The organism is Micromonospora sp. NPDC049523 (assembly GCF_040676775.1).
GTDB lineage: Bacteria > Actinomycetota > Actinomycetes > Mycobacteriales > Micromonosporaceae > Micromonospora_G.
Genome location: NZ_JBFAPP010000008.1, coordinates 1 through 115343, shown reverse-complemented (window position 1 = coordinate 115343; position 115343 = coordinate 1). Strand labels below are relative to the sequence as shown.

Below are 115343 nucleotides of genomic sequence, written 5' to 3'. Positions count from 1 at the left end.
CACGCGCCGACTTCCCGATCTTCGCGGGCACCGGTGGCCGGCAGCTAGCCTGGACCCTGGCTGCGGTGATCCTCGCGGCCGGGCTGCTGATCCTGGTCCGGGACCACCGGGCGATCTCGCGGTACGCGTACACGCTCGGCCTCGCCGGCATCGTGCTCGTGATGCTGCCGGCGGTGCTGCCGCGGAGCATGTCGGAGATCAACGGCGCCAAGCTCTGGATCATGATCGGCGGGTTCTCCATCCAGCCCGGTGAGTTCGCCAAGCTGGCCCTGCTGGTCTTCTTCGCCTATTACCTGGTACGCAAGCGAGAAGTGCTGTCGCTGGCGAGCCGTCGGTTCCTCGGCGTCGACTTCCCCCGTGGCCGCGACCTCGGGCCGGTGATCGGGGTCTGGCTGGTCAGCCTGATGGTCCTGATCTTCGAGAAGGACCTCGGCACCTCGCTGCTCTACTTCGGCATGTTCGTGGTGACGCTCTACATCGCCACCGAACGGGTCAGTTGGCTCATCATCGGTCTGGTGCTCTTCTTCGGCGGGGCCTTCCTGGCGTACTTCCTGGGCAGCGCGGTCGGCGGGCCGTTCGCGAACTTCTACCTGCGGGCCGAGATCTGGCTGCACCCGTTCGACGATCCGTACCGCGACGGTTATCAACTCGTACAGGGCTTACTCGGGCTCGGTACCGGAGGTCTGTTCGGCGCCGGGCCGGGCGGCGGTCAGCCGATCGAGGTACCCGAGGTGCACAACGACTTCATCTTCGCCGGCATGGGTGAGGAGATCGGCCTGTTCGGGCTCACCGCCCTGCTGGTGATCTACCTGCTCATCGTCGAGCGTGGACTGCGGGCCGCGCTGGCCGTACGCGACTCGTTCGGCAAGCTGCTCGCCGGTGGCCTTGCGTTCACCCTCGGGCTCCAGGTCTTCGTGATCGTCGGCGGAATCAGCAAGCTCATCCCGCTCACCGGCCAGACCACCCCGTTCCTGTCCGCCGGGGGATCGTCACTGATGGCGAACTGGCTGCTGGTGGCGCTGCTGCTGCGGATCTCCGACGCGGCCCGGCGTCCGGTGGACAGTTCCACGCCCGGGCGTCCGGCGGGCGGGTCCGGGACACCCCCGGCCCAACTGCACGGTGCGACAACGGAGGTGATTCGCCCGTGAACGCGCCATTACGCCGGGTCGGCGTGGTCGTCATGGTCCTGTTCGGCCTGCTCTTCGTGAACCTCAACTGGGTGCAGGGCTACAAGGCCGACGAATACCGCACCAGCGACTACAACGGTCGGGTCCAGGTCGCCCAGTACGACCGCAAGCGCGGCAACATCGAAGCCGGTGGTACGGCCCTGGCCAGCAGCAAGGAGACCACCGGCAAGCTGAAGTTCCTGCGCTCGTACGTCGACGGGCCGATGTACGCGCACGTGCTCGGCTACCAGCCGGTCAACATCGGTCCGACCGGTATCGAGCGCAGCGAGAACGACTTCCTCAACGGCACCAGCGACCAGCTTTTCGGCGACCGGGTCCGGGACCTCTTCACCGGTGACCAGACGGCCGGTGGCAACGTCCTGCTGAGCCTGTCCCGCCGGGCCCAGCAGACCGCGTTCGACGAGATGACCAAGAACAAGGTCGGTGCGGTCAGGGGTGGCGCCATCGCGATCAACCCGAGCACCGGTGCGGTGCAGGCGCTCGTCTCCATGCCCAGCTTCGACCCGAACACCCTCGCCACGCACGACACCGAGGCGGCGAACGTCGAGTTCCAGAAGCTGGAGAAGGACCCGAACAAGCCGCTGAACAACCGGGCGCTCTCCGAGACCCAGCCGCCCGGCTCGACCTTCAAGGTGATCGACGCCGCCGCCGCGCTGGAGGCCGGCTACAAGAAGGAAACGAAGATCCCGGCCAGCTCGAGCTACACCGCGCCGACCTCGGGCACCGAGATCCGCAACGCCGCGCCGAGCATCTGCCCGGAGGCGGAGGTCACCCTGATCGACGCGCTCACCGAGTCGTGCAACACCGGCTTCGCGCGACTCGGTGTGCAACTCGGCGCGGACAAGATCAAGGAAACCGCGCGGAACTTCGGTTTCGAGGACGAGGACCTCACCGTCGGCCGGCTCGACGAGAACGGGATCGCCACCGCGGCCAGCCGTACCGGGGACATCAAGAACCCGGACGGCGGGGACGATCCGGCTGCCCTGGCGCAGTCCGCGATCGGCCAGAACAACGTACGGATGACCCCGCTGGAAGGCGCGATGATCGCCGCCGCGGTGGCGAACAACGGCAAGCAGATGCGGCCGTACCTGGTGCAGCAGCTCCTCGGCCCGGACCGGACCACCGACTACTACACCGCCGACCCGCGTGAACTGCGCCAGTCGGTCAGCCCCCAGGTGGCCAGCGACCTGCGGGACATGATGTTCAGCGTGGTCACGAACGGCACCGGCAAGCCGGCCCGGATCAGCGGTTACCAGGTCGGCGGCAAGACCGGTACCGCCCAGTCCGACGCGAACACCGAGGACCACGGCTGGTTCATCGGGTTCGTGATGAAGGACGGCAAGCCGATCTCCGCCGTGGCGGTGCTGCTGGAGGCCGCAGGCAGCGGTGGCAGCGGCGAGGCTGCCCGGATCGCTGGCAAGATCATGCAGGCGGTCATCCAGGACGGGGGAGGCAAGTAATGCTCAGCCCCGGGGTGCTGCTCGGCAACCGTTACCGCCTGGACGAGCGGATCGCCGGCGGCGGCATGGGTGACGTCTGGCGCGGTACGGACGAGGTGCTCGGCCGTACCGTCGCGGTGAAGATCCTGCTGCCCGCGCTGCTCGACGAGCCCGGCTTCGCCGAGCGGTTCCGGGGCGAGGCCCGGACCATGGCGACGATCAACCACCCCGGCGTGGTGGACGTCTACGACTACGGCAGCGACCAGCAGATCGCCTTCCTGGTGATGGAGTACGTCGAGGGCGACGCGCTCTCCACGACGCTCGGCCGGGTCGGCCGGCTCACCCCGGCGCGCACGATGGCGCTGATGGCGCAGGCCGCCGACGCGTTGCACGCGGCGCACGAGAAGGGCATCGTGCACCGCGACGTCAAGCCGGGCAACCTGCTGGTACGCCCGAACGGCACGCTGGTCCTCACCGACTTCGGCATCGCCCGGTCCGCACTGGTCGGGCAGCTCACCGCGGCCGGTTCCGTACTCGGGACCGCCTCGTACATCTCCCCGGAGCAGGCGACCGGGTCCACCGCGTCGCCCGCCTCGGACGTCTACGCCCTCGGTGTGGTGGCGTACCAGTGCCTCTCCGGGCGGCGCCCGTTCGAGGGCGAGAACCCGCTCGACATCGCCATGCAGCACGTACGCGACACGCCCCGGCCACTGCCGGCGGACATCCCGCCGGCCGTACGGGCGATCGTCGAACGGTCGATGGCCAAGGACCCGGCGGCCCGGTGGCCCACGGCGGCCACCCTGGCCGCGGTGGCCCGGCAGGCCGCCACCCCGGCGCAGCCGATGCGCCCGCCGGTGCACCCCGCGCCCCCGCAGCCGAACCGGGCCGCCGGGCACCCCGCACCGCCGGCCCCGGCGCAGCCCAATCGTCCGGCCGGTTATCCCGGCTCGGTACCGCCGGGTTCCCCGGTTGCCGGCCCGGTGTCCGGTGCGCCGCCGGTGGCGCCGGGCGGGACCAGGGTGGGTCCGGCCTATCCGTCGCCGCCAGCCGCTCCGGTGCCGAACCGGCCGGGTTCACCGGCTGGCCCGACCCAGCAGCCGCCGGGTTACCACCGTGGCGCGGCCGCTGTGCCGGCCCCCCGACCCCGCCAGGAGCCCAGTTACACTCCGCCACCGGCGGCTGTGGCGTCCCGCCCGCCGTCGCCGTCACCGGCGAATCGGTCGCTGCTGGTGGCGCTTGCGCTGGTGTTGGGGCTGATAGTGCTGATTTGCTCCGGCGTGATCTCCTACTGGGTGACGAAGAGCAACAACGACGCCGAGAACCAAGGCTTGCGGACAGTGATGTCCAGCTCGCAGAGAGTCAACGAACGCGACGTTTCGCAATATGCGCCGTACCGTCGGATAGAGCGGTACGGGTACGGCGCCCGGATGACCCAGATGAGCGAAGGACGACAGACGCGATGACTGCGCAGGCCCGCCTGCTGGGTGGCAGGTATCAGGTCGGCGAGCTGCTCGGCTACGGCGGCATGGCCGAGGTGCACCGAGGGCGCGACCTCCGGCTCGGCCGGGACGTCGCGATCAAGATGCTGCGTACGGACCTCGCCCGGGACGCCACCTTCCAGATGCGCTTCCGCCGAGAGGCGCAGAACGCCGCGTCCCTCAACCACCCGGCCATCGTCGCCGTGTACGACACCGGCGAGGAGATCGCCCCCACCGGCGAGACGCTGCCGTTCATCGTGATGGAGTTCGTCAACGGGCGCACCCTCAAGGAGGTGCTCGCCGCCGAGGGGCGGCTGATGCCCCGCCGCGCCCTGGAGATCTCCGCGGACATCTGCGCCGCCCTGGAGTTCAGCCACCGGCACGGGATCATCCACCGGGACATCAAGCCCGGAAACGTGATGCTCACCCTGAACGGCCAGGTCAAGGTCATGGACTTCGGCATCGCGCGGGCCCTGGCCAGCGGTGCCACCACGATGACACAGACCAGCGCCGTCATCGGAACCGCCCAGTACCTCTCGCCCGAGCAGGCCCGTGGCGAGCCGGTGGACGCCCGGTCGGACGTGTACGCGGCCGGCTGCGTGATCTTCGAGCTGCTCTGCGGCCACCCCCCGTTCGTCGGTGACAGCCCGGTCAGCGTGGCGTACCAGCACGTGCGGGAGGACCCGCCGGCACCGAGCGACATCAACCGGGACGTCACCCCGCCGATCGACGCGATCGTGCTCAAGGCGCTCTCCAAGAACCCGCTCAACCGTTACCAGAGCGCCGGCGAGATGCGTGCCGACCTGCTCCGGGCAGCGGCGGGCCGGCCCGTGATGGCCACCCCGGTGATGCGCGAGGACGAGACCAGCGCCCTGCCGCCGGCCGGTGCCGTACGCCCCGGTGGTGGCGGTCCCCGCCCGGCACCGGCCCGGGTCGGTGACCCACGCAGCCGCCGCGCCTCGGCCTGGGTGCTCGCCACCCTCAGCGGGCTCGGTGTGCTCGCGGTGATCGCGCTGGTCGCCGCCCTGCTGATCAACAACAACTCCCAGCCGACCACGGTCCAGGTGCAGGGGGTGGTCGGGCAGACGGAGGCAGCCGCCGTCGCCGCACTCCAGAAGCAGGGCTTCAAGACCACGGTCGGCGAGCAGGAGTTCAACGACACCTGCGAGAAGGACACGGTCGCGTCGCAGGATCCGGCCGCCGGGCAGGCGGCCGAGGCGAACACCACGATCACGTTGCGGCTCTGCGGCGGCCCGCAGGCGGTGAAGGTTCCGGCGAACCAGGTCGGCAACCCGTACGCGAACGTCGAGGCCGCGCTGAAGCAGGCCGGTCTGGTCCCGGAGCGTAAGAACGTGGCGAGCGACCAGCAGGAGGGCACGGTGCTGAAGCTCACCCCGGGCTCCGACCAATCGGTGCCGAAGGGTTCGAAGGTCGTCGTCGAGGTCGCCACCGGCAACCTCAGGACGGTGCCGGAGGTGCGGGGCGAGACCCGGGAAGACGCCGAGAACACGCTGGACAATCTCGGTTTCGACGTGAAGGTCATCGACGGCTCGAAGGTGGCGCCGCAGGACGCGGGCCGGGTGGAGAAGCAGAGCATCCCCGAGGGCCAGAAGAAGGCGGTCGGCACCCAGATCGTGCTCACCGTCACCGTCGCCCGGCAGGAGCCGACCACGAACCCGACGACCCCGACGCCCACTCCGACGACCACCGGTGGTGCCGGTGCCGGCGGTGGTGGCGGTGGCCCGGTCACCCCCAGCACGACCCCGAGCGCCCGGCCGACCAGGAGCGGCATCCGCTAGCCCGAGCGGTACCCCGTACCGCGCTCGACGGTGAAGACGGCTCGACGGTGAAGACGGCTAGACGGTGACGAAGGCCGAGCGGCGGCGGGTGTCGACCTCGGCGGCGAGTGCGGGCGCCCGGTCGAGCGCCTCCGGGTGGCCGCAACCGGCCAGCCAGTTGGCCAGCATCAGGTGCCCACCCTCGGTCAGTACGGACTCGGGGTGGAACTGCACGCCCTCGATCGGCAGCGTCCGGTGGCGCATCGCCATCACGACCCCGGATTCGGTCCAGCCGGTGACCTCGATCTCGTCCGGCAGCGTCTCCGGCAGCACGGCCAGCGAGTGGTACCTGGTGGCGGTGAACGGGTCGGGCAGACCGGCCAGCACCCCCACCGACTTGTGCTGCACCTGCGAGGTCTTGCCGTGCAGCAGCTCGGGGGCGCGGGTGACGGTCGCGCCGAAGGCGACACCGATCGCCTGGTGACCCAGGCAGACGCCGAAGATCGGCAGCTGACCCGCGTACTCCCGGACGACGTCGAGGCAGATGCCGGCGCGTTCGGGTGTGCCCGGTCCCGGTGAGAGCAGTACACCGGCGACGCCGAGCCGGCCGATCTCGGCCAGCTCGATCTCGTCGTTTCGGCGTACCTCGCAGTCGACTCCGAGCTGGCCCAGGTACTGGACCAGGTTGAAGACGAAGGAGTCGTAGTTGTCGATCACCAGGACGCGCATCGGGTTACCTGTTCGGGCTGGGGGGAGGGGTGTTGTTCGCATCGGTGTCGTAGGGCACCGAATGGTCGTCGCCGGTCGCCGGGTCGCGCCCGAGGCCCGGGTCCTCGCCGGATTCGACCCCATCGGGGCCGCCGCCGTCCTGGGTCACCTGTACGTCGTCGAAGGGCAGCAGCGGCTCGGCCCAGGGAAACACCACGTACCAGAGCAGGGCCACCGTCGCGGTGGTGAGCAGGAGCGAGCCGACCAGCTTGCCGACCAGGCCAAATGGTAGTCGTCGCCAGATCCAGGCGTACACGGCTCAGCCCTTCAGCTCGTCCGGTTGCCCGGCCGACTTCGGTTGGGTACGAGCCAGTTCGGCGTGGATGATCAGCCGCTGGTAGTTGTCGAACTTGGGATTGCAGGTGGTCAGCGTCAGCATCGCCTTGGTCGCCTTGGCCTTGGGCTTGCCGGGTACCGGTGCGACGACCTCGACCTGACTCGGCTTGACGATGATGTTGTCGGTGACCTTGTAGATGAACCAGTCGGTCTTCGACTCGGCCACGATCACGTCACCGTCGTGCAGTTCGTCGAGGCGCCAGAAGGTGGCCTTGTTGCGGTGGCCGGCAACGGAGAAGTTGCCCACCTGACCGGGCAGGGCGGTCTTCGGGTAGTGGCCGGGCGCGTACCGGATGTCCTTCTGGGTGACGCCCTCGACCACGACCCAGCTCTTGTCGAGCTTCGGGATGTAGATCGAGGCCATCGGCTTGCCGCCAGCGGGGGCCTTCGGCGGGGCGACTCCGGGTGCCGGGGTCGGCCCGACGGTCGGGTCGGGGCCGGGTTCGTCCTCCCACGCCTGTGCGAGTTCCTGGGTCAGCTCGCTCTGGTGGGCGTTGACGATGACCGACTTGCCCCAGATCTCGTACCCGGCGAAGAGCAGGATCACCAAACCAAAAGTGATCATGAGTTCGCCGCTGAACCGGAGCCCGGTGCGGATCCGCGAGCCGATGGTCGGGCGGGTCAACTCCGAGTAGACGCTCTTGTAGCCCTCGTCCGTACGCTCCGGGCGGAGTTTCACCACCCGCTCACCCCGTTTTGGTCGGGCCTCGGCGTTAGCGTCGGCCTTGTTGTCCGTACCGCTCCGGTCGGCACCCGGTTGTTCGTCGCCGTTTACCGGGTCCCGCTTCGTCCGCGACCCTGCGGCCACCATCGGCAGCAGAGTCGTCACGTGCGCCTCCGGCCGTGGCTGTGTCTCGGGCCGCGGCTTCCGTGCCGCCACCGTGGGGAGCAGGGTGGTTGCCGACGCATCCTCGGTCGGCACCGCCGGAATGATCATCGTCGAGTTCTCGGGCGACGGCGGGACGGCCGGGGGGCGCCTCAGCGCCGAGGTGGGCAGCGGTGGCCGAAGCGAAGAGGCAAGGCCGTCGGTCGTCGGGCCCGGCGCCGTGGCGCCGTTCAGGCCGGGACTGCCACCGGCCGGAATCGGCCTGGTCGGGGGGTCGTTGCGGGTCGTCGCGCTCGCGAGCGGGCTCGCGGCGGCGGTGGGCGGGTGCAGGCCGCCGGTCAGCGGGTGGGATGGAGCAGGCTCGCCGCGAACCGGGTCTGGCCCGCCGGACACCCGGCTCCAGCCGCCGTTGGTCGCGCTGGGCCCGGCCGCAGCCGTCGGCTCGGTCGGGACCGCGGTGACCCGCCCGTTCCCGAGGGAGGCCAGCTCCGCCGGTCCCGGGATGGGCTGCGTGCGCTCGGACGATGCCACACCGGGCCGGCTGAGCCCGGCCGTACCAGGTCGGCCCGGTTCGGCGGTGCCGGGCAGGGTTACGTCTGTGCCGCCGGGCCGCACTGGCTCCGCAGCGCCGGGCTGGATGCGTTCGGCGGTGCCCGCCTGGGGGTGTTCGGCCAGGCCGTTGAGGGCTCGGGTGCGCGCGGACGGACCGGGGCTCGGGCGGGTAGGTACGGACGGGCCAGGGCTCGGGCGGGTGCGTGCGGACGGCCCGGGTACGGGGATGGGCTGGGTCCGATCGGATGCGGCCGGATCGGGTCCTGGAATGGGCTGCGTCCGCTCGGCCGACCCGGGAGTGTGATCCGGCGGGGAGCCTTTCAGTGGGACGCCGGTCGGGCCGACCGTACCGGGCCAGACCCTGGCGGGTTCGGCGGGCGCCGCGGTGGTCGGCTTGCCGTTTGCGGCGGACTTCGTGAACGGGACCAGGGTCGGCACCGCCGCTGTCGCGTCCGAGATCGTCCCTGGTCCAGGACGGGCGCCCGCTACGGGCTCCGGGCCGGTGGTCGACGCGGGTGTTCTGGCGGCGGGATCCCAGGGACCGGCGGCCGGCGCTGACGGACGGGCGGCAGCCGGGGGAACGGTCGCTCCGGCTATCGGCCCCGCCGGGCGGGCCTGGTCGGGGTGCGGGGCGCCGCCGGATCGGGCCTGGTCGGGGTGCGGGGCGCCGCCGGATCGGGCCGGGGATCCCGGCGTCGGTCCTGGTGTCGGGCGCTGCCGGGCGGGCGTCACCGGCGGCGGAGGCTTCGGGCCAGCCGCGTACGGGGCCGGCTTCGGCGCGGAGGGGGGCGCGACCGGCCCGGAGGCGGTCGGATTCGACGCGGCAGGAGACGGACCAGGGTCGGTGAATCGTGGGATCACCATGGTCTGGTCGTCGGCGTCCGGGGCACGGTGGCGTCCATTGCGCTCGTCGTGCGACGGGTCGCCGCTCATCGAACTCACCCCGGCACCTGGGCGGTACGTAGCCCGGTTGACCCTTCGAAGGCCGGCACGGTCACGCTGGACTCCACTGTCTCCTGGTATCCGAGTTGGAAGTGGTCCACGGCGTCCTTGAACAAACGAACGCCCTCGGAGGCGGCGAGGGCCCGCTGCAGCGCGGCGGGGTCACCGATTGCGGTGATCTTGAAGGGTGGCGAATACACCCGCCCGTGTAGCAACAGGGTGTTTCCTACGCAGCGTACCGCGCTGGTGGCCAGCACGCGGACGTTCATGATGGACATGCCCTCCGCGCCACCGGCCCAGAGCGCGTTGACGACCGCCTGCACGTCGCCCTGGTGGACCACGAGGTCGTCGTTGCTGGCGTTCGCTGGCCGGCTGTCGTCGCCGAGCCGGGGGGCGTCGTTGAGTTCGACCATGAGGCCCGGTCCGGCCAGGGCGGTGAATCCGGCGGCCACCCTGCTGGCGGCGGCCCGGTCGCGCTGGGCGGCGACCGGCGCGTCGGAGCCGGCCAGCGACTCGGTCTGCCGTTCCACGTCGGCGCGCAGGGCCGCGGCCTGTTTCTCGCTGGCGACCACCTGGTCGCGGCGGTCCTTCATGAGCTGGGCGAGTTCGGGGCGGCGGTCCTCCCGCAGCGAGGTGCCGTTCGCGGTGGTCGCCGAGGTGGTGAAGAGCAGGCCGGCGGCGAGAGCGATCAACGGCACAGCCGCGGACCAGCCCGGCCGTCGTTGCCCGGAGCGGCGGGGCAGTAGCCCGACAACCGCCCGGCGGAGCACCTTGCGCCAGGAGATGACACCCGTTGTGTACTCCACCGAGCCTGCCCTCCCCATCGTGTCGATCTCTCGCACTGTGGGCTTCGTGTCCCACTCGGTAGCCGGATGTGCTCACCGGGAGCAACCGGTTGGCCCCGTTCATGGCCTGATCGGGTCAACCCGACTACGCTAGCTGTCGAACATTATTGGCCATGGACCGTCGCCCCTGCGTCCGGTTGTCAGGCCGGACGAGGATCGCCACCCCTCCAGGAGGAGCGCCGTGCCGAAGTCGCAGGTCCGTAAGAAAAAGGTCTACACCCCGCCCACCGACGTGCGCCCCTCGGGCACGGCGGCGACCCGCAAGCCTAGCCCGATCTGGCTGCCCATCACCGCGGTCAGCTTGATCGTCTTTGGCATCGCGTGGCTGGTGGTCTACTACCTTTCGGAGACCGATTACCCGGTCGCCAGCTGGGGTTACTGGAACCTCGCGATCGGCTTCGGGGGCATGGTCGGCTCGCTGGCCCTGCTCTCCCGTTGGCGCTGACAGCCCACCGGACCAGCCACTGATCTCGTACGACAACCTTCGCTGACCCGTGCCGTACGGGCGGGTCAGCCAGCTCAGCCGGCGCCAGCACCGTCCCGCGGGCGCCGGCTCTGCGTACGTGCACCCTGAGCGCCGGCTCTGCGTACGTGCACCCTGAGCGCCGGCTTTGCGTACGTGCACCCTGACCGGCGCGAGCGGGCTGCGACGGGGCCGCCTAGGGTGTCCGTACGGCGGCGCACCGGCTGCGAGGAATCCCACGTTACTAGCGGGTAACCTGGCGCGTAGGCTGCAGGCACGATCGCACCCCCGCGGTCAGCCAGTCGCCGGGCACGTCGTACACCGGGAGGCCAGGGCATGGGCAGCGTCCAGATCGTCACCACGGCCGTAGCCGCCGCCATCACCGTGGTCGCGGTGGTGCTGGCGGTACGCGCGGTGCAGCGGATGCTGGCGGTGATCCGGGCAGGCCAACCCGATCCGACGCGCTCCGGCAACCGGGCCCTGCGTACGCGGACGATGCTGACCGAGACGCTCGGGCACACCCGGATGCTGCGCTGGAGCGTGGTGGGCGCCGCGCACTGGTTCGTGATGGTCGCCTTCATCGTGTTGTCGCTGCTGGTGCTCGAGGCGTACTTCGAGGTGGTGACCCCGACCGGCGGCCTGCCGGTGATCGGTCACTGGATCGTGTACGGCCTGGCCACCGAGATCATCGGGATTCTCGGTACGGCCGGCATCCTGGTGTTGATCGCGATCCGGCTGCGCAACCGGCCCGGTAACCCGGAGCGGCGCTCCCGGTTCACCGGCTCGACCATGTGGCAGGGCTACTTCGTCGAGGCCGTGGTGCTCGCGGTGCTCGTCTGCGGCTTCCTGATCCGCGGCTTCAAGGTCGCGGGCGACCACTTCGAGTTCCCGGCCTGGGCCACCCCGGTCAGCCACGCGGTCGGCGCGGTGCTGCCGGACTGGTCGGCCGGCACCAGCGTGACCGCCATGGTGAAGATCATGATTTCGATGACCTGGGTCATCGTCATCGCGCTCAACGTGACCATGGGCGTGGCCTGGCACCGGTTCTTCGCGTTCTTCAACATCTACTTCAAGCGGGAGCCCGGCAAGACCGGCTCGGGTCTCGGCGCGTTGCGGCCGATGATGAGTGCCGGCAAGCCCCTCGACTTCGAGGAGGCGGATCCGGAGAAGGACCAGTTCGGCGTCGCCCAGGTGGAGCAGTTCACCTGGAAGGGCCTGCTGGACTTCAGCACCTGCACCGAGTGCGGGCGCTGCCAGTCGCAGTGCCCGGCGTGGAACACCGGCAAGCCGCTGTCGCCGAAGCTGCTCGTACTCAGCCTGCGCGACCACGCGTACGCGAAGGCGCCGTACCTGCTGGCCGGTGGTGGCAAGGACCTGACCGGTGAGGAGAAGGCGACCCAGGCCCAGCTCGCCCACCTGGACGTACTCTCGCTTGCCGAGGGGAACCGGCCGCTGATCGGTGGCGCCGAGGAGGGCGGGGTGATCGACCCGGACGTGCTCTGGTCCTGCACCACCTGCGGTGCCTGCGTCGAGCAGTGCCCGGTCGACATCGAGCACGTGGACCACATCGTCGACATGCGCCGCTACCAGGTGCTGATCGAGTCGAACTTCCCGCCCGAGGCGGGCGTGATGCTGCGCAACCTGGAGAACAAGGGCAACCCGTGGGGTGCGCCGCCGAACACCCGCGAGGACTGGACCAAGGGCCTCGACTTCGAGGTGCCGCGGGTCGGCGAGTCCGAGGACTTCGAATACCTCTTCTGGGTCGGCTGCGCCGGGGCGTTCGAGGACCGGGCCAAGAAGACCACCCGCGCGGTGGCCACCCTGCTGCACGAGGCCGGCGTCAACTTCGCCATCCTCGGCGAGGGCGAGACGTGCACCGGTGACCCGGCCCGGCGGATCGGCAACGAGTTCGTCTTCCAGATGCTCGCCCAGCAGAACGTCGAGACGCTGAACGAGGCGTTCGGCGACCGGGAGCCGGCCAAGCGCAAGATCGTCGCGACCTGCCCGCACTGCTTCAACACCCTCGGCAACGAGTACGGCGAACTCGGCGGCCAGTTCGAGGTCGTCCACCACACCCAGCTGCTGGCCCACCTGGTCGCCACCGGCAAGCTCACCCCGGTCGCGCCGATCGACGGCGGTGTCACCTACCACGACCCCTGCTACCTCGGCCGGCACAACCGGGTCTTCACGCCCCCGCGCGAGGTGCTCGGCGCGGCGGCGGCCGACGGTCTGACCGAGATGCCGCGCAACAGCGAGCGTTCCTTCTGCTGCGGTGCCGGCGGTGCCCGGATGTGGATGGAGGAGCGGATCGGCAAGCGGATCAACGTGGAGCGGGTCGAGGAGGCGATCTCCACGGGCGCGAAGACGATCGCGGTCGGCTGCCCGTTCTGCACCACGATGATCAGCGACGGGGTGAACGGCAAGGGCGTGGCCGACGAGGTCGAGGTGATCGACGTGGCGACCGTACTGCTCCGCTCGGTCAAGCCGCCGACCCAGGGACAGCCGGAACCCGCCGCCACGGCCAGCTAGCCGGGCAGCGGCCCGAGCCGCCGGGGAAACCGCAGGTCGCTGGGGGAAACCGCAGCCTGCGGGCTGTGGAAAACCACAAAGGTAGCCTCGCCAGGGTGGAGAGCCCGGACGAGCGCAGCCCGGCGGAGCGGGACGACCCGGGTCCGAACCCGGCCCGGCGCGGTAAGGCGGTCGTACGACTGCTGAGCCGGGCCGTACGCCTCGTGGTCGGGGTCCTGCTGGGCGCGGTGACCGCGGTGGTGGACCTGACGTACCTGATCTGGTCCGGGCTGATCCTGGTGCCGGTCTGGCCGCACCCGGGAGCCCGGCGCGCGGCGGTACGGGAGATCCAGGCCGGTGCCCGACACCTGGCCGAGGTGGAGCGCTGGCGGCTCGCGGCGTTCCTCGACAGCGACAACGCCGACGACTACAGCGGCCGCCGCGCGGTGGAGTACCTCTGCCTGCGCTGGGCGGTCGGCCTGCTCGGCGGAGCCGTGCTCCTGCTGTTCGCGTACGGCGCCGTGGCCGGCCTGGTGTGGCTCGGTGAGTGGGTCGCGGGCCAGAGCGGCGTCCTGCTCTTCGGTGGTCAAATCCTGCTCGGTCTGATCGGTCTCTTCCTGGTCGTCCAGGGCCTGGTCGGGCTGGCCGCGCTGGATCGTCGGCTGGGTCGGCTGTTCTTCGGGCCGAGCGGCCGGGAGGTGCTGGAGCGCCGGATCAGCGAGTTGGCGGTGAGCCGGGCCGGGATCGTCGAGGCGGTCGACGCCGAGCGGCGGCGGATCGAGCGGGACCTGCACGACGGCTTGCAGCAGCGACTGGTCGCGCTCGGCATGTTGCTGGGCCGGGCCCGCCGCAGCGGCGATCCGGAGCGGGCCGGGGACCTGCTCCGGCAGGCACACGAGGAGTCCCGGTTAGCCCTGGACGACCTCCGTGAGGTCGCCTGGCGGGTGTATCCGGCCGCGCTGGACAACCTCGGCCTGCAGGAGGCGTTGGCCCGGGTGGGTGAGCGGGCGGGGGTGCCGGTGACGATCCACTACCGGCTGGTCGAGCAGCCGCCGGACCGGGTGCGCACCGCCGCGTACTTCGTGGTGTCGGAGGCGGTGACGAACGCGGCCAAGCATGCCCGCGCCGGCCGGGTCGTGGTCGAGGTCGCACCGGGGCAGAATGCGGTCGTGGTGACCATCGACGACGACGGGACCGGCGGCGCGGACCCGTCCGGCAGCGGGCTGGCCGGACTCGCCCGCCGGGTGGCCGCGCTGGACGGCCGGTTCCGGGTGCACAGCCCGCCCGGCGGCCCGACCACGGTCGTCGCGGAGCTGCCGTGCGGGTGATCCTGGCCGAGGACTCGACCCTGCTCCGGGAGGGCCTGGCCCGGTTGCTGGTCGAGGAGGGGCACGAGGTGGTGGCCTCGGTCGGTGACGCGGTCGCGCTGGTCGCGGCGGTACAGGCCGACCCGCCCGACGTCGTGGTCGCGGACGTACGGATGCCGCCCACGCACACCGACGAGGGGCTGCGCGCCGCACTGGAGATCCGCCGCCGCTGGCCGGCCGTCGGGGTCCTGGTCCTCTCCCAGTACGTGGAGAAGCGCTACGCGGTCGACCTGCTCGGCGGTCGTACCGACGGGGTGGGTTACCTGCTGAAGGACCGGGTGGTGGAGGTGGGCGAGTTCCTCGACGCCCTGTCCCGGGTCGGCACCGGCGGCACCGCCTTCGACCCCGAGGTGGTACGCCAGCTGTTGGCGCGTACGTCGCACACGGACTCGTTGGGTCGGCTCACCGAGCGGGAGCGGGCGGTGCTCGACCAGATGGCACAGGGCCAGACGAACGCCACCATCGCCGCACAGTTGCACGTGTCGCAGAGCGCGGTGGAGAAGCACGTGAACGCGATCTTCGAGAAGCTGGGGCTGTCGCACACCACCGGCTACAGCCGCCGGGTGCTGGCCGTGCTCCGCTATCTCGGTAGCTGACCCGGGAGGCACGCGGCCCGGGTGGCCGACCCGGCTAAATCGGCGCTCGTGCCATCGGCACAGTCGTGGAACAATCGGCGCCGAGGTGAGCAGATCATCGATAGCCCACTGTTGACCACCCTCCTGCCGCTGGTCGCATTCGTGCTGCTGACCGCTGGCAACGCCTTCTTCGTGGTGGCCGAATTCGCCCTGGTGACCGTCGACCGAGCCGAGATCGACCAACGCGCCGCCGCCGGGGACCGCCGCGCCGGTACGGTCCACAAGGCACTGCGGGAACTCTCCTTCCAGCTTTCCGGCGCGCAGCTCGGCATCACCATCACCGCGCTGCTCACCGGTTATCTCGCCGAACCGGCGCTGGCCAAGCTCTTCGGCCCGGCGCTGCGACCGCTGCTCGGTGACCGGACCGAGCTGGTCACGCCGTTGTTGTCGCTGGTGCTGGCCACGCTGCTGTCGATGCTCTTCGGTGAGCTGATCCCGAAGAACGCGGCGCTGGCCCGGCCACTGCCGGCGGCGCTGGCCACGGCCGCGCCGATGCGTACGTTCAGCATCGTGTTCAAGTGGCTGATCCGGGCCCTGAACAACTCGGCCAACTGGCTCGTCCGGCGGCTCGGGGTGGAGCCGCAGGAGGAGTTGGCCAGCGCCCGTTCCGCCGACGAACTGGGTCTGCTCGCCGCGATCTCGGCGCAGGCGGGCGCGCTGCCGCCGGACACCGCGATGCTGCTGCGTCGGACCATCCGGTTCGGTGACAAGCGGGCCGCGGAGGCGATGACACCGAGGGTCGACGTGGTCGCGCTGCGGGCCGGCGCCACCGTGGCCGAGCTGCTCGACCTGGCCCAGCGCACCGGTCGGACCCGCTTCCCGGTGTACGAGGACACGCTCGACCTGGTCACCGGGGTGGCCGGAGTGCCGGACGCGCTCGGCGTACCGCTGGCCCGCAGGGCCGAGACGACGGTCGCGGCGGTGGCCCGGGAGCCGGTGTACGTACCGGAGAGCCTGGACCTGGACAACGTGCTCGCCGCGCTGCGTCGCGCGGACGCCGACCTGGCGATCGTGGTCGACGAGTACGGCGGCACCGACGGTGTGGTCACGGTCGAGGACCTGGTGGAGGAGCTGGTCGGTGAGATCGCCGACGAGTTCGACCCGGCGGTCGGGCCGGACAGCGAGTGGCTCGAACTGACCGTGCCCGGCGGCGAGCGGACGGTCCTGGTCGACGGGGTGCGCCGGGCGGACGAACTGGCCGAGCAGACCGGTTTCCGGCTGCCGGACGGGCCGTACGAGACCCTGGCCGGCTTCCTGCTGGCCCGGCTCGGGCACATCCCGGTCGCCGGGGAGGCGGTCGTCGAGCAGGGGTACGAGTTCACCGTGGTCGAGGTCGACCGGCACCGGATCGAGCAGGTACGGGTGCTGCGCCCACCGGATCCGGGTGAACCGGGATGACCGGGCGGCCGTCGGGAAGTACAACGTGACCGAGCTGCTGATCGCCCTCGTGCTGCTGCTCGGCAACGGCTTCTTCGTGGGCAGCGAGTTCGCGCTGATCGCCTCCAGACGTACGGTCATCGAGCCGATGGCGGCGGTGTCCAAGCCGGCCCGCTGGGCGCTCTCGGCGATGAACCAGATCCCGTTGATGATCGCCGGGGCGCAGCTCGGCATCACCATCTGCTCGCTGGGTCTCGGCGCGATCGCCGAACCGGCCCTGGCGCACCTGCTGGAGGGCCCGTTCCACACGATCGGGGTGCCGGACGGTGCGGTGCACCCGGTCGCGTTCGTGCTCGCCCTCGGCGCGGTGGTGTTCCTGCACACCGTGGTCGGCGAGATGGTGCCGAAGAACATCACGCTCGCCGGTCCGGAGCGGGCGGCGCTCGCCCTCGGTCCGGCGATGCTGGCCTTCTGCATCGCGACCAAGCCGCTGCTGCTGGCGATGAAGTGGGCGTCCCGCCAGGTGCTGCGGCTGTGGGGGATCGAGGCCGCGGACGCGGTGAAGACGGTGTTCACCGCGGAGGAGTTGGCCGGGCTGGTCGCGCAGGCGCGTACGGAGGGGCTGCTCGACCCGGTGGAACACGCCCGGATCACCGGGGCGCTGGCGCTGCATCGCCGGACGGCGGCGGACGCGCTGCGGCCGTGGTCGACGGTGACGACGGTGGCCGAGGACGTGTCACCGGCCTCGTTGGAGGTGCTGGCCACGAGCACGGGCCGGTCACGGTTCCCGGTGGTGCAGCGCAGTACCCGCCGGGTCCTCGGTTTCGTGCACGTGAAGGACGTACTGGGTTATGCCGGGGCGGCGCGGCGGGCACCGGTGCCCGCTGACGTGTTGCGTCCGCTGGCGGTGGTGCCGCCGGACCGTACGCTGGCCGAACTGTTGTTGTCGATGCGTCGCGAGCGTCGGCACATGGTGTTGGTGAGTGATGGTCGCGCGCCGCTGGGTGTGGTAACGCTCGACGATGTATTGACTGCGGTCGTTGGTAGGTCGACTGAGACCGTTGTCCGGCAACCGATTGCGCCGGTCTGAATACAGCGAGGAGTATCCGCCCAGCGGCCTTGATTCGCGCTCGAACCTTCCCTAATGTGGGGCACCGACCGCTGTGGGACGTCGGCGCCCATTTCCCCCCTCGGGTGGCACCCAGCGGTCGGTAACGAAGGAGTCGGTGCCGGTGGCACGCGTGCCCTCCCATCGCCATTCGACCAATCATGAGCATCCGGGCGGCGGCACCCGCCGTCGTGCGTACCGCCTGTTGGCGCTCACCGCCGTGATGCTCGCCGGACTGCTGCCCGCCACGCAGGCGCAGGCCGCTCCGACGGTCGACGAAATCGAATCGCAGATCGACACCCAGTGGGTGCAGCTCGAACCGACCATCGAGCAGTACAACAAGGTGCACGGTCAGCTTCTGGCAAACCAGAAGAAGTCGGCCGACCTGCAGAAGAAGATCCAGCCGCTGGCGCTACAGGCCAACATGGCGCTCGACCGGGTCGGTGACCTGGCCTCGCGTTACTACAAGACCGGCCCGTCGTCGGACCTGAACGCGCTGATCACGACCGGTACGCCGACCCAGCTCGCGGACCAGCTCACGATCCTGGACCACCTGGCCCGGCAGCAGCAGGAGCAGATCGCGGACGTCACCGCCGCCCGGGACAAGTACGACGGCGAGAAGCGCAAGCTCGACGAGCTGATCGCCCAGCAGAAGAAGCAGGACACCGAACTCGCCGGCAAGCGCAAGCAGATCAACGCCGAGATCGACCGGCTGGAGAAGCTGCGGCTGACCGCGTACGGGTCGAGCAGTGCCGGTGGCGCGTTGCGCAAGGGCCCCTGCCCGGCGACGTACCCCGGTGGTGCCGCCGGCACCGCGGTCAAGACCGCCTGCGCGCAGATCGGCAAGCCGTACGTCTGGGGTTCGACCGGCCCCAACTCGTTCGACTGCTCGGGCCTGACCCAGTACGCCTGGGGCAAGGCCGGGGTGAAGCTCACGCACTTCACCGGTGCACAGTGGAACGAGGGTAAAGCGGTGAGCCGGGCCGACGCCCGAGCCGGCGATCTGGTCTTCTTCTACGGTGATCTGCACCACGTCGGTATGTACGTCGGTAACGGGCTGATGGTGCACTCGCCACGGTCCGGTAAGCCCGTGCAGATGCAGAGCATTGACGTCATGCCGGTCGCCGGGTTCCGCCGTCCGGGCTGACCTGGAGTAATTGCCCAGATTTGCAATGAAGAACCCCTTGCCGACGGCACCCACCGTTAGCAAGGGGTTCTCTTTATGTCGACCACAACACACCCTAAGTAATTGTCTGATATACGGAAAGATCTCACTCCTGCCACGGGTTGCACTTCAATAACAGGCTTCCTACTGTGGGAGATCGTCGGGGCGGCCCCAGTCCACCCAGCCCGGGTGGCACCGGCTCGACACCGCCGAATCGTTTCTGAAACGAACCGGGGACCCAGCACCTCGGGGTGAATCCGCGAATTCTCGTGGTAGGGCGCCACTTCCCGCCCGAACCCGTCAGCTAACCCGGTACGCGGTAACGGAAGAAGGAGCGCCCAACCCCGGTGGCTAGCCATGCCCCGCGGTCGCTGCCCGTCGCGTCGACTCCGGTCGACCCGACGACCATTCGATCGCGTACCCGTTGGCCTGTCCGTACCAGCCTGCTCGCCGCGATCGCCGGCGTAGCCGTTCTCCTGCTCGGTACCACTCCGGCCCATGCCGAGCCTTCGGTCGCCGAGATCGAGAAGCAGATCGACGTGGCCTGGAACCAACTCGAACCGATCATCGAGAAGCACAACGCCACCCGCCAGGACCTGGCCGTCAAGCAGAAGCAGGCCGACGCGCTGGCGAAGAAGATCCAGCCTCTGCAACTCCAGGTCGACATGGCCATGGGCAAGGTCAGCGATATGGCCGTGCGGGCGTACAAGGGCGACAACGCCTCCGCGATCAACGCCATCCTGACCACGGACTCGCCGACGATGCTCGCCGACCAGCTCACCATCCTCGACCAGTTCGCCCGACGCCAGCAGCACGACGTGCAGGCCGTGGTCGACCTCAAGGAGAAGTACGCGGCCCAGAAGGCGCCGCTGGACACCCTGGTCGCCCAACTCACCAAGACCGAAGCCGACCTGGCCGCCAAGAAGAAGCAGATCGACGCCGAGATCGACCGGCTACAGAAGCTGCGGATCAAGGTGTACGGCAACGGTGGCGGCGGCCCGCTCGCCCCGGCCCCGTGCCCGTCCGAGTATCCGGGCGGCGGCGCCGGCATCGCGGTCAAGTACGCCTGCCAGCAGATCGGCAAGCTCTACGTCTGGGGCGCCGCCGGCCCGAACAACTTCGACTGCTCCGGGCTGATGCTCGCCGCCTGGGCCAAGGCCGGGGTGACGCTGCCGCACAACGCCGCCGCGCAGCGCCGGGTGACGGCGTACGTGAAACGCGCCGACCTGCGCCCCGGAGACCTCGTCTTCTACTACGCCGACCTGCACCACGTCGGCATGTACGTGGGCAACGGCTGGGTGGTGCACGCCTCCCAGGCCGGCGAACCGATCAAGATGAAACGCGTCGACGAGGGCACGATCCACAGCTTCGGCCGCCCCGGCTGACCCACTACTGCCCCACCCCGAGACGAATCAGGGCTGGCATCCCCGTACGCGGGGTGCCAGCCCTGTTGTCGTTACTACCGGTTCAGCGGGTCGGCCAGGTGCGCCAGTGCTGCCAGGAACGGCTCGGGGTGGGGCCGCGCTGGCCCTGGTAACGCGAGCCGTAGACGGCCGAGCCGTACGGGTGCTCGGCCGGGGACGAGAGCCGGAAAATGCAGAGCTGGCCGATCTTCATGCCGGGCCAGAGGGTGATCGGCAGGTTGGCCACGTTGGAGAGTTCCAGCGTGACGTGGCCGGAGAAGCCCGGGTCGATGAAACCGGCGGTGGAGTGGGTGAGCAGCCCCAGCCGGCCCAGGCTCGACTTGCCCTCCAGTCGGCCGGCGAGCTGGTCGCCGAGCGAGATGACCTCTAGCGTCGAGGCGAGCACGAACTCGCCGGGGTGCAGCACGAACGGCTCGCCGTCCGGCACGTCCACCACCGAGGTCAGGTCGTCCTGCTGACTCGCCGGGTCGATGTGGGTGTAGAGATGGTTGTTGAAAACCCGGAAGAGCCGATCCAGCCGTACGTCGATGCTCGACGGTTGCACCAGTGCCGGCTCGAACGGGTCGAGCCCGAGGGTGCCCGCCTTGATCTCGATGACCAGGTCGCGGTCGGAGAGCAGCATCCCGACACCTTAGCGAGCCGCCAGGCTCGGGTACGGCGTACCCGTACCCGGAGTGGCGCCCGGCTCACGCGTGTCGCACTACCGCTCTCGAACATGTGTTCGATAGACTCTCCGCATGGCATCCTGGTCCGAATTCGCCGCCGACGCCCCGCGTCTCGCCGAGGCGATCCGCATCCTCCTGCAGCAGTACGGGCCGGGTCTCGGCTACCTGGCGACCGTGCGCGCCGACGGCGGCCCGCGCGTACATCCGGTGTCGCCGGTGATCAACGACGAAGGGCTGTTCTGCTTCGTCGTCGACTCGCCCAAGCGGCGCGACCTCGAACGCGACGGCCGCTACGCGCTGCACTCGTTCCCGCCCGAGGAGAGCGACGACGAGGCGTACGTGGCCGGTCGGGCCCAGGCGGTGACCGACCCGGCGAAGATCGCCCGGCTCGCCGACACGGTACGCGCCGAGCCGCGGGTCGACTGGCGGCTGTTCGAGTTCACCGTCGAGGCAGCCATGCTGGCTCGGCACGGTCGGACCGACGCGATCCCGCTCGCCTACGGCGGCCCGGGCGGCGACCGGCCGGGCGTCCAGGTGTGGCTCGACCCCACCGCCACCCGGCCGCAGGTGAGCCGCCGCGGTCGCCGTACCCGGCGGCACCCCAATCCGTCCGAACTCCGCGGCGGGTCGACGGCCAACGCGGTCGACCAACGCTTCGCCCGTGAGCCGAGGGTGGCGGCAGCGCCCGATCCCGCGGTCTGGGCCTCCTGAAGCGTCCAGGCGCGCCTGAGTGGGCACTTGTAAGACCCGCAGGACGCGACGAGGGCCGGCTCCTCGGGAATGAGCCGGCCCTCGTCGTTCGACTTCGTCACAAAAGAGCGCGATAGGCCTGCCACGCCTTCACCATCCGGCTCACCTGCCCGACGGTGAACCGGTCCATGCAGGAGTCGACCGTGTAGTCCATGAAGTTGTGGATCGGGTCCAACCCCGCCTTGCTGACACACGAGTCCCGACCCGTCGGGCAGCCGAACGCCGGCTCCGCCTCCGCCGGGGTGTCCGCCACCGCGTCGCCCTCGCCCGCGCACCCGTCCTGGAACGTGTGGAACAGATCCAGCCAGTGCCCGACCTCGTGCGTGCCCGTGTCGCCCTCGTTGTACGGCTTCGCCGTACCGCCCGGCAGTGACTCCGAGAGCACAACCACCCCGTCGTACGTGGTCAGCTTCTTCTGCGGAAACGTCGCCCAGCCGAGCAGTTCGTCGCTGAGCGCACCGAGATATAGGTTGAGCGTCTCCGGCCCACCGACCCGGAGCGCCTTTTTCATCTGCGTCTCGGTGATGCTGTCCGCCACGATCGGATACCAGGCCGGGTTGACCACCCGGTTGAGCTTCTTCAGCTTGAACCTGAACGGCGTCACCGCGCTGCCGCCACCACCGGTGAACGCCTCGTTCAACGACTTGAGCTGGGCGTCGATCAGTGCACGCGGAATGTTGCCGCCAGCCCGCGTACGGTCGCGGCTGATCACGTGCACCACCACCGGAATCGTGATCTTCGTCGGTCCGGTGCTGAACGGGGCAACCCCGACCCGCTCGGCGTACGCGGAGTCCAGGTCGCGGTTGCGCAGCGCCGCCCCGGCGGCGCTCAACTCGTTGGGGTCGTGACTGCCCGGCGCGCCGGGTTTGGCCTTGGCAAGCGGGTGCGTGGCCGCCGGTTCCACACAGGGCGCCGCCGGTGATCCGGCCGCGCCGGCGATTGCCGGCGGCGCGACCACCCCCGTTGACCCGAGCAGCAGTACGAGAGCAGTGGACGCCACGCCAGCCGAGCGCAACGACTTCCGGATGCGGTGCAAACCCATGTCCTCACCTCTTCGCCCCACGGAGAGCGACGCTAAACTCACGCGTCGCAAGTTACAGATGTGGCGGACGTTACAGGCCGGGACACTCTTCGCAAACAACACGGATCGGCGTGGTCCCGATCGATCTGCCCGGCGGCCAGGTCGGCACACGCACCCTGCCACCGGGTACGTTGATGCGCTCCGGAGGCGGACCAGGTACAGTGGGCTCCGCTCGCGGGTGTAGTTCAATGGCAGAACATCAGCTTCCCAAGCTGACAGTGAGGGTTCGATTCCCTTCACCCGCTCAGACAACGAAGGCCCAGGTCAGAGGACATTTCCTGACGCTGGGCCTTCGCTATTTCTGATCATCGGTCCGGCGGGATGACCGACGGTAGGACGGTGCCCGAGGCCGGGGGCGACCAGGAGGATCGGGCCGTGGGGTCAGTGGACGACGCGCGACGACGGCACCTGCGACTCGCCTACAAGAACGCCGAGCGAGCGGCCCGGGGCGCGCTGATGCCAATCTCGGAGCAGCAGCTCGGTTCCCTGATCGAGTTCGTGGACGAGCATGTCGTCGCGGAAGGCTGCGGCCATACGATCCGCTTCGCACGGAGGTGGGCCGAGCGGCACTCGGTCGGCTGGAAGCCCCTGGCCGAAGGGTTGGAGGAGTTCGGCGGCTACTGCGACTGCGAGATCGTCATGAACTGTGGACCGGCGGAGGTCTTCGGCCCAGTCGCGGCGGGCGCCGAGCAGGATGTCGTCTAGGTGGCGGACTCGCGCTCGGGGCTGAACAGGTCGTCTTCGACGAGTTGTTCGAGAACCTCGCCGGTGTCGCCCACCAGGACGCTGTACCTGGTCCTGGACAACCAGCCGGTGTCGACCCGGATGACCAGTCCTGCCGCGCCCGGCTTGTGGCCGTCGACCAACTTCGTCAACACCACCTTGTCGCCCTTCTCGTACTCCATAGGGTGACTTTATGGGAGCGCAGAGCAACGGGCTAGTGACTGATTCACCACAATCTCGACGGCGTGTTCACGGCGGGAACGCGTCTGGGTGGACCCCTGGGTGGCTGACCATGACGACGGGGTTCACGACCAGCTTGGCCGCGTCTTTGGCCGAGTTGGCGTCAGTCGTCGAAGACTTCGCGAGCACGGACCCGAAGAAGAGCCTGAGCGGACGACAGTTGCCGGACGACAGGCCTGGGGCGGGCTGTTGCCTTGACGTCGGCGGCAAGGTCTAGCGTGGCTGGAACGGGCTGAAACAGGAGGTCAGCATGCTGATCGGCGAGCTGGCGGAGAACGCCGGCACGAGCACCCGGACGCTTCGCTACTACGAGGAACACGGGCTCGTACGCGCACGGCGTTCCGCCAACGGCTACCGCGTCTACGACGAGGCGGAGCTGCGGGTCGTACGCGAGATCCGGGCCCTGCTCGCCGTCGGCTTCGGCCTCGACGACATCCGTCCGTTCGTCGCCTGCCTACGGGCCGGCAACACGTCCGGGCACGTGTGTCCGGACTCGGTGGCGGTGCTGCGACGCAAGCTCGCCGAGGTCGACGCGTACATCGACCAGCTTGGCGAGGTGCGGCAGCAGTTGCACACCCAGCTCATGCAGGCCATCACGCAACGGGAGGAAACATGCTTCAAGCACAGGCAACCGGAGCGGTAGTCACCGTCACCGACGATACGTTCGCCGAGTTGGTGCTGGCCAGCGACCGACCCGTGGTTGTCGACTTCTGGGCGGAGTGGTGCCCGCCGTGCCGGGCGATCTCGAAGAGCCTCGCCGAGCTGGCCGAGGAGTTCGGTGCCCGGATGGTCGTCGCCACGCTCAACTCCGACGAAAACCCGAACACCACGCGCGCGTACCGGATCCTGTCGCTGCCGACGCTGCTGGTGTTCCGGCACGGTGAGCTGGTCGACTCGACCGTCGGCGCCAGGCCGAAGAGTCACCTGCGGCAGGCCCTGAGCGCACACCTGGAGCCGTGATCGGCCGAGGAATCAGGGCAGTCGGGGGATCGCTCAGGTGAGCAGGGCGCGGATCGCGTGCGCGCGGGCCTCGACGACGCGCATCCGGGCGGTGTGTTCGGCCGGTTCGCGGTGGGTGGCCTGGTTGGTCATCTGGCCGGGCCACTTGCGGTAGAGCAGGCCGGGTTCGGCGATGAACCAACCGGGGCTGATCGCGTTCGCGGCCAGCAGCAGGCCGGTGTCCTCGGAGGCGGGCAGTGCCATCCAGCCGCCGAGGGCGAGCAGCAGTTCGGTCCGCATGCAGAGGGTCGCCGGGTGCACCGGCAGGCCGTAGTCGTTGGCCTGCCAGAAGGCGAGGATGGCACCGGTGTTGAGCGGGCCTTCCGGCGGGTCGTCACCCCAGTCCCGGGTGGAGCCGTCGGCGAGCAGGTCGAGCACCCGGGAGGTGGTCCAACCGACGCCCGGGTTGTCGGTGAGGGTGTTGATGTCCCTGGCCAGCGCGCCGGGTGTGAGCTGGTCGTCGGCGTCGAGCACCTTGACCAACTCGCCCTCGACCCGGGACAGAGCCAGGGTACGGGCGACGCCCGGCCCGCCCGGTCGTCCGCTGCCGGGGCTGATCCGTGGGTCCAGCTCGGGTAGCTGGTCGATCAGCAGCCCGTCCTGCCCGTCCTCCTGCACCAGCCACTGCCAGTCCCAGCCGTCCGGCAACTCCTGCCCGGCCAGCGACTCGTACGCACCGGCGAGGTAGCCGACGCTGGGCCAGTGCACCGGGGTGATCACGGAGATCACCCGGCTCACCGCTGCCACCGCTTCAGTGTGGTCGCGTACGCGAGTTCGGTGCGGTCGCCGGGGAAGACGACGTCGGCGACCTCCACCACCCGTCCGGTGGTGTCGATCGAGGTTTTGCGTACGGCCAGCACCGGGTCGTCGGGGGCGAGGTCGAGCAGGTCCGCCTCGTCGCGGGACGGGGGTCGGGCGCGTACCTCGTCGACGATCCGGTCCAGTTCGACGCCGACGGTGAAGAGCTGGTGCTGGGTGCCGCCGGGCCAGGGCTCGTTGTCGGCGTCCAGCAGAGCCATGTTCGCCTCCGCCAGCTCGTACGGCAGGTAGGAGTGGGAAACCGACAGGGCGGCGCCGCGCTCACGGGAACTGGTCCAGTAGATCCGGCGCAGCAGCGGCGTACCGGTGGGCAGCTCGAACGCGGCGGCCAGGTCCTCGTCGGCGTCGATGCGGTCGTACTCGGCGTGGAAGCGCAGGTCGGCGGTGGGTAGCCCGGTGTCGTGCTCGGTGCCGCCGGTACGCCGTCGCCCCGCCTCGTCGAGCAGTACCCGGTCCTTCTCCCACTGGTACCGCTCGGTGTTGTCCCGCCGTACGCGTGGCGGGTCTGCCTGCCGCTCGCCTGCCGCCGCGTCCGGGAGGTCGCCGCGAGGCTGCTGGTCGGGTCGCGGGGAGCGCGGGTGACGGTTGCGGGCGATCACCCGGCTGACGGTACCCGTCACGAGGCTGGCCCGCCCGCTATGCACGTGCTTCACCCCGTGTCGTCCGATTGGTACGGCTTGCTCGCGCTCTCATGGGACAATCGAAGTTGTCGATATGCGGTACGAATGCGTGATGGCCGAACATGACGATGCCTCACGGTCCGTGCCCGACGTCCTCGTCTTCCGGACGACCCTGCGCCACCGAGGTCGGCCTGCTTCGGCCGGGGCCGGACGTGCTGCGAGCGGAGCTGACCAGGCGGCTGCCCTCCGGGGTGGCTCGTCCGGGTTAGCGGGGGCGACCCGGCCCCGGATGCGTCGTGCTCCCGCCACGCCGGGGGCGTACTCGGGCGTGGGCGTCGTCGTAGGGTGGTGATCATGCGCGTGGGTATCGTGATTCTTCCCGACAAGCGGTGGTCCGAGTCGGAGCGCCGGTGGCGTCAGGCCGAGGCGTGGGGTTTCGACCACGCCTGGACGTACGACCACCTGGGCTGGCGCGACCTGGTCGACGGCCCCTGGTTCGATTCGGTGCCGACGCTCACCGCGGCGGCGATGGTCACCAGCCGGATCAAACTCGGCACCCTGGTCGCCTCCCCCAACTTCCGCCACCCGGTGTACTTCGCCCGCGAGGTGACCGCGCCGGACGACATCTCCGGCGGTCGGGTGCTGCTCGGTCTGGGTTCGGGCGGCATCGGGTTCGACTCCGCCGTGCTCGGCGGCGAGACGCTGCCGCTCCGGCAGCGGGTGGACCGGTTCGCCGAGTTCACCGAGCTGTTGGACCTGATCCTGCGTACGGACCGGGTCGACTGGCGGGGCGAGTGGTTCGCCTCGGTCGACGCCCGCAACAACCCGGGCTGCGTACAGACGCCTCGGGTGCCGTTCGTGGTGGCGGCGAACGGGCCTCGGGCGATGAAGCTGGTGGCCCGCTTCGGGCAGGGCTGGGTGACCACCGGCCTCGGCGGCGACGACATGGCCGCCTGGTGGCGTACGGTGACCGAGCTCAGCGCCCAGCTCGACCGGACCCTCGATGCGGCCGACCGCGACCCGGCGACCCTGGACCGTTACCTCTCGCTGGACTCCGCACCGGTTTTCTCCCTCACCAGCGCCTCCTTCTTTGCCGACGCGGTCGCCCGTGCCGCAGAGCTCGGCTTCACCGACGTGATCACCCACTGGCCCCGCGAGTCGAGCTGGTACGCGGGCGACGAGGCGGTGCTCGAAGAGGTGGCGACGACGTTGCTGCCCGACCTGCGCTGAGCCGGGCTGCCCGCGACAAACGACTGAGACGGGCTGCTCGGGACAAACGACTGAGCCGGGCTGCCCGGGACGATCTCAGATGAGCTGGGCGGCGTAGAGCGCGGCGGCGAGGGCGGCTTGGTCGCCCGTGCCGGCGTGCACGTCGATCACCGCGTCGGCGAGCTTGACCACGTGCTCGTCGCCGTTGCGGCTGGCCCGGTCGAACGTCTCCGCCGCCGAGTCGACCGTGATCGCGGGTGGCGGGAGCGCGGCGCTCGGGGCGTACACGGCGGTGACGGCGGCCGTCGCGGACCAGGCCGCGGTCACGCTCGGCAGCCACTGCGCCGGTTCCAGTTCCGGCAGGGTACGCAGCACCGCGGTCGGCGCGGTCACGGCGTGCACCAGCATCACCGGGTTGGCGTGTGCGTAGCGCAGGAAGTCCAGGCTGGCCTGGTGCACCACCTCGGCGAGGAAGCGCGCCGCGTCGGCCGGGTCGGCGGGTGGGCGCGGCGCCGCGACCGAGGCCGACCATCCGGGTACGTCGGGCAGTTGGGCGAACCGGTCCCGGATGCCCCCGTCCTGGCGTGGGATCCGGGGTAGCCGGTCGAGTGCAGCGCTCACCCCGCTCGTGCCGGTGAGCGGGGCGGCGCCGGGCACCGGTTGCCACCGCGCGGCCCAGTAGGCGAGCGCCTGGCCGAGTTCGGTGACCCGTTCGGGGGTGGTCCGCTCGCGTAGTGCGCGTACGGCGTGGCCGACCCGGATGACGCCGTGGGTGGCGCTGGCCGCGATGCCCGGGAGCAGCCGGGGCCACCAGGTTGCCAGCACGGTACGCCAGGGCGTCTCGTCCATGGTGCGGGCGAAGTGGGCCAGCCAGTCACCGGCGCGTTTCGGGTTGCCGAGTGCGTCCCGCCAGTCGTCGATCGGCTGGATGCCGCGTGGCAGCTCGTCGAGCCGGTCCAGATAGGAGTCAAGCCAGCGGTGTACCCCGGTGCCGTGGCCGTGGCGGACCAGGGCTTCGGCTGCCATCGGTCCGTGGTTGCTCAGCCACCCTTCGAACTCGGGTCCGGTGCGGTGCAGTCGGGCGTATGCCTCGTCGAGGATGTCCACTGTCATGCGTACCAGCGTCGGAGTTGAACCGTGCTTGAAGTCAAGCCCCGGGGTCGTGCCGGTCAGATCGCCAGGTCGCGCCGGTCGAGCAGACTGCGTACGCGTAGTTCGCGGGCGAGTTCGACGGGGCAGTCGGCGACGATCGCGGCGGTGCCGACCGGGGTCGCGCCACGGGCGGAGATCACCTGGTAGAGGGCGCGAACCTGGGCCCCGCTGGCCACCCAGTCGTCGACCACCAGCACTCGGTCGGCCGGGCCGAGGTGCCGGTCCCGTACGCCGAGGGCGAGTTGCCGGCCTCGGTAGTCCGGTGGGGTGGTCGCCCAGGTGGTCGGTTCGGCGATCCGCCGGTCGCCGGTGTTCTTGTACGCGGGTAGGAAGCCCACCCCGAGCGCGGTCGCCACCAGTGGGCCGAGCAGGAGCCCGGTCACCTCGGGGGCGAGTACGACGGTGGGTGACTCGGCCCGGAAGAGGTTGCCCAGTGTTGGTCCGATTTCCAGCAGGGTGTCCGGATCACGCCACCAGCCGGAGATGTCGCTGACGAGGTGGGTGCTGTCCGGGCCGGGATCGATCCAACGGAACAGTTCGGTGAGCCGTTTGCTCAGCTCAGCGGCCATGTCGACCATCCTGGGGTACGGGCACGACCGGCCCAGGGCAGGTCGGCCGATCGGTTACACGTTTCACCGCAAATACGGGCAAAAGCACATGATCACATTGACTCCCGAAGTGCTCCGGTCGCTACCTTCCGACCTTCATCATCGCGTCGTAAGTGGGAAGGACAGGTCGGTGACGGAGAAGCGCCCCCTGGTTCGGATATTCAAGTCGCCGGTCGGCCTCGCCGCCAGTGCCGCGCTGGGCGTGGCGCTCGCCGTCGGTGGCGCGGTCGGTGGCATCCACCTGGCCAGCAGCCCGAGCACGTCGACCGCCTCGGTGACCACCGACGTCGTACCGAGTCTGTCGCCGAGCGGGTTGCCGAGCACATCGCCGACAGCGGCGGCTCCGGTGAAGCCGTCACCCTCCGCGACCTCGGCCTCGCCCGCCGCGGCCAGGACAACCGAGCGGGCCTCGCGCGGCAAGACCCGGGCCGCCACCCCGAAGCCGAGCACGACGAAGAAGCCGAAGCCCGCGGCGACGCCGGTGGTCGGCAGCGGCACCTGCGGCGCCTCCTTCTACGACCAGGGGCAGATGACCGCGAACGGGGAGAACTTCGACCCGAGTTCGCTCACCGCCGCGCACCTCACCCTCGCGTTCAACACCCGGGTACGGGTGATCAACCCCGACAACGGCAAGTCGGTGGTGGTACGGATCAACGACCGAGGTCCGTACGTCGACGGCCGGTGCCTCGACCTCTCCCGGGCGGCGTTCGAGGCGATCGCCTCCACCGACCTCGGCGCGATCACGGTCCGGTACGAGATTCTCGGGTGACCCGCCCCTTGACCAGGTACGTCGTCCCGCGCTTGACCAGCTCTCCGATCGCTGCGTAGCGGTGGCGACGCAGCCGGGCACCGGCCAGGTGGACAGAACCCACTCAGACGAGGGGTCAACTTCGTTCAACAGTGCCCGTGGATCAGGCATGCTGTTCGGCGTACCCATGCAATTCTTGCCGCCGGGCCGCCGCCCGCTGAGTTCTGGTTCCCGCGCCGGTCTCGGCGCGGCCCTCGTGCTGCTCGCGCTCGTCTCCGGGATCGAGGTGGCCGACGGCACCCGGGCCGACCATATCGGACTCCTGGTGGCCGCACCTTTCCTCGCCGCCGCGTTCGCGTCCTGGCGGGTGGTGCTGGGTGTGGGGGCGCTGGCCACCGGGATCGGTGCCGCGTTCACCCTCAGCGCCCAGACGGTCGAACTGGGCAATGTGGTCAACGTGGGCGGCGTGATGGCCTTCATCGGTGTCGCGGCGGCGGTGGCGGTCGTCCGGCAGCGGCAGGCCGAGCAGATCGCCGAGTTGTCCAAGCTTGCCGCCGTGGCCCAGCAGGCCGTGTTGCGTCCGCTCGGGCCGCAGGTCGGCGCGCTCGCGGTCGCCGCCCGTTACATCTCCTCCACCGCCGCCGCCGAGATCGGCGGTGACCTGTACGAGGTGATCGACACCCCCTACGGCGTACGGATGCTGATCGGTGACGTACGCGGCAAGGGGCTCGACGCCGTACGGCTCGCCAGCATCGTGCTCGGTTCCTACCGCCACGTCGCGTACGAGCGGGCCGACCTGCGGGCGATCGTGGCCGACCTGGACCGCGCGGTGGCGCGCAGTGTCGGTGACGAGGACTTCGTCACCGCGGCGCTGGTCGAGGAACGTGGCGGCACGCTGACGATTGTCAACTGTGGTCACCCGGCGCCGCTGCTGCTGCGTCGGGGGAAGGTGATCCCGCTGGAGCCGCCGTCGCCGGCACCGCCGCTGGGCTTCATGCCGGTGGTGCGGCCCCGGGTCGAGCGGCTCGAACCGGGAGACCGGTTGCTGCTGTTCACCGACGGGCTCGGTGAGGCCCGCCGCGACGGGGAGTTCTTCCCGACCGAGGACCGGGCCTGGCAGTTGCTCGGCCACGGAACGGTCGGGGACGGGCTCGCCTCGCTGGAGACCGCGCTGGTCGAGTGGGTGCACGGGCGGCTGGACGACGACATCGCCCTGGTCCTGATGGAGTACGCCGGACCCCGTCCCGTCACCACGGTCGCCGTACCGAGTTGGGAAGTCGGCGCCTCGGACGGCTGAGCCTCGACGTCTGGTTCGGTGCTCCCTGTCGGCAATGTGTCCGCCGTCACTTCCGCTATTGCCTTGTCGAGGCTACCGGTGAGTAATACAGTCGGAGTTACTGGCTGGTAACACCACCTGTTCGGAAGCGGGGCCGCTCACATGACCCACTACAAGAGCAACATCCGGGACCTGGAGTTCAACCTCTTCGAGGTCTTCGGCGCGGATCGGTCGTTCGGTCAGGAGCCGTACTCCGATCTTGACGTCGACACGGCCCGGAGCATCCTCGCCGAGGTCGACCGGTTGGCGCGCGAGGATCTTGCGGCGAGCTACGTCGACAGCGACCGCAACCCGCCGGTGTTCGACCCGGCCACCCACTCCGCGCCGCTGCCCGCCTCCTTCAAGAAGTCGTACGCGTCGCTGATGGAGTCGGAGTTCTGGCGGATGGACCTCCCGCCGGAGCTGGACGGGACCAACGCTCCCCGGGCGCTCTGGTGGTCGTTGGCCGAACTGATCCTCGGCGCGAACGCCCCGATCTGGATGTACGCCTCCGGCCCGTCCTTCGCGCACACGCTCTACGTCGAGGGCACCGAGGAGCAGCGCAAGTGGGCCAAGCTCTTCACCGACAAGCAGTGGGGTTCCTCCATGGTCCTCACCGAGCCGGACGCCGGCTCGGACGTGGGCGCCGGCCGGACCAGGGCGATCCCGCAGCCCGACGGCTCGTGGCACCTGGAGGGCGTCAAGCGCTTCATCACCTCTGGTGAGCACGACCTCACCGACAACATCGTCCACTATGTGCTGGCCCGACCGGTCGGCGTCGAGGGTGTGGGCGGTCCCGGCACCAAGGGCCTCTCGCTGTTCATCGTGCCGAAGTTCCACTTCGACGCCGAGACCGGCGAGCTCGGCGAGCGCAACGGCGTCTTCGCCACCAACGTCGAGCACAAGATGGGGATCAAAGTCTCCAACACCTGCGAGCTGACCTTCGGCGAGCACGGCGTACCGGCCAAGGGTTGGCTGCTCGGCGACGTGCACGACGGCATCCGGCAGATGTTCCTGATCATCGAGTACGCCCGGATGATGGTCGGCACCAAGGCGATTGCCACCCTCTCCACCGGCTACCTCAACGCGCTGGAGTACGCGAAGCAGCGCAAGCAGGGCGCCGACCTGCTCGCCACCGACCGCAACGCACCCCGCGTCACCATCACCCACCACCCGGACGTCCGCCGTTCGCTGATGCTCCAGAAGTCGTACGCGGAAGGGCTGCGCGCCCTGGTCTGCTACACCGCGAGCTGGCAGGACAAGGTGAAGCTGGCCCAGGCGGCCGGCGACGAGGCGGGCGTGAAGCAGGCCAAGCGGGTCAACGACCTGCTGCTGCCGTTGGTGAAGGGCTGCGGTTCGGAGCGGGCGTACGAGCTGCTCAGCCACGAGTCGTTGCAGACCTTCGGTGGTTCGGGCTTCCTCCAGGACTACCCGCTGGAGCAGTACGTCCGCGACGCGAAGATCGACACCTTGTACGAGGGCACCACCGCGATCCAGAGCCTCGACCTCTTCTTCCGCAAGATCGTGAAGGACAACGGCCGGGCGCTGATGGTGGTGGCCAGCGAGATCCAGGAGTTCATCACCGCCGAGGGCGGCAACGGTCAGCTCAAGGAGGAGCGGGTCGCCCTGGGCCGGGCCCTCACCGAGGTGCAGACCATCCTCGCCACGATGACCGGATGGCTGGGCGAGGTGCAGGCCGGCGAGCCGCGCGCGGTGTACAAGGTCGGCCTGAACAGCCGCCGGTTGCTGCTGGCCGTCGGTGACCTCGTGGTCGGCTGGCTGCTCCAGCGGCAGGCCGAGGTGGCCCTGGGTGCCCTGGGCGGCGAGGTGTCCGCGGCGGACAAGTCCTTCTACACCGGCAAGGTTGCGGCGGCCCGCTTCTTCGCCCACGAGGTGCTGCCCCGGATCGGCGCCGACCGACGCGTCGTCGAGTCCACCAATCTCGACCTGATGGACCTGGCCGAGGACGCGTTCTGAACCGTTCGGTAGCGCTAGCGCCCACTGCCTAGCACCGATGTTTTTCGGCGGCCGGCGAGCAAGACTGCTCGTCGGCCGCCGCGTTATGGTGGAAGCGGTGTGACCAGCAGTTTGTTGGGATTTGTCAGCCTAATTTGTCTGTGATTTGTCAGGTTAGCCCAGAAGCCATCGCACGGGGGAGTGCAGCGGACATGGGCGTCGGTAGCGGTATTTTCCTGATCGGACTGGGAGCCATCCTGACGTTCGCCATCAGGGCGAACGTGTGGTGGCTTGACCTACGCGCGGTCGGCTGGGTGTTCATGCTGGCCGGACTGGCCGTCCTGTTGACCACGCTCTGGTACTGGCAGACCAGTAAGAAGAAGGCCCGTACGCTCATCGTCGAAGAGAACCGGCTGTCTCATCCGACGGCGATGATGCCGCCGCCACCGGACCCGCCTCCGCCGCAGGCCCCGCCCTCGTGACGGGTCGCGGCGTACGTCAGCTCCGGGCGGTGTGCGCCGCTTCGACCGGTCCGCGGCTCGGGCTCAGTTGCGCCCACTCCGGCACCGCCAACCGATGTACGGCGATGCCGCTGGTGCGCAGCCCGTCCGGATCGGCGCTCACCGGATCCAGGAGACGGGAAAGGCCGGAAATGCTCGGGTTGTGCCCGATCAGCAGCACCACGGCCGCCGCCGGATCTACCGCGCGGATCAGGTCCAGCAACTCCCTGGCGTCACCTTCGTACACGTCGGGCTCGTAACTCACCACCGGCCCGCCGCCGGCCTCCGTCTCGACCCCGGCCTTCGCGGCCGGGGCCTCCGCCATCGCCAGCGCCACTCCGTGCCAGGTCTGCCGGGTGCGCTTGGCCGGCGAACAGATCACCACCGAGGGCAGATGACCGCCGTGGGCCAGCCAGGCCCCGGCGGCGCCCGCGTCCGCGTACCCCCGGGCGGTGAGCGGACGGTCGAAGTCCGCGATCCTGGCCGGGCGTTCCGCCTTGGCGTGCCGCAGCAGTACGACGCGCTTGGTCATGACGTCTCCTCGCTCCGCTCGTCGTCGTCATGACCTTTATAGCTGTGCCGGTCGGGCGACCTCGCTTCGCGCTCGGTCGCGGCCGTCTCCTCGCTCCGCTCGTCGTCGTCATGACCTTTATAGCCGTGCCGGTCGGGGGACCTCGCTTCGCGCTCGGTCCCGACGTCTCCTCGCTCCGCTGCCTGCTTCCGACCCCGCGGTCGACTTCGGAGAGTGAGATTGATTGGGCGACGAAGCGCCTGGGTAAGTCCTTCGGTGCCGCAACCTCACAGAGTGGCCGCGGCGGGCCGAGTCAGGCCAGCGGATAGCCAAGGAGGGCGACAAAAGTGGGTATCGGTGGAAGTATCTTCCTCATCGCGCTGGGCGCGATCTTTGCGTTCGCGGTGGACGTGGAGCTGGGTTGGCTCGATCTCAGCGTGGTCGGCTGGGTGCTGATGCTCGCCGGCCTGGTGGGCCTGATCATGACCGCGTGGCTCTGGCAGACTCGCCGCCGTCCGGTCGTCACCACCACGGTCGAGGACACCCGGGTCGTACCGGTCCGCGATGACCGGGTAGTCGAGGAGTACCGCGAGGTGCGGCGCCCCGGTCACCCCCTCTGAACCACCCCGGGTAACAGGGTTTCGGGCCGATCCACGGGATGCGGCCCGACCCACCGTACGTAGCCGGCGCGGACCGTCCCCCCACGCGGTCCGCGCCGGTTACCCATGTCCGGGGCCGGCCAGCATCGGCGGCGCGACGCCTCAGGCGTAGAGGGCGAAGTAGATCGCGACGTGGTGACAGATGGCCGCGATCAGCGTGCAGGCGTGGAAGAACTCGTGGTGGCCGAAGACCGTCGGCCACGGGTTGGGGCGGCGCAGGGCGTAGAAGACGGCCCCCACGCTGTACGCGATCCCGCCCGCGATCATCAGCACCAGCGCGGTGACGCCGCCGTACCGCAGGATGTCCGGGAGCACCGCGACGGCGACCCAGCCGAGACCGAGATAGAGCGGGGCGGACACCCAGCGTGGTGCGTGCGGCCAGACGAGTTTGACCGCCACCCCGGCGAGCGCGCCGGCCCAGACGATGGTGAGCAGGATGGTCGCGCTGCGGTTCGGCAGCAGCAGCACGCAGAACGGGGTGTACGTGCCGGCGATGAAGATGAAAATCATCGAGTGGTCGAGCCGGCGCATGACCTGGAAACCACGCTCCGTCCACACCCGACGGTGGTAGAGCGCACTGGTGCCGAAGAGGCCACAGACAGTCACGCTGTAGATCGCACAACTGATCAGCGGCGCCCAGCCGGGCCGGGTGGCGGCGAGCGAGCAGAGCACGACCCCGCAGGCGAGGGCGACGAAGAAGGCGTACGTGTGCAGCCAGCCGCGCATCCGGGGCTTGCCGATGTCGGCCGGTTTGATCCGTGCCGAGGCCGAGGTGGTCACCGCCTCAGGCTACGGCACCGTAAGTTACCTCCGGGTAGTGGATCTCGTCACGTCGGCGTCGTACCGGTCGGTTCACCAGGGTCGTCCGGCAGGATAGGCGGATGCGAATCTGTCCGGTGGGTTCCCGCGCACTGCTGCTCGAATGCGCGGACGGCGCCGAGGTGGAGGACTGGCGGGCTGAACTGTGGCGGCGCCGCGAAGCCGGCGAACTGGTCGCCGTCGACATCGTGCCGGCCGCCCGTACCGTGCTGGTGGACGGCGTACCCGATCCGGAACGCACGGCGGAGCTGATCGCCGGCTGGACAGCGCGACCGGCTGCCGGCAGCGGCAACGGGCCGCTGGTCGAAGTGCCGACCGTGTACGACGGGGAGGACCTGCCCGCCGTCGCCGACCTGTGGCGGGTCGACGTGCCGACGGCGGTGCGGCGGATCAGTGGCACCGAACTGCGGGTCGCCTTCTGCGGCTTCGCCCCCGGCTTCGCCTACCTGAGTGGGCTGCCCGAACCCTGGGCGGTGCCCCGGCTGCCCAGCCCCCGGCCCAGGGTGCCGGCCGGGGCGGTCGCCCTCGCCGGCCCGTACGCCGGGATCTATCCGACCGCGTCGCCCGGCGGCTGGCAACTGGTCGGACGGACCGAACTGACGCTGTTCGACGTACGCCGGGACCCGCCCGCCCGGCTCGTCCCCGGCACCCGGGTACGGCTGGTGCCGGCGTGAGCGGGCCCGCGTTGGTCGAGGTGATCCGGGCCGGCGGCCTCACCACCGTGCAGGACCTCGGCCGACCGGGCTGGGCGCATCTCGGCGTGCCGCGTTCCGGTGCGCTGGACCCGGCCGCCCTGCGGCTGGCGAACCGCTTGGTCGGCAACCCGGAACCGGCGGCCGGGCTGGAAACCACGATGACCGGCTGCACCCTGCGGCTGGTACGCGCGGGCACGCTCGCGGTCACCGGCGCGCCAGCCGTACTGCGGGTCAACGGGCGGGCGGTCGACACCGGAGGGCCTGTCGCCGTACCGGCGGGCGCACTGGTGGAACTCGGCCCGGCCCGGCACGGCGTACGCAGCTACCTGGCCGTGGCGGGCGGGATCGCGGTCGAGCCGGTGCTGGGCAGCCGTGCCACCGACACCCTCTCCGGGCTCGGACCGGCCCCGCTGCGCGACGGCGACACCCTGCCGCTCGGTCCGGTCACCGCCACACCCGCACCGGTGGACTTCCTGCCCGTCGGGGCGCCCCCGGCACAGCTCGACCTGCCGGTCCGGCTCGGCCCCCGGCACGACTGGTTCACCGCCGAGGCCGTACGCACACTGCTCGGCACGGCGTACACGATCGGCACGATGAGCAACCGGGTCGGAGCGCGCCTCGACGGTGCGGCCCTGCCCCGCGCGGTGGCCGGCGAGCTGCCGAGCGAGGGTGTGGTGCTCGGCGCGGTGCAGGTGCCGGCGGACGGACAGCCGTTGATCTTCCTGGCCGACCATCCGACCACTGGCGGTTACCCGGTGATAGCGGTCCTGTACGACGTGCTGCCCCTTGCGCAGGCCCGGCCCGGGACTATCGTGCGGTTCCATGGACCGATCCCACTCCGTTGACCTGGACCGATCCCACTCGATTGACCTGAACGCGGACCTCGGCGAGGGATTCGCGATCTGGCAGCTCGGCGACGACGAGGCGCTGCTCGACGTCGTCACCTCCGCCAACGTCGCCTGCGGCGCCCATGCCGGCGACCCCGGCACCATGCGCCGGGTCTGCATCGCCGCCGCCGAGCGGGGTGTCGCCGTCGGTGCCCAGGTCGGCTACCGGGACCTGGCCGGCTTCGGTCGTCGGCGGATCGACTACGCCTTCGCCGAACTGCGCGACGAGGTGACGTACCAGCTCGGGGCGCTCGACGCGTTCTGCCGGGTGGCCGGCACCCGGATGCGTTACGTCAAGCCGCACGGCGCGCTGTACAACGTCGCGGCGGTCGACCACACGCAGGCGGCGGCGGTGGTGGCCGCGGTCGCCGAGTACGACAACACGCTGCCCGTACTCTGCCTGCCCGGATCGATGCTCGCCGAGCTGGCCCGCGAGGCCGGACTCCGCCCCGTCGCCGAGGGCTTCGCCGACCGGGGTTACCAGCCCGACGGCACGCTGGTTCCGCGTACCGCCCCGGGGGCGCTGGTCACCGCCACCGACCAGGTGGTCGAACGGGCCGTACGGATGGCCGTCGAGCAGGTGGTGGTGGCGGTCGACGGCAGCGTGGTGCCGTGCCCGGTGGAGTCGATCTGCCTGCACGGTGACACGCCGGGGGCGGTGAGCATGGCCCGTCAGGTACGGGCCGCGCTCCTCGCCGCCGACCTCAAGCTCACCCCGTTCACCTGAGCGGACGGGCCGGTCAGTTGTCCAGGCCGCGCAGGATCAGCGGCAGCCGGTCCGCGCCGTCCGGGGTGATCCGCAACGGGACACCCCAGTCCTGCCGGGTCAGATGGCAGGCCGCGTGTTCCGCCTCGGCATCACAGGTCGCCGCCTGCGCGGTGATCTGCAACACCCCGGCCGACACCTCCGGGTTGAGTACGAGTTCCCGGGACAGGTCCGTGCTCACCCCGGCCCCGTCGAGCAGCAGTTCCGGCGGGGACGCCGAAACCACGACCCGGGTCGACGGACCGAACGACTCGTCCAGCTTCTGCCCCGGAGCGGGCGTGAAGATCACGTCCAGGGTGATCGTCCCGGCGGCGAGGTCGGTCGGCGGCCGTTCGGTCCGGTGCCGTTCCCCGCTGACCGTGCTCGCACCCGCGGCGGAGAGAGCACCTGGCGCGAGGCGGGTCAGCCGGTGCGCCGCCGACTCGACCACGAGCACGTCACCGTCGCCGGTGAGCACCAGGTCGCTCGGTTCCGCCAACTCGTCCGCGACCGTGCTGACCAGTCCGGTCGCCGGGTCGAACCGGCGCACCGCGCCGTTGTACGTGTCCGCGACCAGCACCGACCCGTCCGGCAGCGCGCACACCCCCAGCGGGTGCTGCAGCAGCGCCTGGTCGGCCGGACCGTCCACGTGACCGAAGTCGAACAGGCCCTGGCCGACCGAGGTGTGCATCACCCCGTCCTCGACGTAGCGCAGGGCGCTGGTCTCGCTGTCCGCGATCCAGAGCCGCCGACCGTCCGTCGACACCGACAGCCCGGACGGCTGCGCCATCCACACCTGGTCCAGGGGGCCGTCCTTGAGCGCCTCGACGGTGGTGCCGGCGTACATGCCCGCGGTCCGCTTGATCGGGTCGAACCACCAGAGCTGGTGGATGCCGGCCATCGCGACGATCACCTTGTCGTCGTACCAGGCGAGGTCCCAGGGGGAGGAGAGGTCGATGGAGAGCGCGTCGTGCGGGTGGTCGTCGACGGTCGAGCGCCACTGGCGTCCGGTGCCGGCGACCGTGCGTACCTCGCCGCTGTCGAGCCGCAGACCGCGCAGCAGGTGGTTCACCGTGTCGGCCACCACGAAGTCGTAACCGACGATCTCGGCGACGTGCGGCGGCAGCGGGCAGATCCCCTGCGGCTCGGCGAAGCGCGCGTCGGCGGGTCCACCGTCGACGTGGCCCCGCTCACCCGATCCGATCCGTCGTTGCAGCGTCTCCCCGTCGGCGGCCAGCTCGACGATCGAGTGCCGGGCCGAGTCGGAGACGAGCAGACCCCCGGTGTCGAGCACCACGGCCTTGCCGGGGAAGCGCAGCGTGGTCGCCGGTTCGGCGGGCGGGACGTACGGGCCGTCGCCGCGGTGCAGGGTGCCTTTCGCCTCGTGGGTGGCGATCAGCTCCTCGATCAGCCGGTCCAGCCCCTCGGCGTGCCCCTCGCCGGCCATCATCGCGACGACGTAACCCTCCGGATCGACCACGGAGAGCGTCGGCCAGGCCTTGGCGGCGTACTGCTGCCAGGTGTGCAGTTCGGGGTCGTCCAGCACCGGGTGGTGGACCTCGTACCGCTCGACGGCGGCGGCGAGCGCGTCGGCGTCCCGTTCGTGCTCGAACTTCGGCGAGTGCACCCCGACGACCACGAGTACGTCGCCGTACTTCTCCTCCAGCGGCCGGAGTTCGTCGAGTACGTGCAGGCAGTTGATGCAGCAGAAGGTCCAGAAGTCGAGCAGGACGATCCGACCGCGGAAGTCCTTGATCGAGTAGGACTTGTCCCCGGTGTTCAGCCACCCGCGACCCTGCAACTCCGGAGCGCGAACTCGGGCGGTACGTATCTCTGCCATGGTCACCATCCTGCCTGAACACCCCGGCCGGGCTGCCCGCTGCCCTGGAACATGCCCGGCCTACCGCAGGTCGGTCAGTCCCTGCGGCGCAGCAGCCAGACGTTGTCCTGCTGCCAGATTTCCTCGTAACCCAGGTCGAGGTACTGCTGCTTGAGGGTCATGACCGCGTCCCGGCTCTTGAACGGCCAGATGATCTCCGGCGGGGCGCCGAGCACCGCGTACTGGGCGCCGTACGGGGCGATGTCGATCACCTTTGACCCGGGCGGGCCCGACTTTGCCGGCAGTCGGAGTTGCTGGGTGCGATTGCTGATCAGTACCCCGATCGCGTCGTCGGCTTCCACCGTCGCACCGCGCGGGATCTGGTCGACGACGGCGAAGGCGGCCCGCTCGTACGACGTCTGCTGCCACGAGTCCTGCTCGAACAGCTTGCGGATCGGGAAGGTCGGCGAGATGCAGCCGTACACCGCGACCGCGAGAACCCCGGCCAGCCAGGTCCAGACGAGCCCCTGAGCCACCCGGGTGCGTACCGCCCGGGGTTTCTGCGGCACGACGGCCTCGGGTGCCGGCGCGGCCTCGGGTTGGTCGCCCTCCGCGGCGGGCGGGGCACTTTCGGGTACGGCGGAACGACGCTCCTGGAGGCGGACGATCCAGCCGGCGAGGCGCCCGACACCGTCCACGCCGGCCATCAGCAAGATGACCATGAGCGGGGCGTTGTACTGGTAGTGGACCATGCTGTACGAGGGCGTGTCCGACAGCATCCGCAGTGCCAGCGACGGCAACGCGAGCAGCATGATCGGCGACAGGAAGTACGCACCGAGGGCGACCGCGAGCAGCCACATCAGCAACTGCTCCCGGTACGGCGTCGAGGAGATGTGGTCCAGCACGTCCAACGGTTGGGTCAGCACGTGCTTCGCCGCCGACGCCGGGCCCGGCCCCATCGACTTGTACGTCCAGTACTGGGTGGAGCTGCCGCCGAACGCCGGCACGAAGACCTTGATCGCGAGCGCGGACCAGACGACCCCGACGAATGCGACTCCGGCGCCCCAGAGCCGATGCCCACGGATGAAGAAGAGCACACCGAGTACGGCGACCAGCAGCCCCATCTCCTCCTTCACCAGCAGGAGCAGCCCGGCCGGGACGAGCGCCTGGAGGTGCCGGCCGGCGTACAGCCGCTCTAGGGCGATGGCCAGCAGCAGGACCGAGGTGTCGAGTTCGTGGTAGCCGACGATCATCGCGGACTGGAGACCCCAGGAGACCGCGAACGCGAGCGCCACCAGGTACGCCGGGCCGACGCCGAGGATCCGTCGGGTGAACTTCCAGATCAGCGCCGCCGCGACCGCGTAGATGACCGCCTGGGCGACGAACAGCATGCGTACGTCGTCCCAGATCCAGTACAGCGGCGCGAAGAACACGTAGATCGGGGAGAAGTGGTCGCCGAGCTGGATGAAGTCGGCGGGAAGCCCGGCGTACCCCGACTTGAGCGGGACGATCGGCGCCTCGAACCGGGAGTAGCCCCGGATCGCCTGGTCGAAGATGACGCTGTCGAACGACTTGTAGCCCAGCTTCCGCCAGCCCTGCACCATCATCGTCAGGTAAAGGCCGAAGGTGAACACCATGACGCCCAGCACCCCGTACGTGTGACGCGTCACCGCCCACGGGAAGAACCGGCGGCGAGGTGGCGACGGTTCGACCGCCTCCGCCTCGGGCAGGGTGATCGTGCTCATGCTTCTACTCCAGGTGAGGGTGGTCCGGCCTCGACGGCGAGATCCGGGGCACGGGAACCTTCCGGCTGTCCGCCGACGGGTTACCGGGGCTGGCCGACCAGGTCGTACGGCTCGGCACCGGCCGCCGTGCGCTGCGCGGGTGGCCGCCCCTCGGAGGTGGCCGCAGGCAGGTGGGCCTCCTTGAGGAGGAAGTGCGGACGCTTCTTGGCCTCGTAGTAGATACGGCCGACGTACTCGCCGATGACGCCGAGCACCATCATGTTCAGGCCACCCAGGCCGACGACGGCGGTGAGCAGGGTGACGTATCCGGGTGAGTCATTTCCGAACACGGTTGCCTGACCGATGATCCAGAGCATGTAGAGCAGGGCGACCGAGGTCATTGCCAGCCCGAGGTAGATCGCCAACCGTAGCGGTTTGTTGTTGAACGACAGCAGTCCGTCCATCGCGTAGTTCAGCAGCTTGCCGAAACTCCAGCTCGTGGCACCGCCGTGGCGCGCGACGTTCTCGTACTCGATGAACGCGATATCGAACCCGACCCAGGCGAACATCGCCTTGGAGAAGCGGTTGTATTCCGGCATCGCGAGGATGGAGTCGACAACCGGGCGGGACAGCAGCCGGAAATCGCCCGCACCGTCGACGAGGCGAACCTCGATCCAGCGGTTGACCAGGCGATAGAAGGCACGGCTGAGTGCCGTACGCACGAACTTGTCGCCCTGTCGGTTGCGGCGGGCCACCACCTGGTCCAGTCCCTGCCGGTGCAACTCCACCATCCGGGGAATCAACGCGGGCGGGTGCTGCAGGTCGGCGTCCATGAGGATGACCGCGTCACCGGTGGCGTGCTTCAGCCCGGCCAGCATCGCCGACTCTTTACCGAAGTTTCGGCTGAACGACACGTACCGCACCCGGTCGTCGGACTCGGCCAGCTTGCGCATGACTATCAGGGTGTCGTCGCTGCTGCCGTCGTCGACGTATATGACTTCGAAATCCTCGCCGGCCGCGGCAACCTCGGCGGTCACCTTGGCGTGCAGCAACTCCAGCGAATCCGCCTCGTTGAAACACGGAACGACGACGGACAACAACATCCAGGCCCCTTAGCGCTTTGCGGCCGGAGTGGAGTTCGGTGGCGGCCGCTCGATTGACTCTCGCCCGATGCGAAGGTGGGGTGGCGAGGCCAGAGCATAGTAGCTGTCCTCCGTCCCGCTATGCGAGCCCAGTAACTCCATACCGGACAAAGCGGCAGGTGGTGCCCCATCGACGCGCGGCACGGACTGCGGTGGTCGAGACGAAAGGCGCCCGCCCCGGAAATCGGAGCGGGCGCCTGTGGTCCGTACCGGTCAGCCGCCGGCGGTCGGCCGGAGGCAGAGCACCTGCTGCTTGCCGTCGTCGGTGGGGATGATGACCTTCGGCAGCGCCTGGTCGGCGCACTCGGCCTCGCTGGCCACCTTGGATACCACCGTGAACGAGCCGGGCTCGGTGCAGGCGACACCGACGGCCCCGTCACCGGACTGCTTCACGCACTCACCGACCGCCGGGTTGAACGTGGGTTCGCCGCCCTGGCCGATGAACCAGAGGGCGCCGAGCGGAATGGCGAGCAGCAGCACCGCGGCGGTCAGCACCATCAGGAGCACCCGCCCGTTGCGTACCTGGGGTGTCGGTGCGGGCTCGGTCTTGACCTCCTCCGCGTCCGGCTTGAACGCGTCGAACCGGTTCTGCGTGGGCTCGTTCGGCGGCGCCTGGGTCGGCCAGGCCGCCGTACCGGCGGGTGGCGGCATGGCCGGTAGCGCAGGGGCTGGCACCACCGGGGACACGCTGGTCCGGTCGTCGAATCCGCCCATGCCGGCGCCACCGGAGACCGCCGGCTGGCCGAACTGGCCGGGCCCGGACGGGCGTGCGGAGCCGGTTGCCGGACTGCCCGGCATCGCGTTGGGTCGTTCACCGAGCAGGTCACCGAAGGGTGCGCCGCCGCCCATGCCCGGATACTGCGGCGAACCGCCCTGCGCCGGCTCGAACCCGCGCGGCGGGTTGTCGTAGCCCGGCGGGGGGCCGTCGAATCCGGCGGTCGGGGCGGGAGCGTATCCGCTCGGTGGCCCGTCGAACCCGGCCGACGGGGGCGGGAACCCGCCCTGCGGCCCGTCGAACCCGCCCGGTTGTGGGTCGAACCCGGGCGGCGGGGCGTCGAATCCGGAGCCCTGGGGTGCGGGGACCCGGGCGGCTCCACTTGCCTGCGGTGCGCCCGCCGGTGAGACGGGGCGCTCGGCCTCGTCGCCGGCAACGGGCACAGCGGCCGCCCCGCCGTACGTGGTGGGGCCGCGGCGGGGCGCTGGTTCGGCGTACTCGGGCGGCTCGGGGTATCCGGCGGGTGGCTCGGTGTAGCCCCCGGCCTCCGGGTAGCCGGAGGATTCGGCGTAACCGGTCGGCGCGGGCGCGAACCCGCTCGGCTCGGCGTATCCGGTGGCCTCCGGGTAACCGCTCGAATCGGGATAACCGGTGGGCGTGCCGTACGTGTTGGGGCTTCGGTGGGCCGAGGGGTCGTTCGGCCCCCGTTGGGCGTCTTCGGCGACCTGCTGCTCGGGCTCCTCCACCGGGTCGGCGGCGGCCGGGCGTCCGTACACCCGGGGCTGGGGAGTGGGCATCGCCGACGACCTGACGGCCTGGTCGGTCGGCGGCATGACCCGGCTGGCCAGCGGCACCGAGGCGCTGCCCGAGACGGCGGCGCTGGCGGAGACGGCCGCGCTGACCGGGACGGCGGCGCTGGCCGCGGCGCGGATCTCGGGAGAGTCCGCCTCCTGGGCCGGCTCCGGCTGCTCGGTGCGGGGCATCGAGACCCGACCCGAAATTCCCGACTCGCTCGACGAGCGGGGTTGCGGAACCACAGCCGGCATCGCCGGGGCGGCGGCCGGGGACTGCGGTGCGTCCGTACCGGGTCCGGAGTAGCCCTCCGGCGCCCAGGCCTGCGGTGCCGGAGCGCCGTCGGACGCCTGGCCGTAGTCCGATTCTCGTCCGGCTCCACGATCGTCGTCGGCGACCGGATCCTGACCGCCGTAACCGCCGGTGCCTGGGAAGCCGTCCGGCGGGTTCCCGTAGGACGGCTGCTCGGCGGCTGCCGGACTGCCGTAGGACGGCTGCTCGGCGGGGGCCGAGCTTCCGTAGGAGGACGGCTGGTCGTAGTTCAGTTGCCGGGGGTAGCCCGGTGACGGCGGGAAGTCGATCTGTACGACGGGTGCGTCCGGGTAATCGGGCAGCTCGCCGCGGGTGGGCCGGTCGGTGGGCGGGTTCGGGCCGCTCGTCGCGGGAAAATCGTCCGCGGGCGGGTAGCCGGACGCCGAGGCCCATCCCGTCGGTGCCGGGTAGTCGGCCTGCGCCGCGTAGTCCGGGTTCGCCGTCGGGTAGTCCGAGGCGGGCGGCGGGAAGGCGCCGGGCGGCGGGTAGCCGCTGGGCGGGGCCCAGTCACCGGGTGGGGCGTACTCGGCGGGCTGGCCGTAGTCCGCGGGGGGCGCGAAGTCGGCCGGTGGGGACGCGGCCAGGCTCGCACCCGGTACCCGTGGCTCCTGCGGCGGCAGCGGCACGGCACCGGCCGGGGAGAAGCCCGGAGCTGGAGCCGGCTGGTAGATCGGGGCGGGTGAGCCGCCTGGCTGCGGGGTCCGGTCGGGCTGCGGCTCGCCCCAGGCGGGACGGCTCTCACCGCTGGGATCCGGCGGGAACTCGTCCGCGCCGAACCGTCCCCGCTCCCGCTGCGGCAGTTCACCCGAGGTGGCACCGGGCGTCGGCACGGAGGCCCGGCCGGGCTCGGGGGCGCCCCAGGCCTCGCCGGGTGCCCACGGCTGCGCGCCGGCAACCTCCGGCGGCAACGGGGGCGGGGTCGGCGTCGGGCGGGTGCCCGCTGCCGCGCTGCCCTGGGCACCCCAGCCGCCGGTCGACTCGGGGTGGGTCGTGCCGGGCGGGCCCCACTGGTCACCGGCCTCGGAACCCTCCGGTACGGGCGCCGCGCCCCAGGGGGTCGCTGCCGGGGATCCGCTGGTCGGTGCCGGCGGTGCCCAACCGGTGTCGTACCCGGGTGGGGGTGTGCTCGCGTACCGCTGTGGGGGGTGTTGCTCGTGGCTGCCCTGCGGCGCTGGTCCAGCGGGGCCCGGCGCAGCCTGGTCCGGCTCCTGGCCGGGATGCTGCAGGTCCTCGGACGTCATGCGCGCGTCTCCTCCATGACATGTCGGCCGTGCCGATGCCGTCCGGACGTCCCCGGCGTGCGGCCGAAGGCGCCGGCCGGACCGGCCGTGCAAGCTTCCCGCACGGTAGCCGGTCTAGGCCGGTGACGCCCGGGCAGCGCCGGCCGTCGAGACCGGGCTGCCGGTGGGGAGTCGAGCTGACGATCTACTCAGACGTCCCGTCCGGCCCGGTCGGGTGACGACCGAGCCCAACCGTACCGGGCGCGTTGATGCACGGTGATCCCGGTCCGGTGGGCGTGCGACGCCGATGACTGGGTGTGAAACGCCGATGACCCGCCCGGGTGAACGGGCGGGTCATCGATCTGGAGGAGAGGAGGTGGAGGTCTGTTGGTGTCAGCCGTAGTAGCGCTGCGCGATCGTGAGGATCTCGTCGCGTACGGCCGGCGAGTTGGCGGAACGGAGCGCGCGCTCGATGGCCCGTGCGCGGCGTGCGGCGTCCCGACGACTGCGGAATTTGTCGATCATGCTCATGGTCTAGCCCCTCTGGCTGGTTGTCCCCAGCGGTTGTGTACCTCCATTAAAGCGCAGCATCGGGCAATCGACCATCGATTAGTAGGTGAGCTGCGACACTGGCCGAACAATCGAAGGTTGTAGGGCGATCGTGCCGACGTTTCAGGTTCCCTAAACGACACGGCCGGTGCCCCCGGAGTTAACCCCGGGCACACCGGCCGGTTGGCGCGGTACCTCTGTTCGGCGGGCCGTTGCGGACATCGGGTCCGGATCGGGCACGCTTCGGACGGCGATCAGGTCCAGGCGAGCAGTGCCGCCTCCGGATCGGCCAGGAACGCGCCGATGTCGCGCAGGAACTTCGAACCGAGCTCGCCGTCGATGATCCGATGGTCGAACGACAGGCCGAGCGTGGTGACCTGACGTACCTTGATCTTGCCCTTGTGCACCCACGGGGTGTCCCGGATGGTGCCGAGGGCCAGGATCGCGGACTCACCCGGCGGCAGGATCGGCGTACCCGTGTCGACCCCGAACACCCCCACGTTGGTGATCGTGAAGGTGCCACCGGACATGTCGGCCGGTGCCGTACGACCGGTCTTCGCGGTCTGGACCAGCGCGGTCATCGCGTCCGCCAGTTCGCGCAGGGAGAGCCGACCGGCGTCCTTGATGTTCGGCACGATCAGCCCACGCTCGGTGGCCGCCGCGATGCCCAGGTTGACGTACTCCTTGACCACGATCTCGTCGCCGGCCCAGGTCGAGTTGACCAGCGGGTGCCGGCCGACCGCCAGCAGGACCGCCTTGGCGACCAGCAGCAGCGGGGAGATCCGCACCTCCCGCCACTCCGGCAGCGCCCGCAGCCGGTCGATCGCCTTCATCGTCCGGGTCACGTCGACGGTCAGGAACTCGGTGACGTGCGGTGCGGTGAACGCCGACGCGACCATGTTCGCCGCGGTCAGCTTCCGTACGCCCTTCACCGGGATCCGCTGCTCGCGGTCGGGTCCGAAGACCGGGGCCGAGGACCCGGTCACCGCCGCCACGGTCGGCTCGGCCACCGTCGCGACGCCGGCCGAGGCCCGCTGTACGTCTTCCCGCGTGATCGAGCCGAGCGGACCCGACCCGGCGAGTACGGACAGATCCACTCCCAGGTCCCGGGCGAGCTTGCGCACCGGCGGCTTGGCGAGCACCGGCCCACCACCCACCAGCGCCGTCGCCGCCCGCTGCACCTGCGGAGCCGGAGCCGGAGCAGGTGCCGGTGCCGGCTGCCGTACGGGTGCCGGAGCCGGCTGCACCGGAGCCGGCTGCACCGGGGCTGCCGCGGCCACCGTTTCGACGGCACCGCCCTTGCGCGGCCTCCGCTTGGCGGCGCCGGTCTTCGGTCCGTAACCGACCAGCACGGCGGTACGCCCACCCGGTGCCGGACCACCGATCAATCCGGGCTCGACCGCGCCCTCGGCCGGGGCGATCTCCACCGCGGCCAGCGCCTCGGCCGACGGGACGGGCAGGCCACCGTTGTCACCGGGGGCGAGCGGTCCGGCGCCGGGCTGGGTGTCGATCTGGATGATCGGCGCGCCGACCTCGACCACGGCACCCTCGGCCTCGAAGATGGCGTGCACGACGCCACCCCACTTCGCCGGGATCTCGACCGCCGCCTTGGCGGTCTCCACCTCGACGATCGGCTGGTTCAGCTCGATCGTGTCGCCGACCGAGACCAGCCACTTGAGGATCTCGCCCTCGGTCAGGCCCTCGCCCAGGTCGGGCAGGTTGAACTGTTCGATCCGTGGCATTAGCTCACCATCCGAAGGTGCGGTCGACGCCGTCGAGCACCCGGTCGAGGTTCGGCAGGTAGTCCTCCTCGACCCGGGCGGCCGGGTACGGCGTGTCGTAGCCCGTCACCCGCAGCACCGGCGCCTCCAGCGAGTAGAAGCACTCCTCGGTGATCCGTGCGGCCAGCTCCGCGCCGAGGCCCAGGTTGCCGGGCGCCTCGTGCACCACGACGCACCGACCGGTGCGGCGTACCGAGTCGTAGACCGGGCGCAGGTCCAGCGGGGAGAGCGAACGCAGGTCGAAGACCTCCAGGTCCCGGCCGTCCTCCTCGGCGGCGGTGGCCGCGTCCAGGGCGGTCCGGACCATCGGCCCGTACGCGAGCACGGTGGCGTCCCGGCCGGCGCGCACCAGACGGGTGGCGTGCAGCGGGTACGCGTCGGCGAGCGGGGCGTCGACGTCGACCGGGCCCTTCTCGTAGTACCGGCGCTTCGGCTCCAGGAAGACGATCGGGTCGTCCGACAACACCGACTGCTGGATCATCGAGTACGCGTCCTGCGGGGAGGCGCAGCTGACGACCTTGAGTCCGGCGGTGTGCGAGAAGTACGCCTCCGGCGACTCGGAGTGGTGCTCCACCGCACCGATGCCGCCGCCGTACGGGATCCGGATGACGATCGGCAGTTTGACCTTGCCCTGCGACCGGTAGTGCATCTTCGCCACCTGCGACACGATCTGGTCGTACGCGGGGTAGACGAAGCCGTCGAACTGGATCTCGCAGATCGGCCGGTAGCCGCGGATGGCCAGGCCGACCGCGGTGCCGATGATGCCGGACTCGGCGAGCGGGGTGTCGATGATCCGGTTCTCGCCGAAGTCCTTCTGCAGGCCGTCGGTGATCCGGAAGACGCCGCCGAGCTTGCCGACGTCCTCGCCCATGATGATGACCTTGGGGTCCTGCTCCAGCGCGCGCCGCAGGCCGAGGTTGAGTGCCTTGCCCAGGGTGAGGGTTTCGGTGGCCATCAGTGCGCACTCCCTTCGAACGACTCCAGGTACCGGGCTGCCTGCTCACGTTCCGCGTCGACCAGCGGCGAGCCGTGGGCGTAGACGTGGTCGAAGAGGGTCAGCGGTTCCGGGTCCGGCATCGCGAGCACCCGCTCGCGCAGGTGCAGGGACTCCCGCTTGGCCTGCTCGTCGATCTCGGCGAAGAACGACTCGTCGGCGATCTGCTGCTTCTCGATGAACGCCTTCATCCGGGCCAGCGGGTCCTTGGCCCGCCACGCCTCGACCTCGCTGGCGATCCGGTAGCGGGTCGGGTCGTCGGTGGTGGTGTGCGCACCCATCCGGTACGTGTACGCCTCGATCAGGGTCGGGCCCTGTCCGTTGCGCGCGTTGTCCAGGGCGTTGCGGGTGACCGCGTACGTGGCCAGCACGTCGTTGCCGTCGACCCGTACGCCGGGGAAGCCGAAGCCGGCGGCCCGCTGGTAGAGCGGGACGCGGGTCTGGCGCTCCAGCGGCTCGGAGATCGCGTACTGGTTGTTCTGGCAGAAGAAGACGATCGGCGAGTTGAACACACCCGACCAGACGAACGCCTCGTTCACGTCACCCTGTGAGGTTGCCCCGTCACCGAAGTACGCGATGACCGCTTCGCCCTCGTCGCCACCGATCTTGCCGTCCATGCTGATGCCCATGGCGTAGCCGGTCGCGTGCAGGGTCTGTGCCCCGATGACGATCGTGTACATGTTGAACTTGAACTCGTTGGGGTCCCAGCCGCCCTGGTCCACGCCGCGGAAGAGCCCCAGCGGCATGATCGGGTCGATCCCGCGGCAGTAGAGCACGCCGTGCTCGCGGTAGGTGGGGAACGCCATGTCCTGCGGGCGCAGTGCCCGGCCCGAACCGACCTGGGCGGCCTCCTGGCCGAGCAGGCTGGCCCAGATGCCCAGCTCACCCTGACGCTGCAGCGCGGTTGCCTCCGCGTCGAGCTTGCGTACCAGGACGAGGTCGCGGTAGAGCCCGCGGTACTCCTCGTCGGTGAAGTCCACCCGGTATTCGGTGCCGTCCGGTCCCGTCGCCGAGTCGATCCGCTCACCGTCCGGGGTGAGCAGCTGCACGAGGTTGGGATCGCCCGTGCTCTTCGCCCCCGGCTTTGCTGCCCTGGGTGCGGCCCGCTTGCCACGGGCCGTGGCCCCGCCGTCGCCTCTCGCCATCCGTCTCTCCCTGTCGTGTGTGCGTCGGCCTCGGGGGTTTCCCGACCGCGCAGCTCCTGCGCCCGCCCGGCTGCTGCCGGACCGGGTAGTGGCCGCCACGCCTAGCCCCGGTGGGGGTTGCCGCGCGGCGTGAACCGGATTCTGGCCGAACCAGGTTCGGGAGTTGCCGGCGCCGAGCCGCGCCTGCCGCGGGGTACGCGGAGACCTTGGCTGCGTTGCCGTCAGGTCCATATTTGCAGAGGTGGTGAGCGCGCCCACAGCTCGGCCTCGACCAGTGATCGACGGACGTCGCCTTCATGGAGTCCTGTCCCTTTTATGACTGTAGGGAGCGTCGGCACCAAACTTCAAAAATTGACACGCTGTGGGGGGCTAGCCAACAAAGCGTTACTACGTCACTGTATGTGGCGGTGCTACCGCTGCGGTAGGGAGAGTTCTTCCCTGCCGCCCCGCCCGGTTGACGCCACCGTACGTCGGTGCCGGCGATGTCGTATGACCTCGATATCGCCGGTGCCGGCGTCAGGCGCGCTCACCGGTGCGGTCGACAGGACGAGGAGGACGCCCGTGCCCGACCACGGTGCCGACCCCGTACCCTCGCTGCCGCCCCGCCACCGGCGGTCCGGCCCCGCGCCCACGAGCCGGCGTACCACCGGCGCGCACCGCGCGGAGGGGCTCGCCGGACCGACCCGGCGCTACCTGTTCATCGTGACCCTGCTGGCGAGCACCTCGTCGCTGCCGATCATCGCGGCGATCAGCGCCGGCTCGGCCACCGTCGGCGGCACCACACCGACCGGCACCATGCCGTTCATCGCCCCGCCGTCCGAGGGGCCGGTGGTCCTGCCGCTGCCGCCGACGGCACTGCCGGGCGCGCTGCCGCCGGCCGCCGAGGCCCGGATCACCCCGTCGGTGCTGCGACAGCCCCCGGACCCGGCCGACCGGCCGATCCGAGGACCCGTACCGGCGCGGCCCGAGCCGGGTCACCCGCCCCGGCCGGCGCCGCAGCCGATCCGCCCGCCGGTGCCGCCACCGAGCCCGGAACCGACCGGGTCGAGCCCGGCCCCGCAACCGTCACCGACCGGTCCGCCCGACCCGAGCCCGGAGCCGACCGCGAGTCCGAGCCCGGAACCGACGGTCAGCCCGTCGCCGGGCCCGACGGCCGGTCCGACCCCGGAGCCGACGCCCAGCCCGGATCCCACGCCGAGCCCCGAGCCGACGCTGAGTCCGACGCCCGATCCGACCGTCGCCCCGACCCCCGAGCCGACCGCGAGCGGCGCACCCGATCCGACTCCGGAACCGACCGGCAGTCCCGCACCGGGCCCGACACCCGGCCCGACCGAGAGCGACCCGCCGCGTCCGACGCCCGCGCCGACCGGGAGCGACGCGCCGGGTCCGACGCCCGCACCGACCGGCACCGGTACGCCCGTACCGCTGCCCTCCATCCGGCCGACGCCGATTCCGTCCCCGCGGGCGGCGGTCACCGGCCTGCCGGTTCGGCCGATCACTACGCAGTGACGACTGACTATGCTGATCCTCTTCGATTGATCCCGGGTCATCCGGGCGACTCGAACGGGAGGGCAGTGTGGCTCAATCCAGTCGTACCTGGCGTCGTCGCCTATTGGCCGCCGGCACCGCTGTGGTGGTGGGCGTGGTCGTGGCGGCGCCGCCGGCACAGGCCACCGGCGGCGGGTCGGGAGCGTTCCAGTCCTGGCTGGTACGCAAGGCGGTCACCGCCAACGGCGTACTGCACCATCTGAAGGAACTCCAGAAGATCAGCGACCGCAACGGGGGCAACCGCGCCTCGGGCTCGCCGGGTTACAACAAATCCGTCGACTACGCCGAGAAGGTGCTGCGCAAGGCCGGTTACCGGACCAGCCGACAGGCGTTCGACTTCCAGACCTTCCTCATCAACACCCCGTCCGAACTGGACCGGGTGGCACCCGCACCGGGCGCCCTGGAACACCGGATCATGAGCTACTCGGGCAGCGCCGACGTCACCGCGCCGGCCTCCGTACCCATGGGTGACCAGTTCGGATGTACGGCGGCGGCCTTCGGCCCGGCGAACGTCGGCACGATCGTGCTGATCAGCCGGGGCACCTGCCCGTTCGGCGACAAGGCGCTCGCCGCGGCAGCCGCCGGGGCGGCGGCGATCGTCGTCTACAACAACACCACCGGGGCGCTGGCCGGCACCCTCGGCAACACCTTCACCGCCGACTTCGCCGCGGTGGGGATCACCCAGGCGCTCGGTCAGGAACTCGTCGCGCAGGTCCCGGGTGGACTGACCCTGCGGGTCCGGACCGACACCTTCCGGGGCATGGCCACCACCGAGAACCTCCTCGCCGAGTCCCGCTGGGGCAACCCGAACAACGTGGTGATGGCCGGTGCGCACCTCGACTCGGTGCCCGAGGGTCCGGGCATCAACGACAACGGCAGCGGCAGCGGAGCGATCCTGGAGGTCGCCGAGCAGATGCGCCTGCTGCACCCCAAGAACAAGGTACGGTTCGCGCTCTGGGGCGCCGAGGAGTCCAACCTGGTCGGCTCGACGTACTACATCGCCAACCTGCCGCAGGCCGAGCGGGACAAGATCGCGCTCTACCTGAACTTCGACATGGTCGGCTCGCCGAACTACGTACGGTTCGTCTACGACGGCGACAACTCGGCCTTCCCGCCGGGCACCGGTTCGGCCGTCGGACCGCCCGGTTCGGGAGCGATCGAGGCCCTCTTCCACGACTACTTCGAGTCCCAGGGGCTGGCGTCGGCGGAGACGCCGTTCTCCGGCCGCAGCGACTACGGTCCGTTCATCGCGGCCGGTGTCGACATCCCCTCCGGCGGCCTGTTCACCGGCGCCGAACTGGTCAAGACCGAGGCCGAGGCGGCGGTCTACGGCGGCACCGCCGGGGTCGCGTACGACGTCTGCTACCACCAGGCGTGCGACACCATCAACAACGTGAGCAGGAAGGCGATCGACGAGATGTCCGACGCGGTCGCGCACGCCGTGGTCACGTACGCCTTCGACACCCGCAGTCTGGGCGCGCCGACCAACGGACCGGCGAGCGGCTCGACCGCTCCGGCCGGCGGTGGCGGCGGACTGCACGACGATCACGAGTACGCCAGCTAGGCCCGGTGTACGTGGGGGTCGAAGGTCGGTGGTCTGCCGGCCTTCGACCCCTTCTTCGCGCTGGTTGGCGGCCTGATCGGTCTGTCACCGGCGCTGCTTCGGCGGGCTTCGCGCCTAGGAGAAGTAGTGCCCCTGCTGGAGGTCGGCGATCAGTCCGGGGCCGGTAGGTCGCCAGCCGAGCAGGTCGCGGGTGATCTGTGCCGATGCGGGCCCGTCGACTGTCCAGAGGCCGCCGAGCCAGCCGACGTAGTCGCCGGCTTCCTCGGCGCTGACCGAGACCGCGGGAACGTGCAGTTGTGCGGCGAGGGTCTCGGCGACCGTACGGATCGGCACGCCCTCGTCGCCGACCGCGTGCAGGACCGAGCCGGCCGGGGCGGACTCGACCGCGAGGCGGAACAGTCGCGCGGCGTCGTCGCGGTGGACGGCGGGCCAGCGGTTGTCGCCGTCGCCGACGTACGCGGCGGCGCCCTTCTGGCGTGCGAAGCCGATCGCGGTGGTGGTGAAGCCGTTGTCGCCCATGCCGTGGGTGGCGGGTGGGAGCCGCACGAGCGAGGAGCGGACTCCGTGCTCGGCGAGCGCGAGTGCTCGGCGGGCGTTCGCCATCCGTCCGGCGGCGCCGCTGATCGGGCCCGTGCTGCCGGCGTCCGGGTCCAGTCCGTCGCGTTCGGTGGCGACGACACCGGACGGCAGCCCGAGTACGCCGAGCATGCCGGAGGCCATGACGAACGGCTTGCCGGTGCCGGCGAGGGCTTCGCCGAAGGTGTCGATCGCCGCGCGGTCGGCGTCGGTGGCGCCGGCGAAGTCACCGGCGAAGAACATGTCGTGCTTGAACGCCAGGTGGACGACGCCGTCGGCGGAGTCGGCCGCGGCGCGCAGGGCGCCGAGATCGTCGAGCGATCCCGGGTGGACCTCGGCCCCCATCTCCCGCAGGGACTTGGCCGCCGCGTCCGAGCGGGCCAGCCCGGTGACCTCGTGGCCGGCGGCGATCAGGTCGGGGACGAGCCCTCGACCGACCCAGCCCGACGCTCCGGTGACGAACACACGCATGAGGACCTCCGAGATCCTAGAACGATCGTACGAGAAACGAATGTAGTACGGTCGTTCTAGAAACCGCAATGCGAGAGGGATCACGAGGCAGCCATGACGGGACGCCCGGTCAATCACCAGCGGCGGGCCGACCTGCTCGACGCCGCGGTCGAATACGCGATAGAGCACGGCTTCGCCGACCTGTCGTGGCGCCCGGTGGCCCGCGCCCTCGGGGTGTCGACCACGACGCTGGTGCACCACTTCGGCACCAAGGAGCAGATGCTCGAGGCCATACTCGGGCGGCTGCGGGAGCGCGCATTCGCGGCCACGAGCGATGCCGTCGGCGACCAGCCAGACCTGGCCGCCGCCGCACGCGCGGTCTGGACCCGTACCTCCGACCCGCTTCAGTGGGCGGAGTTCCGACTGTTCTTCGCGGTCTACGGACGCGCGCTACAGGCGCCGCGACAGTTCGCGGAGTTCCTCGACCGCGTCGTGGCCGACTGGATGAGCGCCCTTGTCGACGCGCAAGGACCGGACACCGACGCGGCGACAGCGACCCGCACCGCAACCCTGGTCATCGCCACGATCCGCGGGCTGCTGCTCGACCTGCTCGCCACCGGCGACCAGGACCGCGTCCAGGACGCGGCCGAGAGCTTCCTGGCGACCCTCGAACACCGCCCGCCGCCACAGAGCGGCACCCAGCCCCGCTGAGCGGCCCTAATCGGGAAACCGACGGACGAGCACCCGCACCAGCACGTTCGCGCCCAACCGCGGCCTGGTACGGGTACGGGGCGACGCAGACGCGCCGCCCCGTACCCGTTGTCCGGGCCGGCTAGGCCGGTTCCTCGCCGAGGCGCTGGCGGTTCGCCTCGATCCAGGCGTCGAGCGCGTCCGGGTCGTCCGGGTCCACCCCGTCCGCCATCAGCTGCGCCACCGCCGCCGTCGCCGGGCTGCGCCGCTCGCCGGTGCTGTAGAGCCGGGCGAACTCCGGCACCATCTCCTCGATGGCCTGGTCCGTCTGCGGCACCGCCGACTCCGGCAGGCCACGACGACGGGCGGCATAGGCGGCCCAGGCGCGTACCGCGCGGGGCAGCATGGCCGCGTCGTCCATGTCGAGCACCGCGCGGCGATGGACCCAGTCGAGCAGGAAGAGGCCGGCGACCGCCGGACTCCACCGCATCGGGTCCGCGTCCGGGAAGCTCGCCGAGTGGTCCAGCACCAGGCTGAGGCAGAAGTGCAGCGAGGGCAGGTCGGCCTCCGGCACGTCGGACAGCCCGAACCGGGCCGCCTCCGGCGAGTCGAGGAACGCCCGGACCAGCGCCGAGCGCTGCTCCGACGAGAGCGGCTCGGGCTCGTCCGGCACCGCCGTCAGCACCGACGCCGGCAGCAGCGCCAACCGGGCGCCGACCAGGGCCCGGTCGGTGGCGAGGGAGCCCTCCGCCGGCAGGTCACCGAGTTCGTCGGTCACCGCCAGGTAGCGGTCCACCTCGCGGCGCAACCGGCGCGGTTCCTCCTCCCGGAACCAGGTCAGCTCGTCGTTGGCGCACATCTCGCGGACCTGACCGAGGATGCGCTCGGCCGGGCCGCCGACGAAGACGTCCTTGGTGATCCCGATGTTGTGGTCGACCAGGGCCACCACCGCATGCTCCGGCCCGCCCGCCTCACCGTCGTCGTACGCGAAGGTGGCGAGGTAGGACGTCTGGTCGCCGTACACGTCGCCGTAGGCGTAGCTGCCGGTGAGCCGGACCTTGCCCAACTGGCCCGACCACGACGGCGCGGTTGCGCCCTGCTTGACCGTGGCCGCGCCCTCGGCGTCCGGCACCAGGGTGGCGAACACGTTCCGGATGGTGGTCGCGGCGGCCGTCCGGCGTCGCGAGGTCGCGGCGAGGAAACCGCCCACGAACTCGCGTACGGCCGTGCTGCGGTCTTCGTCGGCGATCGCGTAGACACTGCCCAGAAGTGCCGCGCCGAGCATTTCGGCATCCAGTGCGCAGTCCAGCTTGGTTACGTCGCGGGCGGCGTGCAGCACCGCGTCGTAGGGGGTTTGAGGCGTCGCCATGGTTCCGACCCTACGCCCGCGGCCACCTCGTGAGTACCAGCAGCGCGCCCGGCGCGAGTACGCCCAGAGCGAGCGAGACGAGGCTGGCGACCAGCCCGCCACCGGCCAGCGTCCCGCGATGGGACAGGTGGAAGGCCAGGTGTATGCCGGAGAAGAGCAGCACCCCGCCGAGTACCACCCTGGTCACCCGTTGGTCGGCCAACCAGGCGGCGGCGAGCAGCAGTGCGCCCAGGGTCAGGAACGCCGCCCCGACGTCGGTCATCAGGTGCACGTTGAACGGCGGGTACGCGGCCGTCCAGGTCTGCCCGAAACCGGGAAAGTGGTCGAAGAACCAGCGCGGGGCGGCCACCGCGGGAATGCCCCACGACACGTGCAGCGCACCGAGCAGGACCAGACCGGCACGCAGCAGCGGCCCCGCCCAGCGGTTCACCGGTACGGGGCCCATCGCGGCCGGCTCACCGGGTGGCGGTGGCCATGGCGAGCGCCTCGCGGGCCTGGGCGTACCGGCGCAGCACCTCGCGTACGGGCGCGACGACGAGTTCCTTGCCCACCTCGGAGACGGCAGAGTGCAGCCGCTCCTCGGCCCGTCCGCCGGCCCGCCGCGCCGCGAACCCGATGATCGGCTTGACCAGCAGGGCGACCACCACCCCGAGCAGCAGGCCGCCGAGCAGCAGCACGGTCGGCATCGGCACCACCCCGACGGTCGGGTAGTCCAGCGGCGGTAGACCCAGCGCGCGCAGGGCGTACCCGAGCACCAACCAGCCGAGCCCGGCCAACGCGGCCAGGATGGCCAGCCACTGCACCCCGCCGACGATCCGCCACCACACCGGGCTGCGCCCCATGCCGAGGTCGGTGCCGGCCACCGCCCGGTCGAGCGCGTCCGGCAGGTCGTTGAGGCGGGACCGGGCCGCCGCGGTCACCGCCGCCGTCCACGGGTCGGGGAGCGCGGCCCCGGACTGGTCGGCGATCGCCCGTACGGCCAGCCCGACGGCGGCCCGCTGGGCAGCGGTCGGGTCGGGCAGCGAGGTGACACCGACCGGGGTGGAGCCGATGCCGGAATCGACGGCCGGGGTGTCGTCCCGCCCGGGACCGGGCAGGTGCAGCCGCCGCAGCGGATCGGGACGCAGCCGGCGCCAGCCGCGTACGACCGGCCAACCGGTGGCACTGGCGGCCCGGTGCACGTACGCCCGACGGGTCGCCTCGGCCACCGCCGGCACCCCGGCCGAGCCGGCGAGCGCCTCGGTGAGCCGTCGGATCGTCCGCCGGTCGATGTCGTTCTCGTTCGCCGGTGGGCCCATCAGCTCGGCGAGTTCGTCGACTACCACGTCCACGTCGGCGGAGAGCCGGCTCAGCGCCGCCTGCCGCTCGGCGACCGTACGTTCGAGGGTGGCCCGCAGGTCGGCGATGCCGGCCTGGTTGAGGGTCGAGGTGGCCAGCACCGGCACCTGGTCGAGCTCGTCCCGGGCGAGGATCTGGCGCAGGTCGGCGACCACCCGGGGCACGTCGGCCGGCGGTAGCCGGTCGGACTGGTTGAGCACCACCACGGTGACGTCCTGGTGCCGTTTGAAGTCGCGCAGGTAGTTGGCGTGCACCACCCGGTCGGCGTACTTCTGCGGGTCGACCACCCAGACGACGAGGTCGACCAGGCCGAGCAGCCGGTCCACCTCGGCTCGGTGCGCCCACTGGACCGAGTCGAAGTCGGGCAGGTCGAGCAGGACCAGGCCGTGCAGCGCCAGCTCGTCGTCGCCGTCGAGCGCGCTTTCCCGTACGAACCGGTGGCGGGGGAGCACGCCGACCCAGTCGAGCAGCTTGGCGGCGCCGGTCAGGGGTCCCCAGACGCAGGCGTGGGTGACGCCGGTGGTCGGCCGGCGTACCCCGACCGGGGACATCTCCCACCGGGCGAGCGCGTTGAACAGGCTCGACTTTCCGCTGCCGGTGGCACCGGCGAGCGCGACCACGGTGTGGTCCCGGGACAGGGCGAGCCGGGCTTCGGCCCGTTCGACCAGGGTGTGCGCGGCGCCGAGGCGCTTCTCCGGCAGCAGCCCGTCGACCGCACGGCGGAACCGGTCGATCGCCTCCAGTCGGTTCAGCAGCCGGTCGGCGTCGATCAGCCGGCCGCCGCGCAGCGCGTCGCGTACCTTGCCCGCGAGGTTGCTCACCGGGCTCCCTCCGGGCCGCCGGTGGTGAGGCCGGTTCGGGCCCGGGCGCGTTCGACCGCCTCGGCAGCGGCGCGCAGCCGGGCGCCGGGTTCCGCGCCGACCTCGACGGTCGCGAGCTGGTCGAGGTAGCGGGCCATCTCCTCGTCCAGCAGCCGGTCGACCAGGACCAGCAGGTCGCGTCGGGCGCGGGCGGCCAGCGTACGGATGGCCTGGTCACCGAAGATCGCTTCGAGCACCTTCTGTGCGGCGACGGTGGTGCCGCCGGCCGCGGCGACCTCCAACCCAGTCGGGATGAAGGCGGTCGAGGCGAAGACCGCCACCATGACCGCGAGCCCCATCGCGTTGACCGCGTACGCGGCGGTACGGGCGACGAAGCGCTTGTCACCGGCCTCGGCCCGGACCAGCTCGAGTACGCCGCGCTGCCAGTCCCGGATCAGCCGCTCGGCCCGGTCCGGCAGGTCCACACCGGGACGGCCGAGGGCCGGGGTGAGCAACGCAGCCCCCGAGGGATGGGTGTGCCAGGCGTTGTACGCGCCCTCGGCGGCCTCGGCGGCGACTCCGCGCAGCAGGTTGACCAGTTGGGACTCGATCGCGTTCTGGAGTTGCCGGCCCGGCGCGGGGCGCCCGGTGACCGCGGCGACGACCCGGTCACGGAGCCGGCCGATCCGCGCCTCCAGGGTGCGGAACAGTTCACCGGTGCCGACGAACTCCTGCCAGCGGTTGAGCACCTCGCCGCGGAGCAGCCGGCCGTCCTGGAGACCGTGCTCGACCGTACGCCGGGCGCCCCGGTAGGCGGCGCGGGCGCGTTCGGCGAGGTCGTCGGCGGTCTCCGCCTGGTCGTCGGCGGCGGTGGCCAGGCTGGCGACCGCCGGCCGCAGCGCGCTCAGCGCGCCGTCGAGGGTCTGCCGGACCACCGCGGCTCGGGCGTCGGCGTCGCCGGCCAGCCGGGCGAACCAGGAGCGCAGCGGCGCGGTGTACCGCTCCGGCAGCAGGCCCTGCCCGTCGACCGGGGTCTCGGGGAGCACGAACAGCGGCGCCGCGCCCAGCTTCTGTTCGGTGAGCATCTCGGTGAGGTGGTCGGCCACCTCGTCGGCGGCCTCGCGTGGCACCCGGTCGAGCACCAGGGCGATCACGGTGCCGCGCAGCCGGGCGGTGCGCAGCAGTTCCCACGGGACGGCGTCGGCGTACCGGGCGGCGGTGGTGACGAAGAGCCACAGGTCGGCGGCGGCGAGCAACTGCGAGGCGAGGGCCCGGTTGGCGTCGACCACCGAGTCGATGTCGGGTGCGTCGAGGAAGGCCAGGCCGGGGGCGAGGGCCGGCGCCGCGATGAGCTGCAGCGTGCCGGGGTCGTCACTGGCGTCGGTCGTACGGGTCAGGCCGGGCAGCAGTTCGCCCTGCCGGAACCAGGCCAGGTCGCTCGGGTTGCAGACCAGGACGGGTGCCCTGGTGGTCGGCCGGAGCACTCCGGTGGCGCTGACCCGCGCCTGGACCAGGCTGTTGACCAGGGTCGACTTGCCGGCGCCGGTGGAGCCGCCGACGACCACGAGCAGCGGTGCGTCGAGCCGGGCCAGGCGTGGCAGCAGGTAGTCGTCGAGTTGCGCGGCCACCGCCGCGCCGACCTGCCGGGCCTCGTCGGCCGACGGCAGGACCAGCGGGTACGTCGTCTCGGTGATCGCCGTACGCAGTTGCGCCAGCGCGGGTCGCAGGTCGGGTTCGGTGCTTTCCGCGACCTCTGGACCGTCGGCTGCCCGCCAGGTCACCTCGTGCACCACAGGTGCCCGATGGGTGCCTTCGGGCACCGCGGCCCCGGTACGCCCTCCGGCGGGCCCGGTGTCGCCGGTCCCGGCGATCGGTTGCTCCGCAGGGGCCCGCTCAGGGGGCGGCGGTGAGGAAGATTCGGATATTGTGGGAGGTTTCTCCACGATGGCGGGCGCGCCGGGACCGCTGGCGGGATCGCCGTGCGTCGTCACGGGTAAAGCCTGCCTGATGCATGCAAGACAGACAACAGGCACCCATGTCGGTCCGGCGGTACCAATGTGGTGACGGCCGGCATTCGGCCCTGCTCAGCGGGCCGATCGGCCGAGGTTGCGTGGATGTGACTCAACTCCAACTTGACGCCTGGGATCATCGTGGCACTATTGAGTCCGGTCCACTCAACTTGCGGTGGGTGTGCTGCGGGCGGTGCCCGTCACCTGCCTAGTAACGAAGCGAGGAAGCAAAGATGGCACGTGCGGTCGGCATCGACCTCGGCACGACGAACTCCTGCGTCAGCGTTCTCGAAGGCGGTGAGCCTACCGTCATCGCGAACGCCGAGGGCTCGCGGACGACTCCTTCGATCGTCGCGTTCGCCCGTAACGGTGAGGTGCTCGTCGGTGAGGTCGCCAAGCGCCAGGCGGTGACCAACCCGGACCGGACCATCCGGTCGGTCAAGCGGGAGGTCGGCACCAACTGGTCGGTAGACATCGACGGCAAGAAGTACACCCCGCAGGAGATCTCGGCGCGCACGCTGATGAAGCTCAAGCGGGACGCGGAGGCATACCTGGGCGAGCGGATCACCGACGCGGTGATCACCGTTCCGGCGTACTTCAACGACGCCCAGCGGCAGGCCACCAAGGAGGCCGGTGAGATCGCCGGCTTCAACGTACTGCGGATCGTGAACGAGCCGACCGCGGCGGCGTTGGCCTACGGGCTGGACAAGGGCTCCAAGGAGCAGACCGTACTGGTCTTCGACCTCGGTGGCGGCACCTTCGACGTGTCGCTGCTGGAACTGGCCGAGGGCGTGGTCGAGGTCAAGTCGACCAGCGGTGACAACCACCTGGGCGGCGACGACTGGGACGAGCGGATCATCGACCACCTGGTCAAGACCTTCCGGGGCCAGCACGGCGTCGACCTGTCCCAGGACAAGATGGCGATGCAGCGGCTCCGCGAGGCGGCCGAGAAGGCCAAGATCGAGCTGTCCGCGGCGACCACCACCAGCATCAACCTGCCGTACATCACCGCCGGTCCGGCGGCCACCGACGGTGCCCCGTCGGCCCCGCTGCACCTCGACGCGACCCTGACCCGGGCCGAGTTCCAGCGCATGACGCAGGACCTGCTGGACCGCACCAAGGGCCCGTTCGAGCAGGCGATCAAGGATGCCGGCGTCAAGGTCGCCGACGTCGACCACGTGATCCTGGTCGGTGGCTCCACCCGTATGCCGGCCGTCTCCGAGCTGGTCAAGCAGCTCATCGGCCGGGACCCGAACAAGGGCGTCAACCCGGACGAGGTCGTCGCGGTCGGTGCGGCGCTGCAGGCCGGTGTGCTCAAGGGCGAGGTCAAGGACGTCCTGCTGCTCGACGTGACCCCGCTGAGCCTGGGCATCGAGACCAAGGGCGGCATCTTCACCAAGCTGATCGAGCGCAACACGACCATCCCGACCAAGCGCTCCGAGGTCTTCACCACGGCGGACGACAACCAGCCGTCGGTGCTGATCCAGGTCTTCCAGGGTGAGCGCGAGATCGCGTCCTACAACAAGAAGCTCGGCACCTTCGAGCTGACCGGGCTGCCGCCGGCACCGCGCGGCGTGCCGCAGGTCGAGGTCACCTTCGACATCGACGCCAACGGCATCGTGCACGTCAACGCGAAGGACCTCGGCACCGGCAAGGAGCAGTCGATGACGATCACCGGCGGCTCGGCGCTGCCGAAGGACGACATCGAGCGGATGATGCGCGACGCCCAGGACCACGCCGACGACGACAAGCGCCGCCGCGAGGAGGCGGAGACCCGCAACGTCGCCGAGCAGCTCCAGTGGCAGACCGAGAAGTTCCTGGCCGAGAGCGGCGACAAGCTCCCCGGCGAGTCCCGCGACCAGATCAACGAGGCCCTCGGCGACCTGCGCAGCGCGCTCGGCGGCACCGACCTGGAGGCGATCAAGTCGGCGCACGAGAAGCTGGCCACGGTCTCCCAGCAGGCCGGCTCGCTGCTCTACACCCAGCAGGCGGAGCAGGGCGAGCAGCCCGGCGCCGCGGGCGCGGGTGCCGGCGCGACCGGTGCCGGCCCGACCGGCAAGCCGGCCGGCGGTCCGGACGACGTCGTGGACGCCGAGATCGTCGACGAGGACGACAAGAAGTGACCCGTCGCCACCACGCCGGCCCGGCCGCCACCGCGCGGCCGGGACCGGCGCTGCCTTCGGCGCTGATCGGCGCGAGGTAGTCGCGTGGCCGAACAGCGCAGGGTGATCGCCCAGCTCGGTCCGACGGACCGGGATCTGGACGAGCGGAGCGAGGAGAAGTCATGACGGAGAAGCCACAAGCCGCCGACCCGGAGACCACCGGGTCGACGCCGGGTGGCTCCGGCCCGGCGCAGGAGCAGGCTGGCGAGCGGGTTGTCATCCGGGACAAGCGGAAGATCGATCGGCACGACAACGGGTCTGAGCCGGCCACCGACGACGCCGATGCGGCGCAGGCCGAGGCGCAGGTGAACGGGGTCGAGCCGGGACAACCGGACGAGTCGGAGGACGGCGAGGAACTGGTCGGCGAGCCGGACACCCCGATCCTGGACGAGTTGGTCGAGGACGCCGAGGTCGAGGTCGAACTCGGCGACGGCAAGGCGCGGGTGCCGAAGCTGGACCAGCCGAGCGGCCCGGAGGGCGCCGTGGTGGACGCACCGGCAAAGCCGGTCAGCGGCTCTCCCGGCCCGCTGGGCGCCGAGTTGGAGGCACTGCGCGGCGAGCTCGAAGAGCGGACCCGGGACCTTCAGCGGGTGTCGGCGGAGTACGCCAACTACCGCAAGCGGGTGGACCGGGACCGGGGGCTGGCAGCCGAGCAGACCACCGGGCAGGTGCTGACCGCGCTGTTGCCCGTACTGGACGATCTGGACCGGGCACGCGAACACGGCGACCTGGTCGGGCCGTTCGGCACCGTGGCCGAGCAGCTCAACACGGCACTGACCAGGTTCGGCCTGACCCCCTTCGGGGAGAAGGGCGACCCGTTCGACCCGACCCGGCACGAGGCGGTGGCGCACCAGACCTCGGCCGAGGTCACCGAGCCCACCTGTGTCTCGGTGATGCGTCGGGGCTACCAGCTCGGCGAGAAGCTGTTGCGCCCCGCGCTGGTCGCCGTCGCCGATCCGGAGTAGTTGGATTCGACTGTCATGATCGGGGCGTACCGGGGGCCGCTGAGGCGGACGCGGTACGCCCCGATCACGACGCGAGGAAGGGGGTGGACGACAGATGAGTTCCAAGGACTGGCTGGAGAAGGACTTCTACGCCGCGCTGGGTGTGGGTAAGTCCGCCTCCTCCGACGAGATCAAGAAGGCGTACCGCAAGCTCGCCCGCGAGTCCCACCCGGACCACAACCCGGGTGACCCGCAGGCAGAGGAGCGGTTCAAGACCGTCTCCGAGGCGTACGACGTGCTCTCCGACGAGCGCAAACGCCGGGAGTACGACGAGATGCGCTCGCTGTTCGGCTCGGGCGCGTTCCGGCGCAACGCCCGCAGCGGGCAGCCGGGTGCCGGCGGATACCCATTCGACGTCTCCGACCTGTTCGGCAACGCCGGTCAGGCCGGTGCCGGCGGTGCAGGTGACCGCCGGTTCGGCGGCGCCGGATTCTCCGACCTGTTCAGCTCGATCTTCTCCGGTGGCGGTGCCGCCGGTGCGCCGCCACGGGCCCGTGGCCCGGCTCGGGGGCGCGACGTCGAGGCGGAGGTCGTACTCGACTTCAACGACGCCGTACGCGGGGTCACCCTGCCCCTGACGCTGCGCGCGCCGGGAGTCTGCGACACCTGCCACGGCGACGGCGCCAAGCCCGGCACCCAGCCGCGGGCCTGCCCGCAGTGCCACGGTGCCGGTGTGGTCACCCGCAACCAGGGCTCGTTCAGCTTCTCCGAGCCGTGCCGCGAGTGCCAGGGCGTCGGCACAGTGGTCGAGGAGAAGTGCCCCGAGTGCCTCGGCACCGGCGGGGTGACCAAGACCCGCACCCTGAACGTACGGTTCCCGGGTGGGGTGGCCGACGGCCAGCGGATCCGGCTTGCCGGGCGCGGTGAGCCGGGCGAGCGCGGCGGCTCCGCCGGTGACCTGTACGTGCTGGTCAAGGTACGCAACGACGAGCTGTTCGGGCGCAGCGGTGACGACCTCACGCTGACCGTGCCGATCACCTTCGCCGAGGCGGTGCTCGGCACCGACCTGCGGCTGCCCACCATGGACGGTGCGGTGACCCTGCGGGTGCCGCCGGGCACCCCGAGCGGCCGGACCCTGCGGGCCCGCGGCAAGGGTGTTGCCCGCCGTGACGGACAGCCGGGTGACCTGCTGGTGACCGTGGAGGTCACGGTGCCGGCGCAGGTCTCCGCGGAGGCCCGCGAGGCGTTGGAATTGTTCGCCAAGCAGACTCCTCCGGCCGGGCGGGAACATCTCGACGCCCGGGTGCGTCGAGTCAACTAGTGGTCGTGATGCGGAGGTGAGTGGCGATGGCTGAGGAAATCATCATCTCGGTCGAGACGTCGTCCGATGCCAAGGTGTTGATGATCTCGGTAGCGGCGCGGATGGCGGGAATGCACCCCCAGACGCTGCGCCAGTACGACCGGATGGGCCTGGTCCAGCCCGGTCGGGCGGCCGGCGGTGGGCGGCGCTACAGCGTGCGCGACGTCGCCCTGCTGCGTGAGGTGCAGCGACTCAGTCAGGACGACGGGGTCAACCTCGCCGGCATCAAGCGGATCATCGGCCTGGAGCAGTTGGTCGACGAGTTGCAGCAGCGGATGGCGCAGATGGAAGCCGAGCTGGAACACGCGTACCGGCGGGTTGCCGAACTGGAGGCCCTGGCGGTCAGCGGCCCGTTCCCGCGCCGCGACCTCGTACCGACCAACCAGGTCTCGACCGCCCTGGTCGTCTGGCGCCCCCGCCCCCGCTGACCCGGCCCGTTCGGATACCACGACGCCCCGCATTTCCCCCCGGAACTGCGGGGCGTTGCCCTACCTTGAGGATGCCGGCACGGGCCGGGATCCACGGGGGCTCCCGGCCCGTACCGCCCGCCCCGCCCGCCCCGCCCGCCCCGCCCACCCCCCACCCCGGGGCCCGCGACGATCTTGCAGTTGTGGTGCCCCAATTCACGTGTTTCATCCACATTCGTCAACCGCCACAACTGCAAGATCGTCGCGTGTTTCGGGTGGGGGGGGTTTGCATATGTCGGTCGTCGGCATATGGTGGGTGGGTGAGTTCACGGATGCGGGAACCTACGTACTTCATCCTGGCGGCGTTGCAGGACGAGCCGCTGCACGGCTACGCGATCATGACCAGGGCCGGTGAGCTGTCGCGGGGGCGGGTTCGGCTCGCCACTGGCACGCTCTATGCCGCGCTCGACCGGCTCACCGGCGAGGGGTACGTGGTTTCGACCCACGAGGAGATCGTCAACGGTCGCGCCCGGCGCTACTACCGACTCACCCCGGACGGGGCGGCCGCCCTGCGATCGGAAGCCGAGGCGATGGCGGCCGCGGCCAGGGTCGTGACCGACCGGACGGCCTTCTCGCCGGCACCACGACCCGCGGCGGGTCTGGCATGACCGAGCTGGAGCGACGGTACGCGGGCTGGTTGCGCCTCTACCCCAAGGCTTACCGGCGGGCCCGGGGCGCCGAGATGCTGGCCGTGTTGATGGACTCGTCCCCGCCGGACCGGAGCCGTCCGCAGTGGCGGGAGGTACGCGGGCTGATCCTCGGCGCGCTCCGGGTCCGGGCCGGTGCACACGGTCGCCGTACGGTCGGGCATTCCTGGCGGGTGTCTCTGCGTACCGCTGCCTTGATGTTGTTGATCGTGGCCGGCGGCGACGTGCTCTGGCAGATGACGCGCCATTCGGTAGGGGCGAGCCTCGTCGTCGTCGCCGCGTGTGTGTTGGCGATGGTGGCGGTCTTCCGGGGGGCGTACCTTGCGGCGACCGTGCTGACGGCCGGGGCGTTCGTGCTGGACGCGGTCGCCCGCCAGGGCATTTACGAGTTCTCGTCGTCGTGGCCGTTGCCGCTCGCCGTAGTGCTGCTGATTCCGCTCGTCGGACGCGGGGCGGTGACGGCGCCGAGGTCACTGCACCTCATGCTGCTCGTACCGCTGGTGTCGGTCACGCTCCAGGGGTACGGGACGATCGCGCAGGAACCGGCGTTCCAGACCGCCGGCCGTACGGTGTGGCAGACGCTCGCCGTCGCCGCGATCATCTGGTCCATTGTGGATGAACGGGTCACGATCTCGTTGGGGCTCGCCTTCCTCTACGTCGTCGTCAGCAGCGCCGCGAGCGACCTGGTGGCAATGGGAGCCTGGTCGACGGGAAGCTGGGCGCTGATCGACCTGGCTGTCCTGGCGACTCTGCCGGTCCTCAACATCGCGGTCGGCGCCACGGTTGCCGTGTTCCGCGCCCGCATCTGACGGGCCCGAGTCCGACCCGGGGCGGCCGGCAGGATCAACGGGGGCTGCCGGCCGCTCCGGGCCGCAACGTCGAGGGCTGTTGCTCGGTCAGGCGAGGCGGCGGTTCTGGCGGACCAGCCCGCCCTCGCACCAGTCGTGGTAGTTGAACAGCTCCGGCTTGGCCAGCAGCACCCGACTGTTGTGCGCCCAGACCTGCATCTGTTCGTCGCCGCCCTGCTCGGCCTGCTCGACCAGCTTGCGCAGCCGCCGCTTCGGGTGGGCACGGAACTTCGTCCGGATGCCGTCGGCCGCGTAGATGTAGAGGCAGTGCAGGGCGAACCGGCGGGCCGGGCAGGACCGGTCCATCGCCAGGTCGAACAGGGTGGTGATCAGCCGGTCACCGGAGACCAGCAGGTCCCAGTCCTGTGGCATGGATTGCAGCGGCACCGAATCGGGCTGGTAGGCCCATGCGCGCAACTCGGTGGGAGACGGGTCCACCGGGTTGGAGAAGCCTTGGAACGCGGTCTGCTGCACGCTCACCGGGCCGACCTTCCGCTCTCGCGAGCGCGGGACACTCAGCGTCCCGCGCACACCACCACCTGCTGCGGCGACACGGTAGCGTGCCGCCGCCGATCTGGGGAAGAACCCTGACGTGCCATTTCATCAAGCCGTTACGCCAAAAGTACGGAGAGTCCCCCGTACCGGGGCGATTCAGTCGACTGCCGGTGCCGGCTTGAGCGCCGACGCCTGAGCCTTGCGGCGCAACCAGTCCTTGAACCAGCGCATGTCCGGCAGTCGAGCCAGCATCGGACCGCTGACCACGGTGATCAACACGTATGCCGTGGCGAGCGGGGCGAGTTGCGGTTCGATCGCCGCCCCGGTGGAGGTGACCGCCAGTCCGGCGATGACGATCGAGAACTCGCCGCGTGGCATCAGTGCGAGTCCCGTACGCCAGCGGCCCGGCAGGGCTATCCCGACCCGGCGGGCGGCCAGGTAGCCGGTCAGCACCTTCGTGCCCATCGTGACCACGGCCAGCCCCAGCGCCGGCAGCAGTACCGGCGGCATGTCGGCGGGGTCGGTGGCGAGCCCGAAGAAGACGAAGAAGACGGCGGCGAACAGGTCCCGCAGGGGTGAGAGCAGTTCGGTCGCGTGGTGTGCGACCGGCCCGGAGAGGGCGATGCCGACCAGGAACGCGCCGACCGCCGCCGAGACCTTCAGCCCGGCTGCCAGGCCCGCCACCAGCAGGGTCAGCCCGAGTACGCCGAGCAGCAGCGCCTCCGGGTCCTGTGGCGCGAACATCCGGGAGATGACGTGCCCGTACTTGATCGCGACGACCAGCACCACGATGACCGTGGCGACCGCGATGGCCAGCGCCTGCGCCCCGCCGAACAGCCCGATGCCGGCGAGCAGCGCGGTCACCAGCGGCAGGTAGAGCGCCATCGCGAGGTCCTCGATGACCAGGATCGAGAGGATGACCGGGGTTTCCCGGTTACCGAGCCGACCCAGGTCGGCCAGGACCTTGGCGATCACGCCGGACGACGAGACCCAGGTGATGCCGGCGAGCACCACGGCCGACAGCCAGCCCCAGCCGAGCAGCAGCGCGAACGCGGCGCCGGGCAGTGCGTTGAGCAGCCCGTCGATCAGTCCGGCGGGGGCGGCCGAGCGGAGGTTGCCGACGAGTTCGCTGGCCGAGTATTCCAGGCCGAGCATGACCAGCAGCAGGATCACGCCGATCTCGGCGCCGACGGCGAAGAACTCCTCGCTGGCCGAGAGCGGCAGGATGCCGCCGTGTCCGAAGGCCAGGCCGGCCAGCAGGTAGAGCGGGATCGGGGAGAGCCCGATCCGGCGGCTCAGCCGGCCGAGCAGGCCGAGCCCGAGCAGCAGCGCGCCGACTTCGACGAGCAGGACTGTTTGATCGTGCATCCGCGATCAGCCGTCCGGATCGCTGTCGGCGAGGATCGCGGTGACGCCGTCGAGACCCGTGCGGGTACCGACCACGACCACCACATCGCCGGCTTCGAAGCGGAACGAGGGATCGGGGGAGGCGATGACCTCGCGCTCGCGCAGCACTGCCACGATCGAGGCGCTGGTCCGGGTGCGAGCCTTGGTGTCGCCCAGTCGACGCCCGACGTACGGTGACCCTGCCGGGATGGAGATCTGCTCGGTGAGCAGTCCGGCGGCCTGCTGGCGCAGCCCGGAGAGCTGGCCCAGCATCAGCGAGGCGCCGAGGATGTCGGCCAGTGCCTCCGCCTCGTCGTCGGTCAGCGGGATGTCCGCCGTGCAGGCGTCGGGGTCGTCGCGATCGTAGAAGACCAGATCGCGTCGACCGTTCCGATGGGTGACCACCCCGAGCCGGCGCCCGGACGTGGTCACCATGTCGTGACGCACGCCGATCCCGGGCAGGGCGGTCTGTTCTACGCGTACTCGCACGGCAGCAACGCTACCGTGTGCCTTCACACAGCTGCGAGCGACCGGAAGTGTGCTGATCACGGCCGGGATGGTGGCGGGAATCCGGTTTCCGGAGTGATCGACGTCACAGCGTAGAGTTGAGCGGAATAGACTCAACTCTGGTTGTGTCGTCACCAGTGGACACGCCGATCCAGGGGAGCCCATGAACGCCGAACGTCTCACCACCAAGAGCCGCGAAGTCATCACCGGCGCGGTCGCCATCGCCAACCAGCGCGGCCACGCCACCGTCGAACCGTGGCACCTGCTGTTGTCGCTGCTGGACACCGGTGGCTCGACCGCCGGTGGCCTGCTGCGCGCCGTTGGCGCCAACCCGGCGGACATCCGTCGGGCCGCCGCCCGAGCAGTGGAGAACCTGCCCGCCGCACGCGGCGCCAGCGTCGCCGAACCCAGCCTGTCCCGCGAGTTCGCCAACGCCATCGGCGCCGCCGAACAGATCGCCCGACCGCTCGGCGACGAGTACACCTCGACCGAGCACCTGCTCGCCGGCCTGGCCCGGGTGGGCGGCGCGGTGGCCCAGGCGCTCAAGACCGCCGGTGTCACCGAGGAGGACCTGGTCGCGGCGTTCCCGACCGTACGGGGTGGCGATCGCCGGGTGACCACCGCCGACCCCGAGCAGACCTACCAGGCACTGGAGAAGTACGGCGTCGACCTGACCGCCAGCGCCCGTGCCGGCAAGATCGACCCGGTGATCGGGCGCGACTCGGAGATCCGCCGGGTGATCCAGGTGCTCTCCCGGCGTACCAAGAACAACCCGGTCCTCATCGGCGAGCCCGGCGTCGGCAAGACCGCGATCGTCGAGGGCCTGGCCCAGCGGATCGTCGCGGGTGACGTACCGGAGTCGCTGCGGGACAAGAAGCTGGTCTCGCTCGACCTGGGCGCGATGGTGGCCGGGGCGCAGTACCGCGGCCAGTTCGAGGAGCGGCTCAAGTCGGTGCTGGAGGAGATCAAGGGCTCCGACGGCCAGGTGATCACCTTCCTCGACGAGCTGCACACCGTGGTCGGCGCCGGCAAGGGCGAGGGCTCGATGGACGCCGGCAACATGCTCAAGCCGATGCTGGCCCGCGGCGAGCTGCGGATGGTCGGCGCGACCACGCTGGACGAGTACCGCGAGCACATCGAGAAAGACCCGGCGCTGGAGCGCCGGTTCCAGCCGGTGCTGGTCGGCGAGCCGACCGTCGAGGACACCATCGGCATCCTGCGCGGGCTCAAGGAGCGCTACGAGGTGCACCACGGCGTACGGATCACCGACGCCGCACTGGTCGCCGCCGCGTCGCTGTCCGACCGGTACATCACCGAGCGCTTCCTGCCCGACAAGGCGATCGACCTGGTGGACGAGTCCGCCTCCCGGCTCCGGATGGAGATCGACTCCCGGCCGGTCGAGGTGGACGAGATCGAGCGGGCCGTACGCCGCCTCGAAATCGAGGAGATGGCGCTGGCCAAGGAGCCGGACGCCGCCTCCGCCGAGCGCCTGACCCGGCTTCGTAAGGAACTGGCCGACAAGCGCGAACAGCTCACCGCTCTCAGCGACCGGTGGCGGCTGGAGAAGGAGCACATCACCCGGCTCTCCGCCGCCAAGGAGGAGCTGGAACGGCTCGGCGGCGAGGCCGAGCGGGCCGAGCGTGACGGCGAACTGGAACTGGCCGCCGAGCTGCGCTACGGCCGCATCCCCACCATGCAGGGCGAACTGGCGCGGGCCGAGGCGGAACTCGCCGTACTCCAGGCGGCCGGGGCGATGCTCAAGGAGGAGGTCGGCGCCGACGACATCGCCGCCGTGGTCGCCGCCTGGACCGGCATCCCCGCCGGCCGGCTGCTCGAAGGCGAGACCGCCAAGCTGCTCCGGATGGAGGAGTCGCTCGGCTCCCGGGTCGTCGGGCAGCCCGAGGCGGTCGGCGCGGTCGCCGACGCGGTCCGCCGGGCGCGGGCCGGTGTCGCCGACCCGGACCGACCCACCGGCAGTTTCCTCTTCCTCGGCCCCACCGGCGTCGGCAAGACCGAGCTGGGCAAGGCCCTGGCCGAGTTCCTCTTCGACGACGAACGGGCCATGGTACGCATCGACATGAGCGAGTACGCCGAGAAGCACTCGGTGGCGCGCCTGGTCGGTGCCCCGCCCGGCTACGTCGGGTACGAGGAGGGCGGCCAGCTCACCGAGGCGGTGCGCCGCCGGCCGTACTCCGTGGTGCTGTTGGACGAGGTGGAGAAGGCCCACCCGGACGTCTTCGACGTGCTGCTCCAGGTGCTCGACGACGGCCGGCTCACCGACGGTCAGGGGCGCACGGTCGACTTCCGCAACGCGATCCTGATCCTCACCTCGAACCTCGGCTCGGGACTGATCACCGACCCGACCCTCACCGAGGAGCAGCGGCGCGACGCGGTGCTCGCGGTCGTCCGTACCCATTTCAAGCCGGAGTTCCTCAACCGGCTCGACGACATCGTGGTCTTCGCGGCCCTGACCGGCGACGACCTGCGGTCCATCGTGGACATCCAGCTCGACCGGCTGCGTCGGCGGCTGGCCGACCGGCGGCTCGCGCTGGTCGTCGACGACCCGGCCCGCGACTGGCTGGCCCAGCACGGGTACGACCCGATCTACGGTGCCCGCCCGCTGCGCCGGCTGGTCCAGTCGGCGATCGGCGACCGGCTGGCCCGGGCGCTGCTCGCCGGTGAGATCCGTGACGGTGACGTGGTCCGGGTGGAGCTGGCCGAGAGCAAGGACGCGCTGACGGTCTCCGCCGGCTGATCGGCCCGGATCCCGGTGGGGATGCTGCTGGACGGGCGGCAATCTCCACCGGGATCCGGGTTCGGAACGGCTCGATTGGGGCAGAATCAAAGACATGGCTGATTCCCCCGCACCGGGTTCCCCCGCCTCGGGCGACGGCATCGAGGCGGCGGTGGACCAACTCCGTAGCGCCGACGCGGTGGCGTTCGGCGGAGTGGGTTTCGCCGGCCGGATCCTGCCGGCGACCGAGGCGTACCACACGCTCGAGGTGGCGCTGCCCAGCCGGCTGGACGAGGTACGCCGGCACATCTGCGAACTGCTCAAGCACGGCACCCCCGCCGGCAAGGTGTACGCCGCCACCCTGCTCACCCGCTTCGACCCACCCGCCGCCCGCGCCGCCTGGCAGTCGCTGACCGGCGAACGGGACGAGTTCACCACCTACACCGGCTGCCTGGTCGACCAGACGACCGTCGGCGAGTACGCCACCGCCCAACTCGACCAGGGCTGATCCGTACGGCGTCAGCGGACGGCTTTTCGCCCACTGTCGCCGGCTGCCCTTGATCGCTACCGTCACGCCGGTGAGCTACGCGTGGCAGTACCCACCACCCGGCTTCCCGCCGCCCGGTCCGCCGCCCTTCCCGCCGTACGCGTCGATCCCGCCACCGCCCCCGGCGCGGCCGGCGACCGTGACCGTGGCCGGCTGGCTGGTGTGGGGCGTCATCGGGGTGCTGCTGGCCGAGATCGTGCTCGGCATCGCGTCCGCGGTGCACTTCTCGGGCGAGATCGACCGGGCCGCGGCACTGACCGACCCGGATCCGTCCGAGGTGAGCACCGAGCGATTCGGCAACATCCTGGGCCTGCTGTTCACCGGGGTTCCGGCGCTGGTGCTCGTGATCTGGCTCGCGATCTGCGTACCGCCGCTGCTGCGGGGACGCAACGCCGCCCGGATCCTCACCATCGTCCCGGCCGGGCTGATGCTGCTGCTGGCCTGCTGCCTACCGGTCGGATTCGGCATGATGGTCGGGGGGTTCCTGCTCAGTGGCCCGGTGCTGGACGAGCCGACGGCGAGCGGGCCGTGGCCCGAGTCGGAGCCCGGTGCGGCCCCGGACTATCCCGACGAGCCGGACTTCTCGCAGTTCGAGGACTCCGAGTTCTACGACCGGCTCTACCTCGACACCGATCCGGTCTGGGACCTGCTCGGTATGGCCGCCCCGCTGCTGGCGCTGCTGGCGTTCGGGCTGGTGGTGGCCGTCGCGGTGCTGCTGCTGACACCCTCGGCGAACCGGTTCTTCCGACCGTGGCACCAACCGCCGACATTCTGGCCCGGCTACCCGTACCCGGTGCCGGTGTTCACCCCGCCCGGATATTCGTGGCAGCCCCCGATCGCGCCGGACGTGTCGGGTGCGGCTGGTGATGTGGGGAAGGAACCGACCGGCTGAGGGTGCCCGCTGGTTGGTTTTCGTCGATGGGTGGGTACGGGTGCGCGGGGTTGTTACCGTCGGCGCCCGAACAAGGTCGAGAGGAGTGAACCCGGTGAGTGGCGGGACTGCGTACCTGGTGGCAACCCTCGGTTGCCTCGTCGCGGTGGCAGGCGTGGTGGTGGCCGTACTCGCCCTGCGCGCGAAACGGCGGCAGGCCCGGCAGACCGGGCCGGCAAAGGAACGGGACCCGTTCCGGGTGGTGGACGACGACGCCGACGCGCTGCGGGGTGACCCACGCCGACTGCGGCCCGGCGACATCGTCGAGATCCGGCACACCCAGTACGGCGTACGCGGCACGGTCCGGTTCACCGAGGGCGGCTGGAGCTGGACCGAGCACCTGCTGGACGACGCGCACGGCGCGAAGCTCTGGCTCTCGGTCGAGGAGGACCCCGACCTGGAAATGGTGCTCTGGCACGAGGTTCCGGCCACGGAGGCCGTACCGGCACCCGGCCCGCCGCGGCTCGACTTCGACGGACGCGCGTACACCAGCGACGAGTCCGGGCAGGCCCGCTACACCGCCTCCGGCACCACCGGGCTCGACCCCACCGGCACGGCCCGCTACCACGACTACGTCGACCCGACCGGCGCGAAGCTCTCCTTCGACTCGTACGGCGACAGCACCACCTGGGAGGCGTCCCGGGGCGAGCTGCTGCAACGCGCCGAGGTGCAGGTCTATCCACAGTCGACGTCCGGCACCGAGGGTGGACCGGCGGGGCGGGCCGGCTGAACATGCTCGTCACCCTGGACACCCCGTACGCCGACACCACCGCCGCCGAGCTGAGTCTCGCGCTCGGTACGCCGGAACTGCCCGCGCTGCACGTACTCGACCTGGCCCACCCGGACCGACCGGGCGTACGGCTGCGGCTGCGCCTGCTCGGCGCCTCCCACCAGGTCGTGCTCCAGCGGCACGAGGGCGGTGACGGTGACGAGGGTCGGGAGCCGACGGCGGGTGAGCTGGTCGAGACGGTGGCCTGCCTGCCGGGCCGGTCACCCGAGCTGCCGACGGAACTGGCCGACCCGGCCACCGGTTACCGGTTCGCCGCTCGGGTGCTGCGGCTGGACCCGGCCGAGATGTCGGCCCGTACGGCGGTGCTGCGGCGCGAACTCGCCGACGACCCGTACGCGTTGATCGGGGTCTTTCCCGGCGGCCCGGAGGCGATCACCGCGCTGCGGCTGCACCTCGGCGACCCCACCGCCGACCGGCCCGACGGCGGCAACACGATCGGTTGGCGCACCTGGCACGCGTATCCGCAGAGTGGCGAACTCGTCGAGACCGAGACGGTGGTGAGTACGGCATGACGTACCGCAGGTGGTTCTTCATCGGTTCCGCGTTCGCCCTGGTGGGTTCGCTGGTCGCCGGGTTCGCGATCTTCTCCGGCAGCTTCTCCCCACGGGGCTACGTGCAGGACCACTACTCCCGGGCGGCGTCGCGGGACATCGGGACGCAGGCGCTCGCGTACAGCTCGACCAAGACGCCGAGTGCGGTGGCCAAGGACGTCACCGACACCTGGCGCCCGGCCGACCAGTACGTCGACGGCAGCGGCGTCTACCTGCGCTACGACGACGACTCGGTGGTGATCCTGCCGCTGGCCGGCGGCTCGCTGATCCTGCTGGAACGCCTCTCCACCGCGCATTCGCGCTACCACTCCACGGTCGGCAACGCGTGGGGCTGGGGGCGGGGCGTGACCGTACGCGGCGGCGGACCCGGCGCCGGCAAGTAGTTCGTTTCCCCTCCTCACCCCTCGGGAGCCTCATTGAGCACCCTCGTCAACGACCTGCTGGCCACGCTCGCGTTCGGCGTGGTCGGTGTGCTGCTGATGGGCGTCGGCTACGCCCTGGTCGACATGGCCACGCCGGGCCGGCTGCACGAGCTGATCTGGGCGGACCGCAACCGCAACGCCGCGTTGCTGCTCGCCTCGAACCTGGCCGGTGTCGGCATCATCGTGACCACCGCGATCGTGGCCAGCGACGACGACTTCGTCGCCGGCCTGGTCGGCAGTGCCGCGTACGGGCTGATCGGGCTGCTCATCATGGCGGGCGCGTTCCTCCTGCTGGACATGGCCACGCCGGGCCGGCTGGGTGAGATCCTGGTCGACCCGGAACCCCATCCCGCGGTCTGGGTCTCGGCGGTGGTGCACCTCGCCACGGGCGCCGTGATCGCCGCCGCGATCAGCTGATGGCGGACAGTTCGGGGCCGGACCCGCAGGCGAAGCCGCCGCTCGGGCCCGCCGAGCCAGCCGCGCCCGCACCGGCAAAGCGGGCCGATTCGGCCAAGCGGGCCGATTCGGCCAAGCGGACCGCACCGGCGAAGGGGACCACGCCAGCGAAGCGGGTCCAGTCGGCGAAACGGCCCGCGGGCACCCGGGACAAGCGGATCGCCACCTGGCTCAAGGTCGGCGGCCTGGTGCTGGTCGTCGTGCTGGCCATCGTGGGGATGATCCTGCTCGACCGCGCGGACGGCGAGACCGGCGGCGGCGGTACGGCCGTGCCCGCGCCCGATCCGACCGAGCGTGCCGACACCGTCCTCCTGCTGAGCAACGCCCACCAGGCGCAGCAGGTCTGCTACGGGTGGGAGCTTCAGGGTCACGTCCCGAAGGTGAGCGTCGGCTCCAACCTCGGCGACGACGTGCCGGTGGATGGCGACCCCGCTCGGTGCCCGCGCTGGATGAAGGTCATCGCCGATGTCACCTACACCTCGGAGAGCAGCGAGGCCAGTGACTACGCCTCGTTCTGGGTGACCAGCTCGGACGACCTGTCGGGGATCGACTACGTCGAGGGCCTGGGTCGGTTCGGGCTGACCGACGACGACTTCCTGGCCGATCCGGGCTGGGCGATCTGCCGGGCGGCCGTGTTCCTGCCGCTGCTGGTGGCCGAGTCCGGTGGGGCGCCGGCCGCCCCCGTACAGACCACCGGACCGGATCCGTCGGCGTCACCGCAGGCTGCCCCGGCCGCGTTGCCGGACGCGGGCAGCGACTTCTGGCGTGACCGCATGACCGAGGTGCTCGGTGCCGGTTTCCTGCTCCTGATCAGTGTGCTGCTGGTGGCCATCGGCTGGTTCGAGCGACGCCACCAGCGCCGCCTCGGCACGAGGCCGAAAAAGTCGCCAACCGCAGCCACCGCCGGCGCGAACGGTCCGAAACGATGACCGTCGAGCCGCTGTCCAACCCGACCCGGACGACCGAGGCGACCGACCCGACCCGGACGACCGAGGCGTCCGAGGCTTCCGACCCGACCGAGGCGACCGAGGCGTCCGGCCCGGCCGGGGCGGTCGCGCGGCCGCGTTGGCGGGGAGCGCGTGCGGCCGTACTGGCGGCGGTTTTCGTCTGTGCGGCGTGCGGGCTGGTCTACGAGCTGGCGCTGGTTGCGCTGGGCAGCTACCTGATCGGGGACACGGTCGGCCAGGCGTCGATCGTGCTCGGGGTGATGGTCTTCGCGATGGGCGTCGGCGCGCTCGCCGCCAAGCCGTTGCAGTCCCGGGCCGCGGTCGCGTTCGCCGCCGTGGAACTCGCCCTCGCGCTGTTCGGCGGACTGTCGGTGCTCGGGCTCTACGCCGCCTTCGCCTGGCTCGACCTGTACGTCCCGGCCCTGGTCGGCACCGCGTTCCTGCTCGGTCTGCTGATCGGGGCGGAGATCCCGCTGCTGATGGTGCTGCTGCAACGGATCCGTGCGCAGGCGGCCGGCAGCGCGGTCGCCGACCTGTTCGCCGCCGACTACGTCGGTGCCTTGCTCGGCGGGCTCGCCTTCCCGTTCCTGTTGATGCCGGTTTTCGGACAGCTTCGCGGGGTGCTCGTGGTCGGCGTGGTGAACGCGCTGGCCGGGCTCGCGCTGGTCTACACCGTCTTCCGGCGCGAGCTGGGCCGGCGGGCCAAGGTCGGTCTGGCCGCCGGGTCCGTGGCGGTCGGGCTGATCCTCGGGTACGCCTACGTGACGGCGTACGACTTCGAGGTGACCGCCCGGCAGCAGCTCTTCCGGGACCCGGTGGTGTACGCCGAACGCAGCCCGTACCAGGAGATCGTGCTGACCCGGTCGGTCCCGCTCGTCTCCCAGGGCGTGACCGACCTGCGGCTGTTCCTCAACGGGGACCTCCAGTTCAGCTCCGTCGACGAGTACCGCTACCACGAGGCGCTGGTGCATCCGGTGCTGCGCGGGACCCGAGGGTCGGTGCTGGTCCTCGGCGGTGGCGACGGGCTCGCCGTACGGGAGCTGCTGCGCTATCCCGACGTGGAATCGGTGACGGTGGTAGAACTCGATCCTGCGGTGATCCGGCTGGCCCGGACCGAGCCGCAGCTCCGTACGCTCAACCACGACGCGTTCACCGACCCGCGCGTACGGGTGGTCAACGCGGACGCCTTCCAGTGGATGCGTACGCAGGCGCAACGGTTCGACGCGATAGTGGTGGACCTGCCCGACCCGGACGAGACGGCCACGGCCAAGCTCTACTCGGTGGAGTTCTACGCGCTCGTACGCGCGGTGCTGGCCGACGGTGGCCGGATGGTGGTCCAGTCGGGTTCGCCCTACTTCGCGGCCAAGTCGTACTGGTGCATCGAGGCCTCGATCCGCGCTGCCGGCTTCGCCACCACGCCGTACCACGTGGACGTCCCGTCCTTCGGTGACTGGGGTTTCGTGCTGGCGGCACCGGGACCGTCCGGGCCGGCGCTGGGGTTGCCGTCGGACGTACCGCCGTTGCGTTTCCTCGACGCGGACACGCTCCGGCTGGCCGCGAACTTCCCTCCGGACCGCCGCCGGCAGGACCTGCCGCCGTCCACCCTGCTCCACCCCCGCGTGCTGGAGTACGCCCGCGCGGAGTGGCGCAGCTACTGAGCCCGGCGCGAGGGCGACTCGCATCGACGGTCGGTGATGTTCTGACGGCGTGGCGTCGCCCGACACGCCGGTTTGACCGGTAGGGCTGGCGGGGTACCGATACGGTGATCCTCGATCTGAGGGGAAGGAGCGCCGTGTCTGATCCGAACTACCCGGCGGGTACCGCGGCGAGGCCGCGTCCGAGCACCGTCACCTACGCCGGATATCTGCTCTACCTGGTCGCCGCGGTTCAGTTGATCGGGGCGATCATCACGCTTCCGCTCATCGGCACCATCAGCGACGTCTACGAAGAGGCGTACGCCGGCACCGACCTCGACGGCGCGGGTGCCGTGGGCACCGCGACCATCGTCGTCACCGCGGTGGTGGGGCTGGTCGTCGCGATCGGCCTGGTTGTCCTCGCGCTGTTGAACAACCGCGGCAAGAACCCCGCCCGGATCGTGACCTGGGTGCTCGGCGGTCTCTTCTTCTGCTGCTCGGTCGCGGGTCTGGCACTGACGGCGGCGGGCAGCGCGCTGACCCCGTCGTCCAGCGGCGACGCGAACGTGCCGGACGAGGCCGAGATCCAGCGGATGTTGAACGACCGGCTGCCCGGCTGGTACGAACCGCTCAGCAACCTGCTGAGCGTGGTCGCGGTGCTCGCCGTCCTGGCGGCGCTGATCCTGCTGGCCCTGCCGCCGTCGAACGAGTTCTTCCGCAAGGCGCAGCCGGTCTGGCAGCCGCCCGTGCCGGGCTCGGCGTACCCCGGTTACCCGCAGTCGACGCCGGGGACCGACCCGTCGCAGCCGTCCGGGCCGAGCCCGACCACGCCGCCGGCTGCTCCCCGCGACGGCGACTCGGACGACCAATGGGGACCGCCGCCGTCGGCCCCGCCACCGTCCGGACCCTCGACCAGCTGACCGGACCGTCAGCGCACCGACCGATTCGACGACTCGTCGAATTGGTCGGACCGGGATAGGGCTTCCGCGTGATCCCCCCGAGTAGGTTGCATTCCGACGCCTACTCGGGGGGATCTGTCGTGTCGGACCCAGCGCACGTGTGGCCCGGTGGCCCGGTCCCGCCGGTGGCCGGTTGGCCCGCCCCAGCGCCCACCGTGGCGCCGAACCGGCGTCCGGGGGTGGTCGTGCTCGCCGCCGCGGTGCTGGGCGTCATGGCGGCCGGTGGGCTGGTCCACGCGATCCTCGGGCTGGCCACCTCGGGCGGCACGGTCGACCGGTTCCGGGCCGCCGCCGGGCAGGCCGGTGTCGACCGGTCGGAGGTGGACGGCTTCGTGGCGCTGCTCCGGGTCGGCGCGGGGGTCAGTACGGCGGTCGCCGTCGGGGCGGCGGTGCTGCTGGTCGTCCTGGCGGTGGGCAACCTGCGCGGCGCCAACCGGGTCCGGATCACCACCTGGGTGGTCTGCGGGCTCGGTCTGCTCTGCGGCTGCGGCACGCTGGCGACCGTGGTCGTGCAGCGCACGGTGCCGCTGACCAGCACACGGGACGACCAGATGACAACCGAGCTGATCCGGGCGCTCGGCGACGCGTACCCGTCCTGGTGGGTTCCGCTGACGGCCGGGCTTTCGGTGGCCCAGGCACTCGGTTACTTTGTAGTAGCAACGCTGCTGGTGCTGCCCGCGGCGAACGCCTTCTTCCGTGGGCGGACGCCTGTCCAGGTGCAGCCGCCGGTGCCACCGCCGCCGAACTGGTAAGGACCTGCCCGTGCCAGCAGTGCCCGTTCCGCCCCGTACCGGTTCGGCTCGCGCCCTGGTGACCGGTGCGACCGCGGGTATCGGCGCGGCCTTCGCCCGGCGGCTCGCCGCCGACGGGCGGCACCTGGTGCTGGTCTCCCGCGACGGCGAGCGGCTGGCCGGGCTGGCGGCGGAGTTGGCCGAGCGGCATCAGGTTCGGGTGGACACGCTTCCGGCCGATCTCACCACCGACGATGGGTGCCTCGCGGTGGAACGGCGACTCGCGGAGTCGGCCGAACCGATTGAACTTCTCGTGAACAGTGCCGGCATCAGTCTGGCCCGTTCGTTCCTCCGTTCGACCGTCGAGGACGAGGCACGTTTGTTACGGCTCAATGTCCACGCGGTCATGCGCTTAACCCTTGCGGCCCTGGCCACCATGACCGTACGGCGCGATGGGGCAGTGATAAATGTCTCTTCGGTTGCCGGCTTCGGAGCCGTAATGCCGGGCTCCACCTACTCCGCCAGCAAGGCCTGGGTGACCAATTTCAGCGAGTCCGTGGGCCAGTCCACCCGCCGTTACGGCGTACGGGTGATGGCGCTCTGCCCGGGCTTCACCCGTACCGAATTCCATCAGCGGGCCGGCATCAACGTGTCCAAAATGCCTGATTGGCTGTGGCTCTCGGCTGACAACGTGGTGGCCGATGCCCTGCGTGACCTGGGAAAAGGCAAGTTGGTCAGCGTTCCGGACTGGAAATACAAGGCGGCGGTCTTCGGGTTGCGGCACGCCCCCCGTGGACTGCTGAGGACGGTCAGCGGCGACACCCGGGCGCGGGTCGGACGCGACGAGCGTTGATCTTGTTGTCCCGGCGACGGCCCGCGGACGAGGCGGTCGGGGATCCCGCAATCTGGTTACCCACACCGGATTCCGAGTACGCAGAGTAGTCGCGCACCGTCAATCCTGAGCATCATCGCCGATGGCGGATCGCCGGCCGGTCGGGTCCACCCGACGGCACCCAGACTCGAGCAGTACCCTTGGGCGCCATGGGGGACCACGACGACCTGCGTAAATTCATTTCCGACCTGGCCGTAGTACACGGCCGGGTCGTGCTGTCCTCCGGTCGTGAGGCGGACTGGTACGTGGATCTGCGCCGGGTGACTCTCCATCACGCGGCGGCACCATTGGTGGGCCGAGTGTTGCTCGACCTGACCGCGGACTGGGATTTCGAAGCGGTCGGTGGCCTGACCCTGGGCGCCGATCCGGTTGCCGCGTCCATGCTGCACGCCGCCTCGGCGACGGGGCGCGGGCTGGATGCCTTCGTGGTGCGTAAGGCCGAGAAGACGCACGGCCTGCAGCGGCGGATCGAGGGGCCGGAGGTGGCCGGTCGCCGGGTGCTGGCGGTGGAGGATACTTCGACGACGGGTGGCAGTGTGCTGACCGCGGTCGAGGCGTTGCAAGAGGCTGGGGCCGAGGTTGTGGGCGTTGCGGTTATTGTTGATCGAGGCGCGGGCGACGCCGTTCGAGCGGCCGGACTGCCATACCGAGCGGCCTATACGTTGCCTGACCTCGGCCTAGTGGCCTAAAAGTTTGACGATTCGGATCTGCTGATATGCAGGCGGGTCGATGCTGCTGGTGGAAGGATGGAAAACGTGGGAACTGCGTTGGCTGAAATGACTATGCCTCAGATCTCGCCGCTTGCCGGCGAGCCGATCGAACGTGCCGACGCCGAGCGACTTGCGGGGGTCCTCAAGGCCCTCGCCGACCCCGCCCGGCTGCGGCTGCTCAGCCTGATCCAGTCGGCGCCCGAGGGCGAGGCGTGCGTGTGTGACCTCACCGCACCTCTCGGCCTCTCGCAGCCGACGGTCAGTCACCACCTGCGTATCCTCACCGAGGCCGGCTTGCTGGAGCGGGAGAAGCGCGGCGTGTGGGCGTACTACCGGCTGGTGCCGACGGCGATCGCAACGATCGCCGACCTGTTGACTCCGCCCCGTAAGCGAGCCACCAAGAAGGCTCGCTGAATCAGCGACTGGCCCGTCTGGTGCCTGCCCCTGTCCGGGTGGCACCAGACGGACCGACGGCTGTCCGGGTGGAGTTGAGGGTGCGGGGTCCGCTGGGGTGAACGACGACCTCACCGGTGACCTGCGCACGCAACTCGCCCGGGTCGGCCGGGACGTGGTGCGACCCGGTCTCGTGGTGGGCTCGGGCGGAAACCTGTCCGTCCGGCTGCCCGGCACCGACTCGTGCTGGGTCACCGCGGCCGGCACCTGGCTGGACCGGCTCGACCGGTCCGACTTCGTCCAGGTCGGCATCACCGACGGCGCGGTACGCGACGAGGGCGGCTCCGGCATGCCTGTGGGCGTACCGACGAGTGAGTTGGCGCTGCACCTCGCCACCTACCGGGCTCGTCCCGACGTACGGGCGATCGTGCACCTGCACCCGCAGCATGCGCTGCTGCTCGACGCCCTGGGCGAACACATCCGGTTGGTCACCACCGATCATGCCTTCTACCTGCGTCGGGTGGGCCGGGTGCCATTCCGGCCACCGGGTTCGGCGGAGTTGGCCGAACTCGCCGCCGCGGCGGCCGCCGACGGCACGAACTGTCTGGTGTTGAGCCGACACGGCTGCTCGGTGCTGGCCGAGAGCGTGGAACTGGCCCACAAACGGGCCGTCAACCTCGAAGAGGCCGCCCGGCTGACCTACCACGCCCTGGTCGCCGGCCGGCTCGACGATCTGACCGAGCTTCCGCCCGACCTCCTCGACCGGATCTGAGCACGCAGCGCCCCGGTTCTCGACCGGGTCGTGGCCGAGCGCTCGGCGACCGAGCCTGAGCGCTCAACCCCAGTCCCCGCTCAGGGGCGGTGCTGCTGGCTTTCGCGCGCGGCCTCGTCCAGTGCGGCCTGCTCGGCCGGGGTGGTGCCGCGACGGGCAGCCATCCGGGCTCGGAGCAGCTCGATCGCGATCGGCACCACCGAGATCACCACGATCAGGATCAGGATGATCTCGATGTTCGCCTTGACGAAGTCGATCTGGCCGAGGAAGTAACCGAGCAGCGTGACCCCGGTGCCCCAGAGGGCCCCACCGATCACGTTGTAGATCACGAACGTGCGGTAGTTCATCTTGCTGACGCCGGCCACGATCGGGGTGAAGGTCCGTACGATCGGCACGAACCGGGCCAGCACGATCGACCGGGCGCCGTACTTGTCGAAGAACTCGTGCGCCTTGAGCAGGTTCTCCTGCTTGAACAGCCGCGAGTTCGGGCGGCGGAACAGCGCCGGCCCCACCCGTCGGCCGAACAGGTAGCCCACCTGGTCACCCGCGATCGCCGCGATCGTGATCAGCAGGCAGACCAGCCAGATCGGGTACGTGATGTACTGCCCGTCGGAAGTCAGCAGGCCGGTGGTGAACAGCAGCGAGTCGCCGGGCAGGAAGAACCCGATCAGCAGCCCCGACTCGGCGAAGACGATGGCCAGGATGCCGAGCAGCCCGAAGGTCGAGATCAGCCACTCCGGGTCCAGGAACTCAGGGCCCATGGCCAGCGTGGTGGTGGGCGTCGGCACGGGGTGACCTCCGAAGTTTCCCGGTCGGGCAGCGACTTTCCGCGCACTGGCGGACATTCCGAGCAGGGTACGACCCTCCGCCGCGGCGACGGGTACCCCCGCAGTCTAGGTGGCGGCGATGGGCGCCCGCCCGCCGACGTCTCTCCCCGGCCGACGAACGCCCACCGCCGCCGGGCCCCCCAGCCGACGGACACCCCACCCGAGCGGGGTGACTTCGGTTACAGCCGGGGGTCCACCGGCTCTGACTCGCAGGCCAGGATGGCGAAGACCAACTCGTGTCGCCGCCACAGCGGGGCACCGTCGGCCAGCCGGTCGAGCGCGGCCAGGCCGAGGCCGTGCTCGCGCAGCGCCAAGCCGCGCTTGCGCCCCAGCGACCGCTTGCGGAGCACCGCCAATTGCTCCGGCTCGGTGTACTCCGGCCCGTAGATGATCCGCAGGTACTCCCGGCCCCGGCACTTCACCCCCGGCTGCAGCAGCCGGCCGCGCCCGTCGACCGCAGCCAACCCGGCGTACGGCTTGACCACCATGCCCTCGCCGCCGGCAGCGGTCAGCTCCAGCCACCACTCGGTGGCCTCGCGTACCGCGGCCTCGTCGGCGAGGTCGACCACCCGGCGCCGGGTGGGGGTGAAGAACACCGGATCGGCCTCGTGCAGCCGATCGGCCACCGCCAGGTGCCAGCCGTGGTCCCGGCCGGTGTGCGTCGCCCCGGCGCTCGCGAGCAGCGCGAACGGGGCGAGCGTCACCCCGTCCAGCCCGTCGGAAGGGTGCACGTACGCCCGGTAGGCCTCGGTGTAGCGGGCCAGGTCGGTTGCCCGGCGGGCCATCCGGTCCCGCAGTTCGCCGACGGGCAGGCCACGCCCGGTCGCGGCGTCCAGCGCGTCGAGCACCGCCGGCAGCACCGCCCCGCCGGCCGCGCCGACGCTGGCGTACTGCTCCCGGATCAGGCCGGTCGCCTTCGCCGACCAGGGCAGCAGTTCGGTGTCGAGCAGCAACCAGTCGGTGTCGAGTTCGGCCCACAGCCCGGCACCGGTCGCCGCCGCCCGTACCTTTGCCAGCAGGCCCGCGTCCAGCGGTTCGCCGAAGAACGGGCGCCCGGTACGGGTGTAGACCGCCCCGCCGGCCGGACCGAACCGGTTGTCGTCGGCCTGCCGGCAGACCAGCACCACCGCGCGGGAGCCCATGTGCTTCTCCTCGCAGACCACCCGGTCGACGCCGGCCGCCCGGTAGTCGGCGAACGCCTGGGCCGGGTGCTCCAGGAAGCCGTCCAGTTCGGCGGTCGAGCAGGGTGCCATCGTCGGCGGCAGCCACGGCAGGGCGCGCGGATCGACCGCGAACCGGCTCATCACCTCCAGTGCGGCGGCGGCCTGTTCGGCGTCCACGGTGAGCGTGCCGTACCCGTAGTCGAGGTGCCGGCGTCCGGTCACGTCACCCAGGTCGAGCGTGCCCTCGGCCCGGTCGGGCTCGGCGGCCGGCACGCTGACCAGGGGTCGCGCCGGGGCGTAGTACTCCTTCGCGGCCGGCACCGAGACCAGGTCCCGCTCCGGGTAGCGCAGTGCGGTCAGCGTGCCGCCGAAGACGCAGCCGGTGTCGATGCAGATGGTGTTGTTGACCCATTCCGGGGTCGGCGTCGGGGTGTGGCCGTAGACGACCATGGCGGAACCCCGGTAGTCGCGGGCCCACGGGTAGCGCACCGGCAGGCCGTACTCGTCGGTTTCGCCGGTGGTCTCGCCGAAGAGCGCGAACGCCCGTACCCGTCCCGATGCCCGTCCCTGGTATTCCTCCTTGAGACCGGCGTGTGCGACTACCAGCCGGCCGCCGTCGAGCAGGTAGTGGCTCACCAGGCCGTCGATGAACGTGGACGCCTCGGCGACGAACGCGGACTCCTCCTGTTCGAGCTGCTCCAGCGTCTCGGCGAGGCCGTGGCTGACCTGCACGTTGCGTCCGCGCAGCTTGCGCAGCAGCTTCTGTTCGTGGTTGCCGGGCACGCAGATCGCGTGCCCGGCGGCGACCATGCCCATCACCAGGCGGAGCACGCCGGGCGAGTCCGGGCCGCGGTCGACCAGGTCACCGACGAACACCGCGGTACGCCCGTCCGGGTGCGTGGCGTCGACCGGTCGCCCCTGCGGGTCCCGGTGCAGCGTCCAACCGAGCCGGGTCAGCAGCGTCTCCAGCTCGGCCCGGCATCCGTGTACGTCGCCGACGATGTCGAACGGACCGGTCAGCTCCTTACGGTCGTTGAACATCCGCTCGTACCGGATGGTGGCGGCGTCGATCTCCTCCACTCCGCGCAACACGTGCACCTTGCGGAAGCCCTCCCGGGCCAACTGCCCGATCGAGCGGCGCAGGTCGCGCTGCATCCGGCCGAGCACCTGGCGGCCGAAGGTCCGGTCGGTCCGCGCCTGGGTCCGTTCCCAGCACAGCGGTTCCGGCGCGTCGAGCACCACCGCCACCGGCAGTACATCGTGCTCGCGGGCCACCCGTACCAGGCCGGCGCGGGCGTGCGACTGGAGGTTGGTCGCGTCGACCACGGTCAGCCGACCGGCGCGCAGCCGCTTGCCAGCCACGTAGTGCAGCACGTCGAACGCCTCGGCGGAGGCGGACTGGTCGTTCTCGTCGTCGGCCACCATCGCCCGGAACGCGTCCGAGGAGAGCACCTGGGTGGGTGCGAAGTGCCGGCGGGCGAAGGTCGACTTGCCCGAACCGGAGATGCCGACCAGGGCGACCAGGGCCAGCTCCGGAATGTCGAGGGCGGTCATGCGGTCCCCTCCTTCGAGGTGTCGGCGGTCCGTGCGGTTCGTGCCGAGTCGGCGGTCTGTGCGGCGCGGGTGAAGATGGCGAGCTGGGTGGGTGCGCCGACGATCGGGTCGTCGTCACCGACCCCGGTGATCGTCGCGGTGTAGCCGTGGGCGGCCGCGACCCGGTTCACCCAGTCGGCGAACTCGGCCCGGTTCCACTCGAACCGGTGGTCGTGGTGCCGCATCGAACCGGCTGCCAGGCCCTCGTACCGGACGTTGTACTCGGAGTTCGGGGTGGTGACCACCACCGTGGCCGGCTGGGCGTGACCGAAGACCGCCCCCTCCAGCGCCGGCAGGCGGGGTGGGTCCAGGTGCTCGACGACCTCCATCAGCACCGCGGCGTCGTACCCGCGCAGCCGGTCGTCGCGGTAGGTGAGGGCGGACTGCCACAGCTTGATCCGGTCCTGCTGACGCTGCGGCAACCGCTCCAGCCGGAGCCGCCGCTGCGCCATCGCCAACGCCCGGTGCGACACGTCGGTACCCACGATCTCGGTGTAGCGCCGGTCCCGGATCAGGTCCGCCAACAGTGCCCCACCACCACAACCCAGGTCGAGTACGCGAGCAGCGCCGACCTGGGCCAGCGCCGCCAGTACGGCCGCCCGGCGGCGTACGGCCAGGGGCTGGCGTCGGGCCTCGGCCGGCAGGTTGGCGTCTTCGTCGGAGCCGGCATCGTCCGGAACGTCCACAGTGTCCGGTTCGCCGTTGTCGTCGATCAGGCGCAGTTCGGCCAGTCGGGCCAGGGCCGCCCCGGCCAGTGCCCGGCGGTGGGCCAGGTACCGCCGGGTGATGAGCCCCCGTTCGGGGTGCCGGGCGAGCCAGCCCTCACCGGCCCGGAGCAGCTTGTCGATCTCGTCCGGCGCCACCCAGTAGTGCTTGGCGTCGTCCAGCACCGGCAGCAGCACGTAGAGCTGGTTCAGCGCGTCGGCCACCCGCAGCGTGCCGCGCAGGGTGAGCGCGACGTACCGGCTGTCGCCCCAGTCCGGACGGGTCGCGTCGAGCGGGATCGAATCGGCCGTGACCGTCCAGCCGAGCGGGGCGAAGAGCAGGTTCGCCAATTCGGCACCGCCGCGGCAGCGCAGCACCGGCACGCCGATCTCCAGCGGGATCGGGGTCGCGGCCAACTCCGGCCGGTCCTTGGAGGCGCCGTGCAGGGCCGAGCGGAACACCTTGGCCAGGGCCGAGGAGAGCAGGCTCGACGCCGCGTACGGCCGGTCGTTGACGTACTGGCCGAGGGTGAAGCCCTCGGGGGTGCTGCCGGCACCCCGGCCGCGGCCCTTGCCGCGCGCATTGGTCAGCCGCAGCGGGTCGACGTCGAGCAGCAACGCGGCGGTGCACCGGTCCTCGTCCGCCTGTGGATAGAACACGTGCGCCGTCCCCGTCGGTACGTCGAACGAATGCTGCCGGTCCGGGTGTTTGACCAGTAGGTAACCGAGGTCGGTGGCGGGCCGGTGGGTGGTGGAGACGGTAAGTAGCACATCCGGAATGATCTCAGCCAGCATCGACCCGCGTCGCCCAAATTTGTCGGCAACCGGGCCCCTGCGACGGGTACGGTCGGCCTCCCGATGGTCGGCCGGCAGAGTTGATGAAACCGTCACCGGGAAATTGCAGCCTTTCCCGGGTCTCGACCCGTCAATAGTTATGGCAGCGCGACGCGACAGGGAATCCGGACGGTGACGATGCGGGCTCGCAGCGGCAAAGACAGCGACTCGGGCATGGCCGGCAAACGGCAGCCGAAGCGGTCGAAGCGGCCGGGACAATCGAAGCGTTCGGGGCGGTCGAAGCAACAGGGGCGCGAACCGCAGCCGGAGCATCCGGACAATTCCGGTTCCGCTTTCGATCCGACTGTCGACTCCGGATCGGCAATTGATGGCGAGTTGTCGGCCGCTTCCGAGTTGTCGGTCGAGTCCGATTCGCTGGCCGCTGCCGAAGGAGAGAGCGGTTCGGGGTCCGGCAAGAGCAAGCGCCGGTCCGGCCGGCGACGGGCTCCGATCTGGACGAAGGTGTTGGTGGCAACGGGGTCGCTACTGGTGGTGATGAGTGGTGGGGCGTACGCGCTGACCCAGGTCGCGATCGACAAGGCGACCTCGAAGATCACCCAGGCCACCCTGCTCGACGGCGAGGCCGTCGCGGTGCCGGCGACCCCCGGTCCGGCCGGGAAGAAGATCGACGGTCCGCTCAACCTGCTCCTGGTCGGCATCGACGTCCGGCCCGGCTGGGACGCCGGTGCCCGGGCCGACACGATCATGATCGTGCACATCCCGGCCAGCCACGACCAGGCGTACCTGGTCTCGATTCCGCGCGACTGGCGGGTGCCGATCCCGGCCAACCCGGAGACCAACTACCGCGGCGGGACCGACAAGATCAACGCAGCGTTCGAGTTCGGCTACCGGGGCGAGGGTACCGAACTCCAGAAGCGGGCCCGAGGCTTCAAACTGCTCGCCAGGACTCTCAACAAGCAGATCGGCATCACCTTCAACGGCGCCGCCCTGATCGACTTCCAGGGCTTCCAGTCGGTCATCCGCGAACTGGGCGGCGTCGACATGTGCATCGACCAGCGCGCCTCCTCGATCCACCTGGCCTACGACCGCAACGGCAAGCTCGTACCGATCAAGTTCAACGAGGCCACCCACCGGGTCTTCGACGTGCCCCCGGGCGGCAAGGTCGTCGTGCACGAGGTCGGCTGCCGACCCATGTCGGCGGAACTCGCCCTCGACTACGCCCGGATCCGGTACGGCCTGCCGAAGACCGACTACGACCGGCAGCGCCACCAGCAACAGCTCATCAAGGCCATCGCCAAGAAGGCCACCAGCGCGGGTGTGGTCACCAACCCCGCGAAGATCGGTCGGGTGATCACCGCCGCCGGCAAGGCGTTCATCCTCGACACCCAGGGTGTGTCCATCGAGGACTTCGTGTTCACCCTCAAGGGCGTCGCCGCGAACGACATGGCCGTACTGAAGACGAACCAGGGCAACTTCGCCGAGGTGAAAATCAACGGCATCTCGTACCAGAGGCTCACCGACGAGTCGATGGAGATGCTGCACGCCGCGCGCGACGGCACCCTGGACGAGTTCGTCCGTACCCATCCTGCCGTGGTCGCACCGAAGACCGGCTGATCCCCCGGGACCGTCGCCGCAATCATTCCGCGGGTCCGACCCGTCTCTAGAGGCGAGGACCTTCGGAGGTGCCAGTGACATACGCGGACTTCGCCGACACCCGGCTCACCGCGCTGCTGCGGTACGCGGTGCTGTTGACCGGAGACCCCCACCTCGCCCAGGACCTGGTCCAGGAGACGATGGTGCGGGTCCAGCTCAACTGGCGCCGGGTGGCCCGGGCCGACTCGCCCGACCGCTACGTACGCCGCATGCTGACCAACCAGTACCTCGACTGGCAGCGCGGCACGTGGTTCAAACGGGTGCTGCTGCGCGCCGACCCCGGTGAGCCGGTGGTGGCCGCGACGGTCGACCACGCGCAGAACGCCGCCGACCGGGACCAGATCTGGGGCTGGTTGAGCCGACTACCCCGGCGGCAGCGGGCCGCCCTGGTGCTGCGCTTCTACGAGGACCTCCCCGACGCCGAAATCGCCGAGGTACTCGGCTGTGCGGTCGGGACGGTACGGGCGTCGATCTCCCGCGCCCTGGCCACCCTACGTGCCGAGCTGGTGGAGGCAAGCTGATGATCGAGGAAGAGCTGCGGGCGACGTTCGCCCGACACGGGGAGCTGGCACCGCCGGCCGGACCACTGCGTGCCGCCATCGACGCGATCGCCGCCCGGCGTCGGCGCCGCCGCACCGCCGTCCGTACGACCGGCGCGGCGCTGGCCGTACTGGCCGTGGTCGGGATACCGGTGCTGGGGCGGGGCCTGGTGCCGACTCCGGCTCCGGTCGAGCAGGTGGCGGAGGCACCGAGCCCTCCGGGCCGGCCGGACGGCGCACTGAACTTCCTGCTGCTCGGGGTCGAGGGACAGGACCAGGACAACGCCCGGGCCGACTCGGTGCTGATCGTCCACGTACCGCGCGACCGCAGTCGGGCGTACCTCGTCTCGGTCCCGCGTGACCTCGGAGCCGACATCCCCGGTCACGGCGTCCGCAAGCTGTCGGAGTCGTTCCTGCTCGGCAGCGCCCGGCCGAGTGGGGGAGCGGACCTGCCCGGCGGGGCCCGGCTGACCGCGAAGACGGTCACCGGCCTGACCGGTCTGACCTTCGACGGGACCGCGGTGCTCACCTTCGACGGGCTGCGCCAGCTCACCGACGCCGTCGGCGGGGTCGAACTCTGCCTGCCCGCCGCGGTGCAGTCCCTGCACACCCGGCGTGTGTTCCCGGCCGGATGCCAGCAGTTCGACGGCGCCGCAGCGATCGACCTGCTCCGGCAGCGGTACGGCCTGCCGGTGGGCGCGCACGACCGGGATCGCAACGCCCAGCGGTTCGCGACCGCCCTGGCGTCGAAGATGACCAGTACGGAGGTGCTCACCAACCCGGTCCGGCTGTCGAAGATCCTTCAGGCCGTCGGCGACGGACTGGTCACCGACACCGGCAAGTCGTCCCTCGCCGGGCTGCTGCCGACCCTGGTCCAGGTCGCCGGGGCAAAGCCGGTGGGCATCGGCTGGGACTTCGACAACGCGCCGACCGACAGTTCGGGACGCCTCGCCCTGGATAGGGCAGCCGCCGACGACCTGTTCGCCGCGCTACGCGGCGACACCCTGACCGCCTGGGTGGGCGCCCATCCGGACAGGGTCACCCGCTGACGATCGGCGTCGGCGGCCACCCGCCGACGCCGATCACCGGTAGTCGTCCTCCGGGCCGATGATCCGGGCCTGCTCCAGCGCGTCCCACTCGTCCACCTCGATGCCACGGGGCAACTGCTCCGAGTCGGTCGCCGACGGGGGACCGTCGTCGGTCGGGTCCGCGGAGGAGGCCTGCTCGACGGCGTCGTCGGCGGGCGCCTCCGGGTCCCTTTCCTCCGGGTCGAGGTGGTCGCCGGGGGCGAACTCCTCGCCGAGGACAAAATCATCGTCGGGCTGGGTCATCGTCGCCTCCTCCGGTCCGCAGTGCTCCTTCACCGTACGGGTTGGCCTGCCGGTCCGCCGGATTCGTGCCGGCAATCGGCCCGCCCGGTACGGGGCGGGCGGCAGTCGCCGGGTTTGGCACCCGATCGGGCGGTGGCGGTGACACGATGGGCCGGTGGGCTACCTGATCCGGCTGGTGATCACCGCTGTCGCGTTGTGGGTCACCACCGCGCTGGTGCCCGGCATCGACGTGTCCGGCCGGTCGGCCGGGGAGAACGCGTTGACGCTGCTGGTCGTCGCGGTGATCTTCGGTGTGGTCAACATGGTGCTGAAGCCGATCATCCGCGTGGTCGGTTGCGTGTTCTACGTCCTCACCCTGGGGCTGTTCGCCCTGGTCGTGAACGCGCTGCTGTTCCTGCTGACCGACTGGATCGCCGGTGAGTTCGACCTGCCGTTCCACGTGAACGGCTTCTGGGCGGCCTTTTGGGGAGCCATCGTGGTGGCGGTGGTGAGCTGGTTGATCAGCGTCTTCGTACCGGACCGGTTCGACCGCCGATGAGCCGGGCCGCAGCAGGTGGGCCGGGTCGGGCCGGTGTCGACGCGGGTCGGTTGTGTCGGCAAGGGCGCCCTGCGGGATACTGCCCGCGAAGGACAGCGCGGTCCGGCGCGTACACGTGAGACAGCGGCCGTAGCGGCCGAAGTGGTTAGTAAGGAGCGTTCGAGATGCCCATTGCTTCCCCCGAGGTCTACGCCGAGATGCTGGACCGCGCCAAGGCGGGCCGGTTCGCGTACCCCGCGATCAACGTGACGTCCTCGCAGACCCTCAATGCCGCGTTGCGCGGATTCGCCGACGCGGAAAGCGATGGCATCATCCAGGTCTCCACCGGTGGCGCCGAATACCTCTCCGGTCCCTCGATCAAGGACATGGTCGGCGGCTCGGTCGCGTTCGCGCTGTTCGCCACCGAGGTGGCCAAGAAGTACGGCGTCAACATCGCGCTGCACACCGACCACTGCCCCAAGAACAAGCTCGACGGGTTCGTCCGCCCGCTGATGGCGATCTCCAAGGAGCGGGTGGCCCGCGGTGAGGCCCCGCTGTTCCAGTCGCACATGTGGGACGGCTCGGCCGTACCGGTGGCGGAGAACCTGGAGATCGCGGCCGGGCTGCTGGACGACGCTGCCGCGGCGCACGTCGTACTCGAGATCGAGGTCGGTGTGGTCGGCGGCGAGGAGGACGGGGTCGAGGGCGCGATCGACGACAAGCTCTACACCACCGTCTCCGACGGTCTGCAGATGGTCGAGGCGCTGGGCCTGGGTGAGAAGGGTCGCTACATGGCGGCGCTGACCTTCGGCAACGTGCACGGCGTCTACAAGCCGGGCAACGTCAAGCTCCGCCCGGAGATCCTCAACGAGATCCAGCAGGCGGTCGGCGCCAAGTACGGCAAGGACAAGCCGCTCAGCCTGGTCTTCCACGGCGGCTCCGGCTCGCTGCTGGAGGAGATCCGGGAAGCGCTGGACTACGGCGTGGTGAAGATGAACATCGACACCGACACCCAGTACGCGTTCAGCCGCCCGGTCGCCGACCACATGTTCCGCAACTACGACGGCGTGCTCAAGGTGGACGGCGAGGTCGGCAACAAGAAGCTGTACGACCCTCGCGTCTGGGGCAAGGCGGCCGAGTCCGGTCTCGCCCAGCGGGTGGTCGAGGCGTGCGAGCACCTGCGCTCCACCGGCACCACCCTCGCCCGCTGACCCAACCCGAACGCTGACCAATCTCGAACGCTGACGGCCGGTCCCCCGACGACGGGGACCGGCCGTTTTCGCGTACGTCGACGCGGTCAGTCGTGGACGAGCAGGCGTACCGCCTCGTGCACGTCGTCGGTGACGTGGATCGAGCCGGTGAGGTCGCCGAACGGGGTGAGCGCGAACAGCGGCCGCAGCAGCGACTCGATCGGCAGCGTCTCGGTCCAGAAGGCCCGGTCGAGGAAGACGTACGCGCCGCTGGCGCCGTCGGTGCCGTAGAAGGTCTTGGTCGCGGCCTGGAACACCTCCTGCACCGTCCCGGCCCGACCGGCGGCGAAGACGATCCCGCCCCGGGCCAGCCGGAGCAGGGTGTCCTCCCGGATCGCGTTCGAGAAGTACTTGGCGATCCTGCCCGCGAACAGGTTCGCCGGCTCGTGTCCGTACAGCCAGGTGGGGATGGACAGGCCACCGCGCCGCGCCCAGCCGACGGTGTCGGCCACGACGGTCCGCTCGCCGCCGCGCTGCGCTGGCGGTGCACCGACCTCCGGCACCGACCCGTCATCGGCCGCCGACACGCCGTTCCCGGCGACCGACACGCCGAGTTTCGTGGTCGACCCGGGACCGTCGGGGTCCGGCCCGAACTCGGCCCGGACCCGCAGCGCCGCCGCGGTGTAGCGGTCGTGGTCGCCGAAGTCGGGCGCGGCGGCGAGCAGGTCGATGGCGCAGGCCAGTTCCTCCGGCGTACGCCCGGACAGGTACGCGCCCAGGTTCGCCGCCTCCATCACGCCCGGCCCGCCGCCGGTCACGACCAGCCGGTCCGCCCGCGCCAGTTCCCAGCCCAGCGTCGCGGCCAGCCGGTACGCCGAGGTCCCCCGGGGTACGGCGTGCCCGCCCATCACCCCGACCACCGAGCCGGGGCCGTGGATGGCCAGCCAGCTACGGGTGGCGTCGGCGAGCGCGTTGTCGACGCCGTGGTCGTGCATCCGTTGCGCCAGCGCCTCGCGTACCGGTGGCATCGCCCCGCCGTGGCCGCGGAAGTGCTCGTAGACCACGGTGTCGAACATGCCGGCGAAGCCACCGTCGCCGAAGCCCGCGACCAGGTCGTCCGGGGTGTAGAGCCGCGGCGGCTGGGTCGAGTACGGCAGAGCGGTGAACGGCGGCAGCAGGTGGGCGCCCCGCTCGATGAGGTCGGCCTCGACCTGACGGGAGGCGAACCGGCAGCCGATGAAGAGGGTGTCGGTGAGGTCGACCGTGGTGAGGTCGGGCGCCGGGTCGAGATCCAGCCGCAGCCCCTGCACGGTCAGCCCGGCGAGACTGCCGGTACGCAGGTGACGGTCGAGTTCGGCGCGGGACTCGATCTCGGACTCCGTGGTGTCGTCCGGTTCGAGCAGGTGGGTCGTGGGTGGTGTGGGCACGTCCGACATCCTCCTCCGCGCCGGCAACCCGCGACCAACGCCGGCCGGTCCGGAAGGACGTCGGGCAGTCCGCAAGGACGTCGGGCGGTCCGCAAGGACGCCTGGATGGACGTCGGGGAAGACGAGAGCCCGGTGACCGAAGTCACCGGGCTCTCCTTACCGGGTCCTGGGGAGGCTCCGGACCTCTATTTGTAGTCGAGTCGACCATTGCCCGCACCCGCCGCACGCGTGACCGAAGACTCAGCCTTTCAGTCAGGCCGAGAGGTAGCCCGCCTCGCGACCGCCCAGGTCGGGCAGGTTCAATGGGCCGATGCAGAGTCTTTTGCCCGAACCGCCGGCCACCCTCCTCCCCGCCGACGACGCGGCCGAGGCGGCCCTCGCGGAGGCCATCGAGGCCGACACCGACGAGGCCTACGCCTCGGTCGCCGCGCGTTTCCCGACCTCCAGCGCCGCCTGGGGGGCGCTGGGCCAGCGAGCGCTCGCGTCCGGGCAGGTCATCACGGCGTACGCGTACGCGCGTACCGGCTATCACCGTGGGCTGGACCAGTTGCGCCGAAACGGCTGGAAGGGGCACGGTCCGGTGCCCTGGGCGCACGGCCCCAACCAGGGGTTCCTGCGCTGCCTGCACGTGCTCTCCCGAGCCGCCGGTGAGATCGGCGAGTCGGACGAGGCGGCCCGCTGCGCCCAGTTCCTGCGCGACTGCGACCCCGAAGCCGGTGACGCGCTCGCCGGCTCCTGAGCTGGCCCTACGCGTCGCTGGTCCCGCCGACCGGTCCGCTCCCCGCCCCGGCCCGACCGGGGCGGGGAGAACCCGTCACAGGCCCTCGGCCACCGCGGCTGCGATCTTCAACCAGGCGTCGCGGCTGGCCGCGGAGAGCTGCCCGTACCGGATCGGCTCGCCGGTGTCGATCAACCGCTCGTACGGCGCCAGCAGCACCGCCCTGGTCCGGGCGGCGAAGTGGCGCTGGATCGCCGGCAGGTCGATCTCCTTGCGTGACGGTGGCATGGACACCACCGTCACCGCCTGCCGGACCAGCCGCTGCCGGCCGCTCTGTTCCAGGTGGTCGAGCATCCGGGCGGCGGTCTCGGCGGAGTCGTTCCGGGCGGACATGGTGATCAGGAGCTGGTCGGTGGCGTCGATCGCGGCCTGCCAGTTCTGCGCCCGTACGTTGTTGCCGGTGTCTACGAAGATCAACTTGTAGAACCGGCTGACCACCTCACGGATCTCCGCGAAGGCGGCCGCGGTCAGCATCTCGCCACCGGTCGCCGACTCGTCCGACGCGAGTACGTCGAACATCCCCTCGCCCTGCGACCGGACGTACTGCGACAGGTCGCCGACCCGCCCGTGCGACACCTGGAACTGCCCCAGGTCCCGCAGCATGTCCCGGACCGTACGGGAGTGGAAGTCCTGCTGCGCCCGCATCCCGAGGGTGCCCTGGGTCTCGTTGTTGTCCCAGGCCAGCACGTACCCGCCGCGCTTCTGACCGAAGGTCATCGCGAGCAGCAGGATGGCCACCGTCTTGCCCGCGCCACCCTTCGGGTTGACCACGGTCACCTGGCGCAGCCCGCCGAAGTTCCGGCGCACCATCTCGACGTCCTGCCGGATCTCCTGCTCGTGCCGCCCCGGCGAGAGCCGGACCAGCCCGAGCGTGGTCTTGTTGACCGCCGCCCGTACGCCCATGGTGGCGATCGGGTCGGCGGGGCGGTTGGCCCGGCGACGCGCGAACTCCTCCGCCGTCGGGGTCGACGAGTCGGGGGTCCAGACCGGCTCCGGGTACGTCATCGCCGGTGGTGGCACCCTGGTCACCCCGGCTGTCTCCCGGTACGGCTGCTGCGGCACCTCGGCGACACCCGGATGCCCCTCCGCCCTCGGATGCCACCCACCAACCGGCGGGTACGGCACCGCCCTCGGCACCGGCGGCTGTCCCGGTACGGCGCCCGCCCCGCCCGCGTACGCCGCACCTCCCGGCCCCGGATAGCCCTCTTGGTAGCCCTCGCCGCCTGGCGTTTGATACCCCCCGCCTGGCCCCGAGTAGTCCTGGCCTGCCTGCCCCTGGCCTGCCTGCGCATGCCCTGCCTGGCCCGGGTAGCCCTGCCCTGCCTGCCCCTGCCCTGCCTGGCCCGGGTAGTTCTGTCCAACTTGTCCTGGATAGCCCTGCTGGGTGGACCCCGGGTAGTCCTGAGCGGCCGGTCCCCGATGGTCCTGACCGGCCGGTGGCCCGAGGTACTCCGGCCTGGCCGGTACCGGGTGGTTCTCGCCCGGCGGATAGCCCTGGCCGGCCGGAATGCTGGCGCTGCCGACCACTGCCGTGCCGCGTGACGCCGGTGGCTGAGGCTGTCCGGGCAGCGGCACCCGCGCCGATGCCGATGCCGACGGTGCTGTTGCTGCTGGCGGTGCTGTTGCTGTCGGCGGTGCTGTTGCCGGCGGTGCCGAGGCAGGCGGGGCGGTGGTCGCGGGTGGGTGAGGACCGGTGACCGGCGTCGGTGTGTCGGCGGGGAGTTGCGGGCTGGCGGAGTCGGGGTCGGCGGCTGCCGCCGGGGCGGCCGGGTAGTCGATGGCTGGGCGCTGCGGTGGTTGCGCCCAAGGGGACGCTGGTGCCGCCGCCCGGTTGCCGTGTGGACCGGCACCGGGTGCCCCGTCCGCTGGGCCGCCCGGCCCGGCGGGTCCACCGGCGAGCAGGTCGTCCAGGGTGAAGGGGTCGTCGAGGCGTACCGACGGGGTTGCCGGGCTGGAAACCGTACCCGGGGTCGGTGTGTCTCCGGTCGGCGCCCACGGGTCCGGCGCTTGTCCCGGCCCAGCGGCGCCTGGTGTCCGGGCCGGGTCATCGTCGGCTCGTGCCGGTTGTACCGGCGGCCGGTTGGCTGCCGCACCGGCCGCGCCACTGATCAGCGGCCACGCTCGGGTGGGCTGCTCGACCGCCGCCCGCGTCTGCCTATCTCCCGCCGTCGGCGGGCCGCCCCCGTCCACCCCGTTCCCGGTGCCGGCCGTGGCTCCGCTCGCGGCGTTGCCCCCGGAAGCTCCGCTGGCCCCGGTGGGTCCACTCCCGGCGGCGCTGCTCCAGGTAGGCCCGACGGTGGCAGCCCCGGTCCCGGATGTGCCGCCTCCGGTCCCAGGTGTACCGGCTCCGGCTGTACCGCCTCCGGCTCCGGCTGCGCCGCGTCCGGCGGCTCCCGCCTCCGGTGTCTGGCCGAGCGGTGCGACCGGTGCCGTCGGGGTGGGTACCGGTGGCACGGGCATGGCCGGCGCGGCCTGCGTCGGAGGCATGGCCGGCGCGGCCTGCGTCGGCGGCGCGGGCAGTGGGGGTGTGGTCGGCCGGGGCGTCGCCGGAAGCGGAACCGGGCCGCCTCCCCAGGCGATGTCCGCGCCGACTCCCGGCGTCTGCGGCGGCACCGGAGGGCTGCCGGCGCCCGGGCCGCCACGGGTCGCCGGGACGTTGCCGCCCGTCGGCTGCGGCGGCTCGGCGACGATCTCGTCCGGCGGCCAGAACGGCTCGACGTCACGGGGCGCCGCCCCCTGGCCCGGCCCGCGGAACTGGTCCGGTTGGTCGTCCACCACGGCTAACTCCCCCCTGCTCCGCCCGAGGATATGCCCGCCGGGCGGGATCAGCCCGGCACCGAGCCCGGCTGTCGGCCGACGTACCTGGTCAGCGGCCGTACACCGCCCAGGCGCCGGGCTCGATCCACCAGGACCGCTTGCGGCTCAGGTCCCCGCTCACCCCGTCGTCCACGTACGGCAGATCACCGTCGCGTGGCACGACCGCGACCGCGCGTCCACGGGCCCGGCGCACCTCGATGCGTACCTTCTTGCGGCCCCAACGGCTGCCGGTGAGCACCGGAACCGCCACCGCGACCTCGATGGTGCCGCTGGTCGGGTCCGCCTCGGTCAGCAGTGGCAGCCCGGCGAGTTGGGCGTAGCCGCGTCCGTTGCCGATCGCGCAGGCCAGTACCGGGTCGTCGCCGCTGGTCAGGATGGTGTCGTCCACCTCGACCCGGCCGCGCCAGGGGATGGTCCGACCCTCTTTGTCGCCGCCGCCGAGCAGCACCCCGTCCAGGGTGACCGAGCCGCCGTCGTTGCGGAGCAGGTCGAGCCGGCGGACCGGGCCGTCGAGTAGCGCGGCGGCCACCTCGGCCGGCTCGCGGGGCAGCCCGAGCTGACCGACCAGGTCCACGGGTGACCCGGCGCGCGCACCAGCCGGGTCGAGCGGGAGCAGTCCGATCGGCGGCAGGTCCGGGACCGTACGGTTGCCGGCGAGGTCGGCCGGACGGCGGCTCGGCGGAGGGGCGTACCGGCGGACCATCCGGCGCATTACAGCGCGTAACTGGCCGTCACTGGCCGTGGCGACGACCAGACGGGTCTTGCTGTCGCCGTCCGGCCAGGTCAGTCCGTCGGGGCGGGCCGGCGCATCGAGCCGTGACAGCACCTCGTCGATCTCGGCGTCGGAGGATGCGGTGACCATCTCCACCCGAGCGCCCCGGGCGGTCAGCGCATCTGCGCAGTTCAGCACGGGTACCCGAGGGGTATCGGTGCAGCTGTCGCCGGCACCTTCGGCACCCGTTCCACAGCATCCGTCGCCGCTTCCGCAGCCGGCGGAGCCGTCCCGGCCGGACCCGAGGGTGAGCAGCACCACGTCGTACACGGGCGGTGGCCTCCTGCCTGTCTCCCGGCCACTACTGGCAGGGCTGTCACTTCTTGTTAATCTGACACCTCGGGCTCGCCACGCGGTCGCCACCTGGCACCCGAGCCCCTCGAAGGCGGGTTGAGATGCCAGCGATCGTGCTCATCGGGGCGCAGTGGGGCGACGAGGGCAAAGGCAAGGTTACCGACCTGCTCGGCGAGCAGGTCCACTACGTCGTCCGTTACTCCGGCGGTAACAACGCCGGACACACCGTGATCACCCCGGACGGGCAGAAGTACGCACTGCACCTGATGCCGTCCGGTGCACTCTCGCCGAACGCGATGATCGTGATCGGCAACGGTGTGGTGGTCGACCCGAAGGTGCTGCTGGCCGAGATCGACGGGCTGGCCGAGCGGGGCGTCGACGTCTCCCGGCTACGGATCTCTGGCGACGCGCACCTGATCATGCCGCACCACCGGGCGCTGGACAGGGTGGTCGAGCGTTACCTCGGCTCGGCCCGGATCGGCACCACCGGTCGCGGCATCGGCCCGGCGTACGGCGACAAGGTCGCCCGGATGGGCATCCGGCTGCAGGACCTGCTCGACCCGGGCATCCTACGCAAGAAGCTGGAACTCGCATTGCGCGAGAAGAACCAGATGCTGTTCAAGGTCTACAACCGCAAGGCGCTGGACGTGGACGCGGTCACCGAGGAATACCTGGAGTACGCGAAGCGGCTGCGGCCGTACATCGCGGAGACCCGGGCGATCCTCTGGGACGCGCTGGACCGGGGCGAGACGGTGCTGCTCGAAGGTGCCCAGGCGACCATGCTCGACATGGACCACGGCACGTACCCGTTCGTGACCTCGTCGAATCCGACGGCGGGTGGGGCCTGCGTGGGGGCGGGCATCCCGCCGACCGCGATCACGAAGGTGATCGGGGTGACCAAGGCGTACACCACGCGGGTGGGTTCGGGGCCGTTCCCGACCGAGCTGTTCGACGACAACGGCATGCACCTGCGCAAGGTCGGCGCCGAGTACGGCACCACCACCGGCCGGGAGCGTCGTACCGGTTGGTTCGACGCCGTGGTCGCCCGGTACGCGACCCGCCTGAACGGCATCACGGATCTGGTCGTCACCAAGCTCGACGTGCTCACCGGGCTGGAGAAGGTGCCGATCTGCGTCGGCTACGAGATCGACGGTGAGCGGTTCAGCGACATGCCGATGACGCAGACCGCGTTCCACCACGCGACGCCGATCTACGAGGAGCACGACGGCTGGTGGGAGGACATCACGAAGGCCCGTACCGAGGCTGAGCTGCCGGAGAACGCCCGCCGCTACATCGCCCGCATCGAAGAACTCTGCGGCACCCGCGTCTCCGTAGTAGGAGTAGGCCCCGGCCGAGAAGAAAACGTAGTCCGCCACCCCCTCCTCTAACCACCCGCCCCGATTTCCTCGTTGATCATGAAGTTAGCGACGAGAAACGTGCGCCCATCCGTCGCTAACTTCATGATCGACGGGACGGGTGGGTGAGGCGGGCGGCGCGGATGGTGGTGGGGATGTAGTCGGGGTCGAGGGTGTCGGACCAGGTGAAGCGGAGGACGCGCCAGCCGGCGTTGGCGATCAGGTTCTGACGCCGACGGTCGCGGTAGAGGGCTTCGGGGGTGGCGTGTACGGCTGCGCCGTCCGCTTCGCCGATGATTCGTTCGCGGAGCCAGGCGAGGTCACCCACGGCCAGCAGGTAACCGTCCTCGTCGCGTACCGGGTGCTGTAGTTCGTCCGGCGCGACGCCGCCGTCCACGCAACGCAGGCGTACCCGGGTCTCCAACGGGGATTCGGCCCGGCCGTCCGCCTGCCCCAGATGGTGCCGCGCGGACACCGCGCCCCGGCGCCGGGCGAGCATGGCGCGCACGACCAGCAGGTCCGGCTCCGTGATGGCCCCCTGGTGCAACGCCGAGTCGAGCATCGACACGGCCGAGAAGCGGTCCACCCGCAGCAGCAGGTCAGCCGCCGTACGCGCTGCCGTGGTGGTCCGGATCCCGCCGATCGTGCCGACCTGCTCGGGTGGGGTGACGAGTTGGTGCACCACCACTGCCGGATCCCTCGGTCGAAGTGGCCGTGCGGCCGGCCCGGGTACGGAGACGTGGATCCTCGGATCGGTCCGCAGTCCCGCGAGCCCGTGCAGCTCGGCGGCGGTGCCGAGCACTGCCGTCGCCAGTTCCCCGAACGATGCGACCGCCGCCCGGATCCGTGCTCGCCGCGCGGCCAGCGGACTCGGCGCCACCTCCACCAGGTACGCCGCCCGAGCCAGCCGCCGCCACCTCCCGCCGCGACACAGCCGATCGATCTCCCGCACCGTCAGCCCCGCCGCTAACGCCTGCTCCCGGGTAACCACCCCGTCCTGCCTAGCCGCCACCCGCCGAACCACAGCCCACCCATCCATCCCCCCACCCAACCGCCCCCCGCCCCCCCTCCACCACCCCCTGTGCATAACCCCCCACCCCCCTGTGGATAACCCCCGCCCCCACCGCGTTGATCATGAAGTTAGCGACGGGAAATCGCTGTTCAGGCGTTGCTAACGTCATGATCAACGAGCGAGGGGTGGGTGGGTGCGTAGGATCTGGGGTCGTGCGGGTACTTGTGGTGGGTGGCGGGGGGCGGGAGCATGCGCTCGCGCTCGGGTTGAGTGGCGATCCGGTCGTCGAGCGAGTGATTGCGGCGCCGGGGAATCCGGGGATTGCCGCGGTGGCCGAAGTGCTGCCCGTCGACGCGGTTGATCCGGGGGCGGTTGCGGCGCTGGCGGTGGAGACGGGTGCGGATCTCGTGGTGATCGGGCCCGAGGCGCCGCTTGTCGCAGGGGTCGCCGACGCCATCCGGGCCAAGGGCATCGCGGTTTTCGGCCCGTCCGGGGCGGCTGCCCAGATCGAGGGCTCCAAGGCGTTCGCCAAGGAGATCATGACGGCCGCCGGGGTGCCCACCGCGCGCGCGTACACCTGCACGAAGGCGGACGAGGTGGCTCGCGCGCTGGACGAGTTCGGCGCGCCGTACGTGGTGAAGGACGACGGGCTGGCCGCCGGCAAGGGCGTGGTGGTGACCGATGATCGGGCACGCGCGCTCGAACACGCCGCCCAGTGCGACCGGGTGGTGATCGAGGAATACCTGGCCGGACCCGAGGTGTCCCTGTTCGTGGTGACCGACGGTGAGGCAGCGCTCCCGCTGCTGCCGGCCCAGGACTTCAAGCGAGTCGGCGACGGCGACACCGGTCCGAACACCGGCGGCATGGGGGCGTACGCGCCGCTGCCGTGGGCGGCACCGGACCTGGTCGACGACGTGATGGCCCTGGTGGTCGAGCCGACCCTGGCGGAGATGCGCCGCCGCGGCACCCCGTTCTCCGGGCTGCTCTACGTCGGTCTGGCCATCACCGCCGACGGACCGAAGGTGATCGAGTTCAACGCGCGGTTCGGTGATCCGGAGACGCAGGTCGTACTCGCGCTGCTGGAGACGCCGCTGGCCGGCCTGCTGCACGCGGCCGCGACCGGGACGCTCGCCGCGCACCCGCCGCTGACCTGGCGCGGCGGAGCCGGGGTCGCGGTGGTGGTGGCCTCGGCCGGATACCCCGAGTCGGCCCGCACCGGCGACGTGATCACGGGCGCCGAGCGGCCCGGCATCATCCACGCCGGCACCGCGCGCCGCGAGGAAGACGGCGCCCTGGTCTCCGCCGGGGGCCGGGTCCTCTGCGGTACGGCGATCGGCCCGGACCTGGAGGTCGCGCGGGACGCGGCGTACGCCCTGGTCGAGGGGATCGAGTTGGCCGACTCGCACTACCGGCGGGACATCGCCCTCGCCGCGATCGAAGGTCGCGTCGTCCCACCCCGCGGCTAGCCACGACGAGGGGACAACGCGACGGCGGGAGGCCGGGCAGCCCGCCCCATGGCTCGACCACGACCACGACGACGCGACGACGGCACGAAAGCGGGATTCGCTGGACCCGCCCCGGTCCTTACCTTGGGACCCGACACCCGGTCGAGCACCGGCCGGGGCGAGTTCCGCAGGGAGCGACCATGAACACGATCGTGGCCAGCCGGTACGTCGGGCAGCGCACCGGCGGCGATCCCGTCGGCGGCGAACCCGCCGGTCCGTCCACCCGTCGGGCGCCACGGGCCATCGCTGGCCGCCTGACGCTTCCGCTGCTGGTGGGCGTGCTGGCGGTGGCCGGGTCGGCCGGCTGTTCGTCGAAGGACCGGGCGCCGGCTCCGTCGGCGGGTCAGCCCTCGGCCAGTTCGTCGGCCGGTATCGGCGGGGTCCCGACGACGTCCACCGTGGATCCCGGCGCCAGTCCTGCCGCCACCGCCGCCGGTCAGCCGGGCAACAACCCCGGCAAGCCGGCCGCCACCCCCACCGGCGGGGCCAAGCCGGGCGCGGCCACCTCCCCGGTGCAGATCGTGCAGTTCCGGATCCAGCAGAAGCCGACCTGCCCGCAGGGCACCTCGGAATTCCCGGTCGAGGCGACGCCGTTGGTGATCGAGTGGAAGGTCACCGGGGCGGAGCAGGTGGAGCTGGCGGTGGACGGGCCGGGCCTCTACGACACCTATCCCGCGCAGGGCAAGGAGAGCTTCACCTTCTCCTGCGGCGGTGAGCCCGGCAGCACCGAGAAGCACACCTACAAGCTCACCGCCAAGCACGGAAAGTACGTCGAAACCCGTACGCTCACCGCGACCGCGACGGTCTACGACAAAGCGAACGTCTGAGCAACCGTCTGAGGCGGAACCCAGCACCACCGCCAGCCGATCATCCTTCCCGGACCATCCGTTCGGTGTAACGACCGGACATCTCTCGTTGACACACCGTGCCATGATCAGCCTGTCGCGCGGAACGGATCGATGTCCAGCTCTGTTTGCAGAGGTCCGCGCCGGTGCGTTGGCAGCGCGGGGAGGTCGGCGAAGTTCGATGGGTGAGTTCCTGGACGTGGCGTTCGGCTTCCCGACCGCACTCTTCAGTTTCCTGCTCGTGGTGGTGGTCGGCTACTGGGTGCTGGTGCTGTTCGGGGTGGTCGGGCTGGACGACGACGCGACGGCCGAGCCCGGCGGGGCGGCCGGATTCCTCGGCGGGCTCGGGCTCGGCGGGCCGCCCGCCACGGTTGTCCTGTCGCTGCTGATCGCGGTGGCGTGGTTCGTCAGCCTCGCCGGCACCGTACTGCTGGACCAGCCCGGACTGGCCGGCGTACTGCTGGCGGTGCTCTCCACGGTGCTGCTCGTGGTCGCCCTGGCCGGCGGGTGGCTGGTCACCCGCCTGCTCGTACGCCCGCTGTGGCACCTCTTCCACACCGACGAGACGATTTCCCGCAACGCCTTCGTCGGACGGGTGTGCGTGGTCCGTACCGGCCTGGTCAGCGTCGACTTCGGACAGGCCGAGGTGACCGCACCCGACGGCTCGTCGGCGGTGATCCAGGTACGGCAGGCCAGCGGCGATGCGATGGGCGCCGGTAGTCGGGCGATGATCTACGACTACGACGCCGACCGCGAGTTCTTCTGGGTGTTGCCGGTGGAGGCCACGGGTGACCCCGACTACTACCCCCACGGACAGAAGGACCACTGATGGATGTGATCACCACCGGCGTCGGCGTGCTGCTGGCCGTCATCCTGCTCGTTGCGATCGGCGTGGTTTTCCTGGTCAGCCGCTTGTTCCGCAAGGTCGAACAGGGCAAGGCCCTGATCATCTCCAAGGTTCGTCGGGTCGACGTGACGTTCACCGGCGCGGTGGTGCTGCCGGTTCTGCACAAGTCCGAGGTCATGGACATCTCGGTGAAGACGATCGACATCGAGCGGACCGGCCAGGAGGGCCTGATCTGCCGGGACAACATCCGGGCCGACATCCGGATCACGTTCTTCGTCCGGGTGAACAAGACCAACGAAGACGTGATCAAGGTGGCGCAGGCGATCGGCACCGCGCGGGCCAGTGACCGGGAGACGTTGCAGGAGCTGTTCAACGCCAAGTTCTCCGAGGCGCTCAAGACGGTCGGCAAGCAGCTCGACTTCGTCGACCTCTACACCAAGCGGAACGAGTTCCGGGACCAGATCATCCGGGTGATCGGCACCGACCTCAACGGCTACAGCCTGGAGGATGCGGCGATCGACTTCCTGGAGCAGACGCCACTGACCAAACTGGACGCGGCGAACATCCTCGACGCCCAGGGCATCCGGAAGATCACCGAGCTGACCGCGATCGAGCACATCCGTACCAACGAGTTCCAGCGCAACGAGCAGAAGGAAATCACCCGGCAGAACGTCGACGCCCGGGAGGCGATCCTGGAGCTGGAGCGGCGGCAGGCCGACGCGGAACTCAAGCAGAACCGCGAAATCGAGACGCTGCGGGCCCGCGAGGACGCGGAGATCTCCCGCGTACGGGCGGAGGAGCGGCTCCGGGCCGAGACCGCGCACATCCGTACGGACGAGCAGCTGGGGATCCAGCAGGAGAACAAGTCCCGGGAGATCGCGGTCGCGGAGAAGAACCGGGAACGCGTAATCGCGATCGAGTCGGAGCGGATCGAGAAGGACCGCATGCTGGAGGTGATCGGCCGGCAGCGGGAGACCGAGCTGTCCACCATCGCCAAGGACAAAGAGGTCGAGGTGGAACGGCGGGCGATCGCCGAGGTCATCCGGGAACGGATCGCGGTCGACAAGACCGTGGCCGAGCAGGAGGAGAACATCAAACGCCTGCGGGTGGTCGAGGAGGCCGAGCGGACCCGCCAAGCGGTGATCATCCAGGCCGAGGCGGAGGCGCAGGAGGCCCTGGTCAAGGACATCAAGGCGGCCGAGGCGTCGGAGCAGGCGGCCAAGCACAAGGCGCGGGAGAACCTGGTCCTGGCCGAGGCCCGGCAGCAGGCCGCCGAGCTGGAGACCCGAGCCAAGATCCGGCTGGCGGAGGGTGCGCAGGCCGAGGCCGCCGCGGCCGGTCTGGCAGAGGTCCAGGTACGCGAGCGCGGTGCCGAGGCCATCGAGAAGGAAGGCCGCGCCGAGGCGATGGTCGAACGCGAGAAGGCGCTGGTCCTGGCCGACGCGTTGCGCGACAAGCTCAAGGGCGAGGCGGAAGGTCTCACCGAGAAGGCCGCCGCGATGGCGGCGCTGACCGACGCGAGCCGGGGGCACGAGGAGTTCCGGCTGCGGTTGGAGGCGGAGAAGGACCTCCGGCTGGCCGAGATCAACGCCCAGCACCAGGTCGCCGAGTCGCAGGCGATGGTGCTCGCGGCCGGGCTGGAGAAGGCGAACATCGACATCGTCGGCGGGGACACCATGTTCTTCGACCGGCTGGTCAACTCGATCACGCTGGGCAAGAGCGTGGACGGCTTCGTCCAGCACTCGGAGGTCGCGCAGAGCCTGGCCAAGCCGTGGTTGGACGGGGAGGCGAGTTTCCCCGCCGACCTGACCCGGATGATCGGGTCGCTGAACACCGGTGACGTACAGAACCTGACCGTGTCGGCGTGGTTGTTGCAGCAGATCAAGGCTGGCGGGGCCAACTCGGACAAGCTGCAGGACCTGCTGCGGTCGGCGCAGCAGCTCGGCCTGGCCGACCAGCCGATCGCCGCCCTGAACGGCCCGAGGCAACGGGGTACGGGTGAGTGACCCGTCGACCACCAGCGGCATGACCAGCACAGTCGAACCGGTCGAGCCGGGCCCGGCGACCGAGGCAGCCACCGGCGGTGCTGTCGACGCCGGCACATACGAGGTGTTGCGGGCCCGGCTCGCCGAGCGGGCCGGTGAGCTGGCTCGGCGGGCCGAGTGGCTGAACAGCCGCCGGTTGGAGGTCTTCGGCGGCACCGAGCTGCGGCTGATCGGCACCGAGCGGATCCGGACCCAGCACAACTGCGTACCCCGGGACATCGTTTCGGTCGGCGGCCTGATGCTGTTCGGCTACAACGTCTTCATCGGGCTCAAGCCCGAGACGACGGTGGACGACGTCTTCTCGCTGCACCACTTCGCCCGTGGCCGGGCCGCTGCCGACAGTCCGACCAGCGAGGACGACGACGCGTTCCGGTTCGACGACGTCGACCCGGGGCAGCTCGCCGGACTGCTGCGCGACCCGCAGTTCGAACGCGACTTCGGCGAGCTGTACCGCTACTACCGGGAAACCCGGTTGGTGCAGTTGCGGCGGCTGGACGGCCGGCTGCTGGCGGTCTTCCAGACCGGGCCGCGTACCGAGGACATCCGGGTGCTGCGCTGGCAGGTCGACGTCGACGGCAGCATCACGTACCTGGACAACCGGGGCGAGCGGGATCACGTCTTCCCGCCGTCGCACGACTTCGAGTGGACCGAGACCACCCGAGACGACCACATCCTCGGCCGGCACCCGCACATCTCCATCGACGACGAGGTTTTTGTCGAGACGGTCGGCGGCACGCTCACGGTCAAGGTGGAGAACAACACCGAAACCGGGCAGGGCATCTACGAGGAACCCGTCGACGAGCCGTTGCAGAGCCTCGCCGACGCCGACATCCAGCACGCCCGGATCGGTCCGCTGATCCTGCTGCGGATGCGGCCGTACAAGGAGACGCGGTGGCGGCACCTGGTCTTCAACACCAGGACCAAGGAGGTGGTCCGGCTCGACGGCATCGGACAGGCCTGCCAGCGGCTGCCCGAGGACCACGGCATCATCTTCCCCGGCGGCTACTACCTGGCCACCGGAGTCAGCCGGACCTTCGACACCGACACCGAGGGGCTGGAGTTCGAGCGGACCATCCGGTCGACCAACGGCGAGGACGTGCTCTACGTCTTCCACAACCGCAGCGCCGGTCGGACGCTGCTGCTGCCGTACAACGTGATCCGAAAGGAGGTCGCCACGCCGGTTCCGTGTCACGGTTACTCGCTGTTCGACGACGGGACGCTGGTGGTCTTCCGGGCCACCTCCGACGAACCGACGCGGGTACACCCGATGCAGGTGTGGCAGACCCCGTACCTGTCCGACAGCTACGCCGCCGGGCAACCAGTCGGCACCGGCCCGCTGGAGCGGGTCGGCAACGCTGACCTCGTACGCGGAATCTCGGACTGCCTGTCGGTGGCCCGGATGGTCGACGAGATGACGCCGACCCTCGGGGTGTTCGAGGCGCTGATCACCGCCTGCGCCCGGATTTTCGACCACTACCACTGGCTCGGTGAGGCCGACCTCGGTGACCTGCGGGCCCCGCTGAGTGAGGTACGGGCCACCGGCAAGCAGGTGCTGGACGAGTTCGAGAAGGTCCAGTCGCTCACCGCGCACGCCGCCGCGACCCTGGACGAGGCCGCCGCCCGGACCGCGACCCTGGTCCGGCAGGTACGCGCCGAAGCTCCGCGCACCGCCGACGAGTGGGTACGCCAGCTCGCCGGCCTGCGCCAGGCGCAGGGACAACTCGTGACCCTGCGCGACCTGCGGTACGTCGACCTGGCACGGATCGACGAGCTGAGCGGCGAACTCGACTCCGAACTCACCTCCACCGGGCAGCGGGTGGTCGCCTTCCTCGAACGTGACGACGCGTTCGGCGACTACCAGGCCGAGGTGGAGCGGCTGCGTACCACCGCCGCCGCGATCGGGACGGTGGCCGAGTCCGCCCCACTGCGCGACCGGCTCGCCGAGCAGGCCGAGGGTCTTCAGGTGGTGACCGAGGTGGTCGGCTCCCTGGAGATCGCCGACGCGACCGTACGGACCGGGATCCTGGCCCGCATCGGTGAGGTGCTCGGCGCGGTCAACCGGGCTCGGGCCACCCTCGACGGCCGCCGCGCGCAACTGCTGACCGCCGAGGGGCGGGCCGGTTTCGCGGCCGAGTTCGCCCTGCTCGGGCAGGCGGTGACCGGTGCGCTGGCGGTGGCCGACACCGCCGAGCGGTGTGACGAGCAGCTCGGCCGGCTGCTGCTCCAGGTGGAGAACCTGGAGTCCCGGTTCGGCGAGTTCGACGACTTCCTCACCGAGCTGACCACCCGTCGGGCCGACATCTACGAGGCGTTCTCCGCCCGTAAGCAGGCCCTGCTGGACGAGCGGGCCCGCCGCTCCGACCGGCTGGTCGGCTCGGCCGAACGGATCCTGGTCAGCGTGCACCGCAGGCTCACCGGGCTGCGCTCGATCGACGAGATCAACACGTACTTCTCGTCCGATCCGATGGTGGCGAAGCTGCGCGGGGTCGCCGACGAGCTGCGTACGCTGGGCGACCCGGTCCGGGCCGAGGAGCTGGCCGGGCGGATCAAGGCCGCCCGGCAGGAGGCCGGACGGGCGCTGCGTGACCAGCAGGACCTGTACCTCGACGGCGGTGCCACGATCCGGCTGGGCCGGCACAGCTTCTCCGTGAACACCCAGGAGGTCGACGTCACGCTGGTGCCGCACGACGGCGAACTGGCGGTCGCGGTCACCGGCACCGACTACCGGGCACCGATCCGGGACGAGACGTTCCAGCAGACCCGACCGTTCTGGGAACAACTCCTGGTCTCCGAGTCACCGGAGGTGAGCCGGGCGGAACACCTGGCCACCTCGATCCTCGCCGACGCCGGGGCGGGTGCCGGCGAGTTGACCATGGAGGCGTTGCACGAGGCGGCGGTGAGCCAGCCGGCGCTGGTGGAGCTGGTACGCCGGGTCGCCGAGGGCCGTTACGACGAGGGTTACGAACGCGGCATCCACGACCACGACGCGGCGGCGATCCTGGAACCGCTGCTGCGCCTGTACGACGGCGCCGGTCTGCTGCGCTTCCCGCCGGAAGCCCGTGCCGCCGCGCAACTGTTCTGGACCTTCGGAGTGGACGAGCCGACCCGTACCGGCTGGTCCACCCGTGCCGGTTCGCTGGCCAGGGCGCGTACGACGTTCGGCGCCTCGGCCGCGATCGCCGAACTGTGCACGGAACTCTCCGGTGCGGCGGCGCGGTTCCTGCACGAGACCGGGCTGCCGGACCAGGCGGCGGTCGCCCCGCTCGCCGCCGAGTACCTGTTCGAGGAGCTGTCCCGGGCGCCGTTCGGCTTCGTCACCGGTTCCGGTGCCCGTGCGCTGCTCGACCGGTTCCGGCGCACCCTCGGTGGCCCCGCCTCCAAGTCGGTCCAGGAGTACGACGAGGACCTGCGCGCCCTCGGCGACGACCTGGCCGCCCGGCACCAACTGGTGGAGGCGTGGCTGGAGTCGTTCCTGCGTACGGCGGACGAGTCGGCGTCCACCGGGCAACCGCTGGACGCGTACGACCTGGCGGAGGCGGTGGCGATCGAACTCTGCGGGACCGCTCTGCCTCGGCACGAGTCGGCGGCCACCCTGACCGCCGAGGTGACCGGGCTGCTCGCCACCCATCCCCGGATAGTCGACGCCCGGCTGTCGCTGCGGATCGACGAGCTGCTGGCCCGTACGCGGGAGTTCCGGACCGTACGGGTTCCGGCGTACCGGGCGTACCAGCGGCGGCGCAACGAGCTGGTGGCGAGCGAGCGGAGCCGGCTCCGGTTGTCCGAGCACCAGCCGAAGGTGCTCAGCTCGTTCGTCCGCAACCGCCTGCTGGATGAGGTCTACCTGCCACTGATCGGGGACAACCTGGCCCGCCAGATTGGCGCGACCGGTGACGGCAAACGGGTCGACCAGATGGGCCTGCTGCTGCTCATCTCCCCACCGGGTTACGGCAAGACAACCCTGATGGAGTACGTCGCCAGCCGGCTCGGCCTGGTCTTCGTCAAGGTGAACGGGCCGGCTCTCGGTTCGGCGGTGACCTCGGTCGACCCGGCCGAGGCACCGAACGCCACCGCCCGGCAGGAGGTGGAGAAGATCTCGTTCGCGTTGGAGTTGGGCAACAACGTGCTGCTCTACCTGGACGACATCCAGCACACCTCACCGGAGTTGTTGCAGAAGTTCATCTCGCTCTGCGACGGCCAGCGCCGGATGGAGGGCGTCTGGGACGGCCGTACGCGCAGCTACGACCTGCGCGGCAAGCGGTTCGCGGTCTGCATGGCCGGCAACCCGTACACCGAGTCGGGGCGGCGGTTCCGGGTGCCGGACATGCTGGCGAACCGGGCGGACGTGTGGAACCTCGGTGACGTGCTCTCCGGTCGGGAGGAGGTGTTCGCGCTCAGCTACCTGGAGAACGCGGTCACCTCGAATCCGGTGCTGGCACCGCTCGCCGGCCGGGACCGTGGCGACCTGCAACTCCTGGTCCGGCTGGCCCGGGGTGACGAGACGGTACGCGCCGACCAGCTCACCCACCCGTACGCGGCGGTCGAGCTGGACCAGATCCTGTCGGTACTGCGCAAACTGCTCCGGGTGCAGGAGGTGGTGCTGGCGAACAACCGGGCGTACATCACCTCGGCGGCACAGGCGGACGCGTCCCGTACGGAACCGCCGTTCCTGCTCCAGGGCTCGTACCGGAACATGAACAAGCTGACCGAGCGGGTCGTGCCGGTGATGAACGACGAGGAGTTGGAACGGGTCATCGACGACCACTACCTCGGTGAGGCGCAGACCCTGGCGGCCGGCGCGGAGGCGAACCTGCTCAAGCTGGCCGAGCTACGCGGCCGGCTGTCCGACGAGCAGGCCCGCCGCTGGGCCGAGGTGAAGGCGGGCTACCTGCGGGAACGGGCGCTCGGCGGCGACTCGGACGACGCGATCGGCCGTGCGGTCGGCGCCCTCGGCTTGTTGGCCGATCGGATCGCAGCCGTCGAGTCCGCGATCGAACGAGCCGGTCGCTCCGACTAGTTCCGTTTCATTGTCGACTGTCGGCGTGCTCGGTGTCGGCGTGCTCGGTGTCGGCGTGCTCGGTGTCGGAGGCGGAGGGAGACGGGCGGCGTCGCCAGCCGCTGATCCACTGCACAGAGGCAATGGCCATCAGGAGGATCGCCGGCCACATCAGATGCACCCAGCCGCCTCCGAGCAGCAGCGCGGCACCGAGCAAAAACTGACCGCCGCCCTCGACCAGCACCAGCCGGGCGTCAGTGCCGGTGGAATCACGGGCCTTCGTGTCACCGCCAACCAGCAGCGTCACACCGCGCCACAGGCCGAGCCCTCCGATCACCAGGAACGTCCAGCCCGCCAGAGCCATGAGCCAGTCGGGCATCTGCGGCTCCCCGGATCATCCCGTCGCTGTCCCGATCGAGGATAGGTCCGAGTAGACCGGTGCGGAGACCTCGAAGGTCGGGAAGCGCTTGGTTCGCCGCTTCCCGACCTTCGAGCAAATCATGCGAAGTCAGCCACCGGCCGGACGGCGGGCGGGACCGTTGTCGACGAACCGGAACGTGCTGCGCAGCGGGCGTCGCCCAACTCCTCGAAGATCAGACCGTTGGTCGGCGAGTGTTGCAGGTACGCCGAGTTGTTGCTGATCCCGTACGAGCCCTTGCCGTTGGGGATGATCGTGAACTGCTGGGCCGGGTTCCTGGCGTCGCAGAGCGCCCCTCGATAGTGAGCGGCCCCCGTTGCCCGGGTCGAGGGCGGCAACTCGTGGTCGCGACCCGCTGGTGTTCTCCGGCGCTGCGACACCGGGTCCGGCGGTGCTCGTACCAGAAGGGGTCAGGGTCATGCGTTTGAGAATGTCGACCGGCGGCGGCCGTGCCTTCCGCCTGCGAGCCGGCACCGGGCCGGCGCTGGAAAGAGATCAGGAGCAGCGGCCTCCACCAAAGGTGGAGACCCGGTATCGGGTCGCGGGGGCGCAGAGCGGGTTGAGCCAGGAACCTAACCGTGCTGTGCAGCGGGTGCCGGCTGTGGCCGGACGAGGGTCAGTTCGACAACGAGGGCGATCAGCAGGACCAGGCTCGCCGCGATCATGATTCCGAGCGGTGGCAGCAGCGGCGTCGTCGGGGCGAGAGCGATCAGGGCGAGTATCGCGACCACGTGAGTCCAGGCGATCCGGCCGGCCATCAGGTGGTCGAACAGGCAGGTGCCGAGGAGGAACAGTGCGGGGCCGCCGAGGATGGCGATCGCCCAGGCCAGCGGCGTGTCGCCGGTCGGACGGCGCATGACCAGCGAGGCGCTGGCCGAGGTCACCACGACGCCGGCGACCATCACCAGATAGGTGTACGACGTCGAGGTGCCGGGCTTGAGTCGCTCGACAACCCGGCCGTGGGTTACCAGGCGCTGGTTCTGGTAGAAGTAGAGCTGGAAGAGGAGCACCGCGATGGCAAACGCCACCGCGCAACTGGCCAGCCGATTCGCCGTGAAGTCACTGCCGACGAGTCCGAGTCCGATCGTCAGGACCAACTCGCCGAGTGCGACGATGAGGATCTGCCGGTGCCGCTCGGTGAGATGGCTGGCGGCGAAGATCGGCCCGGTCCCCATTCGAGTGCGGCCGAATCTCGGCGTGGGCCACCCCATCCGGGCCGAACCGAAGTCCACGACGACGGCGATTGCCCAGAGCACCAGTCGGGCCGTGTTCCCGATGAACACGCCTCCGACCCACAGCGGGGCGGATATCAGGAACCAGAAGGAGACCCGGACGCTCCTTGCCTGGATTTCGCGATTCGAGCGGGAGCCGGGGATGAGGACGGCTTCCCGGGCGACATGGATGCCGTAGTACGCCGCGACGAAGGCCGCCGGGTAGAGCTCGAATGCTCTCGGAGCCGCGACCGCCATGACGAGTGTGCCGAACATGGCCACGATGACCACGGCCTGGATTCGGGGTCGCCGTGGGTTGAACACGTCGGTGAGCCATGCGGTCAGCACCCACACCCACCAGGCGGCGAACAGCAGCACCGCGGTCTCTGCCGTGCCGCGTACGGAGACGTCGTCGGTCAGTGAGTCTGCGAGCCGGGCGAGCATGAAGATGTAGACCAGATCGAAGAAGAGTTCCAGGAAGGTGGGGTACAGGGGCTCCTGCCGGCTGCGCAGTATCCGGGGTAATTCGGCGGCCGTCACGATCCCTCCGCCGTGGCTCCCGTGGACTGAATGGGACTGTCCGCTGCACCGGGTGTTGTCCAAGTCTGTCATATAATGATTGTCTTGGGTGGATTTGAAGGCCAAGATGGGTGATCGATGACAGAGGGCGCTGGTACCGAGGCGGGAACCGGGACCCCGGAGGCGAAGAGGCGGCACGCGGAGCGGCTGCAGGCGGGGATGGCGGACCGTCCGGGTCTCCCCGAACTCTTCTTCGACCTGGTGTACGTCTTCGCGCTGATCCACCTGATGCGGATCGTGGCCAATGACCTGACCTGGCGCCGCGCCGGTGAGATGGTGGTTCTGGGGCTGGCGCTCAGCCTCATCTGGGTGATGACCGTCTGGCTGGGCGAGTTGGTGAAACCGGACCGACCGGTCGTCATGGCCCAGCTGTTCGTGGTGATGGCGGGAAGCCTGCTGTTGGCTGCCGCCGCAAGCGACGCGTACGACGAGCGCGGCCTGGTCTTCGCGGTCATCTACGTGACGATCCATCTCGGCAGCGGGCTCTACTACCAGGTCGCGCTGCGCCCGTCGGCCCAGAAGCACGCTGGCAGGCGGATCCTTCTGTGGGAAGGCGTCGCCGCGGTGGCGTGGATCGTCGGCGGCGTACTGACGGGCACCGGTCGTTGGGTGTCCTGGGTGGTCGCGGTGGCAATCGAATATCTGGGAGCCGCGCTCACCTGGCCCGCGCCGTGGTCGGCCGAGCCGCTGCACCGGACCGAGCGACTCACCGCAGAGAGGATCACCGAGCGATACCGGCAGTTCATCATCCTGGCGCTGGGAGTGTCGCTCTTTGCCGTCGGGGAGGAGTTCAGTCAAAGCACGTACGACGTGAGCCATATCGTCGCGCTCGTCGTGGCCTTTCTGCTCGTGGCGCTGACCTGGCGGATCTACATCTGCCGGGCCGGTGCGCTGATGACCACGATCTTCGCGACCGCCGAACGCCCGTTCCGCCTCAGTCGGCTAACCGCAGTCGCCCACCTGATCATGGTCGGTGCCATCATCGGCATCGCGCTCACCAACAAACTCGTGATACGTCGCCCGACCAGCGAGACCCCGACCGCCCTGTCGATAATCATCCTGGGCAGTCCGGCACTTTTCCTGATCGGCCGTGCGCTCCTCGAAAAGGTCCTGTTCGGACAGCTTTCCTGGACCCAACTGCTCGGATTTCCCGTACTCGCCGGCCTGGCGGTGGTCGTTCCCCTGGTGTCACCGGTCACCCTCGCGCTCCTCGTCGCCGCCCTCCTGGCCCTCATCGTGGTCCTGGACCTGTACTACGCCCCCTCCCGCGCCCTACTCCCACCCTCCGAAGCCTGACCCCCGCCCCGCCGCTCCCCGCCCCGCCGCCCCCCCCCCCCCCCCCCCCCCGCCCCCCCCCCGCCCAAGTTCAAATTTGGGGGGGCCGCCACGAGGGGCGGTGCGCCCACATTGGG

Annotated in this window: 102 protein-coding genes, 1 tRNA gene, 1 pseudogene and 1 riboswitch (1 of these 105 running past the window's edge); of the genes and pseudogenes, 63 read left to right on the top strand and 41 right to left on the bottom strand. The window is 70.7% G+C overall.

Annotation, left to right across the window (positions count from 1 at the left end; translation table 11 throughout):
- The 4 genes in view from AB0J90_RS14500 to pknB are tightly spaced (each overlapping or abutting the next) and all read left to right on the top strand, a layout consistent with a single transcriptional unit that may run on beyond the window.
- A protein-coding gene (locus tag AB0J90_RS14500) for an FtsW/RodA/SpoVE family cell cycle protein (protein WP_363595862.1) crosses the window boundary here: on the top strand, positions 1-1148 show its 3' portion. It extends 298 nt beyond the left edge of the window; 1148 of the gene's 1446 nt are visible here — the last part of the coding sequence; the start codon falls outside the window, past its left edge; its stop codon occupies positions 1146-1148.
- The gene (locus AB0J90_RS14495) at positions 1145-2647 is read left to right on the top strand and encodes a penicillin-binding transpeptidase domain-containing protein (RefSeq protein WP_363595860.1); all 1503 of its coding nucleotides are present in this window, start codon (positions 1145-1147) and stop codon (positions 2645-2647) included. Before AB0J90_RS14500 ends, AB0J90_RS14495 begins: the two co-directional genes overlap by 4 nt.
- Complete coding sequence (locus tag AB0J90_RS14490; RefSeq protein WP_363595858.1) at positions 2647-4089, top strand: protein kinase; 1443 nt, start codon at positions 2647-2649, stop codon at positions 4087-4089. Before AB0J90_RS14495 ends, AB0J90_RS14490 begins: the two co-directional genes overlap by 1 nt.
- A complete protein-coding gene (pknB, locus tag AB0J90_RS14485; protein WP_363595856.1) occupies positions 4086-5903 on the top strand; it encodes a Stk1 family PASTA domain-containing Ser/Thr kinase in 1818 nt (605 codons plus the stop codon). Before AB0J90_RS14490 ends, pknB begins: the two co-directional genes overlap by 4 nt.
- A 57-nt stretch (positions 5904-5960) precedes the next feature.
- Here the strand turns inward: pknB and AB0J90_RS14480 are convergent, their stop codons facing one another.
- The 4 genes and pseudogenes from AB0J90_RS14480 to AB0J90_RS14465 form a co-directional block, all read right to left on the bottom strand.
- A complete protein-coding gene (locus AB0J90_RS14480) occupies positions 5961-6611 on the bottom strand; it encodes an aminodeoxychorismate/anthranilate synthase component II (RefSeq protein ID WP_363595854.1) in 651 nt (216 codons plus the stop codon).
- 4 nt (positions 6612-6615) lie between these two features.
- On the bottom strand, positions 6616-6906 hold the full coding sequence (locus tag AB0J90_RS14475; RefSeq protein ID WP_363595852.1) for a hypothetical protein: 291 nt from the start codon (positions 6904-6906) through the stop codon (positions 6616-6618).
- Positions 6907-6909: 3 nt separating this feature from the next.
- Positions 6910-8088 (bottom strand): annotated as a pseudogene (locus AB0J90_RS14470) (class E sortase); the annotation flags it as partial.
- Positions 8089-9302: 1214 nt separating this feature from the next.
- Positions 9303-10112, bottom strand: coding sequence for a DUF881 domain-containing protein (locus tag AB0J90_RS14465; RefSeq protein ID WP_363595851.1), 810 nt, complete (start codon positions 10110-10112; stop codon positions 9303-9305).
- Positions 10113-10332: 220 nt separating this feature from the next.
- Between AB0J90_RS14465 and AB0J90_RS14460 the strand changes: the two genes are divergently transcribed.
- The 8 genes from AB0J90_RS14460 to AB0J90_RS14425 all read left to right on the top strand — a co-directional run bounded on the left by AB0J90_RS14460 (position 10333) and on the right by AB0J90_RS14425 (position 20159).
- Positions 10333-10596, top strand: a complete 264-nt coding sequence (locus tag AB0J90_RS14460) for a cell division protein CrgA (RefSeq protein WP_363595849.1) — start codon at positions 10333-10335, stop codon at positions 10594-10596.
- 354 nt (positions 10597-10950) lie between these two features.
- Positions 10951-13143 carry a (Fe-S)-binding protein gene (locus AB0J90_RS14455; RefSeq protein WP_363595847.1) on the top strand — a complete coding sequence of 731 codons (2193 nt, stop codon included), beginning with the start codon at positions 10951-10953 and terminating at the stop codon, positions 13141-13143.
- A 95-nt stretch (positions 13144-13238) separates the two neighbouring features.
- Positions 13239-14450, top strand: a complete 1212-nt coding sequence (locus AB0J90_RS14450; protein WP_363595845.1) for a sensor histidine kinase — start codon at positions 13239-13241, stop codon at positions 14448-14450.
- A complete protein-coding gene (locus tag AB0J90_RS14445; RefSeq protein WP_363595843.1) occupies positions 14441-15085 on the top strand; it encodes a response regulator transcription factor in 645 nt (214 codons plus the stop codon). Before AB0J90_RS14450 ends, AB0J90_RS14445 begins: the two co-directional genes overlap by 10 nt.
- A 111-nt stretch (positions 15086-15196) precedes the next feature.
- Entirely contained in the window at positions 15197-16522 is a 1326-nt protein-coding gene (locus AB0J90_RS14440; RefSeq protein ID WP_363595841.1) for a hemolysin family protein, read from the top strand.
- Positions 16523-16547: 25 nt separating this feature from the next.
- On the top strand, positions 16548-17591 hold the full coding sequence (locus AB0J90_RS14435) for a hemolysin family protein (protein WP_363596253.1): 1044 nt from the start codon (positions 16548-16550) through the stop codon (positions 17589-17591).
- 241 nt (positions 17592-17832) lie between these two features.
- Positions 17833-18756 (top strand): NlpC/P60 family protein, encoded by a 924-nt coding sequence (locus AB0J90_RS14430; protein WP_363596251.1) that lies wholly within the window; start codon positions 17833-17835, stop codon positions 18754-18756.
- Between the two features lie 215 nt (positions 18757-18971).
- Positions 18972-19108: riboswitch (cyclic di-AMP (ydaO/yuaA leader) on the top strand.
- Between the two features lie 13 nt (positions 19109-19121).
- Positions 19122-20159 carry an NlpC/P60 family protein gene (locus tag AB0J90_RS14425; protein ID WP_363595840.1) on the top strand — a complete coding sequence of 346 codons (1038 nt, stop codon included), beginning with the start codon at positions 19122-19124 and terminating at the stop codon, positions 20157-20159.
- An 82-nt stretch (positions 20160-20241) separates the two neighbouring features.
- On the opposite strand, the gene dcd is transcribed toward AB0J90_RS14425, so the two are convergent.
- Positions 20242-20820, bottom strand: coding sequence for a dCTP deaminase (dcd, locus tag AB0J90_RS14420; protein ID WP_326561965.1), 579 nt, complete (start codon positions 20818-20820; stop codon positions 20242-20244).
- Between the two features lie 115 nt (positions 20821-20935).
- On the opposite strand from dcd, the gene AB0J90_RS14415 reads away from it, so the two are divergent.
- Positions 20936-21574: a pyridoxamine 5'-phosphate oxidase family protein gene (locus tag AB0J90_RS14415; RefSeq protein WP_363595838.1), complete on the top strand. Its 639-nt coding sequence runs from the start codon at positions 20936-20938 to the stop codon at positions 21572-21574.
- A gap of 97 nt (positions 21575-21671) precedes the next feature.
- Here the strand turns inward: AB0J90_RS14415 and AB0J90_RS14410 are convergent, their stop codons facing one another.
- Positions 21672-22655, bottom strand: coding sequence for a zinc metalloprotease (locus AB0J90_RS14410; protein WP_363595836.1), 984 nt, complete (start codon positions 22653-22655; stop codon positions 21672-21674).
- A gap of 213 nt (positions 22656-22868) precedes the next feature.
- Between AB0J90_RS14410 and AB0J90_RS14405 the strand changes: the two genes are divergently transcribed.
- Positions 22869-22939 (top strand) — tRNA-Gly (locus tag AB0J90_RS14405).
- Positions 22940-23069: 130 nt separating this feature from the next.
- Positions 23070-23399 (top strand): DUF2695 domain-containing protein, encoded by a 330-nt coding sequence (locus AB0J90_RS14400; RefSeq protein ID WP_363595834.1) that lies wholly within the window; start codon positions 23070-23072, stop codon positions 23397-23399.
- Here the strand turns inward: AB0J90_RS14400 and AB0J90_RS14395 are convergent.
- Positions 23396-23599, bottom strand: coding sequence for a hypothetical protein (locus AB0J90_RS14395; protein ID WP_363595832.1), 204 nt, complete (start codon positions 23597-23599; stop codon positions 23396-23398). The two genes, AB0J90_RS14400 and AB0J90_RS14395, sit on opposite strands and share 4 nt — an antisense overlap.
- Positions 23600-23907: 308 nt before the next feature.
- Here AB0J90_RS14395 and AB0J90_RS14390 point away from each other — a divergent pair, with 308 nt between their 5' ends.
- Both AB0J90_RS14390 and trxA read left to right on the top strand, forming a co-directional pair.
- The gene (locus AB0J90_RS14390) at positions 23908-24300 is read left to right on the top strand and encodes a MerR family transcriptional regulator (RefSeq protein WP_363595830.1); all 393 of its coding nucleotides are present in this window, start codon (positions 23908-23910) and stop codon (positions 24298-24300) included.
- Positions 24270-24617, top strand: a complete 348-nt coding sequence (gene trxA, locus AB0J90_RS14385; protein ID WP_363595828.1) for a thioredoxin — start codon at positions 24270-24272, stop codon at positions 24615-24617. Before AB0J90_RS14390 ends, trxA begins: the two co-directional genes overlap by 31 nt.
- A gap of 33 nt (positions 24618-24650) precedes the next feature.
- On the opposite strand, the gene AB0J90_RS14380 is transcribed toward trxA, so the two are convergent.
- Entirely contained in the window at positions 24651-25403 is a 753-nt protein-coding gene (locus tag AB0J90_RS14380) for a glycosyltransferase (protein WP_363595826.1), read from the bottom strand.
- Positions 25391-26074, bottom strand: a complete 684-nt coding sequence (locus tag AB0J90_RS14375) for a UTRA domain-containing protein (protein WP_363595824.1) — start codon at positions 26072-26074, stop codon at positions 25391-25393. The genes AB0J90_RS14380 and AB0J90_RS14375 overlap by 13 nt, the downstream gene beginning before the upstream one ends.
- Positions 26075-26449: 375 nt before the next feature.
- On the opposite strand from AB0J90_RS14375, the gene AB0J90_RS14370 reads away from it, so the two are divergent.
- Positions 26450-27325, top strand: a complete 876-nt coding sequence (locus tag AB0J90_RS14370; RefSeq protein WP_363595822.1) for an LLM class flavin-dependent oxidoreductase — start codon at positions 26450-26452, stop codon at positions 27323-27325.
- 75 nt (positions 27326-27400) lie between these two features.
- On the opposite strand, the gene AB0J90_RS14365 is transcribed toward AB0J90_RS14370, so the two are convergent.
- Together AB0J90_RS14365 and AB0J90_RS14360 are read right to left on the bottom strand one after the other, a co-directional pair.
- The gene (locus tag AB0J90_RS14365; RefSeq protein WP_363595820.1) at positions 27401-28417 is read right to left on the bottom strand and encodes a hypothetical protein; all 1017 of its coding nucleotides are present in this window, start codon (positions 28415-28417) and stop codon (positions 27401-27403) included.
- 56 nt (positions 28418-28473) lie between these two features.
- Positions 28474-29025 carry a phosphoribosyltransferase family protein gene (locus AB0J90_RS14360; RefSeq protein ID WP_363595818.1) on the bottom strand — a complete coding sequence of 184 codons (552 nt, stop codon included), beginning with the start codon at positions 29023-29025 and terminating at the stop codon, positions 28474-28476.
- Between the two features lie 169 nt (positions 29026-29194).
- On the opposite strand from AB0J90_RS14360, the gene AB0J90_RS14355 reads away from it, so the two are divergent.
- The 4 genes from AB0J90_RS14355 to AB0J90_RS14340 all read left to right on the top strand — a co-directional run bounded on the left by AB0J90_RS14355 (position 29195) and on the right by AB0J90_RS14340 (position 33565).
- A complete protein-coding gene (locus AB0J90_RS14355) occupies positions 29195-29833 on the top strand; it encodes a septal ring lytic transglycosylase RlpA family protein (RefSeq protein ID WP_363595816.1) in 639 nt (212 codons plus the stop codon).
- A 148-nt stretch (positions 29834-29981) separates the two neighbouring features.
- Positions 29982-31109 (top strand): PP2C family protein-serine/threonine phosphatase, encoded by a 1128-nt coding sequence (locus AB0J90_RS14350; RefSeq protein WP_363595814.1) that lies wholly within the window; start codon positions 29982-29984, stop codon positions 31107-31109.
- Positions 31110-31250: 141 nt separating this feature from the next.
- Positions 31251-33104: an acyl-CoA dehydrogenase gene (locus tag AB0J90_RS14345; RefSeq protein WP_363595812.1), complete on the top strand. Its 1854-nt coding sequence runs from the start codon at positions 31251-31253 to the stop codon at positions 33102-33104.
- A 191-nt stretch (positions 33105-33295) separates the two neighbouring features.
- Positions 33296-33565, top strand: coding sequence for a DUF6458 family protein (locus tag AB0J90_RS14340; RefSeq protein WP_326561983.1), 270 nt, complete (start codon positions 33296-33298; stop codon positions 33563-33565).
- A 16-nt stretch (positions 33566-33581) separates the two neighbouring features.
- Here AB0J90_RS14340 and AB0J90_RS14335 read toward each other — a convergent pair whose 3' ends face one another.
- Positions 33582-34115 (bottom strand): histidine phosphatase family protein, encoded by a 534-nt coding sequence (locus AB0J90_RS14335; RefSeq protein WP_363595810.1) that lies wholly within the window; start codon positions 34113-34115, stop codon positions 33582-33584.
- A gap of 326 nt (positions 34116-34441) precedes the next feature.
- Here AB0J90_RS14335 and AB0J90_RS14330 point away from each other — a divergent pair, with 326 nt between their 5' ends.
- Complete coding sequence (locus AB0J90_RS14330; protein WP_326561985.1) at positions 34442-34714, top strand: DUF6458 family protein; 273 nt, start codon at positions 34442-34444, stop codon at positions 34712-34714.
- A gap of 141 nt (positions 34715-34855) precedes the next feature.
- Here AB0J90_RS14330 and AB0J90_RS14325 read toward each other — a convergent pair whose 3' ends face one another.
- The gene (locus tag AB0J90_RS14325) at positions 34856-35533 is read right to left on the bottom strand and encodes a hemolysin III family protein (protein WP_363595808.1); all 678 of its coding nucleotides are present in this window, start codon (positions 35531-35533) and stop codon (positions 34856-34858) included.
- Positions 35534-35634: 101 nt separating this feature from the next.
- Between AB0J90_RS14325 and AB0J90_RS14320 the strand changes: the two genes are divergently transcribed.
- From AB0J90_RS14320 to AB0J90_RS14310, 3 genes are read left to right on the top strand one after another with little or no spacing between them, the layout of a single operon-like run.
- Positions 35635-36246: an allophanate hydrolase subunit 1 gene (locus AB0J90_RS14320; protein WP_363595806.1), complete on the top strand. Its 612-nt coding sequence runs from the start codon at positions 35635-35637 to the stop codon at positions 36244-36246.
- Positions 36243-37112, top strand: coding sequence for a biotin-dependent carboxyltransferase family protein (locus tag AB0J90_RS14315; RefSeq protein ID WP_363595804.1), 870 nt, complete (start codon positions 36243-36245; stop codon positions 37110-37112). Before AB0J90_RS14320 ends, AB0J90_RS14315 begins: the two co-directional genes overlap by 4 nt.
- Positions 37113-37131: 19 nt before the next feature.
- Entirely contained in the window at positions 37132-37881 is a 750-nt protein-coding gene (locus tag AB0J90_RS14310; RefSeq protein WP_363596249.1) for a 5-oxoprolinase subunit PxpA, read from the top strand.
- 13 nt (positions 37882-37894) lie between these two features.
- Here the strand turns inward: AB0J90_RS14310 and AB0J90_RS14305 are convergent, their stop codons facing one another.
- The 8 genes from AB0J90_RS14305 to pdhA all read right to left on the bottom strand — a co-directional run bounded on the left by AB0J90_RS14305 (position 37895) and on the right by pdhA (position 50092).
- A complete protein-coding gene (locus AB0J90_RS14305) occupies positions 37895-39730 on the bottom strand; it encodes an NHL domain-containing thioredoxin family protein (protein WP_363596247.1) in 1836 nt (611 codons plus the stop codon).
- Between the two features lie 83 nt (positions 39731-39813).
- The gene (locus AB0J90_RS14300) at positions 39814-41463 is read right to left on the bottom strand and encodes a DUF2079 domain-containing protein (protein ID WP_363595802.1); all 1650 of its coding nucleotides are present in this window, start codon (positions 41461-41463) and stop codon (positions 39814-39816) included.
- An 80-nt stretch (positions 41464-41543) separates the two neighbouring features.
- Complete coding sequence (locus AB0J90_RS14295) at positions 41544-42545, bottom strand: glycosyltransferase family 2 protein (RefSeq protein ID WP_363595800.1); 1002 nt, start codon at positions 42543-42545, stop codon at positions 41544-41546.
- A 252-nt stretch (positions 42546-42797) separates the two neighbouring features.
- Positions 42798-45644: a hypothetical protein gene (locus AB0J90_RS14290; protein ID WP_363595798.1), complete on the bottom strand. Its 2847-nt coding sequence runs from the start codon at positions 45642-45644 to the stop codon at positions 42798-42800.
- 372 nt (positions 45645-46016) lie between these two features.
- Positions 46017-46154, bottom strand: a complete 138-nt coding sequence (locus AB0J90_RS14285) for a hypothetical protein (protein WP_363595796.1) — start codon at positions 46152-46154, stop codon at positions 46017-46019.
- Positions 46155-46426: 272 nt separating this feature from the next.
- The gene (locus AB0J90_RS14280; protein ID WP_363595794.1) at positions 46427-47914 is read right to left on the bottom strand and encodes a dihydrolipoamide acetyltransferase family protein; all 1488 of its coding nucleotides are present in this window, start codon (positions 47912-47914) and stop codon (positions 46427-46429) included.
- A 4-nt stretch (positions 47915-47918) separates the two neighbouring features.
- Positions 47919-48908 (bottom strand): alpha-ketoacid dehydrogenase subunit beta, encoded by a 990-nt coding sequence (locus tag AB0J90_RS14275; RefSeq protein WP_363595792.1) that lies wholly within the window; start codon positions 48906-48908, stop codon positions 47919-47921.
- A complete protein-coding gene (pdhA, locus tag AB0J90_RS14270; RefSeq protein ID WP_363595790.1) occupies positions 48908-50092 on the bottom strand; it encodes a pyruvate dehydrogenase (acetyl-transferring) E1 component subunit alpha in 1185 nt (394 codons plus the stop codon). The genes AB0J90_RS14275 and pdhA overlap by 1 nt, the downstream gene beginning before the upstream one ends.
- A gap of 561 nt (positions 50093-50653) precedes the next feature.
- Between pdhA and AB0J90_RS14265 the strand changes: the two genes are divergently transcribed.
- Positions 50654-51601: a hypothetical protein gene (locus AB0J90_RS14265; protein WP_363595788.1), complete on the top strand. Its 948-nt coding sequence runs from the start codon at positions 50654-50656 to the stop codon at positions 51599-51601.
- A 67-nt stretch (positions 51602-51668) separates the two neighbouring features.
- Positions 51669-53204 (top strand): M28 family metallopeptidase, encoded by a 1536-nt coding sequence (locus AB0J90_RS14260; protein WP_363595786.1) that lies wholly within the window; start codon positions 51669-51671, stop codon positions 53202-53204.
- A 114-nt stretch (positions 53205-53318) separates the two neighbouring features.
- On the opposite strand, the gene AB0J90_RS14255 is transcribed toward AB0J90_RS14260, so the two are convergent.
- Entirely contained in the window at positions 53319-54251 is a 933-nt protein-coding gene (locus tag AB0J90_RS14255; RefSeq protein ID WP_363595784.1) for an SDR family oxidoreductase, read from the bottom strand.
- Between the two features lie 93 nt (positions 54252-54344).
- On the opposite strand from AB0J90_RS14255, the gene AB0J90_RS14250 reads away from it, so the two are divergent.
- Positions 54345-54941: a TetR/AcrR family transcriptional regulator gene (locus AB0J90_RS14250; protein WP_363595782.1), complete on the top strand. Its 597-nt coding sequence runs from the start codon at positions 54345-54347 to the stop codon at positions 54939-54941.
- Between the two features lie 121 nt (positions 54942-55062).
- Here AB0J90_RS14250 and AB0J90_RS14245 read toward each other — a convergent pair whose 3' ends face one another.
- Genes AB0J90_RS14245 through AB0J90_RS14230 form a run of 4 tightly spaced genes read right to left on the bottom strand, consistent with a single transcriptional unit; the run spans position 55063 to position 60154 of the window.
- On the bottom strand, positions 55063-56289 hold the full coding sequence (locus AB0J90_RS14245) for a hypothetical protein (protein ID WP_363595780.1): 1227 nt from the start codon (positions 56287-56289) through the stop codon (positions 55063-55065).
- A 10-nt stretch (positions 56290-56299) separates the two neighbouring features.
- Positions 56300-56734, bottom strand: a complete 435-nt coding sequence (locus AB0J90_RS14240) for a hypothetical protein (protein WP_363595778.1) — start codon at positions 56732-56734, stop codon at positions 56300-56302.
- A gap of 10 nt (positions 56735-56744) precedes the next feature.
- Positions 56745-58448, bottom strand: coding sequence for a GTPase (locus AB0J90_RS14235; RefSeq protein ID WP_363595776.1), 1704 nt, complete (start codon positions 58446-58448; stop codon positions 56745-56747).
- Positions 58445-60154 carry an ABC transporter gene (locus AB0J90_RS14230; RefSeq protein ID WP_363596245.1) on the bottom strand — a complete coding sequence of 570 codons (1710 nt, stop codon included), beginning with the start codon at positions 60152-60154 and terminating at the stop codon, positions 58445-58447. The genes AB0J90_RS14235 and AB0J90_RS14230 overlap by 4 nt, the downstream gene beginning before the upstream one ends.
- Positions 60155-60669: 515 nt before the next feature.
- Between AB0J90_RS14230 and dnaK the strand changes: the two genes are divergently transcribed.
- The 6 genes from dnaK to AB0J90_RS14200 all read left to right on the top strand — a co-directional run bounded on the left by dnaK (position 60670) and on the right by AB0J90_RS14200 (position 66825).
- Complete coding sequence (dnaK, locus tag AB0J90_RS14225; protein WP_363595774.1) at positions 60670-62559, top strand: molecular chaperone DnaK; 1890 nt, start codon at positions 60670-60672, stop codon at positions 62557-62559.
- Between the two features lie 161 nt (positions 62560-62720).
- Positions 62721-63563 carry a nucleotide exchange factor GrpE gene (gene grpE / locus AB0J90_RS14220; protein ID WP_363595772.1) on the top strand — a complete coding sequence of 281 codons (843 nt, stop codon included), beginning with the start codon at positions 62721-62723 and terminating at the stop codon, positions 63561-63563.
- A 94-nt stretch (positions 63564-63657) separates the two neighbouring features.
- Positions 63658-64863 carry a molecular chaperone DnaJ gene (gene dnaJ, locus AB0J90_RS14215; protein ID WP_363595771.1) on the top strand — a complete coding sequence of 402 codons (1206 nt, stop codon included), beginning with the start codon at positions 63658-63660 and terminating at the stop codon, positions 64861-64863.
- 26 nt (positions 64864-64889) lie between these two features.
- On the top strand, positions 64890-65330 hold the full coding sequence (locus tag AB0J90_RS14210; protein ID WP_363595769.1) for a helix-turn-helix transcriptional regulator: 441 nt from the start codon (positions 64890-64892) through the stop codon (positions 65328-65330).
- A 299-nt stretch (positions 65331-65629) separates the two neighbouring features.
- The gene (locus tag AB0J90_RS14205; protein WP_363595767.1) at positions 65630-65977 is read left to right on the top strand and encodes a PadR family transcriptional regulator; all 348 of its coding nucleotides are present in this window, start codon (positions 65630-65632) and stop codon (positions 65975-65977) included.
- Positions 65974-66825, top strand: a complete 852-nt coding sequence (locus AB0J90_RS14200) for a hypothetical protein (RefSeq protein ID WP_363595765.1) — start codon at positions 65974-65976, stop codon at positions 66823-66825. The genes AB0J90_RS14205 and AB0J90_RS14200 overlap by 4 nt, the downstream gene beginning before the upstream one ends.
- An 87-nt stretch (positions 66826-66912) precedes the next feature.
- Here AB0J90_RS14200 and AB0J90_RS14195 read toward each other — a convergent pair whose 3' ends face one another.
- The 3 genes from AB0J90_RS14195 to AB0J90_RS14185 form a co-directional block, all read right to left on the bottom strand.
- Positions 66913-67344: a hypothetical protein gene (locus AB0J90_RS14195; RefSeq protein ID WP_326562006.1), complete on the bottom strand. Its 432-nt coding sequence runs from the start codon at positions 67342-67344 to the stop codon at positions 66913-66915.
- A gap of 171 nt (positions 67345-67515) precedes the next feature.
- Entirely contained in the window at positions 67516-68727 is a 1212-nt protein-coding gene (locus AB0J90_RS14190) for a cation:proton antiporter (protein WP_363595763.1), read from the bottom strand.
- 6 nt (positions 68728-68733) lie between these two features.
- Positions 68734-69234: a cation:proton antiporter regulatory subunit gene (locus AB0J90_RS14185; protein ID WP_363595761.1), complete on the bottom strand. Its 501-nt coding sequence runs from the start codon at positions 69232-69234 to the stop codon at positions 68734-68736.
- Between the two features lie 181 nt (positions 69235-69415).
- Here AB0J90_RS14185 and clpB point away from each other — a divergent pair, with 181 nt between their 5' ends.
- The 15 genes from clpB to AB0J90_RS14110 all read left to right on the top strand — a co-directional run bounded on the left by clpB (position 69416) and on the right by AB0J90_RS14110 (position 82721).
- The gene (gene clpB, locus AB0J90_RS14180; RefSeq protein ID WP_363595759.1) at positions 69416-72007 is read left to right on the top strand and encodes an ATP-dependent chaperone ClpB; all 2592 of its coding nucleotides are present in this window, start codon (positions 69416-69418) and stop codon (positions 72005-72007) included.
- Positions 72008-72101: 94 nt separating this feature from the next.
- On the top strand, positions 72102-72494 hold the full coding sequence (locus AB0J90_RS14175) for a hypothetical protein (protein WP_363595757.1): 393 nt from the start codon (positions 72102-72104) through the stop codon (positions 72492-72494).
- 70 nt (positions 72495-72564) lie between these two features.
- On the top strand, positions 72565-73425 hold the full coding sequence (locus tag AB0J90_RS14170; protein WP_363595756.1) for a hypothetical protein: 861 nt from the start codon (positions 72565-72567) through the stop codon (positions 73423-73425).
- 94 nt (positions 73426-73519) lie between these two features.
- Positions 73520-74194, top strand: coding sequence for a DUF4178 domain-containing protein (locus tag AB0J90_RS14165; RefSeq protein WP_363595754.1), 675 nt, complete (start codon positions 73520-73522; stop codon positions 74192-74194).
- Positions 74195-74196: 2 nt separating this feature from the next.
- On the top strand, positions 74197-74766 hold the full coding sequence (locus tag AB0J90_RS14160) for a DUF2617 family protein (protein WP_363595752.1): 570 nt from the start codon (positions 74197-74199) through the stop codon (positions 74764-74766).
- Entirely contained in the window at positions 74763-75188 is a 426-nt protein-coding gene (locus AB0J90_RS14155) for a DUF4247 domain-containing protein (RefSeq protein ID WP_363595750.1), read from the top strand. The genes AB0J90_RS14160 and AB0J90_RS14155 overlap by 4 nt, the downstream gene beginning before the upstream one ends.
- 33 nt (positions 75189-75221) lie before the next feature.
- On the top strand, positions 75222-75644 hold the full coding sequence (locus AB0J90_RS14150) for a DUF350 domain-containing protein (protein ID WP_363595748.1): 423 nt from the start codon (positions 75222-75224) through the stop codon (positions 75642-75644).
- Positions 75644-76612, top strand: a complete 969-nt coding sequence (locus AB0J90_RS14145; RefSeq protein ID WP_363595746.1) for a hypothetical protein — start codon at positions 75644-75646, stop codon at positions 76610-76612. The genes AB0J90_RS14150 and AB0J90_RS14145 overlap by 1 nt, the downstream gene beginning before the upstream one ends.
- A complete protein-coding gene (locus tag AB0J90_RS14140) occupies positions 76609-78288 on the top strand; it encodes a polyamine aminopropyltransferase (protein ID WP_363595744.1) in 1680 nt (559 codons plus the stop codon). Before AB0J90_RS14145 ends, AB0J90_RS14140 begins: the two co-directional genes overlap by 4 nt.
- A 134-nt stretch (positions 78289-78422) precedes the next feature.
- On the top strand, positions 78423-79184 hold the full coding sequence (locus AB0J90_RS14135) for a hypothetical protein (RefSeq protein WP_363595743.1): 762 nt from the start codon (positions 78423-78425) through the stop codon (positions 79182-79184).
- A 119-nt stretch (positions 79185-79303) separates the two neighbouring features.
- Entirely contained in the window at positions 79304-79975 is a 672-nt protein-coding gene (locus tag AB0J90_RS14130; RefSeq protein ID WP_363595741.1) for a hypothetical protein, read from the top strand.
- Between the two features lie 19 nt (positions 79976-79994).
- Positions 79995-80807, top strand: coding sequence for an SDR family oxidoreductase (locus AB0J90_RS14125; RefSeq protein ID WP_363596243.1), 813 nt, complete (start codon positions 79995-79997; stop codon positions 80805-80807).
- A gap of 188 nt (positions 80808-80995) precedes the next feature.
- Entirely contained in the window at positions 80996-81535 is a 540-nt protein-coding gene (gene pyrE / locus AB0J90_RS14120) for an orotate phosphoribosyltransferase (RefSeq protein ID WP_363595739.1), read from the top strand.
- Positions 81536-81592: 57 nt separating this feature from the next.
- On the top strand, positions 81593-81970 hold the full coding sequence (locus tag AB0J90_RS14115) for a metalloregulator ArsR/SmtB family transcription factor (RefSeq protein ID WP_076468717.1): 378 nt from the start codon (positions 81593-81595) through the stop codon (positions 81968-81970).
- A 97-nt stretch (positions 81971-82067) separates the two neighbouring features.
- Positions 82068-82721, top strand: coding sequence for a class II aldolase/adducin family protein (locus AB0J90_RS14110; protein WP_363595737.1), 654 nt, complete (start codon positions 82068-82070; stop codon positions 82719-82721).
- A gap of 80 nt (positions 82722-82801) precedes the next feature.
- Here AB0J90_RS14110 and AB0J90_RS14105 read toward each other — a convergent pair whose 3' ends face one another.
- From AB0J90_RS14105 to AB0J90_RS14090, 4 genes are all read right to left on the bottom strand, one after another.
- Entirely contained in the window at positions 82802-83509 is a 708-nt protein-coding gene (locus AB0J90_RS14105) for a DedA family protein (RefSeq protein WP_363595735.1), read from the bottom strand.
- Between the two features lie 218 nt (positions 83510-83727).
- Positions 83728-86265, bottom strand: coding sequence for a polynucleotide kinase-phosphatase (locus tag AB0J90_RS14100; RefSeq protein ID WP_363595733.1), 2538 nt, complete (start codon positions 86263-86265; stop codon positions 83728-83730).
- The gene (locus tag AB0J90_RS14095) at positions 86262-87779 is read right to left on the bottom strand and encodes a 3' terminal RNA ribose 2'-O-methyltransferase Hen1 (RefSeq protein ID WP_363596241.1); all 1518 of its coding nucleotides are present in this window, start codon (positions 87777-87779) and stop codon (positions 86262-86264) included. The genes AB0J90_RS14100 and AB0J90_RS14095 overlap by 4 nt, the downstream gene beginning before the upstream one ends.
- A gap of 161 nt (positions 87780-87940) precedes the next feature.
- Positions 87941-88399 carry a hypothetical protein gene (locus AB0J90_RS14090; protein ID WP_363595731.1) on the bottom strand — a complete coding sequence of 153 codons (459 nt, stop codon included), beginning with the start codon at positions 88397-88399 and terminating at the stop codon, positions 87941-87943.
- On the opposite strand from AB0J90_RS14090, the gene AB0J90_RS14085 reads away from it, so the two are divergent.
- The 3 genes from AB0J90_RS14085 to AB0J90_RS14075 all read left to right on the top strand — a co-directional run bounded on the left by AB0J90_RS14085 (position 88338) and on the right by AB0J90_RS14075 (position 91044).
- Positions 88338-89417, top strand: coding sequence for an LCP family protein (locus AB0J90_RS14085; protein WP_363595729.1), 1080 nt, complete (start codon positions 88338-88340; stop codon positions 89415-89417). The two genes, AB0J90_RS14090 and AB0J90_RS14085, sit on opposite strands and share 62 nt — an antisense overlap.
- 68 nt (positions 89418-89485) lie before the next feature.
- Complete coding sequence (locus tag AB0J90_RS14080) at positions 89486-89977, top strand: SigE family RNA polymerase sigma factor (protein ID WP_363595727.1); 492 nt, start codon at positions 89486-89488, stop codon at positions 89975-89977.
- Positions 89977-91044 carry an LCP family protein gene (locus tag AB0J90_RS14075; protein WP_363595725.1) on the top strand — a complete coding sequence of 356 codons (1068 nt, stop codon included), beginning with the start codon at positions 89977-89979 and terminating at the stop codon, positions 91042-91044. The genes AB0J90_RS14080 and AB0J90_RS14075 overlap by 1 nt, the downstream gene beginning before the upstream one ends.
- A 33-nt stretch (positions 91045-91077) precedes the next feature.
- On the opposite strand, the gene AB0J90_RS14070 is transcribed toward AB0J90_RS14075, so the two are convergent.
- Positions 91078-91326 (bottom strand): hypothetical protein, encoded by a 249-nt coding sequence (locus AB0J90_RS14070; RefSeq protein ID WP_363595723.1) that lies wholly within the window; start codon positions 91324-91326, stop codon positions 91078-91080.
- A 154-nt stretch (positions 91327-91480) separates the two neighbouring features.
- On the opposite strand from AB0J90_RS14070, the gene AB0J90_RS14065 reads away from it, so the two are divergent.
- Both AB0J90_RS14065 and fbaA read left to right on the top strand, forming a co-directional pair.
- Positions 91481-91864, top strand: coding sequence for a phage holin family protein (locus AB0J90_RS14065; protein WP_363595721.1), 384 nt, complete (start codon positions 91481-91483; stop codon positions 91862-91864).
- Positions 91865-92028: 164 nt separating this feature from the next.
- Positions 92029-93054, top strand: coding sequence for a class II fructose-bisphosphate aldolase (gene fbaA / locus AB0J90_RS14060; RefSeq protein WP_326562031.1), 1026 nt, complete (start codon positions 92029-92031; stop codon positions 93052-93054).
- An 86-nt stretch (positions 93055-93140) separates the two neighbouring features.
- On the opposite strand, the gene AB0J90_RS14055 is transcribed toward fbaA, so the two are convergent.
- On the bottom strand, positions 93141-94460 hold the full coding sequence (locus AB0J90_RS14055) for a hypothetical protein (protein ID WP_363595719.1): 1320 nt from the start codon (positions 94458-94460) through the stop codon (positions 93141-93143).
- A gap of 310 nt (positions 94461-94770) precedes the next feature.
- Between AB0J90_RS14055 and AB0J90_RS14050 the strand changes: the two genes are divergently transcribed.
- Positions 94771-95199 (top strand): DUF3151 domain-containing protein, encoded by a 429-nt coding sequence (locus AB0J90_RS14050; protein ID WP_363595717.1) that lies wholly within the window; start codon positions 94771-94773, stop codon positions 95197-95199.
- A 75-nt stretch (positions 95200-95274) separates the two neighbouring features.
- Here the strand turns inward: AB0J90_RS14050 and AB0J90_RS14045 are convergent, their stop codons facing one another.
- Both AB0J90_RS14045 and AB0J90_RS14040 read right to left on the bottom strand, forming a co-directional pair.
- Entirely contained in the window at positions 95275-97149 is a 1875-nt protein-coding gene (locus AB0J90_RS14045; protein ID WP_363596239.1) for a chromosome partitioning protein, read from the bottom strand.
- 955 nt (positions 97150-98104) lie between these two features.
- Positions 98105-99097 carry a hypothetical protein gene (locus AB0J90_RS14040; protein WP_363595715.1) on the bottom strand — a complete coding sequence of 331 codons (993 nt, stop codon included), beginning with the start codon at positions 99095-99097 and terminating at the stop codon, positions 98105-98107.
- 125 nt (positions 99098-99222) lie between these two features.
- Here AB0J90_RS14040 and AB0J90_RS14035 point away from each other — a divergent pair, with 125 nt between their 5' ends.
- A complete protein-coding gene (locus tag AB0J90_RS14035) occupies positions 99223-100509 on the top strand; it encodes an adenylosuccinate synthase (RefSeq protein WP_326562035.1) in 1287 nt (428 codons plus the stop codon).
- Between the two features lie 70 nt (positions 100510-100579).
- On the opposite strand, the gene AB0J90_RS14030 is transcribed toward AB0J90_RS14035, so the two are convergent.
- Positions 100580-101488: a type IV toxin-antitoxin system AbiEi family antitoxin domain-containing protein gene (locus tag AB0J90_RS14030; protein WP_363595713.1), complete on the bottom strand. Its 909-nt coding sequence runs from the start codon at positions 101486-101488 to the stop codon at positions 100580-100582.
- 212 nt (positions 101489-101700) lie between these two features.
- On the opposite strand from AB0J90_RS14030, the gene purD reads away from it, so the two are divergent.
- The 5 genes from purD (at position 101701) to AB0J90_RS14005 (ending at position 111744) form a co-directional block, all read left to right on the top strand.
- Positions 101701-102954, top strand: coding sequence for a phosphoribosylamine--glycine ligase (gene purD / locus AB0J90_RS14025; RefSeq protein ID WP_363595711.1), 1254 nt, complete (start codon positions 101701-101703; stop codon positions 102952-102954).
- A 179-nt stretch (positions 102955-103133) separates the two neighbouring features.
- Positions 103134-103820, top strand: a complete 687-nt coding sequence (locus tag AB0J90_RS14020; protein WP_363595709.1) for a hypothetical protein — start codon at positions 103134-103136, stop codon at positions 103818-103820.
- 199 nt (positions 103821-104019) lie between these two features.
- Complete coding sequence (locus AB0J90_RS14015) at positions 104020-104667, top strand: hypothetical protein (RefSeq protein WP_363595707.1); 648 nt, start codon at positions 104020-104022, stop codon at positions 104665-104667.
- Entirely contained in the window at positions 104667-106691 is a 2025-nt protein-coding gene (locus tag AB0J90_RS14010) for a flotillin family protein (RefSeq protein WP_363595705.1), read from the top strand. The genes AB0J90_RS14015 and AB0J90_RS14010 overlap by 1 nt, the downstream gene beginning before the upstream one ends.
- Positions 106692-106710: 19 nt before the next feature.
- Positions 106711-111744 (top strand): DNA repair ATPase, encoded by a 5034-nt coding sequence (locus tag AB0J90_RS14005; protein WP_363595703.1) that lies wholly within the window; start codon positions 106711-106713, stop codon positions 111742-111744.
- A gap of 7 nt (positions 111745-111751) precedes the next feature.
- Here AB0J90_RS14005 and AB0J90_RS14000 read toward each other — a convergent pair whose 3' ends face one another.
- The 3 genes from AB0J90_RS14000 to AB0J90_RS13990 all read right to left on the bottom strand — a co-directional run bounded on the left by AB0J90_RS14000 (position 111752) and on the right by AB0J90_RS13990 (position 113892).
- Complete coding sequence (locus AB0J90_RS14000) at positions 111752-112102, bottom strand: hypothetical protein (protein WP_363595701.1); 351 nt, start codon at positions 112100-112102, stop codon at positions 111752-111754.
- Between the two features lie 119 nt (positions 112103-112221).
- Entirely contained in the window at positions 112222-112521 is a 300-nt protein-coding gene (locus tag AB0J90_RS13995) for a hypothetical protein (RefSeq protein WP_363595699.1), read from the bottom strand.
- Positions 112522-112713: 192 nt separating this feature from the next.
- Positions 112714-113892 carry a low temperature requirement protein A gene (locus AB0J90_RS13990; protein WP_363595697.1) on the bottom strand — a complete coding sequence of 393 codons (1179 nt, stop codon included), beginning with the start codon at positions 113890-113892 and terminating at the stop codon, positions 112714-112716.
- 117 nt (positions 113893-114009) lie between these two features.
- Here AB0J90_RS13990 and AB0J90_RS13985 point away from each other — a divergent pair, with 117 nt between their 5' ends.
- The gene (locus tag AB0J90_RS13985; RefSeq protein WP_363595695.1) at positions 114010-115227 is read left to right on the top strand and encodes a low temperature requirement protein A; all 1218 of its coding nucleotides are present in this window, start codon (positions 114010-114012) and stop codon (positions 115225-115227) included.
- The last annotated feature ends 116 nt before the right edge of the window (positions 115228-115343 follow it).

What these genes read in the sequence shown, in the direction of transcription:
- AB0J90_RS14490 (WP_363595858.1), top strand. Translation starts at nt 2,647, where the DNA reads ATGCTCAGCCCCGGGGTGCTGCTCGGCAACCGTTACCGCCTGGACGAG.
- pknB (WP_363595856.1), top strand. Translation starts at nt 4,086, where the DNA reads ATGACTGCGCAGGCCCGCCTGCTGGGTGGCAGGTATCAGGTCGGCGAG.
- AB0J90_RS14480 (WP_363595854.1), bottom strand. Translation starts at nt 6,611, where the DNA reads ATGCGCGTCCTGGTGATCGACAACTACGACTCCTTCGTCTTCAACCTG.
- AB0J90_RS14455 (WP_363595847.1), top strand. Translation starts at nt 10,951, where the DNA reads ATGGGCAGCGTCCAGATCGTCACCACGGCCGTAGCCGCCGCCATCACC.
- AB0J90_RS14430 (WP_363596251.1), top strand. Translation starts at nt 17,833, where the DNA reads ATGCTCGCCGGACTGCTGCCCGCCACGCAGGCGCAGGCCGCTCCGACG.
- dcd (WP_326561965.1), bottom strand. Translation starts at nt 20,820, where the DNA reads ATGCTGCTCTCCGACCGCGACCTGGTCATCGAGATCAAGGCGGGCACC.
- AB0J90_RS14415 (WP_363595838.1), top strand. Translation starts at nt 20,936, where the DNA reads ATGGCATCCTGGTCCGAATTCGCCGCCGACGCCCCGCGTCTCGCCGAG.
- AB0J90_RS14410 (WP_363595836.1), bottom strand. Translation starts at nt 22,655, where the DNA reads ATGGGTTTGCACCGCATCCGGAAGTCGTTGCGCTCGGCTGGCGTGGCG.
- AB0J90_RS14395 (WP_363595832.1), bottom strand. Translation starts at nt 23,599, where the DNA reads ATGGAGTACGAGAAGGGCGACAAGGTGGTGTTGACGAAGTTGGTCGAC.
- AB0J90_RS14390 (WP_363595830.1), top strand. Translation starts at nt 23,908, where the DNA reads ATGCTGATCGGCGAGCTGGCGGAGAACGCCGGCACGAGCACCCGGACG.
- trxA (WP_363595828.1), top strand. Translation starts at nt 24,270, where the DNA reads ATGCTTCAAGCACAGGCAACCGGAGCGGTAGTCACCGTCACCGACGAT.
- AB0J90_RS14370 (WP_363595822.1), top strand. Translation starts at nt 26,450, where the DNA reads ATGCGCGTGGGTATCGTGATTCTTCCCGACAAGCGGTGGTCCGAGTCG.
- AB0J90_RS14365 (WP_363595820.1), bottom strand. Translation starts at nt 28,417, where the DNA reads ATGACAGTGGACATCCTCGACGAGGCATACGCCCGACTGCACCGCACC.
- AB0J90_RS14360 (WP_363595818.1), bottom strand. Translation starts at nt 29,025, where the DNA reads ATGGCCGCTGAGCTGAGCAAACGGCTCACCGAACTGTTCCGTTGGATC.
- AB0J90_RS14350 (WP_363595814.1), top strand. Translation starts at nt 29,982, where the DNA reads ATGCTGTTCGGCGTACCCATGCAATTCTTGCCGCCGGGCCGCCGCCCG.
- AB0J90_RS14345 (WP_363595812.1), top strand. Translation starts at nt 31,251, where the DNA reads ATGACCCACTACAAGAGCAACATCCGGGACCTGGAGTTCAACCTCTTC.
- AB0J90_RS14340 (WP_326561983.1), top strand. Translation starts at nt 33,296, where the DNA reads ATGGGCGTCGGTAGCGGTATTTTCCTGATCGGACTGGGAGCCATCCTG.
- AB0J90_RS14335 (WP_363595810.1), bottom strand. Translation starts at nt 34,115, where the DNA reads ATGACCAAGCGCGTCGTACTGCTGCGGCACGCCAAGGCGGAACGCCCG.
- AB0J90_RS14320 (WP_363595806.1), top strand. Translation starts at nt 35,635, where the DNA reads ATGCGAATCTGTCCGGTGGGTTCCCGCGCACTGCTGCTCGAATGCGCG.
- AB0J90_RS14300 (WP_363595802.1), bottom strand. Translation starts at nt 41,463, where the DNA reads ATGAGCACGATCACCCTGCCCGAGGCGGAGGCGGTCGAACCGTCGCCA.
- AB0J90_RS14295 (WP_363595800.1), bottom strand. Translation starts at nt 42,545, where the DNA reads ATGTTGTTGTCCGTCGTCGTTCCGTGTTTCAACGAGGCGGATTCGCTG.
- AB0J90_RS14290 (WP_363595798.1), bottom strand. Translation starts at nt 45,644, where the DNA reads ATGACGTCCGAGGACCTGCAGCATCCCGGCCAGGAGCCGGACCAGGCT.
- AB0J90_RS14285 (WP_363595796.1), bottom strand. Translation starts at nt 46,154, where the DNA reads ATGAGCATGATCGACAAATTCCGCAGTCGTCGGGACGCCGCACGCCGC.
- AB0J90_RS14280 (WP_363595794.1), bottom strand. Translation starts at nt 47,914, where the DNA reads ATGCCACGGATCGAACAGTTCAACCTGCCCGACCTGGGCGAGGGCCTG.
- AB0J90_RS14275 (WP_363595792.1), bottom strand. Translation starts at nt 48,908, where the DNA reads ATGGCCACCGAAACCCTCACCCTGGGCAAGGCACTCAACCTCGGCCTG.
- pdhA (WP_363595790.1), bottom strand. Translation starts at nt 50,092, where the DNA reads ATGGCGAGAGGCGACGGCGGGGCCACGGCCCGTGGCAAGCGGGCCGCA.
- AB0J90_RS14255 (WP_363595784.1), bottom strand. Translation starts at nt 54,251, where the DNA reads ATGCGTGTGTTCGTCACCGGAGCGTCGGGCTGGGTCGGTCGAGGGCTC.
- AB0J90_RS14250 (WP_363595782.1), top strand. Translation starts at nt 54,345, where the DNA reads ATGACGGGACGCCCGGTCAATCACCAGCGGCGGGCCGACCTGCTCGAC.
- AB0J90_RS14245 (WP_363595780.1), bottom strand. Translation starts at nt 56,289, where the DNA reads ATGGCGACGCCTCAAACCCCCTACGACGCGGTGCTGCACGCCGCCCGC.
- AB0J90_RS14240 (WP_363595778.1), bottom strand. Translation starts at nt 56,734, where the DNA reads ATGGGCCCCGTACCGGTGAACCGCTGGGCGGGGCCGCTGCTGCGTGCC.
- dnaK (WP_363595774.1), top strand. Translation starts at nt 60,670, where the DNA reads ATGGCACGTGCGGTCGGCATCGACCTCGGCACGACGAACTCCTGCGTC.
- grpE (WP_363595772.1), top strand. Translation starts at nt 62,721, where the DNA reads ATGACGGAGAAGCCACAAGCCGCCGACCCGGAGACCACCGGGTCGACG.
- dnaJ (WP_363595771.1), top strand. Translation starts at nt 63,658, where the DNA reads ATGAGTTCCAAGGACTGGCTGGAGAAGGACTTCTACGCCGCGCTGGGT.
- AB0J90_RS14210 (WP_363595769.1), top strand. Translation starts at nt 64,890, where the DNA reads ATGGCTGAGGAAATCATCATCTCGGTCGAGACGTCGTCCGATGCCAAG.
- AB0J90_RS14200 (WP_363595765.1), top strand. Translation starts at nt 65,974, where the DNA reads ATGACCGAGCTGGAGCGACGGTACGCGGGCTGGTTGCGCCTCTACCCC.
- AB0J90_RS14190 (WP_363595763.1), bottom strand. Translation starts at nt 68,727, where the DNA reads ATGCACGATCAAACAGTCCTGCTCGTCGAAGTCGGCGCGCTGCTGCTC.
- clpB (WP_363595759.1), top strand. Translation starts at nt 69,416, where the DNA reads ATGAACGCCGAACGTCTCACCACCAAGAGCCGCGAAGTCATCACCGGC.
- AB0J90_RS14175 (WP_363595757.1), top strand. Translation starts at nt 72,102, where the DNA reads ATGGCTGATTCCCCCGCACCGGGTTCCCCCGCCTCGGGCGACGGCATC.
- AB0J90_RS14160 (WP_363595752.1), top strand. Translation starts at nt 74,197, where the DNA reads ATGCTCGTCACCCTGGACACCCCGTACGCCGACACCACCGCCGCCGAG.
- AB0J90_RS14155 (WP_363595750.1), top strand. Translation starts at nt 74,763, where the DNA reads ATGACGTACCGCAGGTGGTTCTTCATCGGTTCCGCGTTCGCCCTGGTG.
- AB0J90_RS14145 (WP_363595746.1), top strand. Translation starts at nt 75,644, where the DNA reads ATGGCGGACAGTTCGGGGCCGGACCCGCAGGCGAAGCCGCCGCTCGGG.
- AB0J90_RS14140 (WP_363595744.1), top strand. Translation starts at nt 76,609, where the DNA reads ATGACCGTCGAGCCGCTGTCCAACCCGACCCGGACGACCGAGGCGACC.
- pyrE (WP_363595739.1), top strand. Translation starts at nt 80,996, where the DNA reads ATGGGGGACCACGACGACCTGCGTAAATTCATTTCCGACCTGGCCGTA.
- AB0J90_RS14115 (WP_076468717.1), top strand. Translation starts at nt 81,593, where the DNA reads ATGGAAAACGTGGGAACTGCGTTGGCTGAAATGACTATGCCTCAGATC.
- AB0J90_RS14100 (WP_363595733.1), bottom strand. Translation starts at nt 86,265, where the DNA reads ATGACCGCCCTCGACATTCCGGAGCTGGCCCTGGTCGCCCTGGTCGGC.
- AB0J90_RS14085 (WP_363595729.1), top strand. Translation starts at nt 88,338, where the DNA reads ATGAGTGGTGGGGCGTACGCGCTGACCCAGGTCGCGATCGACAAGGCG.
- AB0J90_RS14075 (WP_363595725.1), top strand. Translation starts at nt 89,977, where the DNA reads ATGATCGAGGAAGAGCTGCGGGCGACGTTCGCCCGACACGGGGAGCTG.
- AB0J90_RS14070 (WP_363595723.1), bottom strand. Translation starts at nt 91,326, where the DNA reads ATGACCCAGCCCGACGATGATTTTGTCCTCGGCGAGGAGTTCGCCCCC.
- fbaA (WP_326562031.1), top strand. Translation starts at nt 92,029, where the DNA reads ATGCCCATTGCTTCCCCCGAGGTCTACGCCGAGATGCTGGACCGCGCC.
- AB0J90_RS14050 (WP_363595717.1), top strand. Translation starts at nt 94,771, where the DNA reads ATGCAGAGTCTTTTGCCCGAACCGCCGGCCACCCTCCTCCCCGCCGAC.
- AB0J90_RS14035 (WP_326562035.1), top strand. Translation starts at nt 99,223, where the DNA reads ATGCCAGCGATCGTGCTCATCGGGGCGCAGTGGGGCGACGAGGGCAAA.
- AB0J90_RS14020 (WP_363595709.1), top strand. Translation starts at nt 103,134, where the DNA reads ATGAACACGATCGTGGCCAGCCGGTACGTCGGGCAGCGCACCGGCGGC.
- AB0J90_RS14015 (WP_363595707.1), top strand. Translation starts at nt 104,020, where the DNA reads ATGGGTGAGTTCCTGGACGTGGCGTTCGGCTTCCCGACCGCACTCTTC.
- AB0J90_RS14010 (WP_363595705.1), top strand. Translation starts at nt 104,667, where the DNA reads ATGGATGTGATCACCACCGGCGTCGGCGTGCTGCTGGCCGTCATCCTG.
- AB0J90_RS14005 (WP_363595703.1), top strand. Translation starts at nt 106,711, where the DNA reads ATGACCAGCACAGTCGAACCGGTCGAGCCGGGCCCGGCGACCGAGGCA.
- AB0J90_RS14000 (WP_363595701.1), bottom strand. Translation starts at nt 112,102, where the DNA reads ATGCCCGACTGGCTCATGGCTCTGGCGGGCTGGACGTTCCTGGTGATC.
- AB0J90_RS13985 (WP_363595695.1), top strand. Translation starts at nt 114,010, where the DNA reads ATGACAGAGGGCGCTGGTACCGAGGCGGGAACCGGGACCCCGGAGGCG.